The following is a 108434-nucleotide window of genomic DNA, read 5'->3' on the forward strand; positions in this document are numbered from 1 at the left end:
ACATCGTCGCGAAGAAGGCCGGACTCTCGTCGGCCGCCGACCTGACGAAGCTCCTCAAGGGACTTCCGAAGGGCGACAAGACCAACCCGGCGCCGATCGATCCGACCCTGAAGAAGGCTGCTGACTTCGTCAACACGGGCTACGACATCACGGCGTACCCGACCGACAAGGACCTCGTGGTCTCCTCCGGCGCGTTCTACGTGTCCGGCTGGACCCCCGGTCAGTCGATCACGATGTCGAAGAACAAGTACTACGCCGGCGGAATGAAGCCGAACGTGGACAAGATCGTCTTCCGCATCATCCCGGACGCCAACGCCCAGGTCACCGCTCTCCAGAACGGTGAGGTCGACATCATCAACCCGCAGGCGTCCGCCGACACGCTGACCGCCCTCAAGGCGACCAGCGCCAAGGTGCTCACCGGCGACCAGGTGTCGTACGACCACCTCGACCTGAACTTCGGCTCCAAGGTGTTCGCCGACGCGAAGGTCCGTGAGGCGTTCCTCAAGACGATCCCGCGTCAGCAGATCCTCGACTCGATCGTCACCCCGGTGAACCCGAAGGCCGAGATCCTGAACTCGCAGATCTGGCTCCCCAGCCAGAGCGACTACAAGGCGTCGGTCGAGCAGAACGGCTCCGACAAGTACAGCAAGGTCGACATCGAAGGTGCGAAGGCCCTCCTGGCCGGTGCCACCCCGACGATCCGCATCCTGTACAACACGAACAACCCCAACCGCGTCGACGAGTTCGGGGCCATCCAGGCCTCGGCTGCGAAGGCCGGCTTCAAGATCGTGGACGCCGGATCGCCCGACTGGAGCACCCTGCTCCCCGGTGGCAACTACGACGCGTCGCTCTTCGGCTGGATCAGCCCGGGCGCCGGCACGTCGCAGATCCCGCAGCTGTTCACCACGGGTGGTGGCGGTAACTACAACCGCTACAACGCGAAGAACGATGTCGCTGTCCAGACGCAGACCACCATCGACAAGGGCGAGCTCGTGAAGCTCGAGCAGCAGATCGACAAGGCCACGTTCTCGGACGGCTACGGCCTGCCGCTGTTCCAGCTGCCCGGCGTCTTCGGCGTCAACGCTCGCGTCGACGGCGCGAAGTACATGGGCAACCAGACCGGACCCTTCTGGAACTTCTGGGAGTGGTCGGTCAAGTCCAGCAAGAAGTAACAACACCACAGCGATGGGTGCCCGGGCGAACCCCGGGCACCCGTTCTGCGGGCGGGGCGCCGGCCAGGCCGGCGCCCCGTATCATGTAACGGTGGACGAGACCCGTCCACCCATCCCGAAACGCGCCCCGGCGAGCACCGCTCGGCCGACCCCCAGACCGGGCGCGTTGTGTCAGTGAGGTTTTCAACCTATGGCGAGTTTCATCCTGAGACGCCTTCTGGTCTCGGTGCTCATCATCATCGCCGCATCGTTCCTGATGTACATGCTGGTCGCGTACAGCGTGGACCCGCTCAAGGACTTGCGCGACAGTAGCTCTCCCAACAAAGCGAATCTGATCAACGCCCGCGTGGAGTTGCTCCAGCTCGACGTTCCACCGCCGCTCCGCTGGCTGTTCTGGCTGGGCGGTGCGGCCAAGTGCCTCATCCCGTTCGCCAACGCGTGCGACCTCGGCTCGACCATCTCGCGCGCACAGGTGGTCGACATCCTGCCGCTCGCGCTCGGCTCGACCGTTCAGCTCGTCACACTCGCGCTGGTCCTCGCGATCCTGCTCGGTGTGACCATCGGTATCGTCACCGCCCTTCGCCAGTACAGCGGACTCGACAACGTCGTCACGTTCCTCAGCTTCTTCCTGTACTCGCTCCCCGCGTTCCTCGTCGCCGTCCTCCTCAAGGAGTTCGTCGCGATCGACTTCAACGACTTCCTGGTCAATCCGGTGATCCAATGGTGGGTCGCCGCATTGATAGGCCTGGTCGCGGGCCTGATCTGGCAGTCCTTGATAGGCGGTGACATGCGGCGGAGGCTCACCACCTTCCTGGTCTCCGGCATCGCCACAGCCGGCGTGCTCATGCTGATGTCGGCGACCGACTGGTTCCTGCACCCCGGTCTGGGTCCGGTGGTCATGATCATCCTGGTCGCCGCCGTCGTGGTCGCGACGACCGCGCTGATCTCGGGACTGCAGAATCGCAAGGCTCTCATCGCCGCCGGCATCAACGGTGCGATCGCCATCGTCTGCTACTTCGCGCTGCAGCCGCTGTTCGACGTCTCATCGGTGGCGACCATCGTCATCCTGGCGATCGTCGCGATCGCGGTGAGCGTCGCCGTCGGCTACTTCGTCGGCGGCTACGATCGCGGTCAGAACATCCGGATCTCCGTCATCGTCACCATCGTGTCGGGCTTCCTGATCCTGGTCGACCGCTTCATGCAGGCCTGGCCGACCTACTTCGACGACACCAACGGACGCCCGATCGCGACCGTCGGTTCGTCGACACCGGGTCTCGAGGGCGACATCTGGGTGACGGGTCTCGACACGTTCACCCACCTGATGCTGCCGACCATCGCGCTGCTCCTCATCTCGTTCGCGTCGTACACGCGGTACTCGCGGGCCGGGATGCTCGAAGTGCTCAACCAGGACTTCATCCGCACCGCGCGCGCCAAGGGGCTCCCTGAGCGCACCGTGGTCGTGCGCCACGCCTTCCGCAACATGCTGATCCCGATCACCACCCTCGTCGCCTTCGATGTGGGCGCGCTGCTCGGTGGTGCGATCATCACCGAGCAGGTGTTCGCGATCCCCGGGATGGGCGCACTGTTCAACGCGGGCCTGGCCCGCGGCGACCTGAACCCGGTCATGGCGTACTTCGTCGTGATCGCGGCGATGGCCATCCTCTTCAACTTCCTCGCGGACCTCGCATACGCCGCACTCGACCCGAGAGTGAGGGTTCGATAATGTCCAGCACAGAACCGATGATCGCCGATGAGCTGCAGGCGCCCTCCGTGCCGCCGGTCAGCCAGGGCAGGCTCATCTGGAAGCGCTTCCTCTCGAACAAGCTCGCCGTCGGCAGCGCCATCCTGTTCATCCTGATCCTGCTGTTCTCGATCAGCGCGATCGGCATCGGGCCGATCCACGGCTGGTGGAAGTACAACTACACAGAGCTGAACGACCAGGTCAAGCAGGGATCGCCCACCTGGGAGCACCCGTTCGGTCAGGACCGCATCGGCAAGGACTACTTCGCCCTCACGATGCGCGGAATTCAGAACTCCGTGCTCGTCATGGTGATCATCGGTGTCATCGCCAGTGTCGTCGGCGTCGTCGTCGGTGCGATCGCGGGATACTTCCGCGGCGTCACCGACGCCTTCCTGATGCGCATCACCGACGTCTTCATCGTGATCCCCGCCCTCGTGATCGGCTCGGTGGTCGGTCACTTCTCCGGCGGCCTCGGCGCCCCGTTCCTGGCGATCATGCTCGGATTCTTCTCGTGGATGGGCATCGCCCGTCTGGTGCGAGGCGAGTTCCTGTCGCTCCGCGAACGCGAGTTCGTGGAGGCCGCCCGTGTGGCCGGCGCCTCCGACATGCGCATCATCTTCAAGCACATCCTGCCGAACGCCATCGGCGTGGTGATCGTGGCCTCGACGCTGATCATGGCCTCGGCCATCCTGCTCGAGACGGCGCTCTCCTTCCTCGGCTACGGCATCCGGCCGCCCGACGTCTCGCTCGGCCTGCTCATCAGCTCCAACCAGTCGGCGTTCCAGACCCGCCCGTGGCTGTTCTGGTGGCCCGGTTCGTTCATCGTCACGCTGGCCCTCCTCGTCAACTTCGTCGGCGACGGGCTGCGCGACGCGTTCGACCCGCGTCACCGCCGGTTCAACCTCCGCAAGATGCGCGAAGAGGAGCCGGAGCCCGGCGAGGACGACACCAGAGGTCCGAAGACCGGAGCCGCCCTCGCGGAGGACGTGCTGTGACGTCGGACGCCCGCGACCTGCTGCTCGCCTCAGGCGAGCAGCAGGGCCGCGACCGTTCCCGCCGCCAGCACGACGAGGCCGGCCAGCGCCGCCCAGTTCCAGTGCACCGCGACCGGAGCCTGGTCGGCGATGCCGACCTCCAGCGCGCCGGTGTCGCGGAGATGCGCCCAGCGGCGGCGGACGACTTCGGCCGCCTGGCCCGATTCGGTGGAGAGCAGATCGCCCGGACGGCGGACGCTGTCCTCGACCGACGGCTTTCCGGCACGGCCCTTCGTCTCGTTCCGGGTGGCGCGCAGCGTGCTGGCCGTCCCGGGCGCCGGGGCGGACCAGACGGCGTAGCGGTGTCCGGGCGTGTAGAGCGTCAGGGCGTACTTCGTGTCGACGTGGATGAGCGCGGTCCACGGGATCTCGATGGTCCGCGTGACATTGTGCACCGTGACGCCCTCCGGGGCGACGACGAGGCGGGGCTGCCAGAGGGCGACCCACGCCACCAGAGCGAAGAACGCGCACGGCACCAGGTAGAGCAGGCGCAGATCGTGCACGCTCACGACGAGAGCGACCGCGATCGCGGCGGCTCCCGCCCAGATCAGAATGGCAACGACCCGGTTGAACCGGGAGACGAACACCTCGCGTTCGTCGGTGGAGGTGTACGGCATGGATCCATGCTCTCATCTCCCGCCACACCGAAACGCGACCGGAGCCGCCGGGCGATCCCCGGCGCTCGCGAAAGGAACAACTCATGACCGACACCATCCCCGGTCAGGCCGGCGTCGTGCTCGACGCCCCGGTCCTCGAAGTCACCGACCTCTCGGTGGACTTCGGCGTCGACGGCGTCTGGATTCCGGCGGCCAAGAAGCTCAACTACTCGATCAAGGCCGGTGAGGTGCTGGCGATCGTCGGCGAGTCCGGCTCCGGCAAGAGCGCGAGCTCGATGGCGATCCTCGACCTCCTGCCGCAGAACTCCCGCACCCGGGGCAGCATCAAGCTGGAGGGCCGCGAGCTCACCGGGCTGACCCAGCCGCAGATGCGCCGTGTGCGCGGGCGTCAGGTCGCCGTGATCTTCCAGGAGCCCATGACGGCGCTCAACCCCGTCTACACCGTGGGCTTCCAGATCATCGAGACCCTGCGCATCCACTTCGGGATGTCGCCGCACCAGGCCAAGGAGCGCGCCCTCGAGCTGCTCGACATGGTGGAGCTGCCCGACCCCGTCAAGGCGTTCAACTCGTACCCGCACCAGCTCTCCGGCGGTCAGCGTCAACGCGCCATGATCGCGCAGTCGATCTCGTGCGACCCCAAACTGCTCATCGCCGACGAGCCCACGACGGCCCTCGACGTCACGGTGCAGGCCGAGATCCTGGAGCTGCTGCGCAGTCTCCGCGACCGGCTGGACAGCGCCATCCTGCTCATCACCCACGACATGGGCGTCGTCGCCGACCTCGCGGACAACATCGTCGTCATGCGCAAGGGCGACATCGTCGAAGGCGGCACGGTCAAAGAGGTCTTCGAGAACCCGAAGCACCCGTACACGATCTCCCTGCTGAACGCCGTGCCGCACCTCGGTCAGCGCGGCGACGAGGAGATCGACACCACCGCCGCGCTGGCGGCCGGCGCCGAGAGCACCGACCCCGAGTTCACCGAGCGCATCGCCGTCAACGAGCGCATCGCCCGCGCAGCGCACGAGGAGGCGATCGCCGATCCGCGCAAGGTGGTCGTGGACTTCCAGGATGTGGCGATCGAGTACCCCAAGCACGGCCGCGTCCCTGCCTTCCGCGCCGCGAGCAACATCGACCTGCAGATCCACGAGGGAGAGGTCGTCGGCCTGGTCGGCGAGTCCGGCTCGGGCAAGACCACCCTCGGCCGCGCCGCGATCGGTCTGCTTCCGATCCACTCCGGCAAGCTGGTCGTCGCCGGTCAGGACATCAGCAACGCCTCGCGCGACGAGATCCGCAAGCTGCACCGCAACGTCGGCATCGTCTTCCAGGACCCGTCGTCGTCGCTGAACCCGCGCCTCCAGATCTCCGACAGCATCGGCGAGCCGCTCCTGCTGGCCAAGGGCCTCAAAGGCGCCGGCCTCGCCAAGGAGGTCGACCGCCTGCTCGACAGCGTCGAACTGCCGCGGGCCTACCGCAGCCGGTTCCCGCACGAGCTCTCCGGAGGCCAGAAGCAGCGCGTCGGCATCGCCCGCGCGCTGTCCCTGGAGCCGCAGGTGCTGATCGCCGACGAGCCCACGAGCGCCCTCGACGTCTCCGTCCAGGCCCGCGTGCTGGAGCTGATGCAGCAGCTGCAGAAGGAGATGAACTTCGCCTGCCTGTTCATCACCCACGACCTCGCCGTCATCGACGTGCTGGCCGACCGCATCGCCGTCATGCACCACGGCAACCTGGTCGAGGTCGGTTCCCGCAACGAGATCCTCCGCTACCCGAAGGAGGCGTACACGCAGCGCCTCCTCGCGGCCGTCCCGCTGCCCGACCCCGACCAGCAGCGCGCCCGCCGGGCCCTGCGACTCGAGCTCCTGGCCGCTGGCTCCGACGAGGCCGAGGCGGTGCCGCAGGTCGACCTGGCGCACGAGCCGGAGCCGCCGGTCGCCCAGGGGCTGTGAGTCTCCGGGAGCACTGACCCCCTGCAGTCAGTTCGAGGGCCTCGACGCGGTGTGCGTCGGGGCACTCTCTGCAGTTGCGTGTGGCGCGCGACGTGGGGCGCAACCTTCCTCCACAGATGGCTCCTCGACAGGGAGCCGAGGTCGAAGTTATCCACAGGGAAAAGCCTGATGAGAGTGCATTTATGCTCTTCACAATGTCAGTGGCTCATGATGAACTGGATCCATGACCAGCACACCGGCCGCGGCACTCGGGGAGGCACTCGCCGCCCTCACCGTGCCCGCGTCGCTGACGCGAGACGATCTCCTCCGGGCGCTCACCACGTTGGGCGATGTCCAGGCCGTGCTGGATGCCGTGAAGGTGGGAGTCGTCGGCGAGTTCGTCTCGCGGCCAGTCGTCGCCGGGCCCGGCAATCCAGTGACCGCGGCCGGTCAGACCAGTCCGGCGGCGCTGGTCGGCGAGCGGTGGCGCGTTCCACTTCGAGCGGCCCGGCAGTTCTGCGAGGTCGGAGAAGCCACAGCCGAACGCACGAGTCTCGTCGGTGAGATCCTGCCGCCGCGCTTCCCGCTGCTCGCCCGCGCGATCGGCGCGTCGCTTCGAGAGTCGCAGCTGTCGCTGAGCATCGATCACGCCGGTGTGATCGTGCGGGAGCTGCAGAAGGCCGCCTGCGCCTGCAGTCCGGGCGACCTCGAGCAGGGTGAGAGGCTCCTCGTCGAGCACGCGCCGAATCTGTCCGTGGCCGAACTTCGTGCCGTCGCCGTGCAGGTGCGCGACCGCCTCGACGACGACGGGGTCCTGCCCCGAGAGCACCGGCAGCGACGCCGGCGATCCCTCGCCATCAGCACCACCCACGACGGCATGACGCACGTCGACTGGTACCTCGACCCGGAGTCCGCGGGTTTCGTCGTGTCCGCGATCGACGCGATGGTCGGTCACGAGCTGCGACGCGTGCGCTTCAGAGACCCCGGTGGCTTCGAACAGCGCGCTCCTGGGTTGAACGAGTCCGGGGCGAACGCGTCCGACCCTGCGTCGAGCGAGTCGGACCCCGCGGCGAGCGAGTCCGACCCCGCGGCACGCGAACTGGAGGGGGCAGAGGAGCTTCCTGAAACCCGCACACAGGCGCGGCTGTGCTCGGATGCGGCGACCGACGGTTCCGGCATCTCGCGGCATGCGCGGATCCTGGCGCGAACGGCAAGCCCCCGGTGACCGTCGTGGTGCGGATCGACTGGGAGGCACTGCGGTCCGGTCGCGGCACGGGGGAGATCGACGGAGTGCGCTCGCCCGTGAGTGCGGGGACGGTGCGCCGGATGGCCGCCGACGCCTCGATGATCCCCGTCGTCCTCGGCGGTGGGTCGGAAGTCCTCGACCTCGGGCGGGCGCGACGATTGTTCAGCCGGGCGCAGCGCATCGCCCTCGCCGAACGCGACGGAGGCTGCGCGTGGCCCGGATGCCCGCATCCGCCCTCGTACACCGAAGCCCACCACATCCGCTGGTGGGACGCCCACACCGGCCCCACCGACCTCACCAACGGCGTCCTTCTGTGCGGTGCACACCACCATCGCATCCACGATGACGGCTGGGAGATCCGAATGGTCGACGGCCTGCCCGCCTTCATTCCGCCTGCCCATGTCGACCCCCACCGCAGACCGCGCATCGGCGTCCGGCTGCGATTGAGGCTGCGGCTGCGCCCGGCGGCCTGAGCGATGCGCCGCTCCGAGCGGGACCGAGACCGAAGCGGTCGCAACGGCGTTTTTGCCCATCCCGCCGCGCATCCCGCCGCGCATCCGTCCGCGCATCCGTCTGCGCATCCGTCTGGGCACCCGTCTGAGCCCCCACCGAATCCTTGATAGAATCGAATGTTTCCCACCACACTTCTGACCGAGAGTCGAGTCTTCACGCATGTCCGAGAACGCCGTCGCCCACCGCGATGATCTGCGCAACGTCGCAATCGTCGCCCACGTCGACCACGGCAAGACCACGCTGGTCGACGCCATGCTCCGGCAGACAAACTCCTTCACCGCGCATGAGCACGTCGAGGAGCGCGCGATGGACTCGAACGAGCTCGAGCGTGAGAAGGGCATCACGATCCTCGCCAAGAACACGGCGATCTCGTACAACGGCAAGCACGCCGACAAAGGCCCCATCACGATCAACGTGATCGACACCCCCGGCCACGCCGACTTCGGCGGCGAGGTCGAGCGCGGCCTGTCCATGGTCGACGGCGTCGTGCTCCTCGTCGACGCGAGCGAGGGCCCGCTGCCGCAGACGCGCTTCGTGCTGCGCAAGGCGCTCGAGGCGAACCTCCCCGTCATCCTGGCCGTGAACAAGACCGACCGCCCGGATGCCCGCATCCAGGAGGTCGTGAGCGAGAGCCAGGACCTGCTCCTCGGGCTGGCCAGCGACCTGGCCGACGACGTGCCCGACCTCGACCTCGACGCGATCCTCGACGTTCCGGTCGTCTACGCGTCCGGCCGCAACGGTGCTGCGAGCCGCAACCAGCCCGCCAACGGCGAGCTGCCCGACAACGACGACCTCGAGCCGTTGTTCGAGGCGATCCTCGAGCACATCCCCGCTCCGTCCTACGACCCGGATGCTCCGCTGCAGGCGCACGTCACGAACCTCGACGCGTCGCCGTTCCTCGGCCGCCTCGCCCTGCTCCGCATCTTCAACGGCACGCTCAAGAAGGGCCAGACGGTCGCGTGGGTCCGCCACGACGGCGACGTGCACAACGTCCGCGTCACCGAGCTCATGATCACCAAAGCCCTCGACCGCTACCCGGCCGAGAGCGCCGGTCCGGGCGACATCGTCGCGGTCGCCGGTTTCGCCGACATCATGATCGGCGACACGCTGGCCGACCCCGAAGACATCCGTGCGCTGCCGGCGATCCACGTCGACGAGCCCGCGATCTCGATGACGATCGGCACCAACACCTCGCCGCTGGTCGGCAAGGTGAAGGGCCACAAGCTCACGGCGCGCATGGTCAAGGACCGCCTCGACCGCGAGCTCGTCGGCAACGTCTCGCTCCGTGTGCTCGACATCGGCCGCCCCGACGCGTGGGAGGTTCAAGGCCGCGGGGAGCTCGCGCTCGCAATCCTGGTCGAGCAGATGCGTCGCGAAGGCTACGAGCTCACGGTCGGCAAGCCGCAGGTGGTCACGAAGCGCGTCGACGGCAAACTGCAGGAGCCGTTCGAGCACCTCACGATCGACGCGCCCGAGGAGTACCTGGGCGCGATCACGCAGCTCCTCGCCAGCCGCAAGGGCCGCATGGAGAACATGGCGAACCACGGCACCGGCTGGGTGCGCATGGAGTTCATCGTCCCGTCGCGCGGACTCATCGGCTTCCGCACGGAGTTCCTCACGACGACGCGAGGCACCGGCATCGCCAACGCGATCTCGCACGGCTACGACGACTGGGCCGGCCAGATCGTCACCCGCAGCAACGGCTCGATCGTGGCCGACCGCTCCGGTGTGGTCACCCCGTTCGCCATCATCGCTCTCCAGGAGCGCATGACCTTCTTCGTGAACCCGACCGAAGAGGTCTACGAGGGCATGGTCATCGGCGAGAACTCGCGCGCCGACGACATGGACGTGAACATCACCAAGGAGAAGAAGCTGACCAACATGCGTCAGTCGACAGCCGACAACTTCGAGTCGATGACTCCGTCGCGCCAGCTGACGCTCGAGGAGAGCCTCGAGTTCGCCCGCGAAGACGAGTGCGTCGAGGTGACTCCGGAGGTCGTCCGCATCCGCAAGGTCGAGCTCGACGCGAACGCCCGTGCCCGGGCAACGTCGCGTCTCAAGAAGCAGGACCAGAACGCCTGATCCCACGTACGCTTGATCTCGGCAGGATGCTCACGGCATCCTGCCGAGCATCCGGGCCGTGCGATGGAGAGGTAGGGCGATGAACAGGACACGCGCGTTCGTCGGCGTTCCACTGGCGATCATCCTCGCCCTCGGAGTCGCGCCGGCGCTGACCGGTTGCGGCGTCGAAGGAATCGTCAAAGACGTGACCGGCGGAAACGTCGACATCGGCGGCAAGAAGGTCCCCGCGGACTTCCCGTCGGCCGTACCGCTCTACCAGGGCGAGATCGTGCTGGGCGCCTCGGTGGGCTCCGGCGACAAGAAGGTCTGGAACGTCACCGTCAAGGTGCCGGGCGGTTCGGCCTACAAGGACATCTCCACGCAGCTCACCGACGCCGGCTTCACCGGCGGATTCCGCAGCACGACAGCCGACGGAGGGACCGGCACGTTCACCGACGGCCGATACGGCGTGCTCGTCGTGGTGACCGGTGCGGGCGACAACGGCTGGGTGGCGAACTACTCCGTCTCCCCGAGCGACTCCGGGTCGCCGTCGCCGTCGCCCTCGCCGGCTCCGTCGAGCTAGGCGAAGAGCCCGGAACCCACGTACGACCCTTCGCGCGCGCCCGGCGGCACGGCGAAGATCGCCGACCCGACGTGCTTGAGATACTCGTTCATCGCGTCGCTGCGCGCCAGCTGCTGCTGGATCGGGATGAACTGCTTTCGGGGATCGCTCTGGAACGCGATGAAGAACAGCCCGGCGTTGAGACGGCCGAGCTCGTCGTTCCCATCGACGAAGTTGTAGCCGCGACGCAGCAGCTGGGCGCCGCTGTTGGTGCTCGGATGCGCGAGCCGGACGTGCGAGTCCGGGTCGATCTTGGTTCCACCGCTCGACGACACCGCGAGGAAGTTCGGCTCCGTGAACTCGGTGCCGCCCGACAGGGGAGCGCCCTCGCCCTTGTCGCGCCCGATGATGCGCTCCTGCTCTCCGAGCTGCTGGCGGTCCCAGGTCTCGATGACCATCCGGATCTTGCGGGCCACGAGATAGGACCCTCCGCCCATCCAGGCGGCTCCGTCCGATCGGGACGCCCAGACCTGGTCGGCGACGACCGCGGTGTCCTCGGCTTTGATGTTGGCCGTGCCGTCTTTGAAGCCGAAGAGGTTGCGCGGCGTCGTCTGGCCCCTGGTCGTGGAGGAGGTGCGTCCGAAACCGAGCTGCGACCAGCGGATCGACGCGCGGCCGAATGCGATGCGCGACAGGTTGCGGATCGCGTGCACGGCCACCTGAGGGTCGTCGCTGCAGGCCTGCACGCAGAGATCGCCCCCGACGTAGGCGTCGAGCAGAGCATCCCCGGGGAAGTGGGGCAGGTCGACGAGGGCCGCGGGTCGGCGTGACGCGATGCCGAAGCGATCGCGCCCGTCTGCCGCGGTGAAGAGCGTCGGCCCGAAGCCGAAGGTCAGCGTGAGGCCGCCCGGCGGGAGGTCGAGCGCCTCGCCGGTGTCATCCGGGGGAGCGTCGAGGGGGCCGCTGGCCGGTCCGTACTTTCCGGCGGGCTTGCCCTGAGTCATCCGCGCGGCCGCCACGGTCCAGTCCCGGAGCAGCTCGACGAGTCCGGCGCGGTCGAGGTCGGACGCGACATCGAAGGCCGCGAAGTGCAGCCGGTCCTGAGCCGAGGTCGTGATGCCCGACTGGTGCTCGCCGTAGAACGGGTACGTGTCTGCCGGCTGGGTCGTCGCCCCGAGGATGGTCCGGTCGATCGCGATTCCGGCGCCGACTCCCACGATCCCGGCCCCGACGGTGGCGCCCGCGAGCCCGAGCAGTCCTCGACGGGACAGCCCGGGCTCGGCGGGTGCGGGTTGTACGGGTTGTTCAGCGCTCACTCGGAGACCCTATTTGACGATGATGGAGGTGAGCTGGCTGAGCGGCTCGCTGAGGGCGTTGACCTCGTCGGAGAGCTCCTTGACCTGGCTCGTGCTCAGCTCGGTGTAGCTGACGAACCCGTCGCCCTTCTTGTACTGGGCGAGCAGCTTCTGGATCGCGGCGAACTCGGTGTCGAGCTTCGACACGATCTGCTTGCCGTTCTGGCCTTTGCTGTCGGCGATCCCGCGGACGATGCCGTAGGCGACATTTGCCCCTTCGACGTTGGCCTGGAAGTCCCACAGGTCGGTGTGCGAGAACGTCTCCTCCTCGCCGGTGATCTTGCTGCGGGAGACCTCCTCCATCAGGCCGATCGCTCCGTTGGAGATCTGGTCGATGGTAAGGGTGAAGTCCTTGGCCGTGACCAGATCCGACAGCTTCCGGGTGTCGGCGACGAGCTGCGTGCCGAGCTGCTCACGTGTGGCGGCATCCGAAGGCGTGAACCCGGCCGGCGCCCAGAGGTCCTTCTCGATGCGGTGCCAGCCGGTCCAGGCCTGGCCGCTCTCGACGTCGGCCTCGCGCAGGTCGAGCGCCGGATCGATGTCGCCGAACTGCTCGGCGGTGGGCTCGATGCGCTCGTAGAACGCGCGCGCCGAGGCGTACTGCGAACGGGCGGCCGCGTCGTCGCCGGCCTCGTAGGCGGTGGCGAAGGAGCCGGTGGCGGTGACCAGCTGAGCGGTCTGCTCCTTCACGTAGGCGATGTAGTTGGTGACGGCCTGGTCGACCTGCTTGGACTGGTCGGCGGTCGACGTCTTGCCCGTCCCTTTGGTGACGGTGAAGGCGGCGAGGTGCGCGGGGGAGCCGGTCATGCCCTTGCGGCAGGCGGTGAAGTAGGCGCCCTCGGGGAGCTGCACGACATAGTTGACGGTTGTGCCCGGGCCGATGTTCTCCTTCTCGCCCGCGATGCGCAGCTTGTCGCTCGCCAGGATCTCGAACTCGTTCACGTCGGTGCCCGTGTTGGTGACCTGGAACGTGATCGCACCGCTCGGAGCGGAGTTCTGCGACACGGTGCATTTCGTGTCGGTCAGGGCGACCGCGAGCGCCTCTGCGTCGGCGGACGCGCGGTTCGGAACGCAGCCGCTGAGGGCGAGCGCGATCGTCGCGGCGCCGGCCAGGGTGCCGGTGAGTGCGGCGATGGAACGTCTTCTGGGCATGGTGATGGTTTCTTCCTCGGTGATTCGGGTGCTCGGGATGCTCGGCCGAGCGGTCAGGAGGCGACGGTCTGGGCCGCGGACTCGGCGACGGGCGTGTCCGCGGGCGCTGACGCGGGGGCCCGGACGGGCCGCGGCGAGCCGGCGATGTGCTGCCGCACGTAGAAGCAGGTGACCACGGCGATGTACGCGACCCATCCGCCCATCTGGAGCCAGGTGGGGGACGGATTGAAGTTGACGATGCCCTGCAGAACGGTGCCGTACCAGCTGGAGGCCGGGATCATCCCGCTGATGTCGTAGGCGTGGATGCCCGCTCCCGGCAGGAGGCCCGCCTCCTGCAGGTCGCCGATGCCGTAGGCGAAGACGCCGCCTGCGACCAGGATCAGGAACCCTCCGGTCCAGGTGAAGAAGGTGCCGAGGTTGATCTTCACGAACCCGCGGTAGAGCAGGTAGCCGAGGACGACGGCGGTGAGGATGCCCAGCAGGGCGCCGACGGCCGGCTCCCAGCTGCCGCCGACCGAGGCGACCGTGGCCCAGACGAACAGCGCGGTCTCGATCCCCTCGCGGCCGACGCTCAGCATGGCGACGATCACGACTCCCCAGCCGGCTCCGAGCAGCGCGGCGTCGAGCCGATTGTGAAGGGTGCTCTTCATCGAGCGGGCGGTCCGGCCCATCCAGAAGATCATCCAGGTGACGAAGCCGACCGCGACGATCGAGAGGCCGCCGCCGACAAGTTCCTGTGCTTCGAAGCTCAGGCCGTACGGTCCCCAGGTGAGCAGGGCGCCGAGACCGAGGGGCACGACCACGGCCACGCCGATGCCGAACCAGAGTTTTCGCAGAACGTCCTGACGCTTCACTTTGACGATGTAGGCGACGAGGATGCCGACCACGAGGGCCGCTTCGAGGCCTTCGCGGAGGCCGATGAGGTAGTTCGCGAGCACAGTGGACTTTCGGAATGGAGTGTCGGGGGGATGTTGGTAAGGCTAACCTTACCCAATCGACTCTAAACAACTCATCCCCGATCTGTCTAGGTAGGATTCGAGAATGCTCAGCCGGATCGTCACCTACGTGCTGCTCTTCCTCGCGGGCGCGGTGATCGGCGGCGTCGGCACGATCGCGCACCAGTCGACGGTGCACGCGGGAATCGACTGGCCCTGGGCCCTCGTCGCCTCGCTCACGGCGTTCGCCTCGCTGCTGACGGGGCTCCGGCTGCTCGCGAGCAGCCGCATCCCGGCGCTGATCGCGGCGCTCGGGACGATCGCCGTGGTGCTGCTCTTCACGCAGAAGAGCGCGGGGGGCTCCGTGCTCATCCCGGACAACGTGCTCGGCCAGCTCTGGCTGGCCGGTCCCATCGTGATCGCGGCGATCGTGCTCGCCTGGCCCGACCTGGGAGCTCGCCGGCGCCGCGCTCCTCGCACCGAAACGGCCTAAGCTGGACGAGTAACTCTCGCGAAGGGAAACCCTGCACTGTGACCTACGTCATCGCCCTCCCCTGCGTCGACGTGAAAGACCGGGCCTGTATCGACGAATGCCCGGTCGATTGCATCTACGAGGGCGAACGGTCGCTCTACATCCACCCCGATGAGTGCGTCGACTGCGGTGCGTGCGAGCCGGTGTGCCCGGTCGAGGCGATCTACTACGAAGACGACCTCCCCGAGCAGTGGGCCGACTACTACAAGGCCAATGTGGAGTTCTTCGACGACATCGGTTCGCCCGGCGGCGCCGCCAAGGTGGGCGTGATCGCCAAGGACCACCCGCTCATCGCCGCCCTCCCGCCCCAGGCGCACTAGCCCCGTGGCGCTGGGAGAGCTCCCCGACTACCCCTGGGACCAGCTGGCGCCGTTCGCCGCCCGGGCCAGGGAGCACGTAGACGGTCTCGTCGACCTGTCGATCGGTTCGCCGGTCGACCCGACGCCCGACCTCATCCGGAACGCCCTGGCCGCGGCGACGGACGCCCACGCCTACCCGCAGACGGTCGGCACCCCGGCGCTACGCGAGGCCGTCGTCGAGTGGTTCGAGCGCCGTCGCGGCGTCACCGGGCTCACCGTCGACCACGTGCTGCCCACCATCGGCTCCAAAGAGCTGGTGGCCTTCCTGCCGTTCATGCTCGGGCTCGGCGAGGGGGATGCCGTTGTGCATCCGCGAGCCGCCTACCCGACCTACGCGATCGGCGCCGCGATGGCAGGCGCGCAGGCGATCGCGAGCGACGATCCCGCCGAGTGGCCCGCGAACACGCGGCTCGTCTGGCTGAACAGCCCGGGCAATCCGGATGGCCGGGTGCTGTCGGTCGATGAGCTGCGGGCTGCCGTCACCCGCGCCCGGGAGCTCGGGGCGATCGTCGCCAGCGACGAGTGCTACGCCGAGCTGGGCTGGGATGCTCCGTGGGACGCCGAGCGCATTCCGAGCGTGCTCGATCCGCGGGTGATCGGAGACGACCGCCACGACGTCATCGCCGTCTACTCGCTCAGCAAGCAGTCGAATCTCGCCGGGTACCGGGCCGCCTTCGTCGCCGGCTGCCGCACCGTGCTCGGCCGGCTGCTCACCGTGCGCAAGCACGCCGGCCTCATGCTCCCGGCGCCGCTGCAGGCCGCGATGGTCGTCGCGCTCGGCGACGACGGCCACGTGCAGCTGCAGCGCGAGCGGTACCGCGCCCGTCGTGCCGTTCTCAAGCCGGCCCTCGAATCCGCGGCATTCCGGATCGACCGCAGTGAGGCCGGACTCTACCTCTGGGCGACCGAGGGGCGTGACGCGTGGGAGAGCATCGGTCGGCTCGCCGACCTCGGCATCCTCGCCGGACCGGGTGTCTTCTACGGCGACTTCCACCCCCGGCACGTGCGCCTCTCGCTCACCGCGACCGACGAGCGCATCGCCGCCGCGGCGACCCGGCTGCGGGCCGTTGGAGACTCCCTCTAACGGCGATCGGCGCCATTTGCACGATGCGACAGTTGCCCGGGTCGGCCGTTAGGCTGTATCCGCACGACTTTTGCAGCGCTGCCACGAACGGCGCGAACCATCCCACTACCCAGGAGGCGTTGTGAGCGGACTCGGCACCGAGAAGGCATCGACCGAGCAGGCGCGGACTCAGCCCGACCAGACCATGGCCGCGCCGAGCGAAGCGGCCCAGGCTCAGCCGGCGCCGGGCGCCGAGCCGAAGGCCACGCTCACCTTCCCCGGTGGTTCCGCCGAGTTCCCGATCCTGTCGAGCACCAGCGGCGCCTCCAGCATCGACTTCTCGAGCCTCACCCGCCAGACCGGGCTCACCAGCCTCGACCACGGTTTCGTGAACACGGCCGCCACGAAGTCGGCGATCACCTACATCGACGGCGATGCGGGCATCCTGCGCTACCGCGGTTACCCGATCGAGCAGGTCGCCGAGAACTCCACGTTCCTCGAGGTGGCCTGGCTTCTCATCTACGGCGAGCTGCCGACCCCGTCGGAGCTCGCCGCGTTCGACGAGCGGATCCGCCGCCACACCCTGCTGCACGAAGACCTGCGCCGTTTCTTCGGCGCCCTCCCGCACGACGCCCACCCGATGTCGGTGCTCTCGAGTGCGGTGTCCGCGCTGTCCACGTTCTACCAGGACTCGCTGAGCGTGCACGACCCGGAGCAGATCGAGCTCTCCACCGTCCGCCTCCTGGCCAAGCTGCCCGTGATCGCGGCCTACGCCCACAAGAAGAGCGTCGGTCAGGCGTTCCTCTACCCCGACAACTCGCTGAGCTTCGTCGACAACTTCCTGCGCCTCAACTTCGGCACCATGGCCGAGCCGTACGAGGTCGACCCGGTGCTCTCGAAGGCGCTGGAGCGGCTCCTCATCCTCCACGAGGACCACGAGCAGAACGCGTCCACCTCGACCGTGCGGCTGGTCGGCTCCACCCAGGCCAACCTCTTCGCCTCGGTCTCGGCCGGCATCAACGCCCTCTACGGCCCGCTGCACGGCGGCGCCAACGAGGCCGTCCTCGACATGCTGGCGGGCATCCGCGACTCGGGTGAGAGCGTGCAGAAGTTCGTCGAGCGGGTGAAGAACAAAGAAGAGGGTGTCAAGCTCATGGGCTTCGGACACCGCGTCTACAAGAATTTCGACCCGCGCGCCCGGCTCGTCAAGCAGAGCGCCGACGAGGTCCTCGCGGCGCTCGGCGTGCACGACCCGATGCTCGACATCGCCAAGGAGCTCGAGGAGGTCGCGCTCGCCGACTCCTACTTCATCGACCGCAAGCTCTACCCGAACGTCGACTTCTACACGGGCGTCATCTACAAAGCGATGGGCTTCCCCACGCGAATGTTCACGGTGCTGTTCGCGATCGGCCGGCTTCCCGGCTGGATCGCCCACTGGCGCGAGATGAACACCGACACCGCCACGAAGATCGGGCGCCCCCAGCAGCTCTACGTCGGCAGCGACGAGCGCTCCTGGCCGGGCACCCGCTGATCGGCGACACCATGACCGACGATTCCGGCGATGAGCCAGACGGCGTGAGCATCGAGTTGTCGCACGACGAGGCGCTGGTGCTCTTCGAGTGGCTGGCGCACCGGGATGAGGCGGGCGACCTCCCGCTCGAAGACCAGGCGGAGCAGCGCGTGCTGTGGGACATCCACGCGGGGCTCGAGAGCACCCTCGAGGAGCCGTTCCGGCCCGACTACGCCAAGCTCCTGGCAGCCGCACGCAACCGCGTCCGCGACGCCACCGAGTAGCAGCGTGCCGGCCGCCGGCCAGCAGCCGGCCCGCAATCCGCGATCCGCAGGTCAGCCGGTCGGTCGCAGCGTGAGCGTCTGATCCACCGCGCCCTTCACTGCTTTCGGGCTGAACGGCCACGGCCGGGTCTTGTTGTGCTGCCACAACGGCGTCTGGTCCGCGTAGTTCGCGTTGAAGGCGTGCCCGGATGCTCCGGTGAGGTTGACCCAGGTGCTCTTGTCGAAGTCCGAGAGGTCGATGACCTGCCGCATCGAGGGCAGCCAGTCGACCCCGTAGCCGACGGACGCGTCCCACCCCACGGCGTCGACCACGCTGGAGCCGCCGCCGACGGGATACGGGCCGCGGTTGAAGAGCCATTCGATCGGTGCGATGCCGGAAGTTCCGAAGCTGGCATTGGTCAGTTCGAGGGTGTGGATGCGGTCCCACCGCCACGATGCCGCGTCGCCGCCCAGGAGGCGGTTGGCCTCGGACCACGCCTGGTCGGCAGCGTGGGCGAACATCTCGTCCCGGTCGGCGACGCCGAGCTTCTTGTCCGTCCACCAGGGGGAGTCCGGCTGCGCGGCGAGGCTCTGCACGACGGCGAACCAGCGGTCTCCGCCGACGGGCGGCGCCGCAGCGGGGAGCTTGCGACCGAAGGCGTCGACGAGGAGGTTGCGCCAGAAGATGTTGAAATAGGCCGCCGCGGCGCTGTCGGCGTCGTCGTGGTAGTTCCAGCCGGCCAGCAGCCGCGCTCCCTGGTAGGCGCCCGACGACGGATCGGCGGCTGTGCCGATCGCGCGCAGGATCGGCACGAGAGCGGCCGCGTTCGCGTCGTATTTGTCGGACTGGATGGCCGCGAAATCGGCCGCGGTGACCTTCTTCCCCGACGCGAGAAGGGCGTGCAGCCGCAGCTGGATCTCGTTGGCGCGGTACCCGTAGTCCCAATCGCGGGTGATCAGCTCCGGGTACTCCGGTCCGACCGCCGCGTTGTTGGCGGTGACGATGTACCCGCTCGGCGGGTTGCGCACCGACGGCAGGTCGGCATATGGGATGTAGCCCGTCCAGCCGTACGCGCTCGTCCAGCCGGGGACCGGCATGGTCCCGTCTCCGGATGCTCGGACCGGGATGAGTCCGGGCGCCTGGTAGCCGATGTTCCCGTCGACATCGGCGTAGACGAGGTTCTGCGACGGCACCTGGAACTTCGCGGCGGCTGCGCGGAAGCTCGACCAGTCGGTCGCGGTGTCGAAGGCGAAGACCGCACTGGCGGTCGGGCCGGGCGTGAGGGCGGTCCACTGCAGCGAGAGCTGGAACTTCTCGGCCGGGACCTTGAGCCGGCCGGCCTGGTCTTTGGCGATGGCGGCGAAGCCGTCGCTGAGGTCCGTGACGATCGGGCCGTGCCGCGTCGAGCGCACGGTGAGATGCACCGGCTCGCCTCCGGCGACTTCGATGGTCTCCCTGCGGATCGTCAGCGGAACCTGCTTGCCGTCGTACTCGTAGGTGTTCCCGGTGACCTTCTCCTCGTAGAGGTCGGCGACGTCCGGCCCCAGGTTGGTGAAGCCCCACGCGATGCGGTCGTTGTGACCGATGATCACGCCCGGGAGTCCGGAGAAGCTGTACCCGGCGACGTCGAACGGGCAGTCGGCGGAGACGGTCCGGCAGTGCAGACCGACCTGGTACCAGACCGAGGGCATCGCCGCGCCGAGGTGCGGATCGTTGGCCAGCAGAGGCTTGCCGCTGGCCGTGTGCGCGCCGGAGACGACCCACGAGTTCGAGCCGATGTCGCTGCCCGCCGGGCCCATCAGCGTGGGCAGGGCGTCGAGCGAAGAGGCCAGCTCGGTGAGTGCGGCGCCGTACTGCGGTGGCGTCTGCGTCTGCTGCGAGGTCGTCTGCTGCGCGGTCGTCTGCTGCGCGGGCGCCGAAGGCGCCGCCCCGGACGCCGCCGCCGTGCCGCTCGGCTTCGCGTCGGGAGTCGTCGCAGCCGGGTCGCCTGCGCCTTCGGCGGTCACCGTCGGATGCTGCCCGAACGCGTACTCCGGATGCAGCTGCGCGATCTGGGTGGGAGAGAGCTTGGCCGACAGCAGCGCCCTGTCGATCTCGTCCTCGAGGTTGGAGCGGAGGTCCCACGCCATCGCCTTCAGCCACGAGACGGAGTCGGCCGGCGTCCACGGCTCGGGGGAGTATCCGGGGTTCTGGAGGCCCAGCACGACGTACTCCAGCGACAGCTCAGGGCCCCTGTGGGTCGCGAGATAGGCGTTCACTCCGTCGGCGTAGTCCTGGTAGTAGCGCAGCGATGTCTTGTCGAGGAGCTTCACCTCCTTCTCGGCGACGGAGCGCCAGCCGAGCGTGCGGATGAAGGTGTCGGTCGGCACCTGGCTCGGGCCGAACATCTCGGAGAGCCGCCCGGCCGTGACGTGCCGGCGGAAGTCCATCTCCCAGAACCGGTCCTGCGCGTGCACGAAGCCCTGCGCGCGGAACAGGTCGTCGGCCGTCGAAGCCTCGATCTGCGGGATGCCCGCATCGTCGCGGTACACGGTGACGGCCTTCTCGAACCCGGGGACGTCGATCGTCCCGGAGGTCTGCGGGAACGATCGCACCACGGTCCAGAAGCCGAGACCGCCGGCGATCACCACGACCACGAGGAGCACCGCGACCACGATGCCGATGAACCTCAGAACCCGGTGGTGCCGCCTGAGGCGAGGCGAATCGTCCCCCACAGCACTCCTTCGCTCGTGGTTGCGCTAGCTGTCCTGCGACTGTAACGCATGAGGGTGACGCCGGTCAGTGCGCGTTCAGGCCGGCCCAGGCCATCCGCTCGAGCACGGGTCGCGCCGCGCCGGCGTCGATGCTCGTCCCCGCCGCCCGGACGCTGTGCGGGGTGGAGTTGATGAGTCCGAAGGTGGCCTGGACGCGCATCCGGAGCTCGCCGGCCGGCACGGAGGGGTGCAGTGCTGCGAGGACTTCCATCCAGAGTTCGATGTAGCGCCGCTGCAGCCGCCTCACGGCCCGCCGCTCGGACTCGGGGAGGGCGTCGAGGTCACGGTCCTGCACGCGGATGGTGTCGGGCTCGGTGAGCGCGAAGTCCACGTGGAAGGCGATGAGAGTGCGAAGCGCCGTGGCGGGGTCGGACGCGGCGGTGGCGACTTCGGTGCCTCCGCCGAGCAGGTGCTCGCTCACTCCGACCAGCAGTGCGCCGAGCACGGCCTGCTTGCTGGCGAAGTGCCGGTAGACGGCCGGGCCGCTGACGCCGGCGGCCGAGCCGAGGTCTTCGATCGAGACCCCGTTGAAACCGCGCTCCGCGAACAAGGTGGCCGCGGCTTCGAGGAGGGCGGCGCGGCGGTCGGCCTTGGCCTGGCTGCGCTGCGTCGGGCGCGCCTCGGTCGAGGTGCTCTCTGCGACTTCGGTCATGTTCGGCTCCACCTGCTGGACTTTTCGGTTAATGAACACTAACCTAAAACCGAGTTAGCAGCTACTAACTGAATGTCGATGGAGATCATGCGATGCCAACGCTGACCAGCGCCACGAGCGCGACGGATGCCCGGTACGAGCAGAACGAGGCGGCTCAACGCGCCCTCGTGGCCGACCTGCGCAGCCGCCTCGCCACTGCGGCGGCCGGAGGACCCGAGCGCTCCCGCGAACGTCATGTGGCCCGTGGCAAACTCCTGCCGCGCGAGCGCATCGACGTGCTGCTCGACGAGGGCAGTCCCTTCCTCGAGATCGCGCCGCTCGCGGCCAACGGGATGTACGACGACGAGAGCCCCGCAGCGGGAGTCATCGCCGGCATCGGCCTGGTGAACGGCCGGCACGTGCTGGTGATCTCGAACGACGCCACGGTCAAGGGCGGCACCTACTACCCGATGACGGTGAAGAAGCACCTGCGCGCACAGGAGATCGCATTCGAGAACCGCCTGCCGTGCATCTACCTGGTCGACTCCGGGGGCGCCTACCTGCCGATGCAGGACGAGGTCTTCCCCGACCGCGACCACTTCGGCCGGATCTTCTACAACCAGGCCCGCCTGTCGGCCGCGAAGATCCCGCAGCTCGCCGCCGTGCTCGGCTCGTGCACCGCCGGCGGCGCCTATGTGCCGGCGATGAGCGACGAGACCGTGATCGTCCGCAATCAGGGCACCATTTTCCTCGGCGGACCACCGCTCGTGAAGGCGGCGATCGGCGAAGTCGTCACCGCTGAGGAGCTCGGAGGCGGCGACCTCCACGCCCGCACCTCCGGCGTGGTCGATCACCTGGCCGAGAACGACCGGCACGCCCTGCAGATCGTCCGCGACATCGTGGCGACGCTGCCCGAGCCCGACGCCCCGGCCTGGGAGGTGCTCCCCACGCGCGAGCCCGTCGCCGACCCGGAGGAGCTCTACGGCGTCGTGCCGACCGATGTCCAGGCGCCGTACGACGTGCACGAGGTCATCGCCCGGCTGGTCGACGCGAGCGAGTTCCACGAGTTCAAGCCCGAATACGGCACGACGCTCGTCACGGGGTTCGCCCGCATCCACGGGCATCCGGTGGGCATAGTCGCCAACAACGGCGTCCTGTTCAGCGAGTCGGCGCTCAAAGGCGCCCACTTCATCGAGCTCTGCGACCAGCGCGGTGTTCCGCTCGTGTTCCTCCAGAACATCTCGGGCTTCATGGTCGGCCGCGACTACGAGGCGGGCGGCATCGCCAAGAACGGCGCCAAGATGGTCACCGCGGTCGCGAGCACCCGGGTACCGAAGCTCACGGTCGTGATCGGCGGATCGTTCGGCGCCGGCAACTACTCGATGTGCGGCCGGGCGTACTCGCCGCGCTTCCTCTGGATGTGGCCGGCCAGCCGCATCTCGGTGATGGGCGGTCCGCAGGCCTCGTCCGTGCTCGCCACGGTCAAACGCGAACAGCTCGAAGGCCGCGGCGAAGAGTGGTCCGCCGAGGCGGAGGCGGAGTTCAAAGCGCCGATCGCCGCCCAGTACGAGACCCAGGGGAGCCCGTACTACTCGACGGCCCGGCTCTGGGACGACGGCGTCATCGATCCCGCCGACACGCGCACCGTGCTCGGACTCGCCCTCGACGTGTGCTCGCGCACACCGTTGCCCGACACGGCCTTCGGCCTGTTCCGGATGTGACCCCCATGACATCGATGACTCCCGACACCACCCCGTTCGACACGGTGCTCGTCGCCAACCGCGGTGAGATCGCGTGTCGCGTGATCCGCACGCTGCGCCGCCTCGGCATCCGGTCGGTCGCCGTCTACAGCGACGCCGACCGGGATGCTCCGCACGTGACGCTCGCCGATGTCGCCGTGCGTATCGGCCCGGCGTCCGCCAAGCAGAGCTACCTGAGCATCGAGGCGATCCTCGCCGCCGCCCGCGCGACGGGTGCGACGGCCGTTCATCCGGGCTACGGCTTCCTCTCCGAGAACGCCGCGTTCGCCGCCGCCTGCGAGGAGGCAGGGATCGTGTTCGTCGGACCCGGAGTGCACGCGCTCGACGTGATGGGCGACAAGATCGCTGCCAAACGCGAGGTCGAAGCGCACGGCGTCCCGACCATTCCGGGCATCGCCGAGCCCGGCCTGAGCGACGAGCGGCTGATCGAGGCCGCGTACAGGATCGGCTTCCCGGTGCTGGTCAAGCCGTCGGCGGGCGGCGGCGGCAAGGGCATGCAGGCCGTGCGGGATGCGGCCGACCTCCCCGAGGCTCTCCGTGCGGCCCGCCGCGTGGCCGCGTCCGCGTTCGGAGACGACACCCTCTTCCTGGAGCGGCTCGTCGACACGCCCCGGCACATCGAGGTGCAGGTCCTCGCCGACCGGCACGGCGCGATCGTGCATCTGGGGGAGCGCGAGTGCTCGCTGCAGCGGCGCCATCAGAAGGTCATCGAGGAGGCGCCGTCTCCTCTGCTCGACGCCGAGACGCGTGACCGCATCGGCCGGGCGGCCTGCGCGGTCGCCGCGAGCGTGGACTACGTCGGCGCAGGAACGGTCGAGTTCCTCGTCTCGGACGCAGCGCCCGGCGAGTTCTTCTTCATGGAGATGAACACCCGACTGCAGGTCGAGCATCCGGTCACCGAGCTGGTCACCGGTCTCGACCTGGTGGAGTGGCAGCTGCGCATCGCGGCGGGCGAGCCGCTGGGCTTCGCGCAGGACGAGGTGCGCCTCACCGGTCACGCGATCGAGGCGCGCGTCTACGCCGAGAACCCGGAGCGGGGCTTCCTGCCGGGCGACGGGCAGGTCCTCGCCCTGCACGAACCGCACGGGGCCGGCGTGCGCGTCGACAGCGGACTGGCCGCCGGCAATCCGATCGTCACCGAATACGACCCGATGCTCTCGAAGGTGATCGCCTGGGGCGAGGATCGCGCAACCGCGCTCGCCCGGCTGGATGCGGCGCTCGCCGACACGAGCATCCTCGGAGCCGTCACCAACGTCCGCTGGCTGCGCGACCTGCTCGCCGATCCGGACGTGCGTGCAGGCCGCCTCGACACGACCCTCATCGACCGGCGCTTCTCCGAGCTGGCGCCGAGCGCGCCAGCGACCGACGAGCTCGTCGCGGCGGCGCTGGTCGCGCACCGGGACCGCTGGGCGGAGCATCCGGTCGCCGCTGGTGCGCTCTGGGCGGCCCCGACCGGGTGGCGGATCGGCGACGATCGTCCTGTCGCGTACGACTTCGGAACGGCGATCGTGCGGGTCGAGGGCCACGAGGATGCGCTCGCCGCGTCGAGCGCCACGGTCACCGTCGACGACGGTCCCGTGCACACCGCCGGCCTGCGTGTCCTGCCTCCGGCGAGCGCGGGCGAGCCCGCGACCGCCGTCCTGACGGTCGACGGGGTCACGCGCGCATTAAAGCTCGCCCGCGACGGCGCCTCCATCTGGATCGGCGACGGCGGGAACGCGCGCGAACTGCGCATCCTGGACCGCGCGACACGGCTCGCCCGCGACCTCGCGACGCTCACTCGCGTCGCCGGTGCCGCCGACCCCGAGCTGCGCTCTCCGATGCCGGGCACGGTGGTCACGGTCGCTGCCCAGACCGGCGACGAGGTCGCGGCCGGCGACACCGTGCTCACGGTCGAGGCCATGAAGATGGAGCACCGTCTGGTCGCACCGCTCTCCGGACGCGTGCACGTGCACGTCGCGCCGGGCGACCTCGTGAAGCTCGACCAGCTCGTCGCGATCGTCGAGCCCCAGAACGTAACGCCCACCACCGCGGAACGCACAGCAGCCGAGCCGACACGATCGGCCGCAGCACAGAGAGAAGGAACCCCATGACCATGCAGATGACGCGCACCGGCTCCAACAAACCCACCGGCGCCAACGCCACCGGCGCCAACGCCACCGGCACCAAGGCCACCGGCACCGTCGCCACCGACACCGACGTCGCCGGCTTCGAGCTCACCGACGAGCACCGCCGCCTCCGCGACGAGGTGCGCGACTTCGCCGACCGCGTCGTCGCCCCCGCGGCCTACGACTACGACACGCGTCGCAGCCTGCCGTACGACATCATCGCCGAGATGGGCCGGATGGGCCTGTTCGGTCTCCCGGTGCCCGTCGAGTACGGCGGGCAGGGCAAGGACTACCTGTCGCTCTGCCTCGCCGTCGAGCAGCTCGGCCGCGTCGACCAGAGCATCGGGGTCACCCTCGAAGCCGGCGTCGGCCTCGGAATGATGCCGGTGTTCCGCCACGGCACCGAGGAGCAGAAGCAGGAGTGGCTGCCGATGCTGGCGCGCGGCGAAGCACTCGCCGGGTTCGGCCTCACCGAGGCGGATGCGGGATCGGACGCCGCCGGCACCAAGACCACCGCGGTCCTCCGCGACGGCGACTGGGTCATCAACGGCACCAAGCAGTTCATCACCAACTCCGGCAGCGAGATCACGAAGCTCGTCACCATCACCGCCGTCACCGGCGAGGAGCGCCGGGCGGACGGCTCCATCAAGAAGGAGCTCTCGGCGATCCTGGTGCCGGTGCCCACGCCGGGCTTCGTGCAGGAGGCGTCGTACGACAAGGTCGGCTGGCACACCTCCGACACGCACCCGCTGACCCTCACCGACGTGCGCGTCCCCCAGGCGAACCTCCTCGGAGAGCGCGGACGCGGCTACGCGAACTTCGTCCAGACCCTCGACGAGGGCCGCGTCGCCTTCGCCGCGCTCTGCACCGGCGCCGCTCAGGGCTGCCTCGACGAGGCGATCCGCTACGCCAAGAGCCGCAACGTGTTCGGGCGCTCGATCGGCTCCAACCAGTACATCGCGTTCAAGATCGCCCGGATGCAGGCCCGCGTGCACACCGCACGCCTGGCCTACTACGACGCGTGCTTCAAGCTGATGGCGGGGGTACCGTTCAAGATGGAGGCGTCGATCGCCAAGATGGTCGGCAGCGAGGCCGCGATGGACAACGCCAGGGACGCCACCCAGATCTTCGGCGGCTACGGCTTCATGAACGAGAATCCGGTGGCCCGCCACTATCGTGACTCGAAGATCCTCGAGATCGGCGAAGGCACCACCGAGGTGCAGCTGATGGTGATCTCGCGCGCACTGGGCTTCACCGCGTGAGCTGACCCGTCGAACCCGGAAGGAGATCCACGATGATCGACAAAGTGGTCGCGAGCGCGGGGGAGGCGGTCGCCGACATCCCCGACGGCGCCTCGCTCGCCGTGGGCGGCTTCGGGCTGTGCGGCATCCCGAGCGTGCTCATCCAGGCGCTGCACGAGAAGGGCACCGACCGGCTCGAAGTGGTGAGCAACAACTGCGGTGTGGACGACTGGGGTCTGGGCATCCTGCTCGCGGACCGGCGCATCCGCAAGATGATCAGCTCGTACGTGGGCGAGAACAAGGAGTTCGCGCGGCAGTTCCTGTCGGGCGAGCTCGAGGTCGAGCTCACGCCGCAGGGCACGCTCGCCGAGAAGCTGCGCGCGGGCGGCGCCGGGATCCCGGCGTTCTACACGCCGGCGGGCGTCGGCACGCAGATCGCCGAGGGCGGTCTGCCGCGGCTGTACGCCGCCGACGGATCGGTCGCCGTGGCCTCCGAGCCGAAGGAGGTCCGCACCTTCGACGGCGCCGACTACGTGCTCGAACGGTCCGTCACCCCGGACTTCGCCCTGGTGCACGCGGCGAAGGGCGACCGCTACGGCAACCTGGTCTTCCACGCGGCGGCGATGAACTTCAACCCGCTCGCCGCGATGGCCGGACGGGTGACGATCGCCGAGATCGAAGAGCTGGTGGAGCCGGGCGACCTGGACCCGGCCGAGGTGCACACCCCCGGCATCTTCGTGCAGCGCGTCGTGCTCGCTCCGGATGTCGAGAAGCGGATCGAGCGGCGCACGGTGCGCCTCGCAGACGGGAGCGCACGATGAGCCTCACCCGCAACGAACTCGCCGCCCGCGTGGCCCTCGAGCTCGAGAACGGTCAGTACGTGAACCTGGGAATCGGGATGCCGACTCTCATCCCCAATTTCATCCCCGACGAGATCGAGGTCGTCCTGCACTCCGAGAACGGCGTGCTCGGAGTCGGACCGTATCCGGAGGACGACGCGGTCGACCCCGACCTGATCAACGCCGGCAAAGAGACCGTCACCGTCAAGCGCGGGGCGGCGTTCTTCGACTCGTCGCTGTCGTTCGGGATGGTGCGCGGCGGACACGTCGACGTCGCCGTGCTCGGCGCCATGGAGGTGTCCGAACGCGGCGACCTCGCCAACTGGATGATCCCCGGCAAGATGGTCAAAGGCATGGGAGGCGCGATGGACCTGGTCTTCGGCGCCAAGCGCCTCATCGTGATGATGGAGCACGTCGACCGCGATGGCCGTCCCAAGATCGTGCGCGAATGCTCGCTCCCGCTCACGGGCACCGGATGCGTCGACCGCATCATCACGGACCTCGCCGTCATCGACGTGGTCCAGAACGACACGGGGGCCGCATCGCTCGTCCTGCGCGAGCTGGCGCCGGGCGTCACCGTCGACGAGGTGGTCGCCGCGACCGGCGCACCGCTCACGATCGACCTGGCCGGGAGGGCGGCATGAAGGAGATCGAGCAGCGCGGGCTCTACTACGAGGAGTTCGAGCTGGAGACGCGGTACCTCCACCGTCCCGGGCGCACGGTCACCGAGGCGGACAACGTGTTCTTCACGACTCTCACGATGAACACCCAGGCGCTGCACCTCGACGCGGCGTGGTCGGCGCGGCAGCCGTTCGGGGAGCGTCTGGTGAACTCGATGTTCACCCTGGCGACGATCGTGGGTGCATCCGTCGCCCAGCTCACCCAGAGCACGATCGTGGCGAACCTGGGCTTCACCGACGTCACGTTCCCGCACCCGCTGCACCACGGCGACACGCTGTACTCGGAGACGGTCGTCACGGGCAAGCGGCTGTCGGCCTCGCGGCCGGGCCAGGGGATCGTCACGCTGGAGCACACCGGTCGCAACCAGGACGGCGTGGTGGTCGCGACGGCCACCCGCCAGGTCATGGTGTGGTGCCGGGACGCGTACGTGCAGGCGGTCGATGCATGACGGCGTTCCCGTGGGGGCCGGCCCTGCTGTTCTGTCCCGCCGACCGGCCCGAGCGCTACGCCAAGGCGCTCGAACGGGCGGATGCGGTCATCCTCGACCTCGAGGACGCCGTCGATCCTGAGCGCCGGATGCCCGCGCGCGAGGCTCTCGTCGCCGCCGCCGCGGACGAACGGCTCGACCCGTCCCGCGTCATCGTGCGGGTCAACCCGGCGGGCACGGACGACCACGCCGCCGACCTGGCGGCGCTCGCCGTGACGCCGTACCGTTCGGTGATGCTCCCGAAGGCGGAGGGGGTCGCCGAGCTCCGCGAACTCGCCGGACTCGACGTGGTCGCGCTGTGCGAGACGGCGGCGGGGGTGCAGGCCGCCCCGCAGCTCGCCGCGTCGCCCGGGGTGATCGCCCTGATGTGGGGTGCGGAAGACTTGATCGCCTCCTTGGGCGGCACGTCGAGCCGGCATCCGGATGGAACGTACCGGGATGTCGCGAGGCATGCGCGGTCGGCGGTGCTGCTCGCTGCCGGCGCGGCGGGCGTCGCGGCGATCGACACCGTGCACCTGGACATCGCCGACGTCGCCGGGCTCGCGGACGAGGCGGCGGATGCGGCGGCCGTCGGATTCGCCGCGACCGCGTGCATCCACCCGTCTCAAGTGGAGACGATCCGGGTCGCCTACCGGCCGTCGGAGGACGAGGTCGCGCACGCGCGGGCCCTTCTCGCGGCGGCCGGGACCGCCCGGGGAGTCTTCGCTTTCGAGGGCCGGATGGTCGACGGGCCGGTGATCGCGCACGCCCGATCGGTGCTCCGGAAAACCGGGCTGCACGGCTGAATTCTTGCGACTGCGCAACGTGATGAAACTGTGACCTAGCATTCTGTAACAGTTCACCCGGATCGCCACGGGCACGTCGGAGGTATGCCGTACGCTGCAAGTATGTAGCGAGAGACCGGGGCTCTCGAATCGATTCGAGTCGTGCAGGAGTAGGGGGAGGGGCATATGCCACAACTGCTACCTCTCCGGCTGCGTGACGCGGCCGCGAGACGAGCGGCGGCCGGCGCACAGTCCGCCGGCGAACAGTCCACTGGCGCACAGCCTGCCGACGTAACGGGTGTCGGCGAACAAGCCACTCCCGACGAGATCCTCGCCGCGTCGATCGGCGTCGAGACCGCGGCTCTGCCTCAGCTCGACCCGGCGCTCGAGCGCACCGGCCCGCTGTCGATCATCGCGCCCCGCCGCATCGGCGAGAGCGAGCTGGCGGTCTACCCGCTGTCGCTCGGTGCGAGCGTCTTCGGCTGGACGGCCGACGGCGACACCTCGCTCCGCATCCTCGACCGTTTCGCCTCGCTCGGCGGCAACTTCATCGACACCGCCGACAGCTACGTCGGCGGTCGCAGCGAAGTGCTCATCGGCAAGTGGATGCGCGAGCGCGGCAACCGCGAGCACGTCGTCCTGGCCACCAAGGTCGGCCGTCACCACGAGAACCCGGGCCTCGGCTCGGTCAGCATCGTGCGGGCGGTCGAAGCCTCCCTCGAGCGTCTACAGACCGATCACATCGACCTGCTCTACTTCCACGACGACGACCCCGACGTGCCGCTCGAAGACAGCCTCGCCACGGCGGAGTGGCTCATCGAGAGCGGCAAGGTGCGCTACCTGGCCGCATCCAACTTCAGCGCCGATCGCCTGATCGAGGCGCGCATCCTGTCGGCGACCGGCCTGCCCAAGTTCATCGCGGTCCAGACCCAGTACAACCTGATGCACCGCACGGAGTTCGAGAGCGCGCTGCGCATCGTCGCGTCGGCTCAGGGCCTCGCCGTGATGCCGTACTACGCGCTGGCCAACGGCTTCCTCACGGGCAAGTACCGCAGCAAAGACGACCTGAACGCCGACGCCCGCAGCATCCGCGCGGCCGCCTACGTCAACCGCCGCGGGCAGCGCGTGCTCGCCGCCCTCGACCGCGTCGCGGCCGAACACGAGTCGACGCCGGCCAGCGTGGCCATCGCCTGGCTGCTCGCCAAGCGCAATGTCGTCGCGCCGGTCGCCAGCGCGAGCCGCCCGGAACAGGTCGATGCCCTCATGGTCGCCGCCGGCATCCGCCTCACGCGCGCCCAGATGCTCGAGCTCGACCGCGTCTCGGAGTAGCCGCGGCTGCTGCTGTGGCTGCGTAGGTGCTGCTGACGCGTGCTGCGGCAGGTGCTGGTCGCTGCTGCGAGCGCTTCCGGCTGCTGCAGGTGTTTCCGGCAGCGCAGGTGCTTCCGGCTGGGATTCCCTGCGCGCGCCCGCCCGCCGGACCCATCTGGTGCGCACAACTCCGGAACATCCGCCCCCACGAGCCGAAATCCCACCGATTACGGGGCCATCCAACGGTGTGTCGACCGAATTCTCCGGAGTTGCCAGCATCCTGAATTCAGGACGGGCACAGCGCAGCGGCTACGCGTCGCGGAGGATGCGCTCCAGCGAGCGGTGCAGCGCGGCGCCCGCCGCGACCGGGTCGCCGACGTAGCCGCCGGCGAGGGCGCCGTCGCGGGCCAGGATGAGGTCGTCCGCGGCGTCGCCCGGGTGCGGGTGGCCGATCTCGCGGAACAGGGCCTCGATCCGGTGCGCGTACCAGTCCCGGTGCCGCGTCACGGCGACGCGGACCGGATGGTTCTCGTCGGCGAACTGGGCGGCCGCGTTGATGAACGGGTCGCCGCGGAACCCGGGCCGGATCGCCTCGACGTTGATCTCGTCGACGAGCGCCCTCGCGATCGCTCGCGGGTCGCCCAGCGTGCGCTCCTGCTCCTCGAACCAGTCGCGGATCTGCTTGTCGCGTCCTTCGACGTAGGCGATGATCAGCAGATCCTTCGACCGGTAGTGCTTGTAGAAGGTGGCTTTCGTCACGCGAGCGCCCGCGATGATGCGGTCGACGCCGACGGTGTGGATGCCCTCTTGGTAGAAGAGTTCGTCCGCTGTCGCGAGGATCTTGAGCTTCGACGGGGCGGGCGGCCGGATGGTCGCCCGGGCACTAACGACCATCCGGCACATCTCCAATTCTGGGGAGACGGTCGGGCCCGTCTCCTCGCGGTCGGGCATCCGGCGTTATGGGGGACCGTCGGATGCGTCTCGTTTAGACAGTATATAGGTAGACAGACCAGTCTGTTTGTCCCCATTTCCCTCTCAGGGATTCCATAGCTGCTGGCGTAGGGTGGAGGCGATGAACAGCGCAGTCGACCTTCCCCTTGGCCTGGCCGACCTTTCTTTCGCGGCGTCCGGCGAGGCGCTCGTCCGACGCACCGTACTCCCGAGCGGGGTCCGCATCCTGAGCGAACAGGTGCCTGGCGCGCGCAGCGCGACCCTCGGCTACTGGGTCGCGGTCGGTTCCCGTGACGAGACGGATGCGGTGCCCGCCACGAGCACGCGGCCCGCGATTCCGGCCAGTTTCGGCTCGACGCACTTCCTCGAGCACCTTCTCTTCAAGGGCACGCCGACGCGCACCGCCCTCGACATCGCGATCTCGTTCGACTCGGTCGGCGGCGAGCACAATGCGATGACGGCCAAGGAGTACACCTGCTACTACGCCAAGGTGCAGGATCGCGACCTCCCGATGGCGGTCGAGGTCATCTCCGACATGCTCACCTCCTCGCTGCTCGACCCCACCGAGTTCGAGAACGAGCGGGGCGTCATCCTCGAAGAGCTCTCGATGGCCGAAGACGACCCCGCCGACGTCGCGAACGAGCGGTTCTTCTCCGCCGTACTGGGGGCCCACCCGCTCGGCCGTCCCATCGGGGGCAGCCCGCAGACCATCCGCGACGCCACACGCGAGGCGGTGTGGGAGCACTACCGTGCCAACTACCGCCCCCAGGATCTCGTCATCACAGCGGCCGGAGCCGTCGACCACGAACTGCTCGTCAACGGCGTCGTCCGGGCCCTCGAGGCGGCCGGCTGGGACCTCTCACACGAGGCCGCACCGGTCGAGCGCCGCAGCACGACGCCCGCCGCGATCGCCCGAGCGTCGCAGGTGGTCGCCGTCCAGCGCCCGATCGAGCAGGTGAACCTGCTGATCGGCGTTCCCGGAATCGTCGCCACCGACGAACGCCGCACCGCGATGAGCGTCCTCAACTCGGTGCTCGGCGGCGGGATGTCCAGCCGTCTCTTCCAGGAAGTCCGCGAGAAGCGCGGACTCGCCTACGCCGTCTACTCCTTCTCCGGGGCATACTCCGACGCCGGGGTGTTCGGCCTCTACGCCGGATGCGCTCCCGCCAAGGCCACCCAGGTCGGCGAGCTGATGCTCGGCGAACTCCACCGCCTCGCCGAAGGCGGTGTGACGCCCGACGAACTCCGCCGCGCGGTCGGACAGCTCTCCGGCGGCGCCGCCCTGGCGCTCGAAGACTCCGACACCAGGATGTCCAGGCTCGGTCGGGCCGAGATCAGTCTGGGCGAGTTCTCCGACCTCGATGAAAGCCTCCGCCGTCTGCACCTCGTCACCGCCGACGACGTGCGCGAACTGGCCGCCGACCTGGCCGGGCGCCAGGTCTCCATCTCCGCGGTCGGGAGCGTGACCGACGACATGTTCGCCGGCCTCGTCTCCTGACCTCCTCCTGTTCAACGAACCATCCGAAAGGCCAAAACCGGTGCCCCACTACCTCTACCTCGTTCGCCACGGCGAGCAGCAGGATGCCGAGCACGGACTCCCCGACGGACCCCTCTCTCCGCGCGGCAAGCGGCAAGCGCAGCTGATCGCCGAACGTCTGGGCGGCATCCCGTTCACCGGCATGTACCACTCGCCGCTGAACCGCGCAGCGGAGACCGCCGCGATCATGGCCGAACGGATGCCCGCGCTCACGCCCGAGCCGTCGAGCCTGCTCTTCGACTGCATCCCGTCGGGCCCCACCCCCGACATGCCCCGCGCATTCGAGTCGTTCTTCGGAGCGGTGACCGCGGCCGAGATCGAGGCCGGCCGGGCGCAGATGGAGGACGCGGTGAGCGAGTTCCTTACCCCGGCGCGCGGCGACAGGCACGACCTGCTCATCACGCACAACTTCGTGATCGGCTGGTTCGTGCGACACGTCTTCGACGCTCCCGAGTGGCGCTGGCTGGGACTGAACCAGGCGAATTGCGGTCTCACGATCATCCGTGTGCGCTCGGCGAAGCCGCCGGTCCTCGTCGTGCACAACGACCTCGGCCATCTGCCCGTCGAACTGCGCACCGGCCTGCCGGAGCTGCAGCCCGTCTGACCCGCCGCCGACCCGCCGCCTGCCAACGCTCGCCACACCCGACTTGTTGGCTCGAAAGCGCCGGTTTCGAGCCAACAAGTCCGGACTCGATCGCGACGCCCCGCCGCAGCCGTCAGACGAGCTGCTTGCGGAACCAATCGGTCGCGTTGGGATTGTCGTTGTACGGCTGGATGTCCTCGTAGCCGTGGCTCCGATACAGTCCGCCGGCCGCCTCGAGGCTCGCGTTCGTGTCGAGCACGACCTCGGTGGCGCCGAAGCCCCGGGCACGGTGCTCCAGCTCGCTCAGGATGCCGCGCCCGAATCCGCGCCCACGGTGCGACGGCGTCACCCACAAGTGCTTGATCTCGTACCGCACCACCGGTATCTCCGGGTCGGCGTCCGCGAGCGGCACCCGAAGCTCCCGGATGCCCCCGCAGCCGGCCTCGAGACCGTCTTCGTCGTACGCCAGCAGGAACACCCCGGCCGGTGGTGCGAACTGCGCCGGGTCGGGCAACGTCGTGCGATAGGCGCCCTGCGTGGCGGGGAAGCTCGCGGCGCGTTCGGCGAAGTACTGGGAGAGCATCCGGTGGGCTGTCGCGTCTGTGACCGCGACATCGGCAAATGACACCATCTGCCCAGCGTAGTTCCGCCCGGCGACCGCCGGAGTGCCGCACCGTTCGCGCCGGGTAGATTGGTCGGGTGACTATTCGCGTTGCCGTCGCTGGTGCGACCGGAAAGCTGGGCTCCGTCGCGGTTCGGCTGATCGAGCAGGCCGACGATCTCGAGCTCGTGGCCCGGCTGGACTCCCGCTCATCCCTGAACGAGATGCTGGACGCCGAGGTGCTCGTCGATATGACCCTCCCGGCTGTGAGCCCCGACATCGTCGCCTTCGCGGTCGATCACGGGCTGAAGGTGCTGATCGGCACGTCGGGCTGGTCGGCCGACCGCATCCTCGACCTCGAGCGCCGTGTCGCAGCGAACGCGCGCTCCGGCGCCGTCGTCATCCCCAATTTCTCTCTCGGCTCCGCCCTCGGCACGGCGTTCGCCACCGTCGCGGCTCGGTTCTTCGACTCCATCGAGATCATCGAGGCGCACGGCGAGGGCAAGGTCGACTCGCCGTCGGGCACCGCCGTCCGCACCGCCGAGCTGATCGGCGCCGCGCGCGCCGAACGGGGGCCCGTGGATGCTCCGCACACCGATCAGCGCGCCCGCGGCCAGCAGGTGGCCAGCGTCCCGATCCACAGTCTCCGGATGCGCGGCGTCGCCGCCCAGCAGCAGGTGATCTTCGGCGGTGCGGGTGAGACCCTCACGATCCGCCACGACACGATCGGCTCGGAGTCGTACGAAGCGGGGATCCTGCTCGCCCTGCGTGCCGCGGCGACGGCCACGACCGTCACCGTCGGGCTCGACAGGCTGGTCGATCTCGGCATCGCGGAGCCGAACGGCGAACCGCCTCGTCCCACCGTGCGCGAGACCGCGTGAGAAACCGCATCGCCGCCATCATCATGGCGGTCATCCTGGCCCTCTACCTGGTGCTGGTGTTCCAGCGGGCCATCATGCTGATGGCCACCGGGGAGGGCATCGCCATCGCGATGGGCGTCGCTCTGCTCGTGCTGCCGTTCATCGCCGCCTGGGCCATCGGCCGGGAGCTGCTGTTCGGTGCGCGCACCGAGAAGCTGGTGAAGCTGCTCGACGCCGAGGGCGGCCTGCCGGTCGAAGAGCTGCCGCACCGGGCGAGCGGGCGTCCGCTCCGGGACGCCGCCGACGCCGAGTTCCCGCGGTACAAGGCGGAGGTGGAGCAGGCTCCCGAGAGCTGGCGGGCCTGGTTCCGCCTCGGGCTCGCCTACGACGCGTCGGGCGATCGGCGGCGGGCGCGGGCCGCGCTGCGCGAGTCGATCCGTCTCTACCGCGCGGAGGCGCGCGCGAAGGCCTGACAGCAGGCGCGGCATCGGACCGCGAGAACGGACCCTAGCGCTCCGCGACCAGCCGGTTCATCGCATCCTGGACGGTGCGGTCGCGGAACTCGAACCCGTCGGCCAGCAGTTTCTCGGGGATCACCTTCAGGCTGGACAGCAGCAGCTCCCGCCCCGCGTCCTGCAGCGCGAGCGTGACGACCTTCTCCGGCAGCGGAAGCCCGTACGGACGGTGAACCGCCGACGCGAGCGCCCGGAGCACCGCATCCGCCGTGGCCGGTTTCGGTCCGACGACGTTCACCGGGCCTTCGAGGCTCGACGAGAGCAGGTGCACGATGGCCGCCGCTTCGTCGTGCAGGCTCACCCACGGCCAGTGCTGACCGCCGGTGCCGATCGGGCCGGCGAGCCCGAGCTTCGCCATCGGCAGCAGCGGCGTCATCGCACCGCCGTGCCCGACCACTACGCCGGTGCGCACGGTGACCACGCGGGTCTTCTCCGGTGCCAGGTGCGCGGCCGACTCCCAGGCCTCGACGACGTCGGTGAGGAAGCCCGTTCCGCGGATCGACGTCTCCGTGAGCTTCTGGCCCGGCCGGTCGCCGTAGAAGCCGACCGCCGAGCCGCTCACGAACACGCCTGGCGCGTGCGCTGCCATGCGCATCGCATCCGTGAGCGTGTGCGTCGCCTCGAGGCGCGACGCGAGGATCTCGCGCTTATACCCGGAGGTCCACGGCAGTCGGCTGAGCGAGGCGCCCGACAGGTTGACCACGGCGTCGGCGCGCTCCATCAGCGTGAAGTCGAGCATGCGAGCGGTCGGCGCCCAGTTGAACTCGTCGTCGGAGCGCGGAGCGCGCCGCACCAGGCGCCAGACCTCGTGACCGGCCTCCTCCAGCTGCCGCGTGAGCTCCGTGCCGATCATGCCGGAGGCGCCCGCGATGAGCACCCGCACGGTGCTATGCCAGGCGGGCTTCGATGGTGATCGGGATGCCCACCAGTGCGCGCGACACGGGGCATGTGGACTTGGCCTCATCCGCCAGTCGCTGGAAGTCCTCGTCGCTGATGCCGGGGACCGACGCGGTGACGACCAGGTGGCTGCCGGTGACGCCCTGGGCGGGGTCGAACCCGACGGCGGCGGAGACCCGGATGCTCTCAGCAGTCGTGCCGAAGCCGGCGAGGATGTTCGAGAACGCCATCGAGAAGCAGGCCGAGTGCGCGGCGCCGAGGAGCTCCTCCGGCGTGGTGGTGTCGTTGCTGCCCTTCGAGCGCGCGGCCCAGGTCACCGGGAGCCGAGCGGCGCCCGACGAGTCGAGCGTCACGGTTCCGGAGCCCGATTTGAGGTCGCCGTTCCAGACGGTGGTCGACGTGCTCGTGACGGCCGTAGTTGACTCGCTGGTGACTGACATTGAGACCTCCCGTGTAGATGCCGAGCGGCACCTCGCCGACGGCTTGTCAAGCCTACTGGCGGCCCCCGACGCCGATTCAGGGTGCACGGGGGATTCCCGGGAAGCGATCAGGCGGTGGCCGCACTGCGGCGGCGGATGACTCCGGCCCGCACCAGGAGGAGGTAGATCTGGCAGCCGAGGCAGTAGCCGAACACCGCATTGAGGAAGGCCACGACGAACGCGAGAGCCGCGGCGATGGGGAGGACGTACGGCACTCCGAGCAGGTGCAGCAGCAGACCGAGGCCGGTGACGACCAGACCGACGCCCTGTGCGAACGTCGGCGGGGCCGGGTCCTCGCGCTCCGTCGGCGGGGCGAGCCGCGGCCGGATCAGGGTCCGGAACAGCAGCCCGTAGGGATGCCTGCGGATGCCCGCGAAGGCGCCCCACGCGAACAGCAGCGCGATCGCGAGCAGAAGCACGAAAGCCGCGGTGGTCGCGCCGACGAGACCCAGGAACAGGTCGACGAGGAGCAGCACGGCGGTGATGCCGGCGCCGAAGCGGGGCGAGCGCGGGTCGATGCCCGCGGTCTCAGGCTGAGCGGACATGGTTTCTCCCGAGGAGGTCGTCGAGCATGGATCGCACGTCGCCGGCGCGGGCGGCGCCTCCGATGCGTGCGCGGACCGTTCCGGACCCGTCGAGCACGAGGGTCGTGGGGGTCTGCAGGATGCCGAAGCGCTGTGCGAGGTCCGGCCGGTCGGTGAGGTCCACCTCGAGGTGGTCGACCCCCTCGAGGTCCGAGCCGATCTCGCCGAGGACCCGTGCCGTGGCGCGGCAGGGGGCGCAGTACTCGGTGGAGAACTGGAGGAGGGTGGCCCGCTCGCCGAGCGACGGAGCGCCCACGTCGGCGGCGGCGATGCGCTCGCCGCCCCGGGTGGGGCGCACGCGGCCCGTGGTGGCGCGCCAGAGCAGGCCGGCCGCCGTGGCGACGACGACCAGGCCGAGCAGCACAGCGCCCGCCGTGAACCCATCCATGATCGGCGACACTACGCGGGCGGAGGCGGCCGCGGCGGAGTGTGACAGCAGATTACGCGCCGGCCGATTCGCTCGAACCGCTAGCCTTGAGACATGTCGTCCTCCACGAACCCGTTCGGCCAGGTACTCGTCGCACTGGTCACCCCGTTCACCGCCGATGGCGAAGTCGACTGGGCCGGCGTGGAGAAGCACATCGACGACGTCATCTCCGCGGGGGCCGACGGCATCGTCGTGACCGGCACCACGGGGGAGACCTCGACCCTCACCGACCAGGAGAAGCTGCGCCTGGTCGAAGTGGGCAAAGACGTGGCGGCCGGCCGCGCGAAGATCATCACCGGCGGAGGCTCGAACGAGACGGCGCACGCCATCCAGCTCTACCAGCAGAGCGAGAGGGCGGGCGCCGACGGCGTGATGATCGTCACTCCGTATTACAACAAGCCCACTCAGGCGGGCATCCTGACCCACTTCCGGATGATCGCCGACTCCACCGACCTGCCGGTGATCCTCTACGACATCCCGGGCCGCACCGGAGTGCCGATCAAGTACGAGACCATCCTGCGCATCGCCAAGCACCCCAACGTGCTCGCCATCAAAGATGCGAAGGGCGACTTCAGCGAAGTCAGCCGGGTCCTCAACCAGACCGACCTGCTCTACTTCTCGGGCGACGACGCCAATGTGCTCCCGCACCTGGCGATCGGGGCGACAGGGCTGATCGGTGTCACGGCGAACATCGCCGCCCGGCCCTATCGCCAGATCGTGGATGCGGTCAACGCGGGCGACCTGAAGACCGCAACCATCGCGCACCAGCAGCTCGAACCGCTCGTGCGCGCCGTGATGACCCATGTCCCGGGAACGGTCGCTGCCAAGTACATCCTGCACGGCCTCGGCCGCATCTCCAGCCCGCGGGTGCGCCTTCCGCTCGTCGGTCCCGAGGAGTGGGAGGCCGCGCAGATCGAAGACGAGCTCGACCTGGTCAAGAACATCCCGGGCGTCGACTTCTCCAATTTCCGGCCCGACCGCAACGCCGCCGCCGGTGGCGCGCTGCCGAAGATCGCCGGAACCACACGCTAGGGGCCGTGCCACTGCACGGCTCGCACCACCAGAGGCGCTGAAGCGCCCGCAATACGTATAGGAGGGCACATGCCCAACCTCGTCTCCGATCCTCCCGCGCTCGCGCCGGGCACGCTCAGGATCATCCCCACCGGCGGTCTCGGCGAGATCGGCCGCAACATGACCGTCTTCGAATTCGAGGGCAAGATCCTCATCGTCGACTGCGGCGTGCTCTTCCCCGAGGAGAACCAGCCGGGCGTCGACCTGATCCTGCCCGACTTCGCGCCGGTCCGTGACCGCCTCGACGACATCGTCGGCGTCGTGCTCACCCACGGTCACGAAGACCACATCGGCGCGGTGCCGTATCTGCTGCGCCTGCGCGCGGACATCCCCCTGATCGGCTCGGGACTCACCCTGGCGTTCGTGGAGGCCAAGCTCAAGGAGCACCGCATCCAGCCCTACACCCTCACGGTCAAGGAGGGGCAGCACGAGCAGCTCGGCCCGTTCTCGCTCGAGTTCGTCGCCGTGAACCACTCGATCCCGGATGCTCTCGCTGTCGCCATCACCACGCCGGCCGGCGTCGTGCTGCACACCGGCGACTTCAAGATGGACCAGCTCCCGCTCGACGACCGGATCACCGACCTGCGCGCCTTCGCCCGCCTCGGCGAGAAGGGCGTCGACCTGTTCATGACCGACTCCACGAACGCCGACGTGCCCGGGTTCACCCCGCTGGAGCGCTCGATCGGACCGGTGCTCGACAACGTCATCGCCCGGGCCCCCCGCCGCGTGATCGTGGCCAGCTTCTCGAGCCACGTCCACCGTGTGCAGCAGGTGCTCGACGCCGCGGCCGACAACGGCCGCCGCGTCGCCCTCCTCGGGCGCTCGATGGTGCGCAACATGGGCATCGCGGCCGATCTCGGCTACTTGAAGGTCCCGGAGGGCGTGCTCATCGACTACAAGAAGGCCGCCGACCTCCCCGACGACGAGATCGTCTACATGTCGACCGGCTCGCAGGGCGAGCCGATGGCGGTCCTCGCCCGCATGGCGAACCTCGACCACCAGATCGAGGTCGGCGAGGGAGACACGGTCATCCTGGCCTCCAGCCTCATCCCCGGCAACGAGAACGCGGTGTACCGCGTGATCGACGGTCTCACCAAGCTCGGGGCGACCGTGGTGCACAAGGGAAACGCGAAGGTGCACGTCTCCGGCCACGCGGCCGCCGGCGAGCTGCTCTACTGCTACAACATCGTGAAGCCCAAGAACGTGATGCCCGTGCACGGCGAATGGCGTCACCTCGTGGCGAACGCGCGCCTCGCGATGGACACGGGTGTGCCGCACGAGAACACGATCCTCGCGGAGGACGGGACCGTCATCGATCTGCGGGACGGCGTCGCGCGCATCGTCGGCCAGCTCGACCTCGGCTTCGTCTACGTCGACGGCTCGAGCGTCGGCGAGATCACGGATGCCGACCTCAAGGACCGCCGGATCCTCGGTGAGGAGGGCTTCATCTCGATCATCGTCGTCGTGGAGGCCACCACCGGGCGCATCGTCACCGGCCCGGAGATCCACGCCCGCGGATTCGCCGAGGACGACGCGGTCTTCGACACGGTCAAGCCGAAGATCGCCGCCGCGCTCGCCGAGGCCGCCCACAACGGCGTGCGCGACCCGCACGCGATGTCGCAGGTCGTCCGCCGAACGGTCGGACGCTGGGTGAACACGAGCTATCGGCGCCGCCCGATGATCGTGCCGCTCGTGATCGAGGCGTAGCGACACCGGGGCCGGCATCCGTAACCCGCCCGAAACCTGAGCGCGAGTAACGTTCGTCTATGACGTCGTTCCAGATCAGGCCTGCGACGAGCGAGGATGCGCGGTTCCTCGCCGACATGCTCGTCGAGGCCGCCAACTGGAGCCACCTGCACACCCGGTCACGGGTGGCCGTGCTCGAAGACCCGCACATCTCGCACTACATCGCGGGCTGGAAGCGGCCGGGCGACTTCGGCTCGGTCGCCGTGGACGCGCACGGGATCGCCATCGGCGGCTGCTGGGGCAGGCTCTTCCCGGCGAACGCGCCCGGTCACGGTTTCGTGGCGGTCGGAGTCCCCGAGCTCACGCTCGGCGTCAACACCCAGTGGCGGGCGTTGGGCGTCGGCCGGGCCCTGCTTCAGGCGGTCGGACAGCAGGCGAAGGCGGCCGGCCACTCGCGGCTGAGCCTCAGCGTCGAGCGCGCCAACTTCGCCCAGCGGCTGTACGTGAGCGAGGGCTTCATCACCGTGGAGTCCGGCACCGGGTCCGACACGATGGTCCGCGCCGTCCGCTGAGCGGTGCCTGCACACCGAGTCCGGGGCATCCGGGCTCGGCACGCGGTCGGCGGCGATTTCGCACAACTCAGCGCGGTAACCACGGGATGACGGGGGCGCGAAGTACCGTGGAGCCTATGGCTACGAGCACCAAGTCGACATCGCGCGCCCGGAACTCCTCCGGCCGCGGCGGTTCGGCCGCGCGCAAGCCGGCGGCGAAGACGGCGGCCCAGAAGACGGTCGCCTACCCGACGGCCGACGCGAGGGCCAATCCGTTCGCCCGCGCCTGGCTGGGACTGGCGCACCTCACGGGCGCCGCCTTCCGCGCACTCGGACCCGAGAAGCTGGCCAAGGACGAGCGCCGCGACGGCTTCCCCTTCTTCCTCGTGCTGCTCGCGGTCGCCGGAGCCGTCGTCGAATGGTTCCTCATCGACAACGACATCGCCCGGATGCTCGACGCCTGGACCTTCGGCGGACTGTTCGGCCGCGTCGCCTTCGCCCTCCCGGTGATCATGGTGCTCTTCGCGGCCTGGCTGTTCCGCCATCCCAGCTCCGTGCACGACAACACGCGTATCGGGATCGGGCTCGGCATCCTGCTGCTCACCATCTCGGGACTCTGCCACCTCTTCAGCTCGCACCCGTCACCGAGCGGCGGCATGGGCAAGCTCGCGGAGGCCGGCGGCGTGCTCGGCTGGCTACTCGCCGCGCCCCTGTCGACCGTCATCACGCCGTACGGCGCGGGCGCCGTGATCATCGTGCTGCTCATCCTGAGCCTGTTCATCATCACGAAGACCCCGCCGAACAAGGTCGGCGGGCGTGTCCGCGAGCTCTACGCCTACCTCTTCGGCGCGCAGCTGCCGACCGAGGAGGAGCGCCAGGCGGTCAAGGACGCCAAGACCCAGCAGGTCGAGCTCGACGGCATCGACGAGCCCGAGGGCGAGGGGAACCTCCCGTGGTGGCGGCGCAACAAGTCGCAGCGTGAAGAGGACCCGGCGTACGACAGTCCGGTGATCGGCGACAGCGTCACCGAGATCTTCGGCGCGCAGGCCGCGGGCAAGGGCGAGTTCACCACGGCGCTCCAGCCCGATCCCGCCAGCGACCATTACAACACCGAGGTGCTCAGCGAGCTCGCTCTCGCCGAGGAGGCCGTCAAGCGGTTCACGGGCGAGGTCGCCCTCGGGGGAGCGCACCCCACCGGGCTCCAGGCCGACGGCCCCGTGCCGACCGCTCCCGGAGTGCTTCCCGGCTTCTCCGCCGGCGTCGACGACTTCGACGAGGCCCAGGTCGCACCGGCCGCACCCGAAGAGCCGACCGCGCCGTACCGCCTGCCCTCCGCGGCGATGCTCTCGGCCGGCACGCCGCCGAAGGCCCGCTCGAGCGCCAACGAGGAGATCGTCACGTCGATCACCGAGGTGCTCGATCAGTTCGGCGTCGACGCGAAGGTCACCGGCTATTCGCGCGGCCCGACCGTGACCCAGTACGAGATCGAACTGGGCCCGGGCGTGAAGGTCGAGCGGGTGACGGCGCTCAGCAAGAACCTGTCGTACGCGGTGGCGAGCAACGAGGTGCGCATCCTCTCGCCGATCCCCGGCAAGAGCGCGATCGGCATCGAGATCCCCAACTCCGATCGCGAGATCGTCTCCCTGGGCGACGTGCTCCGGTCGGGCGCGTCCGCCAAGAGCACGCATCCCATGACGATCGGCGTCGGCAAAGACGTGGGCGGCGGCTACGTCGTCGCCAACCTCGCCAAGATGCCGCACCTCCTGGTGGCCGGCTCCACCGGGTCGGGCAAGTCGAGCTTCGTCAACTCGATGATCACCAGCCTGCTGATGCGCGCCAAGCCGGCCGATGTCCGCATGGTGCTCATCGACCCGAAGCGCGTGGAGCTCACGATCTACGCCGGGGTGCCGCACCTGATCACGCCCATCATCACGAACCCCAAGAAGGCGGCCGAAGCGCTGCAGTGGGTCGTGAAAGAGATGGACATGCGCTACGACGACCTGGCGAGCTTCGGCTTCCGTCACATCGACGACTTCAACAAGGCCGTCGTGAACAACGAGATCGTGCTCCCGGCCGGCAGCGAGCGCAAGCTCAAGCCGTACCCCTACCTGCTCGTCGTGGTCGACGAGCTCGCCGACCTGATGATGGTCGCCCCGCGCGACGTCGAGGACTCCATCGTGCGGATCACGCAGCTGGCGCGAGCATCCGGAATCCACCTGGTCCTCGCGACGCAGCGGCCCTCCGTCGACGTGGTGACCGGACTCATCAAGGCCAACGTCCCGTCGCGGCTGGCGTTCGCCGTCACCAGCGTCACCGACTCCCGCGTCATCCTCGACCAGCCGGGCGCCGACAAGCTGATCGGCCAGGGCGACGCGCTGTTCCTGCCGATGGGCGCCTCCAAGGCGATCCGGGTGCAGGGCGCGTGGGTCAACGAGGCGGAGATCCAGAAGGTCGTCGACCATGTCACGCGCCAAGCGCGCCCGGAGTACCGGCAGGACGTCGCGGCGCAGGCGGAGAAGAAGCAGATCGACTCCGACATCGGCGACGACATCGAGCTGCTGCTCGCGGCGGCCGAGCTGGTCGTGTCGACGCAGTTCGGGTCCACCTCGATGCTGCAGCGCAAGCTGCGGGTCGGCTTCGCCAAAGCGGGACGCCTGATGGACCTGCTCGAGTCGCGGGAGATCGTCGGGCCGTCCGAGGGCTCCAAAGCCCGCGATGTCCTCGTCACGGCGGAGCAGCTGCCTGCCGTCCTCGCCACGTTGCGCGGCGAGGAGCCGCCGGGCGGCGCTGCCGCCGCCGGAGGTTCGCCGGCGGCGTCGGGATCGGCCTCGACGACAGTGCAGCAAAGCGCCGCGCACGACACCTACGACCAGTACGCAGGTGACCCCGTCGCGCGGATGACCGAGGGCTATCCTGAGGTGGAAGGCACCTCGGACGAGGACGCCTGGCAGCTGACCGACAGGGAGTAGACCGCGATGTCGGTGCCCGACACGCCTCCGCCGGCGACGACGGGAGGCGGCTTGCCGCGTGCGGCGAGCAACTGGAACGTGCCCAACGTGATCACGGTGGTGCGCATCCTGCTCGCGCCGCTGTTCGTGTGGATGCTGCTCGCCGACGACGGCAAAGACGGCTGGCTCCGCTGGGCGGCCGCCGTGCTGTTCGTGCTCGCCATCGCCACTGACGGCGTCGACGGCGCGATCGCCCGGCGCAACAACCTCGTGACCGAGCTCGGCAAGCTCCTTGACCCGATCGCCGACAAAGTGCTCACCGGGGGAGCGCTCATCGCGCTGTCGATCCTCGGCGAGCTCCCGTGGTGGGTGACCATCGTCATCCTGGTGCGCGAGGTCGGGATCACGGTCTACCGTTTCGTCGTCATCCGCCAAGGAGTGATCGCCGCGTCGCGTGGTGGCAAGATCAAGACGATCGTCCAGTCGGTGGCGATCTCGCTCGCCCTGTTCCCGCTCTGGAACGTCTTCGGGGAGTGGGTGTACTGGGTCAATGGGATCGTCATGACCGCCGCGGTGATCCTCACGGTCGTGACGGGCGTCGACTACCTCTGGCAGGCCTGGAAGGGCCGGAGAGCCAAGCGTGCCGCCGTCTGACCTCACCGTGCGCGTCATCGGCCGGCTCGCCGAACGCGGGCTCACCGTCGCCGCCGCGGAATCGCTGACGGGCGGAGAGCTCACCGCCGAACTCACGAGCGTGCCGGGCGCCTCGGCGGTCGTGCTCGGCGGCGCCGTCGTCTACGCGACCGAGCTCAAGCACTCGCTGCTCGGGGTGGACGCCGCGCTGCTCGAGGCGGAGGGGCCCGTGCATCCGGAGGTCGCCCGCCAGCTCGCGGAAGGCGTGCGCGAACGCCTCGCCGTCGCAGGGCGCGCCGCCGACGTCGGTCTCTCGACGACGGGGGTCGCCGGGCCCGACCCGCAGGGTGGCAAGGCGGTGGGCACGGTGTACGTCGCTCTGGCCACCTCTTCGTCGACGCGCGTGATCGAGCTCTCGCTCGCCGGATCCCGTGCCGAGATCCGTCGGCAGGTCGTCGAACGGGTGATCCGGGAGCTCGCCGAGGAGGTCGATGCCGGCCCGGTGTGAACCCCGGGAATACAGCCTGTTTCGGCTCTGTTACAGATCATGCATTCACAAGAAAAGCCCAGTCGTCGTCGATATCGTATGAATCACGGATGCGCTAGTGTTGGCATCCCCGATCGAACGTCCGATCCACCGGCAGGGTTGAAGAAGGAGGCTCCAATGATTCTTGTACGTCAGGAAATCGGCGACGTGCTCAGGGACTTCCGCCTGCAGAAAGGCCGTACGCTCAGGCAGGTCGCGAGCAAGGCGAGCGTCGCCCTCGGCTACCTGAGCGAAGTCGAACGCGGCCAGAAGGAAGCGTCGTCCGAGATTCTCGCCTCGGTCGCAGATGCGCTCGACACTCCCATCTCCGTCATCATGCGCGAGGTCGGCGATCGGCTCGCGGTGCTCGAGGGCATCGAACCGATCATCCCCGACACCATCCCCGACGAGTTCGTCGCCGCGATGGACGCGGATCTCGTCACGCGCTGATCCACACGTTGTCAGAGGACGCCCCGGGAGACCGGGGCGTCCTTCGTTTCTCCCGTTGTCGGTATCGAGACCTAGGGTGGTCCCATGAAGTTGAGTGAGTTCCAGCGCGCCATCGTCGACGAGTTCGGCTCGCAGTACGGCCGGGCACTCACGTCCGATCTCGTCCTCGGCGAGGTGGGAGGTCGCACTGCGCAGCAGGCGCTCGATGCCGGCGTGCCGCCCCGCGAGGTCTGGCTCGCGCTCTGCCGGGAGACCGGGGTTCCGCAATCGCACTGGTACGGCGCGGGCAAGCCGGCACCCAAGCACTGACCGCTCGCGAGTCGGGTCGAGAGGTGCGACACGCCGCATCCATGCACTCGAAGATATGTTCGGATGTTGCTAGGCTCCTCCACAAAGGCAATCGAAAACGGGTTGTCCACAATTCGTCCGCTGGCCGAGCTGAGTGTCGGACGTTCCTCATACAGTCGAACTCGTTAGCGAAGCCGAAGAAGGAGAACCGCAATGCCATCACCCGCAGACCGTGAGAAGGCGCTCGAGACAGCCCTCGCGCAGATCGACCGCCAGTTCGGCAAAGGCTCGGTCATGCGACTGGGCAGCGACGAGCGGGCACCCGTCGAGGTCGTCCCCACCGGGTCGATCGCGCTGGATGTCGCGCTCGGTATCGGCGGACTCCCGCGCGGCCGCATCGTCGAGATCTACGGACCGGAGTCGTCCGGTAAGACCACGCTGACCCTGCACGCGATCGCGAACGCGCAGCGCGCCGGCGGCATCGCGGCCTTCATCGACGCCGAGCACGCGCTCGACCCGGAGTACGCCCGCAAGCTCGGCGTCGACATCGACGCCCTTCTCGTCTCGCAGCCCGACACGGGTGAGCAGGCGCTCGAGATCGCCGACATGCTGGTGCGAAGCGGCTCGATCGACCTCATCGTCATCGACTCGGTGGCGGCTCTCGTCCCCCGCGCCGAGATCGAAGGCGAGATGGGCGACTCCCACGTCGGCCTCCAGGCCCGCCTCATGTCGCAGGCCCTCCGCAAGCTCACCGGTGGCCTCAGCCAGACCAACACCACGATGATCTTCATCAACCAGCTGCGCGAGAAGATCGGTGTCTTCTTCGGCAGCCCCGAGACCACCGCCGGCGGTAAGGCACTCAAGTTCTACGCGTCCGTGCGACTCGACATCCGTCGTATCGAGACGCTGAAAGACGGCGCCGAAGCGGTGGGCAACCGCACGCGTGTGAAGGTCGTCAAGAACAAGATGGCTCCGCCGTTCAAGCAGGCGGAGTTCGACATCCTCTACGGTGTCGGCATCTCCCGTGAGGGCAGCCTGATCGACTTCGGTGTGGAGCACGCGATCGTCAAGAAGTCGGGCGCCTGGTACACCTACGGGGGCGACCAGCTCGGCCAGGGCAAGGAGAACTCGCGCAACTTCCTCATCTCCAACCCCGACATCGCTCAGGAGATCGAAGACAAGATCAAGATCAAGCTCGGCATCATGGTCGACCCGAATGCGCCGGCCGTTCCTGTCGAAACGGCTGACAATGTCGGCTCGATCGAAGAGAAGATCCAGGCCCGCAAGGGCGCCTAGCGGCGCTTCACCGAGCTCATGCCGAACCCCAGGAGAGTCTCGTGGTGAGTTTTCCGCCGGAAGATGCCGGCAGTGAACGTGAAGTGAACGAGCACCTCGCTCCCGTGACATACCTGCGCGACGCTCGTCGCGCCGGTACGTCGACGGAAGGCGACGTGCGACGCGATGGGCTGCGCGAGCACCCCTCCGCGCGGCGTACCTCGAGTCCGCCTGTCGAGCAAGCGGTGGGCGCCACCGCCCGGGGTGACGACGGCGACGATGCCCGATCCGACGAGCGCACGGGCAAGAGGGCGTCGAACGTGTCGATGCATCAGCTGGCCAGGCGAGGGATGTCCCGGTGGGAGCTGGAGCAGGTTCTCGCCAAGCGCGAGATCGACCCGGCCATCGCGGAGGCGGAGCTCGACCGGTTGGAGAGCGTGGGACTCCTCGACGACGCCGCACTCGCCGTGACACTGGTCTACACGCAGCACACCCGCAAAGGGCTGGGGCGCACGGCCATCGCGCAGGAGCTGAAGCGCCGGCACATCGACCCCGACATCATCGAAGACGCGCTGGCCGAGATCGCCGACGACGACGAGCTGGAGCGGGCCACCGAATTGGCGGTCAAGCGCATCGGTCAGATGTCGTCGTACGACGACGACACGGTGAAGCGCCGGCTGAACGGTTTCCTCGCGCGCAAGGGCTACAGCTCGGGTGTCGTGCGCCAGGCGATGGACGCGGCCTTCGCGAGCCGGGGCAAACGGGGCGTGCGGTTCCAGTAGAACCGCGGTTCGAAGCATCCGCCGGCCGAACGTAAACTAGTCGCACTATGAGCATCACCGAAGAGCGCAGGGTCATCCTGCCGTCGACCGCGGCGGTCGACGCCGACGGCCGGGCGCGCACGTACGAGGTCCGCACCTACGGGTGCCAGATGAACGTGCACGACTCGGAGCGTCTGAGCGGATCGCTGGAAGCCGCCGGCTACGTCCCCGCGAACGGCGAAGAAGCCGACATCGTCGTCATCAACACCTGCGCGGTGCGCGAGAACGCCGACAACAAGCTTTACGGCAACCTGGGACACCTCGCGTCCGTCAAGAAGCGACACGACGGCATGCAGATCGCGGTCGGCGGCTGCCTCGCCCAGAAAGACAAGAACGTCATCCTCGAGAAGGCTCCCTGGGTCGACGTGGTCTTCGGTACCCACAACATGGGATCGCTTCCGAGTCTGCTCGAGCGAGCACGGCACAACGACGCGGCCGAGATCGAGATCCTCGAGGCCCTCGAGACCTTCCCCTCGACGCTCCCCACCAAACGGGACTCCAGCTACAGCGGGTGGGTGTCCATTTCCGTGGGCTGCAACAACACCTGCACCTTCTGCATCGTGCCCGCGCTGCGCGGCAAGGAGAAGGACCGCCGGCCGGGGGAGATCCTCGCCGAGATCCAGGCGCTCGTCGACGACGGGGCCATCGAGGTCACCCTGCTCGGCCAGAACGTCAACTCCTACGGTGTCGAGTTCGGCGACCGTCAGGCCTTCGGCAAGCTGCTGCGCGCGGCCGGCGAGATCGACGGACTGGAGCGCATCCGGTTCACCAGCCCCCACCCGGCGGCCTTCACCGACGACGTGATCGACGCCATGGCCGAGACGACCGCGGTGATGCCGCAGCTGCACATGCCGCTGCAGTCCGGATCCGACCGCATCCTCAAAGCGATGCGCCGCTCCTACCGTTCGGAGAAGTTCCTCGGGATCCTCGACCGGGTGCGGGCCAAGATGCCGGACGCCGCCATCAGCACCGACATCATCGTCGGCTTCCCCGGCGAGACCGAAGAGGACTTTCAGGAGACCCTCCGAGTGGTCGAGGCGGCACGGTTCGCGACGGCCTTCACCTTCCAGTACTCGATCCGGCCCGGAACCCCGGCGGCGACCATGGCCGACCAGGTTCCCAAAGCCGTGGTCCAAGACCGTTACGAGCGCCTCATCGCACTGCAGGAGCGCATCTCCCTCGAAGAGAACGAGAAGGTCGTCGGCCGGCAGGTCGAGCTCCTCGTCGCCAACGGCGAAGGCCGCAAAGACGCCGACACGCACCGCCTGAGCGGACGCGCGCACGACAGCCGGCTCGTGCACTTCGAGGTGCCCGCCGGCTCCGAGCTGCCCCGGCCCGGCGACGTCGTCACGGTGACCGTCACGCATGCCGCTCCCTTCCACCTCATCGCCGACTCGGTCGACGGCACCCCACTGCGGATCCGCCGCACGCGCGCCGGCGACGCCTGGGACCGCGCCGAGGCGGCCTCGTGCGCGGTGCCGTCGCCGTCCGGCGAAGCGGCGGCACCCGGCCGCGTGTCCCTGGGACTCCCGACCCTGCGTGTCGGCGAGCCGCTCACGACGCCCGGCGTCGGCACGATGCCCATCTACGACCCGACGGACGGCCTTCGCTGACCGCACACGCGCCCGGCGGGCAGGCTCCCGCCGCCGAGATCGTCGCCATCGTCGGGCCGACCGGCACCGGCAAGACCGACCTCTCACTCGACCTCGCCGAACGACTCGCCGACTCGGGCCGCCGTGCGGAGGTGGTCAACGCCGACGCGATGCAGTTCTACCGCGGTATGGACATCGGCACCGCCAAGCTGCCCCGCGAACAGTGGCGCGGCATTCCGCACCACCTGTTCGACGTGCTCGCCGTGACCGAAGAGGCCACGGTGGCCCGGTACCAGCCGGAAGCCCGCGCGGCCATCGACGGCATCCTGGAACGCGGCGCGGTGCCGATCCTGGTCGGCGGCTCCGGACTCTACGTCTCCAGCGTGATCTACGACTTCCGGTTCCCCGGCACCGACCCGCAGCTGCGCGAACAACTCGAAGCCGAGCTCACGGCGCACGGTCCGGGCATCCTGTACCGCCGGCTCCACGAGGTGGATCCGGTCGCGGCAGCCAACATCGGCGCGAGCAACGGCCGCCGGCTCGTGCGGGCGCTCGAAGTCGTCGCACTCACCGGCGAACCGGTGAGCGGATCGCTCCCGGACGAACCCGTGCCGTGGCGCACCGCCGCCGTGCTCGGCCTCGCGGCTCCGCGCGAGCAGCTGACGGCACGGCTCGACGCCCGGGTCGACCGGATGTGGGCGGACGGTCTGCTCGACGAAGTGGCCGCGCTCATCCCGCTCGGGCTCGAACGCGGAGTCACGGCCAGCCGCGCCATCGGCTACGCCCAGGCCCTCGCCGAACTGCGCGGAGAGCTCAGCCGCGACGAGGCCGTCGCGCAGACCCAGCAGCTCACCCGACGGTACGCGCGACGACAGGTCAGCTGGTTCAAGCGCTACCCGGGCATCCGGTGGCTCGAGCACGACCGCCCCGACCTCGTCGACGCTGCTCTGCACGCTGCCGCCCTCGATAGGCTGTGAGCATGGCAACGCTCCACTTCACCAAGGGTCACGGCACCGGAAACGACTTCGTGCTGTTCTCCGACCCCGATGGGCTCACCGAGCTGAGCGCGAGCCAGATCGCCGACATCTGCGACCGTCACTTCGGTGTCGGCGCCGACGGCGTAATCCGCGCGGTGCGCTCCAAGCACCTGCCGGAAGGCGTCGAGTCCCTCGCCGAAGACGACTCGGCCGAATGGTTCATGGACTACTACAACGCCGACGGCTCCAAAGCGGAGATGTGCGGCAACGGCATCCGGGTCTACGTGCGCTACCTGATCGAGTCCGGCCTGGCCGAGCTCGCCGACGGCGACACGCTGTCCATCGGCACGCGCAGCGGCGTGCGCGACGTCCAACGCAACCTCACCGGGTTCCAGGTCGACCTCGGCCGCTGGTCGCTCGACGGCGGCGAGCCGCTGGTGCGTGCGAAGGAGCTACCGGTCGCCCGGCCCGGTCTCGGCATCGACGTCGGCAACCCGCACGTCGTGGTCGCCGTCGCCGACGACTCCGAACTCGACGCCGCCGACCTCACGTACATCCCGCACATCGAACCGGCGCCGGAAGACGGCGCCAACGTGGAGTTCGTGGTGCCGCATGAGCCGCTCGTCAAAGACGGTGTCGGGCGCATCCGGATGCGCGTGCACGAGCGCGGCAGCGGAGAGACGCTCTCCTGCGGCACCGGAGCGGCAGCAGCCGCGCTGGCGGTGCGCTACTGGGCCGGAGCCGGTGCGCCGAACCAGTGGCGCGTCGACGTCCCCGGCGGAACGGTGGGGGTCCGGATGTTCGCGACAGAGGACGGCGAGCACGTCGCGCTCTCCGGTCCGGCCGAACTGGTCTACACCGGGACTCTCGACCTGGCCTGAGCCTAGGCTTCCGGCGCTTCCGGCGCTTCGGGTGACTGCTGCAGCTCCGGCGACTCCGCCGCCTCGGCCGGCGCCGCCCCGGCCGAGCGTCGCGCCCGGAGGACCCGATACCCCTTCGACGTCGCGGCCCGCGTCGTGGTCAGCTGCGGGAACGTGCCCTGCATCCAGCGGTGCAGGGAATCGGAGCCGAGGTTGCGCTGCACGACGAGCCAGGCGTCCGAACCCGGCTCCAGCCGCGGCATCCACTTCTCCAGCAGATTGTGGAGTTCGTTCTTGCCCACCCGGATCGGTGGATTGGACCAGATCGTGGTGAACATCACGTCAGCGGGAACATCGTCGGGCAGCGATGCGTTAACATTTGTGAGACCGAGCTTCTGCGCATTCCTGCGCACCAGATCCAGTGCCCGGTTATTGACGTCGACCGCCCAGACGGTCGCGTGAGGGGATTCGAGAGCAAGTGTGAGAGCCAACGGCCCCCAGCCGCAACCGAGGTCGAGAAGCTGACCTCCGGGCGGCGCGGAGGGGACATGGTCGAGGAGCACTCGCGTACCGGTGTCGACGCGCTCGGGGCTGAAAATGCCGTTCGCCGTCGTCAATTCGTACGTCTGTCCAGCGAGGCGGACGGTGAACGGCCGGAGCTTGAGTTCGCTCTCGGGCGCTGACGAAAAGTAGTGATCTCCGCTGGCCATAAGAGGACCGTACAGGACACGAACAAACTAGGGTTAACCCGGATGCAGGACATACAGATGAACGAACGTTCAAGCGAACAGAACACACAAGTCGCCGACACCGATGTCGTGGCACGGGTGCTCGCGAACGCTGACACCCATGCGGGTGTCGCACTCTTCGGAAGCGGCGCGCAGGCGCTGCAGACGACGGCTCTCGACGACACCGGACACGACGGAGAGCAGTTCGACCGCGAGGAGCGCGCCGCGCTGCGCCGCGTCGCCGGACTGTCCACCGAGCTCGAAGACGTCACCGAGGTCGAGTACCGGCAGCTCCGCCTCGAGAACGTCGTGCTCATCGGCGTCTACTCGCAGGGAGCGCAGCACGACGCCGAGAATTCGTTGCGCGAGCTCGCCGCTCTCGCCGAGACCGCGGGCGCCGTGGTGCTCGACGGGCTGCTCCAGCGGCGGCCGCACCCCGACCCCAGCACCTACCTGGGCAAGGGCAAGGCGCAGGAGCTGGCGGGGATCGTCGCGGCGCTCGGCGCCGACACCGTGATCGCCGACACCGAACTGGCGCCCAGCCAGCGGCGCGCCCTCGAAGATGTCGTGCGCGTCAAGGTCATCGACCGCACGGCCGTCATCCTCGACATCTTCAGCCAGCACGCCAAGAGCCGCGAAGGCAAGGCGCAGGTGGAGCTCGCGCAGCTCGAGTACCTGCTCCCGCGTCTGCGCGGGTGGGGTGAGTCGATGTCCCGCCAGGCCGGTGGCCAGGTGGGCGGCGCAGGAGCCGGCATGGGCTCGCGTGGACCCGGTGAGACGAAGATCGAGCTCGATCGCCGCCGCATCCACACGCGCATGGCCAAGCTGCGCAAGCAGATCGTCGGCTTCAAGCCGGCCCGTGAGGCGAAGCGGGCCAACCGCAACCGCAACTCGGTGCCGTCGGTCGCCATCGCCGGCTACACCAACGCCGGCAAGTCGAGTCTGCTCAATCGCGTCACCAAGGCGGGCGTGCTCGTCGAGAACGCGCTGTTCGCGACCCTCGACGCCACCGTCCGCAAGTCGGTGACCGCCGACGGCCGCCTCTACACGCTCGCGGACACCGTCGGCTTCGTGCGCAACCTTCCCCACCAGCTGGTCGAAGCGTTCCGCTCGACGCTGGAAGAGGTCGCGGACTCCGACGTGATCGTGCACGTGGTCGACGGATCGCATCCCGACCCCGCGAGCCAGCTCGCGACGGTCCGCGACGTGATCGGCGAGGTGGGCGCGCGCGAGCTCCCCGAGATCGTCGTGTTCAACAAGGCGGATCTGATCGGGCCGGATGACCGGCTGGTCCTTCGCGGCCTGGAGCCGGGCGCGATCTTCGCGTCCGCCCGCACCGGCGAAGGCATCGACGAGGTGCTCGCAGCGATCTCGCGACTGCTGCCGGACACCTCGATCGAGGTCGAGCTCGTGGTGCCGTACGACCGGGGCGACCTGATCTCGGCTCTCCACGAGCGCGGTCGCGTGCTCTCCACGGAGTACGTGGAGGACGGGACGCGGGTCACCGCCCGCATCCAGCCCGAGTTCGAGTCGGTGTTCGAGGCCTTCGCCGTGACGCCGGCCGGCTAGCAGCGCCCTGTGCACGTCACGCCTGCGTCGGTTCCTCCGGCGCAGGCGTGACGTCGTTAGGGGCTGCCGACGCCGCCTTCTCCGCGACGAGCAGATCGTGGATCTGGTGCGTGAGCAAGTGGATCGTGCGGGTGAGGTCGGTGTTCTCGACGAGCAGGCGCTCCTGGGCCGTGTAGTCGTGATCGGCCTTCGCCTGCTGGAAAGCGGCCTGCCGGTTCTGACCGATCATCACGAAGGTGGAGAGGAAGATCGCCTCGAGCGAGACGATGAGTGTCAGGGTCGGCCACGGGCTCTTCTCGAACACGATCATCCACACCGCGAACAGCACGATGTGCAGGTAGACGAAGTTCATCGAGCCCGCGAAGGCCGTGATCGCGTCGGCGATTCGCAGCTGCACGCTCGACGCGCGATGCTCGGCCTCGGCGAGTACCGTCGGGTGCAGTTTCTCCCGTTGTCCGCTCGCCAGGAGGCGCGACGGCCGGAGGATGGGGCGCGCATGGGACGCCACGGTGGCGGGGGATGCCGGCTGGGATTCTTTCTGCGGTGACATCGGATGGTCCTTCGTTCGCGGCGGGCGGACCCCGCCTTCGACTGCGAGCGTACGTCACAGAGCGACCCCGGCCGTCACACGGTGACACAGAGGTTCCGTCCGGCCCCGGACGTTGCTAGATTGCCATTCAACCGAAGCGGGCGACCCGCTCGGTGGTGCGACAGCCGAGCCCGGCACCCGCCCGCGAATCACCCCGTGAGAACGGGGTCCTGCCCCTGACCGGGACGGGCGCGGCCAGAGGGCAGCGACCGTCGACACCACCCACCGAGGACGCCATGAGCTGTACCACCGCGCGGTTCTCCTTCGAGCTGTATCCGCCCCGCTCCGCCGCAGCCGCTGCGGCGCTGCCGGCGACGATCGACCGGCTCGCGGCCGCGCATCCCGACTTCATCTCCGTCACCTACGGCGCCAACGGCTCCTCCCGCACGTCCTCGCTCGAGGTGCTGCGCTACATCCTCGACCGCACCGACGTGAGCCCGATGGCGCACCTGACCTGCGTCGGCTCGTCGCACGCCGAGGCCAACGTGCTCATCCGCGAGTTCCTGGATGCGGGCATCCGGCGCTTTCTCGCCGTTCGCGGCGACCCGCCCGCGGACCTCCCCGAGGGGGAGACCGGTCTCGGCGACCTGCACAGCTCTGCGGAACTCGTCCAGCTCATCCACCGGGTCCAGGCCGAGCGCGTGCCGTACGGCGAGCTGGCGGTGCCGGGCCTCGATGCTCGCACCGTCCTGTCCAGCCGCGAGCACGTTCAGATCGCCGTGGCCGCGTTCCCGAACGGGCATCCCACCTCGCATTCGGTGAGCCAGGACATCGACACGCTGCTCGCCAAACAGGCCGCCGGCGCCAACCTCGGGATCACCCAGCTGTTCTTCCATCCCGAGGACTACCTGAGCTTCGCCCAGAAGGCCAGGGACGCGGGCGTGCAGTTCCCGATCCTGCCCGGGATCATGCCGGTGACCAGTCCCGCACGACTGCGCCGGATGCTCGAGCTGAGCGGCGACGACCTGCCGAGCGACCTCGCCATCCAGCTCGAGATCGAGCCGACCGAGGAGGGGCAGCGCGAGATCGGAATCGCCTGGGCGACCGACTTCTCGCGTCGCCTGCTCGACGGTGGCGCTCCGGGCATCCACCTGTACACCTTCAACCAGCACGAAGCGGTGCTCGCCGTGCTCGAGCGCACCGGACTCCTGCCGGCCAGCACCACCGGCAGCACCACCCACTGAAAAGGAACCACGCAATGACCGACACCACTCCGCGCCCCGCCTTCCCGACGGGGACGATCATCGGCTACCCGCGCATCGGGCGGCGACGCGAACTCAAGAAGGCCGTCGAGAGCTTCTGGGCGGGCGCGACCACGGCCGACGAGCTGGAGGCGACCGCCGCGTCGCTGCGGGCGGAGACGCGCGAGCGTCTGGCATCGCTCGGCCTGGGGCGCACCGACGCGTCGATCCCGGAGAGCTTCAGCTACTACGACCAGGTGCTCGACGCCGCGGTCACCGTCGGCGCGATCCCGTCGCGTTTCGCCTCGCTGGCGGATGCGTCGGGCGCCGTCGATCTCGCCGGCTACTTCACCATCGCCCGCGGCGAGGGGGAGAACGCACCGCTGGAGATGACCAAGTGGTTCGACTCGAACTACCACTACCTGGTGCCGGAGATCGGCCCCGAGACCGACTTCCGGCTGGCGTCCGACCGCATCGTGGGCCAGTTCGAGGAGGCCGCGGCGGCCGGTTTCGTCACGCGGCCCGTGATCGTCGGACCGGTCACCTTCCTGCTGCTGAGCAAGGCGAGCGACGAGGCGCCCGAGGGGTTCCGCCCCCTGTCGCGACTCGCCGACCTGCTGCCGGTCTACCGGGAACTGCTCGGCCGTCTGGCCGCCGCGGGCGCCCCGTGGGTGCAGCTCGACGAGCCCGCGCTGGTCAGCGAGAGCATCGAGGACGACCGGGATGCGGTGCTCGCCGCTCTGGCTGCTGCGTACGACGCGCTCGGCTCGGTCGACGGCCGGCCGGGGCTGTTCGTGGCGGCGCCGTACGGCAGCCTGGACGACGCACTGCCGGTGCTCGCCGCGTCGCCGGTGGAGGCGCTGTCGCTCGACCTGGTGCGCGGAAGCGTGCCGAGCGGTCTCGACGCGGCCACCGCATCCGGTCTCGCCGCCAAGACCCTGGTCGGCGGAGTCGTCGACGGCCACAACATCTGGCGCGGCGACCTGGAGGCGGCGTTCGGCACCCTCACGGAACTGCTGGCGCTCAGCCCCGAGGTGGCGGTCTCGACCTCGACGTCGCTGCTGCACGTCCCGCACGATGTGGACGACGAGCCTGCGCTCTCCGGCGAGTTGAAGAGCTGGCTGGCGTTCGCCGACCAGAAGGTGGCGCAGGTCGCGACGCTCGCGGTCGGGCTCGTCGACGGGCACGAGGCGATCCAGGACGAGCTGAGCGCCGCCTCCGCCGCGCTGGCCGACCGGGCGTCCGCCCCCGGGGTGCGTGACGCGGCGGTGCGATCGCGCACGGCGGCCCTGACCGACGCCGACTTCTCGCGCGGAGACTACGCCGACCGCCTTGTGGCCCAGGATGCCGCGCTCGGCCTGCCGTTCCTCCCCACCACCACGATCGGCTCGTTCCCGCAGACCGGAGACATCCGGCGCGCCCGCGCCCAGCTGGCGAAGGGACTGATCAGCGAGGCGGAGTACCTCGGGCAGATGAAGGCCGAGATCAAGCGCGTCGTCGACCTGCAGGAGGAGATCGGCATCGACGTCGTGGTGCACGGCGAGCCCGAGCGCAACGACATGGTGCAGTACTTCGCGGAGAACCTTGACGGCTTCGCCGTGACCCAGAACGGCTGGGTGCAGTCGTACGGCAGCCGGTGCACGCGACCGTCGATCCTGTGGGGCGACGTGTCGCGGCCGAAACCGATCACGGTCGACTGGTCGACGTACACGCAGAGCCTCACCTCCAAGCCGGTCAAGGGGATGCTCACCGGACCGGTCACGATCCTCGCCTGGTCGTTCGTGCGCGACGACCAGCCCCTGGGTGACACCGCACGTCAGGTGGCGCTGGCCCTGCGCGACGAGATCGCCGACCTGGAGGAGGCGGGCATCCGGATCGTCCAGGTCGACGAGCCGGCGCTGCGGGAGCTCCTGCCGCTGAAGCGCGCCGCCCACGCGGCGTACCTGGACTGGTCGGTGGGCTCGTTCCGCCTGGCGACGGCCGGGGTGCGCGACGAGACGCAGATCCACACGCACCTCTGCTACTCGGAGTTCGGTGTGGTGATCGACGCGATCCGCAACCTGGACGCGGACGTGACCAGCATCGAGGCGGCGCGGTCGCGGATGGAGGTCGTGCATGACATCCAGACGTCCGGCTTCGAGCACGGGATCGGCCCGGGGGTGTACGACATCCACTCCCCGCGGGTGCCTAGCGTCGCCGAGGTGACGGAACTGCTGGAGACCGCGCTCAGCGCCATCCCGGGCCGTCAACTCTGGGTGAACCCGGACTGCGGCCTCAAGACGCGCGGCTACGACGAGACGGTGGCGTCGCTGAAGAACATCCTCGCGGCGACGCGTGCGGTGCGCGAGAAGGCAGGCGTGCCGGCGTAGCCGCTGCCGGCTGGTTCTGTCGGCGGCGCAGGTGCTGCCGGGCGTTCGCAACTCCGGAGTCCTCGGCCCGATCCGGGCACGGACTCCGGAGTTGCTGTCTTTCCAGCGGTGCGCGGTGCGGACTTTCCGGAGTTGCGCGCGAGGCCAAGGAAGTCCTGAATTCAGGATGCCCGGAGCAGAGCCGGGCCGGGGCCGAGCCGAGTCGAGCGGAACCGCGCCGAGCCGGGCCGAGCACTGCAGCGTGAAGCCGCCGGCGGCGAGGATGATAAGACCATGGTCGAGATCTCGGACACGGACTTCGAAGCGATGGTCGGCGACGTGTTCGACGCACTTCCCGACGACATGGTCGGCCCTCTCGAGAACGTCGCCATCCTGATCGAGGATCAGCCGGCCGGAGCGCGACCGCGACTGTACGGGCTCTACAGCGGACATCCGCTCACGCGCCGTGGCGTGTACGGGTTCGGCGAACTGCCCGACCGCATCACGCTCTACAAGAACAACCTGGCCGCGAGCAGCCGCAGCCTCCCGGAGTTGAAGGCACGCGTGCGCGTGACCCTCGTCCACGAGATCGGCCACTATTTCGGCCTCGACGACGACCGTCTGCGCGAGCTCGGCTGGGCTTGACGCCCGGATGCACGCCGCGAAAGGCTGCCGTCCGCGTCCGGCCTAGACGGCGCGCAGGACCGCGACGACCTTGCCGAGGACTTCGGCGAAGTCGCCGAGGATAGGCTCGAAGTTGGAGTTGCGGGGGAGCAGCCAGGTGTGGCCGTCGCGCTGGCGGAACACCTTGACCGTGGCCTCCTCGTCGAGCATGGCCGCGACGATGTCGCCGTTCTCCGCCGTCTTCTGGGTGCGGATGACCACCCAGTCCCCGTCGCAGATCGCGGCGTCGATCATCGAGTCGCCGACGACCTTCAGCATGAACAGCTCGCCGTTGCCGACCAGCTGGCGCGGAAGGGGGAAGACCTCTTCGACCTGCTGCTCGGCCGTGATGGGCACACCGGCGGCGATGCGTCCGACCAGCGGCACCATGGCGGCGTCGCCGACCGGCGTCTGGTTCTCGAAGTCGAGGCTCTCGGACGGGGAGGGGAGGTCGATGAGGATCTCGAGGGCGCGCGGCCGGTTGGGGTCGCGGCGCAGGTAACCGCTCAGCTCGAGCTGGTTGAGCTGGTGGGTGACGCTGGAGAGGGAGGAGAGCCCGACGGCGTCACCGATCTCGCGCATGCTCGGCGGATAGCCGCGCTGGCTGACGGAGCGCCCGATGACGTCGAGGATGGCGAGCTGTTTCTCGCTCAGGTTCTTGCGACGACGGGTGCCCCCGCGCTCGCGTCCCGCCTGGTTGTCGTTCGACACAGTCGTCCCTTCATGACCCGCCATCGCATCCGGCCCGCCCGAATGTCGGTGGTGCCTGGTTGAGTGAACTCCAGACAATCGAAACTGTATCCACGATGCAGCGGCAAAACAAACATGTGTTCGAGTGTGTCTCGATATTCGTGTAAATATCTGCCGTGAAGACGCGCTTGAGGTTTCGAACATTCGAAGATATATTCGGAACACAGCTTCGCATCCGGCCTGCCGGCCAAGCACCGGGTGCGGAATCTTAGGAGGTCACGACAATGAGCACAGCAGCGATCACGATGTCGTCGTCGAAGTTCGACATGCCAGCAGGCGTCCACACGCGCCTGCGTCTCACCCGTCGGGGGCGCGTCGTCCTCACCTCGCTCGCCTCCGTCCCGATCGTGGTGGGCGCCCTGGTCTTCGCGCTCAACGGCGGCGGCGCGGCCGCGAGCGGAGATCACGCCGCGGTGCACTTCCAGCACGTCACGGTCCAGTCGGGCCAGTCGCTCTGGAGCATCGCCGAGAAGGTCGCGCCCAGCGCGGACCCGCGTGATGTGATCGCCGACATCGTCTCGCTCAACCAGCTCGACTCGGCCGTGGTGTCTCCCGGGCAGCGCATCGCCATCCCGTCGCAGTACGCCCACTGAGCCGAATCCTATGCGGGCGACCCGCCCTGATGCTCATCGACCGGATGTTCGGCCACCGGATGCTCGGCGACCGCATGTTCGGCCATCGGATGCTCGCCGCAAGCTGAGTACGACGACGTAATACGCCCAGAGCAGGCAACTAGCATTGAACGGTGACTTCCCTTTCCGATCTCCCGATTCGCGATGACCTGCGGGGCAAGAGCCCCTACGGCGCACCACAGAAAGTCGTTCCTGTGGCGCTCAACGTGAACGAGAACACGCATCCGATCCCGGATGACGTTGCGGAAGACATCGTCGTGCGGGTCGCGAAAGCCATCGGCGGCGTCAACCGGTACCCCGACCGAGAGTTCACCGAACTGCGTGAGAGCCTCGCGGGCTACCTGGGGCACGGGCTCACCGCCGAGAACATCTGGGCCGCGAACGGATCCAACGAGGTCATCCAGCAGATCCTGCAGGCCTTCGGCGGGCCGGGCCGCAGCCTTCTCGGCTTCGCGCCCACCTACTCCATGTACCCGCTGCTCGCCTCCGGCACCGGCACCGCCTGGCTGGCCGGCGTCCGCGACGACGATTTCGAGCTGTCACCGGAGACCGCGGGCGCGGAGATCCGCCGGCTCGACCCCGACATCGTGATCCTCTGCGCGCCGAACAACCCGACGGGAACTCCGCTGTCGCTCGAGACGATCGAGGCGGCCTACGACGCTGCCCGTGGCATCGTCGTCGTCGACGAGGCGTACGCGGAATTCATGCCGGACGACCAGCCGTCCGCTCTGGCGCTGCTCCCGGGCCGGCCGCGGCTATTGGTCTCGCGCACGATGAGCAAGGCGTTCGCGTTCGCCGGCGCGCGCGTCGGCTACCTCGCGGCCGACCCTGCCGTGACCGATGCCCTTCGCCTCGTCCGTTTGCCGTACCACCTCTCCGCCCTCACCCAGGCGGCGGCCGTCGCGGCGCTCGCGCACTCCGACGAGATGCTCGCGATGGTCGGCGAGATCCGCGTGCAGCGCGACCGCCTGGTGACCGAACTGGCCGCCCTCGGCTACCGGCCGCACCGCAGCGGCAGCAACTTCGTGCTCTTCGGTGGCGTCGGCGACCCGAACGCAACATTCGAGGGGCTGCTCGAGCAGGGCGTGCTGATCCGCGACGTCGGCATCCCGGGACACCTGCGGGTGACCGCCGGAACGGAGGCGGAGACGACCGCGTTCCTCACGGCGCTCCGCTCGCTCGGCCGCCCCGACGGGGCCGAGACGGAATCGGCTGCCCCGGTAAGCTCGCAGTCATGACCAATCGCACGGCCACACTGCAGCGGGAGACCAGCGAGTCGAGCATCGAGCTGAGTCTCGACCTCGACGGCAGCGGGCAGACCGACATCGAGACCTCGGTGCCGTTCTTCGATCACCTGCTGACGGCGTTCGCCAAGCACTCGCTCACCGATCTGCGGGTTCGCGCATCCGGAGACACCGAGATCGACGTGCACCACACGGTCGAAGACGTCGGAATCGTGCTCGGCCAGGCGATCAAGCAGGCACTCGGCGACAAGCGCGGCATCTCACGGTACGGAGACGCCCTCGTGCCGCTCGACGAAGCGCTCGTGCAGGCGGTCGTCGACATCTCCGGGCGACCGTACCTCGTGCACACCGGCGAGCCGGCCGGGTTCGAGTTCCACCTGATCGGCGGGCACTTCACCGGATCGATGCTGCGCCACGTGTTCGAGGCGATCTCGTTCAACGCCGCCATCACGACGCACATCACCGTGGTCGCAGGACGCGATCCGCACCACATCGCCGAGGCCGAGTTCAAGGCGTTCGCGCGAGCGTTCCGGCAGGCGAAGGCCCTCGACCCGCTGATCACCGGCATCCCGTCGACCAAGGGCGCCCTGTGAGCAGGCCCGACGTCGTGGTGTTCGACTACGGATCGGGGAACGTGCACTCGGCCGCCAAGGCGCTCGAAGCCGCCGGAGCCGATGTCGAGCTCACCGGCGACCGTGCTCGCGCCCGAGAAGCCGACGGTCTCGTCGTGCCGGGGGTGGGGGCGTTCCGGGCCGTGATCGACGCGCTCCGGGCATCCCGAGGCGACGAAGTCATCGACCGCCGGCTCGCCGGCGGACGCCCGGTGCTCGGAATCTGCGTCGGGATGCAGGTGCTGTTCGACCGCGGGCTCGAACGCGGAACCGACACCGAAGGACTCGGCGAATGGCCGGGTGCGATCGACCGGCTCGACGCCGAGGTGCTCCCGCACATGGGCTGGAACACGGTCGAGGCTCCCGACGGGTCGGTACTGTTCGACGGCATCCGCGACGAGCGCTTCTACTTCGTGCACTCGTACGGAGCACAGGAGTGGACGCTGGATGTGGTGCCGCCGTTCCCGAAGCCGCACGTGACGTGGGCGCAGCACGGCTCGCGCTTCATCGCCGCCGTCGAGAACGGACCGCTCAGCGCCACCCAGTTCCACCCCGAGAAGTCGGGGCAGGCGGGCATCCAGCTGCTCCGCAACTGGATCGGTACGCTCTGATCGCGAGCCGCCGCCACGACTCCCCGTTCGCGCCCCCGACGACGCGCGAACCGTTACCCAAGGAAGAACATGAGTGAATTCACCCAGACCCCGCGGCTCGTGCTGCTGCCGGCTGTGGACGTGGCCGACGGAAAAGCCGTTCGCCTGACCCAGGGCGAGGCGGGCTCGGAGACGAGCTACGGCGACCCGATCGATGCGGCGGCCGACTGGGCCGACCAGGGCGCCGAGTGGATCCACCTCGTCGACCTCGACGCCGCCTTCGGTCGCGGCAACAACCACGCCCTGCTCAAGAAGGTCATCAAGCAGGTGCGCGGGGTGAACGTCGAGCTCTCCGGCGGCATCCGCGACGACGCGTCGCTCGAATCCGCCCTCGAGATCGGCGCCAAACGCATCAACCTCGGCACCGCGGCGCTCGAGAACCCCGAATGGGCGGCGAACGTCATCGGGCAGTACGGCGAAGCCATCGCCGTCGGCCTCGATGTGCGCGGCACCACGCTGGCTGCACGCGGCTGGACCCAGGAAGGCGGCGATCTCTGGCAGGTGCTCGACCGACTCGAAGAGGCCGGATGCGCGCGCTACGTGGTCACGGACGTCACGAAAGACGGCACCCTCCGCGGGCCCAACCTCGACCTGCTGCGTGAGGTCATGGACCGCACCAGGCGACCCGTGGTCGCGTCGGGCGGGATCTCCAGCCTCGACGACCTCGTCGCATTGCGCGAACTCGTTCCGCTGGGCCTCGAAGGGGCGATCGTGGGCAAGGCGCTGTACGCGGGTGCGTTCACGCTTCCCGAGGCGCTGGATGTCGCCGGAGACTGACGCTACGGACGAGAACGGGCGCGACGCCGAGCACGAGCGCGACGCCGAGCAGGAGCGCGACGCCGAGCACGAGCGCGACGCCGAGCAGGCGCGCGACGCCGGGCGCAGGCGCGCCGCACCGACGCCGAGCGCCGAGGGCGCGGCGCGGCTGAGCGGCTTCGCCGCCGAGCTCGCCGCGGCCGCGAACGCCGCTGCCGCCGGCCCCGCGGCCGGCAACACAGCCGACTCCGCCGGTCACCCGTGGGCCGGGCGCGCGTTCGACGACAACACGTTCGGCGACGACGACGGCAGCGCGCCGCCCGAACTGCTGGGGGCGCTCGCTGCGTTCCGGGCCGGCGAGGTCGGTCCGGAGGCCGTCGTGGACGAGGTTCGCACGTCGCGGCTCCTGATCCCGCTCGTGGCCCAGCTCGGCGACAGCGGCACGAATGATCACGGGCACCTGGTGGACAAGACCCAGGAGCTGGCGATCGTGACGGTCGCCGGACCCGACGGCCGCACGGTGCTGCCGGTCTTCTCGTCGGTCACGGCGATGCAGACGTGGAACCCGCTCGCCCGGCCGGTCCCGGCGGACGGAGTGCGGGTCGCGCTGGCCGCCGCGAGTGAGGAGACCGAGCTGGTCGTGCTGGACCCGACCTCGGAGACCGAGTTCGTCATCCGGCGCCCCGCCCTGTGGGCGATCGCCCAAGGGCGGCCGTGGCTGCCGAGCTACCGCGACCCCGACGTGTTCACGGCGTTCGTGGCCTCGATCGGTTCGGAGCTCGGCGTGCTCGACGTCTCGTTGCTGCCTGGGGATCCGGGTGCGCGACTCCGCGGCGAGGAGCTCGTGGTGCGGCTGGAGCTGGGGTCGGGTCTCACCCAGGAGGAGCTCGACGCCGTGCTGAGGCGGCTGGCGCAGCGGTGGGCGTCCGACGACGTCATCGCGGTGCGCGTCGACTCGTTGCGGGTGCAGCTGGTCGCCGCCGACTGACCGGCCGGCGACTCGGGAACGCGCGTCGTCGACCGGGCGAGCGGCGACTCAGGAACGAGCGGTGTCGACGCGGCCGGCGGGGGCGGTGCGGCCGAGCATCCGGAGCCCGGCCAGCAGGCTGAGCACGCCCACCACGATCACGAAGACGACCAGCACGGGAACCAGCGGCCACACGATCAGCGCCAGGCCGACGAGCAGCACCGGCACGGCCAGACCGATGTAGGCCACGAGGAAGATCGCCGCCAGCACCTCTCCGCGGCGACCGGGAGCGGCCAGCGAGGCGGCGACGCCGATGGACGAGCGGAACAGGAGCCCGACGCCTGCTCCCGCGAGGATCCCGCTGATGACGAACACCCAGAGAAGGGCCGCCACGACGCCGACCGCGAGGCCGCCGAGGCCGGCGACGACGAGCACGAGCGCCAGCACGAGCTGCGCGCGGGCCGACACCCGGGCGAACACGATCTGGGAGACAGCCGAGGCGGCGAACACCGAGAAGGGGACGACGCCGGCCATCAGACGGGACGTCTCGTGCAGCGTTCCGGCCAGCACACTCGGCGCGAGGGATGTGAACAGCCCGAACACTGCGAAGCCGGCGAACGCGGCGATCGCGGCAGCCGAGAACGTGCTGCGCGCCTCCGCCGGGAGCGAGATGCGCTGCGGGCGATACGCCGGCCGCTCCTCGGCCCGTTCGACGGTCTCGGGCACGAGCGCGACGGCCACGGCCGCCACGGCCAGGACGACCAGGAAGACGACGTATGGCAGCAGAAGCGGCTGGGGCAGGAACTGCGCGAGGGCGCCGGCGATCAACGGGCCGAGGGCGAGCCCGCCGCTGTTGACGACGGTCGAGACGGTGCCGGCGAGGCGGGGTCCCTCCTGCGGCCGGGCGACCGCGCGGAGCTCGCTGAGGTGGGCTGTCGCGCTCGCCGTGAGCGCTCCGACGCCGACACCGGAGATCACGCGGGCGACGAGCAGTCCGCTCACGTCGTTCCAGAACAGGAAGATCACGGCGGCGACCAGCTCGAGCGCGATCGCGACGAGCACCATGCGGCGTCGTCCCGCCCAGTCGCTGACGTGGCCGATGAGGAAGAGGCTCGCGATGACCCCGACCGCATACGCGGCGAAGATGACGGTGATCACCCAGGTCGGGAAGCCGTCGCGCTGCTGGTACAGCGCGTACAAGGGGGTCGGCAACGTGGAGAACGCCATCACGGCGAGGAACGCGCCGGCGATGACCCAGAAGCCGGCGCCGTGACGCAGGCGCCAGCCGCCTCGGGTTTCTGCGGATCGGGTGTCGGACATCGTGCTGCTCATGCTCACTATGGTGCGCTCCGACAGTCATCGAGTCCAACGGATATCAGCGATGACAGTGATCGAGGATTACGATTGTCATGTGGAGACCCGTCAGCTCGAATATCTCGTGGCCGTCGCCGACGAACGGAACTTCACCCGGGCCGCCGCCCGGGTGTTCGCGGCGCAGTCGACCGTCTCGGCGGGCATCCGGTCGTTGGAACGCGAACTCGGGGGCGCGCTGTTCGAGCGCGACCCGCACCGGGTGCGTCTCACGCCGCTCGGCGAGCAGGTGATCGAGACGGCGAGGGACACGCTGAGGGCGGTCGAGCGGATGCGCGAACTGGCCGATCCGCGCGGAGGGCTGCGCGGGCAGGTGCGGGTGGGCATCTTCACGAACCTGCAGACGATCGACCTTCCCGGGATCATGGGGGAGTTCCACGCGCGCCACCCGCTGGTCGATCTGCGGCTCGGCCCGTCCCCGAGCGGGTCGACGGGCCTGGCGGACGACGTGCGGCACGGCCGGGTCGACGTGGCCTTCATGGGACTGCCCGGCCGGGTCCCCGGGCTCCTGTATCAGCAGCTCACGGTGTCGCCGTTCGTCGCCGTGCTGCCGGAGGACCACCCGCTCGCCGCAGAACCGGAGGTGGCGCTGGCCGCGCTGATGGGCGAGGCGTTCGTGGATGCCCGCGAAGGGTTCGGCAACCGGGTGACCCTCGACCGCGTGCTCGACGAGCGCGGGCTGAGCCGCCGGGTGTCCACCGAGGTCTCGGACCTGGGCGAGATTCCTCGGTTCGTGGCGGCGCGGCTGGGGGTTGCCGTGATGCCCGAGCTCACGGTGATCCCGGCAGGCGGCGCGGTGGTCCGACCGCTCGCCGAGCGGATCGACTGGGCGCTCAGCGCCGTCAGCCGCCCTCGCCCGGGCGCAGCGGCGTCCGCCCTGCTCGGTCTGCTCGCCGAGCGGTTCGGCCAGGCGGACGGGAGCCCTCGACGAATGCCCGGCGGCCTCTCGTAGGCTGGTGGGACCATGACCGTCTTCGCCGCCATCGTCCTGTTCCTCAACGCCGTGTTCAACGTCTTCGCGTGGCCGCGGTTCTACGCGCGGGTGTCCACGGATGCCCGGGCGCGCGACGCCGGCGGCAAGGCCACGCCCTTCCTGATCGTGCACGGAGTGCTGCTCTCTGTCGCCCTGCTGCTCGCGCTGGTGTCCCTCGTGGCGGGCATCCTGTTGCTCGTGGTGTGACCCCGGTGGCAGCATGAACCCATGGCTCTGAACATCACCGGCGATCCCGAAGCGGACGCTGTGCTCGACCAGTCCCCGTTCGCGCTGCTCGTCGGGATGCTCCTCGACCAGCAGATCCCGATGGAGACGGCGTTCTCCGGCCCCGCCAAGCTGCGCGACCGCCTCGGGTCGCTCGACGCCGCGACCGTCGCGTCGTACGATCCGGATGCCCTGATCGCCGTGATGAAGCAGCCGCCGTCGGTCCACCGGTTCCCGGGCTCGATGGGCGGACGGGTGCAGGCGCTGGCCGCCGCCATCGTCTCGGACTGGGGCGGGGACACGGCTGCGATCTGGACGCAGGGCGATCCGGATGGCTCGGAGATCCTGTCGCGTCTCCGAGCGCTGCCCGGGTTCGGCGAGCAGAAGGCCAAGATCTTCCTCGCGCTGCTGGGCAAGCAGCGCGGACTCGACGCCGCCGGGTGGCGCGAGGCCGCCGGCGACTACGGTGTGGAGGGGTCGTACCGGTCGGTGGCCGACATCGTCGACGCCGAGTCGCTGGCGAAGGTGCGGGAGACCAAGCGGGCGATCAAGGCGGCCGCGAAAGGCTGACAGCCCCGCCGTCAGCCGCGGGGATTCGGCAGGTCGAGGTTCCAGTGCCGGGAGACCATCAGCAGCCATTCGCTGTCGGCGCCGTCGGCTGCGTCGCTCTCGGCGCCGCCGCCTGCGTCGCCGGTGCGGCCGGCGGGACCTCGGGTGATGAAGAAGCGTGAGACCACGCGCTGCGAGCCCTCGGCGTCGCCGTAGAGCACATCCACCGCGAATCCCGCGCCGCGGGCGCCTTCGACGGCGCGCTGGAAGTCGGTCGACTCGGGGTCTCGGATGGCCACCTGGCAGAAGCCCGCGTCGTTGGTGGGCACGTAGATGTCGCGCGTGAGGCGATGGAACTCGTCGGTCGAGGCGAGCTGTGCCTGGGGGTTCTCGGGAAGGTGCCAACCGTGCAGGACGGCGACGCCCGCGCCGGAGTTGCGCACGGACAAGACCAGATAGACGGCCTCGTCGGCGATCTCGAGTGCGGCACGGCCGCCGTGCACGATCAGCCACTTCCCTTCCATGAAACGCACCTTCTGGGTCGCGTCCGACCAGTTGGAGGGCAGCAGGATGGGGCGCATACCCTCCAGCAAGGCGCGTTCGGCGAGCCGAGCCGAGCGGTTGGCGGAGCGGGTGGAGGCGAAGGTCGCGATGGCGAGCACGGTGGTTCCGAGAGCGGTGCCGAGGTCGGCGAGGAGGACCCAATCGATCATGGGGGACATTCAACGCCATCGGGGGCCGGGCGCGGTAGGGGCGACGGATCGCAAGACGCTGGCGGCGAGGGTGCGAGGCGACCAGACTGGGACCATGAGCGATGAGACCCACGGCGATCTCCCGCGCGCGGTCGCCGACGCGATCGACGCGGCCAACGCCCACGACACCGAGCGCTTCCTCGACGCCTTCGCGCCGGACGGCTCGGTCGACGACTGGGGGCGCGTGTTCACCGGCCGCGAGGCCGTGCGCGGCTGGAGCGACAGCGAGTTCATCGGCGTCGACGTCAGCCTCAGCGATCTCCGGGTGACGGCGGCCGACGGGGGAGCGGCCGTGACGGCGCTCGTCGGCGGCCGGGGCTTCAACGGCCCGTCGACGTTCACCTTCGCGGTCGGCGACGCGGGCGTGGAGCGGATGACGATCACGGGCTGACCGTCACCCGGCGCTGTCACCCGCTCCCGATACGCTCGACGCAGAGCCGCTACGAGGCGGCACACGGCAGACAGCGGCGAGGAGCCGGCGGAAGGACGCGAATGTTCCTGCTCGACGGGGTCGTCGTCACGAGCGCGAGCGACCTGACCTCCGCCTCGAAGTGCGAGTTCGCCTTCCTCCGCACCATCGACGTGAAGCTCGGCCGCATCGAGGCCGCCGAGGAGGTCGAGGACCCGATGTACGTGCGCACGTCGCGTCTCGGCGACGAGCACGAACGGCGCATCCTGGAGGGCTATCGCCGACGGTTCGGTTCGGGTGTGGCCGAGATCGAGCGGCCCGAGCGGCTCGACGCCGACGGTCTCGCGGCCGCAGTCGACCAGACGCGGCAGGCGTTCGCGTCCGGGGCCGCGATGGTGTTCCAGGCCACGTTCTTCGACGGCGCGTTCGTCGGTTTCGCCGACTTCATCGTGCGGATGCCCGACGGGCGCTACCGCGTGCAGGATTCGAAGCTCGCCCGCAGCGCCCGGGTGACCGCGCTGCTGCAGCTCGCCGCGTACGCCGAGCAGCTCGAGCGTCTGGGGGTGCCGACCGACGACGTCGTGGAGCTCCTCCTCGGCGACGGCTCGGTGAGCGAGCATCGCCTGCGTGACATCGCGCCGGTCTACCGCAAGCGACGGGCCCGCCTGCTGTCGATCGTCGAGCAGCATCTGGCCGATCCCGGTCCGGTGCGGTGGGGGGATCCGCGGTTCACGGTCTGCGGGCACTGCGACGCGTGCGAGGCCGAGATCCAGGAGTCGCGCGACGTGCTGCTGGTGGCCGGGATGCGCGTGACGCAACGGGCGCATCTGATCGAGGCGGGCATCCGCACCATCGAGGCGCTGGCCGAATCGACCGGACCGGTGGAGGGTGTCGCCGAGAGCACCCTGGCAGGTCTCCGCCAGCAGGCCCGTCTGCAACTGGACGCCGTGGCCGGCTCGCCGCCGCCGGTCACGCTCTACAACGCACCCGCCCTCGCCGTCCTCCCCGAGCCCGACGACGGCGACATCTTCTTCGACTTCGAGGGCGACCCGCTCTACACCGAAGGAGGGGGAACGCGCTGGGGGCTCGACTACCTGTTCGGCCTGGTCGACACGGATGCCCGGTTCACCGCATTCTGGGGGCACGACTTCGCCGCCGAGAGGGTGGCGCTCGAAGAGTTCCTCGCGTTCGTGCGGGAACGCCGCCGCGAGCATCCGGCGCTGCACATCTACCACTACGCGGCCTACGAGCGCACCCACCTGCTGGCGCTGGCCGCCCGGCACGGCGTCGGCGAAGACGACGTCGACCAGCTGCTGCGCGACAACGTGCTGGTCGACCTCTACCCGCTGGTGCGCAAGGCCCTGCGGGTGGGGTCGCGGTCGTACTCGATCAAGAAGCTCGAGCCGCTCTACATGGGCGACGAACTGCGGGAGAGCGACGTGACGAACGCGGCCGACTCGATCACCGAGTACGCCAACGCACGCGACCTCCTGCAGCTCGGCCGGCTCGACGAGGCGCAGCGGATGCTCGACGCGATCGGCGACTACAACCGATACGACTGCGTCTCCACGCTGCGACTGCGCGACTGGCTGCTCGCGCGCGCGGCCGAGAGCGGCATCCGCATCGGGGAGTCGGCGCCGGAGAACACCGCCGTCGAGCTCGAGCCGTCGACCCTGCGCGACGACCTGCTGGCCCTCGCCGGTGACCCGCTCGACCCGGAGCGCACGGCGGATCAGACCGCCGCCGCCTTCGCCGCGGCCGCGATCGACTACCACCGGCGGGAGCAGAAGAGCTTCTGGCAGGGCCACTTCAGCCGGCTCGTGCAGCCGATCGAGGAGTGGGAGGAGACGCGGGATGTGCTCGTCGTCGAAAGCGCGCGCATCGTCCAGGACTGGTACCGCGAGCCGCAGCAGCGGTCGGATCGCCGCCTCCTGCTGCTGCACGGTCGGCTCGCCCCCGGCAGCTCGATCCGCCCGGGCGACCAGGCGGGGCCGTTCCTGCTCTACGAGTATCCGGGCCCGTTCGCGTCGAGCTCCGCCGAACCCGGCGCCCGTTCGGCTCGACCGGTGCGCGTGCTCGAGGTGCTGGACGACGGAGGGATCCTCGTCGAAGAGACCCTGTTCGCCGAGGCCGCGCACTACGGCGTGCTGCCGAGCGCTCTGGCTCCTCCGAAGCCGCTTCCCGTCGGCCGGCAGAAGGCGGCCATCGACTCGTGGGCAGAGGAGCTTCTCGCCGCCCAGCCCGGCTGGCCGGCCGAGCCGATGACCGATGTGCTGCGCCGGGTGCCGCCGCGCACACGCTCCGGGCGGCTGGCGCCCGACGGCGGCGACCCGATCCCGGCGGTCGTGGCGAGCCTGCTCGACCTCGACGGATCGTACCTCGCCGTGCAGGGTCCGCCCGGTACCGGCAAGACCTACCTGGGCGCCCGGGTGATCGCCGCGCTGGTGCGCGACCACGGCTGGAAGATCGGAGTCGTCGCGCAGTCGCACTCCGTCGTCGAGCACCTGCTCGACGCCGTGGTCGGCGCCGGGCTCGACGCCGGCCTGGTCGGGAAGGTTCCCAAGGCCGGGGGAGACGACGGCGGTCATCGGTTCACCGAGCTCGAGAAGAACGGGCAGCTGCTCTTCGCGCTGGATCGCGCCGGCTCGGGGTACGTGGTGGGCGGGACCGCGTGGGACTTCTCCAACTCGGCCCGGATCCCGCGGCGCAGCCTCGACCTGCTCGTGATCGACGAGGCGGGCCAGTTCTCCCTCGCCGCGACCATCGCGGCGGGCGTTGCCGCCCGCAATCTCCTGCTGCTCGGCGACCCGCAGCAGCTTCCGCAGGTGAGCCAGGGCACGCATCCGGAGCCGATCGACGGATCCGCCCTCGGCTGGGTGAGCGAAGGGCACGACGTGCTGCCCCCCGAGCTCGGCTACTTCCTCGCAGAGAGCAGGCGGATGCACCCTGCGCTGGCCGAGCCCGTGTCGCAGTTGTCGTACGAGGGCAAGCTGCATGCGCATCCGGAAGCGTCGCTGCGGCGCCTGGCGGGGATCGAGCCGGGACTGCATCCGGTGCCGGTCGAGCACACCGGCAACGCGACCGAGTCGCCGGAGGAGGCCGCGGTCGTGGTGGCCCTGGTGCGGGACGCGCTCGGGACCCGCTGGACCGACCCCGGGGCGGGCCGGTTCGACCAGCCGCTGACCGAAGCGGACCTGATCGTGGTGACGCCGTACAACGCGCAGCTCGCGCTCGTGCGCGCGGCGCTCGACGAGGCGGGGCTGCCGGGCGTTCGCGTGGGGACGGTCGACAAGTTCCAGGGCCAGGAGGCGGCGATCGCGATCGTGAGCCTCTCGGCGTCGTCAGCGGCCGACGTGCCACGGGGGATGTCCTTCCTCATCATGAAGAACCGGCTCAACGTCGCGATCTCCCGCGCCAAGTGGGCCGCGTTCCTCGTCCACTCGCCCGAACTCACCGAATACCTCCCCGTCAGGCCGGAGGGTGTGGCCGAGCTGAGCGCCTTCATCCGGTTGATCGACGGCGAATGACGGCTCTCGCGACGCGCCGGGAGCCGGTGTTACGCTCGATGCGTGTCACCGGAAGAACTCGCGACGCTCGCCCGGTTGCGGCGTGCGCGCGACCTGATCGATCGGGACTACGCGAGACCGCTCGACGTGCCGACGATCGCCCAGCACGCCCTCATGTCGCCCGCGCATTTCTCCCGCCAGTTCCGGGCCGCCTACGGCGAGACGCCCTACAGCTACCTGATGACGAGACGCGTCGAACGCGCCATGGCGCTGCTGCGGACCGGGATGAGCGTGACCGACGCCTGCATGGCCGTCGGCTGTACCTCGCTCGGGTCGTTCAGCTCGCGGTTCACGGAGCTCACCGGGGAGACGCCGAGCGCCTACCGTGCGCGGGAGCACGAAGCCGTGATCGCCATGCCGTCGTGCGAGGCCAAGCAGCAGACCCGGCCGCGGAAGCAGAAGAAGACCGCTCCGGAGGAATCGAGCAGTTTCGAAGAAGCGACCGCCGGCGTCCCTTCCTAAAGTGAAGTCATGTCCATTTCACTTCAGTACTACCAGGTCACCGTCAACGACCCCGAAGAGTCGCTCGCCTTCTACCGCGACGCGCTCGGCCTCGATGTCCTCAACGATGTCTCCTCCGGCGGTCACCGCTGGGTGACGCTCGGCTCGGCCGATCAGCCGGGCACCCAGATCGTCCTCTCCGACCCGCACGCCGGCCGCTCCCAGGCCGACGGCGACACCATGCAGGAACTGCTCGTCAAGGGCGTCCTTCCGATCGTCGTCTTCAACACCGACGACCTCGACGGCACCTTCGAGCAGGTGCGCGCCTCCGGTGCGGAGGTGCTCCAGGAGCCGATCGACCAGCCGTGGGGTCCCCGCGACGCCGCGTTCCGCGACCCCTCCGGGAACATGGTGCGCTTCCTCCAGTCGCAGCCGCAGAGCCAGGACGCCTGACGCGGGCGAGCTCATTCCTCGTCGCCGGTCGGCGCTCACCCGGCGCCGGGCCGGCGACGGTCGTGTTCTCGGTGCCGCGCTAGTGCTCTGGCTGGAGGTCGGGTCGGGGCGGTGACGGCTTCTGAACGGGCAGTCCGATCGTGAACGCCCGCTCGACGAGCTGATGGACCCGATCCGAAAGCGAATCGCCCGGATAGAAGGCCTCGAAAATCGCCTCTGCCTCTTCGACCGATCGAACGTCATTCAGCCTCAGAAGCTGAAGGATGTCGTCTGTGTCACGACCAGGCCGACCAGCTGCGGCCAAGAGCTTCATCGCTAGGAGGGCATCCACTGGCGCTACCTGGACGGTGACCGACGCATCAGCGAACAGGGTCACCCATTCGATCGAACGACCCCAGGCTGGAACGAATTGCGCAGCGTTGTGGTTGAGCCAGCCTGACGACCAACCACGCTCGGAAGCGAGCACATCGGCGATCGACTCGATCTCGTCGGCTGGGACGATTCTGGCATCGACGTCGACAGTCGCGGAGCGCTCGAAGTGAATAAGACGGAGTGCGGCCCCGCCGACGATCTGAATAGTCGCGCCGCGCAGCTCGGTGTGCTGGATCCGCGCGATCACCGTGCGCAGGCCATCGACGAGGTCGTCGTAGGTGAACTCATCCATTGCTACACACTCGCCAGCACCCCGCGCTCGATGAGTACATTTCGGCTCGCGAATTCCGTGGGGACGGAATCAATGCGCGGGTCGAGATCGTATTCCGACAGGTGGGGCGTTTGCGGGGACGGTGCCCTGGTGCTTTCGATACTCACCCATTCCGGATGCGGAAGTCCCACCTCGTTCAGACGCAACTCGACGAGTCCGGCGAGCGCTGCATCCCACCCGAGCGAACCGGTCTTCAGTGGCGCCGCAATCGTCAACGCGATTCGCACGTTCCCGGGTTCACGGGCTAGACCGTCGGCAAAGTCCAGAAACCCGCGTAGGGCACCATCGCGGTCGCCGGTCTTCACGTGTCGACGAATGCGATCTGACACATCGATCGTGCTCGGGCTCGTCGACGGCAAGGAGATGAGCTTGTGCCCTGTGGAGGCGAGGAGCCGCTCGAGAGTGTCGACGCGAGGGATCCGCCTGCCACGCTCGATCGACGAAATATCGGACTGATGATCGCCCGCCCGCGACGACAGAGCTGTCTGATCGAGACGGGCAGCGTTGCGCGAGCCGCGCAGAAGCGTCGATGCGGGCATGATGCACTCCTCTCGTCAGATACAACTATAGCGTAATCGCTATATTTTGGATCCCCGAGCGGCGAGATGAACTGCGTGTGAAATACGTGGCGACACGGATGCACGCGGGACGACGCGGGGGCACACTGGGAGCACCGACAGACAGCCGGCACAGGCACACGTCAGGAGGTGCGTCATGGTCACCGTCGCAACCTGGAACGTCGAGAACTTCTTCGCCCCGGGCACGCAGTTCGGCCCGGACACCGAGGCCGTCTTCGAGCGCAAGGTCGCTCTGCTCGCCTCGACCGTCACGACCGCGGGCGTCGACGTCCTCGCGCTGCAGGAGGTCGGCGACCTGGAGGCGTTCGACGCCCTCCTGACCGCGCTCGGCCCCGGCTGGAGCGGTCAGCTCTCGACCCACTTCGAACCGTCGCACGCCATCCGGGTCGGGTTCGCTGCGCGCGTCCCCGTCACGTCGGTGAGCGAATTCGTCGCCATCCCCGACCAGCTGCAGGGCGTTCCGACGAACGACACGGCCGCACCGCTCACGGAGATGGGGCGCGGAGCTCTGCGCATCCGGATCTCGACGGGAGCCGGCGACGTCGACCTGGTGAGTGTGCACCTCAAGTCGAAGCTGCTCAGTTTTCCGGGTGGACGGTTCCAGCCGCACGACGAGGCCGAGCGCGCACGGTACGCGGCGTACGCCCTACTGCGGCGCGCAGCCGAGGCGGCGGCGGTGCGTTACTTCGCCAACGACCTCCTCGACGGCGCCGCGGCACGCGCAAGCTGCTCGTGATGGGCGACTTCAACGACGGCGTCGAGGCGGCCACCACCCAGATCATCGACGGCCCTCCCGGCAGCGAGATCGGCAGCGGAGGCGAGAATCAGCCTGACGCGGGCGACGGCTGGCGGCTGCTCAACCTGGCCCCGCTCATCCCGCCGGACAAGCGGTTCAGCCGCATCTACCGGGGCACCCGTGAGCTGATCGACCACATCTTCGTGTCGCGGGCGGTCCGCGCGAGCATCCGGAGTGCGACCACGGTGCCGGGAGCCGAGACGCTGCCCTCGATCGACGATCGTGTCGCCGCGCGGAAGGATGCACCGGTGTCCGACCACGCGATGGTGGTGGCCCAGCTCGACCTGTGAGGATCTGGGTGGCGCACGTCACGCGAGCGAGCGAAGCTCGAACTCCCGCACGCGCTGCAGAACCGTCGCCGCGCAGGTGCTGAGCAGCGGGTCCGAGAGGCGCTCGCCCACCTCGACGACCACGCGCTCGCCGTCATGGTCGAGCTCGACCGTCCAGCCGTGCGGATGCGCGTGCTCGGACACCACGCGATAGGCGTCGATCCGGTCGTCGCCGGACTGCTCGCGGGCGAACTCCTCGGCCGCCTGGGCGACAGGGCTGAGCGAGGTCCGTCCGCGCAGGTAGCGCCGCTCGACGAGGCCGTCTGAATAGCGCTGGACGACGGCGCCGGCCTCGGCGGCGGGCACCCGCCCGTAGAGCAGCCCGTGCGGGAACAGGATCATGGTGGCGGCGAACCGGTCGCCGCCGAGATGCGAGCACTCCCAGGTCTGCTCCGGATGGCTGCGGGCGAGCGCCTCGACCACCGGGCGGCCGCGCACCGCGCAGCATTGGTCGTGCCGCGCATGGGTGCACACCGCGAACACCGGGTCGTCACTCGGCTCCCCGGCCGACCCGTCGAGGGGGACGCCGAGGAGATCGTCGACCCGGTCGACGCGGCCCCAGCGGATCGAGGCGCTCTGCGGCCCGCAGTCGACGAGCGCCCAGCGCCACGAGGTCTGTGAACGGCGCTCCTCGGCCCGCAGTCGCGTCCGGCGGATCGCCAGGGGCCGGATGCCGGCGGACTCTGCACGTGCGACGAGTGGCCGGGCGATCCGGGCATCCAGTGCCGACGAGAAGAAGGCGTGGGCACCCCAGGCGCTCTCGATCTCGACGAGCAGCCAGCGCTCGCCGAGACCGGCGGTGCCGGGCAGCGGGTCGTCGCGCTCCAGCGAGCGATCGCTGCAGGGGGCCCAGCCCGGCTCAGGCATCACCGTGGGCGATCACCAGCACGCCCTCGCGCAGGAGGCGCCTGGCGACGACGACCGCGGAGCCGACGTCGAGGTCGGGGAGGTCGGAGACGGTCACCGGTTCGCCGGTCGCGATGCGCTCGATCGCGGCACGGGCTGCGATCGGCAGGGACACGGACTTGTCGGCGAGCCGGACGGTCACGGAGCTGTCGTCAGCGGTGATGCGAGGCCGCAGCCCCGCACGCAGTGCGACGCGGACTCCGGATGCGCCCTCCGGGTCGAGTGCATCGGCGGCGTCGACGGTGGCCAGCGGGCGCACAGGCTCGGGCGGGGTGTCTGCGCGGCGGCGGGCCTCCAGCCGGTGCGCGACGGCGGCGGTCGTGTCCTGCTCCTGGCCGCCGAGCACGGCGAGGAGGTCGGCGATGGTCGCTTCGACGATCGGCCGCAACGCCTCGGTGTCCGCCGGGTCGAAGCCGAGCGGCAGGGATGCGCGCAGTGAGGCGGCGTCGGCGGCGCGGGCGACGGCCTCCTGCACGATGTCGTGCCGGGTGTAGGCGGCGACGCCGATCGTGAGGTGGATCGAGATGCCGCCGAGCGCGGTCGCCGAGTGGATCCACCCGCGCGGGAGGTAGAGCGCATCGCCGGGCCCGAAGGTGGCGTCGATGGCGGGCGTCCCGGCGGCCCGTTCGGCGACGGCCGCGCGATGATCGCTCCACGGCTGGTCGCGCAGCGGGTCCGGATGCACGGGCTCGTGGATCGTCCAGTGCTTCTCACCGTGCACCTGGAGCACGAAGACGTCATGCACGTCGTAGTGGGGGTCGAAGCCGCGCGACGATGCGGGGGTGATGTAGGCGTTGACCTGGCACGGATGTCCGAGCTCGGCTGCCAGACGCCGCGTGAACTCCGCGATCGGCGGCCACGTGCGGTGCAGGCCCTGCAGCACGAGCGTGGCGCCGTCGGCGAACTCGGCGAGCACCTTCTCCGAGCTCACCTGATCGCCCACCTCGGCCCCGAAGCCACCCGGCGCGGTGAAACGCGACGGCGGGAGGACGGCGCCCTCTTCGGCCATCCGCACGAACGGCGTGCGCAGTGCTCGGGCGGAGACCAGTTCGTCGACATCGTCCCGGCTGAACAGGTCGGAGAAGTCCTGCCCGAGCTCGGCGGCCGGGGTCAGCAGCGGGCGGGTAGCCCAGTATTCCGACGCGAACGACGCGGTGTCGATCGCGACGCAACGAGAAAGCGCGGACCGGTCACCCGGCCCGCGCCCCCGGGCGCTCATCAAGCGGATCCGTCTGCGCCGCCGTCGTGGGCTCCGGTGCCGGCTCCGCCGTCGGCCGGTCCTTCTCCTCCGGCCGAGCCGTCTGCGCCGCCGTCGTGGGCTCCGGTGCCGGCTCCGCCGTCGGCCGGTCCTTCAGAACCTGCCGAGCCGTCCGCCCCGCCGTCGCGGCCACCCGCGTCCGCCCCGCCGTCGGCCGGGCCCTCGCCGGCGTCCGCCGGGTTCGTCGTGATGTCGTCGTCGTTGATCGAGCTCATTCCAGCCTCCACTTCACGCGCTTCGGCGGCGGTCGCCGTCTGGGTTCAGACTACGCGCGGAGAGGTCGGAATCAATGGCCGGATCCGGACGCTCGAGAGAGCCGCCTGGCGCGCCGGCTCAGCGCGGACCGACCGCGAGAGCGCGCTCTACGAGCATCCTGAGCAGTCCGGCGTAGTCGAGGCCGTCGGCCGCGCAGAGGCGGGGGAAGTGCGAGCCGGCGGTGAGTCCGGGCATGGTGTTGATCTCATTCAGCAGCACCTCGCCGCGGGCGGTGACGAAGAAGTCGACCCGTGCGAGACCCTCGGCCCCGATCGCGTCGAACGCGACGAGGGCGAGCTCCCGCAACCGATCCAGGATGCCCCCCTCCACCGGTCCCGGAATCTCGATCGTCGTCTCGCCGCCGCCGTACTTGCCGTCGAAGTCGAAGAAGGCGCTGCCGCCGGCCAGCCGTACGAGCGACGGCCCGGTGGCCATGGCCCGGCCGCCGGGCAGCCGGTAGACGCCGATGCTCACTTCGTCGCCGCGCACAGCCGGCTGGACGAGTGCCGTCGAGTCGTGGGCGAGGGCCACACGAACCGCGGGCGCCAGTGCCCCGAGGTCGTCGACCAGCCCTGCTCCGACACTCGAGCCGGCCCGGTTCGGTTTGACGAACAGGGGAAGCGGCATCCCGCGGACGGCCTCCGGGAGCCCGCGGAGGTCGCTGACAGCCCGGGTGTCCACCATCGGCACCCCTGCAGCCGTCGCAACCCGCCAGGTCATCCGCTTGTCCATCGCCAGCGCGCTCGCGAGCACCCCGGAGCCGACATAGGGGAGTCCGGCCAGTTCCACTGCGCCCTGCACCGTGCCGTCCTCCCCGTAGCGCCCATGCAGCAGCGGGAACACGACATCGACGCCGCGCCACAGTTCCGGGCGGGGGCCGCGGAGCCGATGTGTCGCTGCATTCGCGCCGGACACGCCCGCGAGGGTCGGGAGGGCGTCGACCTCGGTCGCGTGCCATATCCCGTCGCGGTCGATCCCGACCGGGCGCACGACGAAACCCTGGCCGCGGAGCGTGTCCACCGCATCCCGGGCCGACCGCACCGACACGTCGTGCTCGGAGTTCGCGCCGCCGAACAGCACGGCGACGGTCGGGTGGTGGCTAGGCAACGCGGGCCGCCCCGAGGTGACGGCGCTGAACGCGCGGCCCGAACCCGGTCATGATCTCCTGCGGGATCGTCTCCGCCCACTGCGCCCATTCGCCGAGACCCGGCTCGCCTGCGGCCGGATCGCCCACGAGCACTACCTCGTCCCCTTCGCGCACGGTGCCGACCGTGCCGACGTCGACGATCAGCTGGTCCATCGAGATGCGCCCGACCACCCGGCATCGCCGACCGCCGACCACGACCTCCGCACGGCCGCCGGCGATTCTCGGTATGCCGTCGGCGTAGCCGATCGGCACCAGAGCGAGCGTCGTGTGCGACGCGGTGCGATAGGTTCCGCCGTAGGAGACCGGGGTCTCCGGGGGCACCCTCCGCAACTGCACGATCCGGGAGGTGAGGCGCACCACCGGCCGCAGGTCGAAGCGCTCGCCGTCCACCGGCTGGATACCGAACAGGCCCTGCCCGCAGCGCACCAGCGAGAACCGGGTGGCCGGATGCGCCAGAGCGGCGCCGGAGCTCGCCAGGTGGAGCAGGTCGGGCGTCAGGCTTGCATCCGCCGCCGTCACGGCCGCCTCGGTGAGGGCGTCGACCGCGCTCGCCGTGGCAGACGGGTGCGCTTCGTTGGCGCGCGCGAGATGCGACCAGACACCGACCACGCGCACCGCGCCGAACCGTTCGTGCTCGGCCGCGGCCCTGCACAGCCGCTCCCACTCCGCCGGGTGGGCGCCGCTGCGTGAGAGGCCGGTGCCGACCTCGAGGTGCAGGCGTGCGGTGATGCCGAGCGCACCGGCCTGGGCCGCTATCGCCTCGAGCAGCGTCACGGTCGAGCATCCGAGTTCGACGCCCAACCGGATGGCGGTGGCCAGGTCGCTCAGCGGATCGGCCAGCCAGGCGAGCACGCGCGCCACGATGCCCGCCGACCGCAACGCCAGTGCTTCGTCGACGGTCGCGACGCCGAGGGCGGAGGCTCCGGCGAGCAGGGCGGTGCGGGCGACCTGCGGCATACCGAGACCGAAGCCGTCGGCTTTCACCACGGCGAGCACCGGGACTCCGGCGACGTCGCGGAGCACCCCGACGTTGTGGGCGATAGCGCGGTGATCGACGGTCAGGACGGCCAGGGGGCGCGCGGCGTCGGTGCCGCACGACGAAGGAGCGGAGGAGGTCAGCGTCATGGTTCGACGCTACGAAGGCGGCGAGGTGTGCCGCGTCATCCGCGAGCCGTCCGAGTATCCGCCGAGGGATGTATCTCCGTGCGGGCCGCCGTGCAGCCGCGTCACATTTCGGAACACGTTTTGGGGAGCGGTGCGCGATCCGGGAGGCTCGAAGGGCCGCCAACCGTCCGCCGGCATCCCACCCCTTCACGAGAGAGGCACAGCCATGTCCGACGCCACGCCCCCCATCCCTTCCCTTCCGGAGAAGCCGAAATCCAAGACCGGCCTGATCGTCGGCATCGGCATCGCCGTCGTCGCGGTCATCGTCGCCGCGGTGCTCGTGGTGGTGAACCTCGCCTCGCCCGGCTCGTCGCAGGCCGCCAAGACGACCACCGTCAAGATCGGCACGACGGAGCAGGCCGCCCCGTACTGGGCCGTGCTCAAGAAGGCGGCGGCGAAAGACGGCATCGACATCCAGGTGGTGGGCTTCAGCGACTACACGCAGGCGAACCCCGCGCTCAAAGACGGGCAGATCGACCTGAATCTGTTCCAGCACCTGCAGTTCCTGGCGCAGTACGACGTGGCCGACAACGCGACCCTCGTCCCGATCGCGTCGACCCTGGTCGTGCCGCTCCCGCTGTACTCCGACAAGTACAAGGCAGTCTCCGACATCCCGAAGGGCGCCAAGATCGCGATCCCCAACGACCCGACCAACCAGGCCCGTGCCCTGCTGGTGCTGCAGGAGGCCAAGCTCATCACGCTGAAGGACGGCGGCAGCACCCTCGCCACCCCGGCCGACATCGACGCGTCCGCCTCGAAGGTCTCGGTCATCCCGGTCGACGCAGCGCAGACCGCCCCGGCACTCGCCTCGGCTGCGGGAGCGATCATCAACAACAACTTCGCGCTCACCGCCGGCATCGACCCCACCTCGGCCCTCTTCCAGGACGACCCGAAGAGCGCGGCCGCCGAGCCGTACATCAACGCGTTCGTCGCCCGCGACGCCGACAAGGACAACAAGACCTACCTCAAGGTCGCCGAGCTGTACCACACCAAGGCGGTGCAGGATGCGGTGCTGGCCGAGTCGAAGAACACAGCGGTGCTCGTCGAGCGTCCGCAGGCCGACCTGGAGAAGATCCTCGACGGCCTCAAGAAGACGGTGAAGGCGGCGAACTAGCACCGATGGGGTCCATTATCGAGTTCCGGGACGTCACGAAGACCTTCCGATCCGCCGACCGGACCGTCACAGCGGTCGACGGCATCAGCCTCGCGATCGAGCGCGGCGAGATCTTCGGGATCATCGGATACTCGGGTGCCGGCAAGAGCACGCTCGTGCGGCTGATCAACGCGCTCGAGCACGCGACCGCCGGCGCCATCCTGATCGACGGAACCGACATCACGCAGCTCCCCGAGTCGAAGCTGCGTGCTGTCCGGGCCGGGATCGGGATGATCTTCCAGCAGTTCAACCTGTTCCGGTCGCGCACGGTGTTCGGCAACGTCGCGTATCCGCTCAAGGTGGCGGGCTGGCCGAAGGACGCACGCAAGCAGCGCGTGGCCGAGCTGCTCGCGTTCGTCGGGCTCACCGAGAAGGCGTGGTCGTATCCCGACCAGCTCTCGGGCGGTCAGAAGCAGCGCGTCGGGATCGCGCGGGCCCTCGCCACCAACCCGGCCATCCTGCTCGCCGACGAGTCGACCAGCTCGCTCGACCCGGAGACCACCGCCGACGTGCTGCGGTTGCTCAAGCGCGTGAACCAGGAGCTCGGCGTGACGATCGTCGTCATCACCCACGAGATGGAGGTCGTGCGCTCGATCGCGGACCGCGTGGCGGTGCTCGACTCCGGCCGGGTCATCGAGTCGGGAAGCGTGTTCGACGTCTTCTCCGACCCGCAGTCGACCACCGCGCAGCGCTTCGTCGGGACGGTGCTCAGAAACCACCCGGACGCCGACGACGTCGAGCGCCTCCGCGGCAAGCACGCGGGCCGCATCGTCTCGGCGCGCATCCACGACGACGGCCGCCTCGGTGCTGTGCTGTCGGATGCCGTCGGCCGTCACAACGTCCGGTTCGAGATCGTCTACGGCGGCATCAGCGCCCTGCAGGGCCGCTCGTTCGGCAGCCTGACGCTGGAATTGATCGGCGACGACGCCGGGGTGGATGCTCTGATCGCCGACCTCCGCGCGGTTACCGAGGTCGAAGAGGTGGCGGCGTGAACGACTGGTCGACGCTCTGGCCCGTGTACGTGCAGTCGATCGGCGAGACGCTGTGGATGGTCGTCGCGACCCTGGTGCTGGGCGGCATCCTCGGCCTCGCACTCGGCGTGCTGCTCTACACGACCCGCCGTGGCGGCATCCTGGAGAACCGCGCGGTCTCGACGGTGCTCAACGTGCTCGTCAACTTCATCCGGCCGATCCCGTTCATCATCTTCATGACGGCGGTCGCCCCGCTCACCCAGTTCGTGCTCGGCACGTTCCTCGGTACGGGCGCGGCGATCTTCCCGATGACCATCGCGGCGACGTTCGGCATCTCGCGCATCGTCGAGCAGAACCTGGTGACCATCGACCCCGGTGTCATCGAGGCGGCGCGGGCGATGGGCGCGAGCCCCTGGCGGATCATCACGACGCTCCTCGTGCCGGAGGCGCTCGGGCCGCTGATCCTGGGCTACACCTTCATCTTCGTCGCGATCGTGGACCTGTCGGCTGTGGCGGGCAGCATCGGCGGCGGTGGTCTCGGAAACTTCTCGATCGCCTACGGCTACCAGCGCTACAACTGGGTCGTCACGTGGGTCGCCGTGATCACCATCGTGGTGCTGGTGCAGGCGGCGCAGTTCCTCGGCAACTGGCTGGCGCGCAAGGCGCTGCGGCGCTGACCGGGCGACGCCGCCTCAGCTGCGCTGGAAGGCCTCCTGGCGCATCAGGTCGAGCACGCGCGGCTGCTGTTCGACGGTGCCGACAGCCATCGTGCGCCGGCTCCACCCGCCGTCGACCGCCGCGCGCAGCAACGCGTCGGCGAGGTCGGCCCGGGAGGTGAACCGCTGGGCGAGGAAACCCTCGGCCGTCACGTAGGCGGTGACCCCGTCGGTCTCGAACAGCCCGGAGGGCCGCGCGATCGTCCAGTCGAGGTCGCTCGCGCGCACGAGTTCCTCCATCCGCTGCATGTCGGCGTAGGTCTCCCGGCCGATCGTCTTCGTGATGATCGGCTTCAGCACCTTCTCGAAGAAGAATCCGCCGCCGGTGTCGTGGTAGCGCGTCGCCGGGTCGGTGGCGCTCGAGCTCACGCAGATCAGGCGCCGGATGCCCTCCTGCTGCATCGCGGCGACGATGTTCCCGGTTCCCTGCGTGTAGATGCTGATGGGTTTGCGGCTGTACGGCACGCCGAGGGTGGAGACCACCGCATCCGCTCCCGCCACCGCTCGCCGGACATCCGCGAGCTCGTAGACGTCGCCGGCCAGCACCCGGATGTCGCCGGCCGCCGCGGGGAACGTCTCGGGGTGCCGCGTCACGGCCGTGACGGCGTGTCCCTGTCCGGCGGCTTCGCGCGCGAGCAGCCTGCCGGTGCCGCCGTTCGCTCCGAATAGCACTATGTTCATCGGTGACTCCTTCACTCGATCGCGTACAATACGGAAAAGGTATCATATGGATTTCGTATTAAGTCAAGAACCGGACGCGCAACGCCGTCGACGGCGGACCGGCGCCGACATCAAGCGCGCCCTGCGCGAGCTCAACAACCAGGTGGCGCTGCTCAACCACCAGGTGGGCTCCCGGGTGGACCTGCGCCCGGTCGACCTCGACTGCCTCGACGTCATCACCCTGCACGGCCCGCTGAGCCCGAGTGAGCTCGCCCGCCGCGCCGGGCTGCACCCCGCAACGATGACGGGCATCCTGGACCGCCTGGAGAAGAACCGCTGGGTGGTTCGCGAGCGCGACGACGGCGACCGCCGCGCCGTGCGGGTGCGGACGCTTCCCGACCGGGCGCGCGAGCTGTTCGTGCTCTACGGCGGCATGAACGAATCGATGGACGACATCTTCGAGGACTACACCGAGGAGCAGCTGGCGACTCTCGCCGACTTCCTGCAGCGTGCATCCACCGCCGGCTTCGACGCGACCACGGCGCTCGCCGAGCTCTAATCGCCGCGCCGCCGTCGCAGCCCCGCTATCGAGCCTTGTGTTCCGGGGTCTAATTCGGGCTATACGACCCTGTAACTCAGGACTCGGCGATGGGGTGTCAGCCGACGAAGCGGCCGACGGGACGCAGGCGCAGCGGCTGCTGCCGGTACTCGTCGAGCGCGTGCACGATCCAGCCGACCGTGCGGGCCGTGGCGAAGACGACCTCGCCGGCGTCATCCGGCATCCCGGAGGCGAGAGCGAGCGCCGCCAGCGCCAGGTCCACATTCGGCCGGGCGCCGGTGCGCGACCGGATGAGCCCGGCGACCCGGTCCACCGCCTCCACGACCCCGGCCGCCCCGGGGTCGTCGCGCAGCATCCCGAGCAAGAGGCGGGCTCGCGGGTCCACACCCCGGTAGAGCACCTGGCCGAATCCGGGGACCGGGCCGCCGGCGCTCACCATGGTGTCGGCGATGACCCGCTCCGGATGCTCTCCCGCGGTCACTCGCGCGAGCATCCGGTGGGCCGCCCGGCTGGCGTTGCCGTGGAGGGGGGAGTCGAGGGCGCCCAGCCCGGCGGTCACGACCGCGTAGGCGTTGGCGCGGGCGGACGCCGCCGCCCGCGCGGCGAGGGTCGAGATCGCGATGTCGTGGTCGATGAGCAGCACGAGGGCGGCGTTCAGTGCGTGCAGCCCGGCCGGCGTCGCTGGCCGGGTCGTCAGCCGGCTCCACAGGCGCTCGGCGATCGGTCGGCTGGTGTCGTCGCCGGTTGCGGCGTCCACGCGCAGTTCGGGCAATACGTCCACCATCCCCGCCACCAGCGCTTCGGCGGCGGTCACCACCGTGTCGGGGTCGAGCGCGTAGCGCAGCGGGTCGGCGGCCGCGAGGGCGGTGACGGCCACCTGCTGCCGGTCGCGGTTCGTCGCCGCGGAGGGAAGCGCGTCCGCGACCGTGCGCGCCTGCGCGACGGCCGCGGCATCGGCGGCGAACTCCGCGGTCTCGCCCCACCGCCCGGTCAGAGACCAGTGCGCGACCGCCTCGAACCGCGTCGTCGCGGCGAGCTCGGCGGCATCGCGGCCGCGGTAGAAGAGCTCGCCGTCCTCGATGTGGGCGAAACGCGTCTCGATGACCATGAGGGGCCGGCCGTCCGAGTGTCCGCGGTCCGGGGCCGGGGCTGCTGCCGAGCGCTGGCGGCGGGTCGCGGCGAACCGCTCGACCTCCAGCGGGTCGAACGACGAGCCGCCCGGCGTGCGCGTGCGCTCCAGCCGGCCGCGCGCCACGTAGGCGTACAGCGTCTCGAGCTTGACCCCGAGTCGTTCCGCGGTCTGCTCGGCGGTGAGCCGCGGCAGATCGCTCGAGGCGCTTTCGTCGGCCATGTCACTCCAGGTTGATCGAATCAACGTTGACGCACGGTTGATGCATGCTCACACTAGTCCCATGCGAACAGACCGGATGGACGACACCCTCATCGACGTGCCCCGCGGACTCACCAACGTCGTCGCCGCCGAGACGGCCCTCGGCGACGTGCGCGGCCACGAGGGCTTCTACCACTACCGCCAGTACTCGGCGGTCGACCTGGCGAGCAGCCGCAGCTTCGAGGAGGCCTGGCACCTGCTCCTCGTCGGGGAGCTCCCCACGGCGGTCGAGCTCGAGGACTTCCGGCGGCGCATCGCCCGCGCACGCCGCATCCCCGAGGAGGTGACGACTCTGCTCCCGGCGATCGCACGGCTCACCCACGGGGCGGATGCGCTGGCCGGGTTGCGCATGGCGCTCACCGCGCTGGCGGCGCATGACCGCATCCGGCCGCTCTACGACGAGTCCGTGGACGAGCGCGTCGCGGACGCGATCCGGGTCAGCGCGGTCACACCCGTGCTGCTGGCCTCGCTGCACGCCCTCGCGGACGGCCGCGAGCCGGCGGCGTCCCGCGATGACCTCGGGCACGTCGCCAACTACCTGTACCTGGTGACGGGCACGGTTCCGGATGCTCAGCACGAGTACGCCCTCAGCGCCTACATGACGGCTGCGCTCGACCACGGGTTCAACGCGTCGACCTTCGCGGCACGCGTCATCGCATCGACCGGTGCGGATCTCTCCGCGGCCGTCGGAGGCGCCCTCGGCGCCCTCTCCGGCCCGCTTCACGGCGGCGCCCCGAGCCGGGCCCTCGACACGCTCGACGCGATCGCGACGCCGGACCGCATCGGCGGCTGGGTCACCGACACCGTCCGGTCGGGAGGCCGCATCATGGGCTTCGGCCACGCGGTGTACCGCACAGAGGACCCACGGTCCCGGATGCTCCGCGGAATCGCGCAGAGCATCGGCGGCGGCCGGGTGGACTTCGCCGTCGCCGTGGAGCAGCGCGTGCAGGAGCTCCTCGCGGAGCTGAAGCCCGGGCGGGAGCTCCACACCAACGTCGAGTTCTACGCCGCCGTGGTGATGGAGCTGTGCGGTATCCCGCGCGAGATGTTCACGCCGACGTTCGCCGCCGCGCGCGTGGTCGGGTGGACGGCGCACATCCTGGAGCAGGCGGCCGAGGGGAAGATCGTGCGCCCGTCGTCGCGCTACGTCGGGCCGCCCGCCCCCGTGCCGCTGCCGGTCGCTGTGCCGGCCTAGCGATCGGTGCCTGCTGAGCGGTCGACGCGGGCGAGGTCTGCCAGGGGTGGAGCGTACCCTGCAGAGGGACGGCAATCCGAGACCTGGAGGACCAGCGTGACCGCATCGACCGATCTGCTCATCGACGCCTTCGACCGCATCGCCCAGACCGTGAGGCGCACGGTCGACGGGCTCGGATCCGATGAGCTCGGCGCGCGGGTGGACCCCGGCGCGAACTCGATCGCCTGGCTCGTGTGGCATCTCACGCGCATCCAGGACGACCACGTCTCCGATGTCGCCGGCCAGACGCAGGCCTGGATCGACAACGGGTGGGCCGCGCGTTTCGGCCTGCCCTTCGACCGGTACGACACCGGGTACGGCCACACCGCCGACGAGGTTGCCGCTGTCGCCGTCGTGAGCGCCGACGACCTGCTCGGCTACCACGACGACGTCCACCATCGCACGGTGGCGTTCCTGCGGACGGTGACCGATGCCGATCTCCCGCGGGTGGTCGACGAGGCCTGGGATCCGCCGGTCACGCTCGGCGTCCGGCTGGTGAGCGTCATCTCCGACGACCTGCAGCACGCCGGACAGGCGGCCTATGTGCGCGGGGTTCTGGAAAGGGTGTGAGCGGGATGCGCGGTGCAGTGAGGCATGTCGAGTGGGTGGGCGACGACGACCCGGAGCGGCTCGAGGCGGCGACGGTCACGCTGGCCGCGGACCGACTGGACGCTTTGGGCACGTCGCGAACGACGGACTACGTGACGCAGTGGTCGCTCGAGACGGGGCCGGGGTGGGTGACGACACGCCTCGACATCGGGGTGTCCGGCCGGGGCTGGTCGAGGCGTCTGGCGCTGACCCGGGATGCGCATGGGCGCTGGTCGAGCGAGTCCCACTACTCCGGGCATCCGGTGTACGAGGGGGCGCTGATGGCTGCTCCGGGCATCCGGGATCCGGCGTCGCTCGACGGCGCCCTCGACTGCGACCTCGCTCTCTGCCCGGTGACGAACTCGATGCCGATGCTGCGGCTCGGCGTGCTGGACGCCGCCACCCCGGAGACGCGCTTCGTGATGGCCTGGGTCGCGCTTCCGTCGCTCGAGGTCGTGCGCAGCGACCAGGTGTACAGCTCCATGGCGGCGCTCGATCCCGCCGCCGGCCACGGAGTGGTGCAGTACCAGAGCGCGAGCCGCGACTTCACCGCCGACCTCACCGTCGATCCGGACGGCATCGTGATCGACTATCCGCGACTCGCCAAGCGCATCCGCACCCGGCCCTGAGGATGCACGGCCGGCGTGTTACGGCGTCGGCGCGAGCGCGTCGTAGCGCCGGAACGAGCCCTGCACGCGCACGATCGTCGCGACCGCGACGACGATCACGAGACCGCCGAGCAGCGGAGGGAACCAGAGCGCGGCCCAGAGTGTGAGCAGTCCGACGTAGAGGTCGCCGAGGCGTGGGCCGCCGGTGACGACGACGGTGAAGATGCCCTGGAGGCGGCCGCGCATCGCATCCGGAGCCGACGCCTGGAGGATGGTCATGCGGAAGATCGAGCTGATGTTGTCGGCCGCGCCGGAGCCGGCCAGCAGCACGGCGGCGGCGATCAGCGCCGGAAGGTTGGCGTCCGCGACGTTCTGGCCGGTTCCGGCGACACCGCCGAGTGCCACGACGGCCAGCACGATGCCGAAGCCCAGGATGCACGCTCCGTAGACCATGATCGACCGTGCGACGGCGCGACCCTGCCAGCGCACGTGACCGAGGCGGCCGGAGAAGACGCTGGAGAGCAGGGTGCCGACCGCGCCGGCCGCGGTGAGGATGCCGACCGTCACCGGGCCTCCGCCGATGAGCAGCGCGCCGACCGCAGGGAAGAGCGCCCGCGGCTGCCCGAATGTCATGGCGATGAGATCGAGCACGAAGGTCATCCGCAGGTTCGGCGCCGTCTTCAGGAATCGCAGGCCGAACAGCACCGACTCGAGGCCCGGTCGCTGGCGCTCGCCCTCCGGGACGATGCGCGGCAGCGTGAAGATGCCGAGGAATGCCGCGGAGAACAGGACGACGTCGATCGTGTAGGTCCAGCTGATGCCGACGGTGGCCACCAGCAGACCGGCCAGCGCCGGTCCGACCGTGACCATCACGCCCATGCCGATGCCGCCGAGCGCGCTCGCCGCCGGCAGCAGGCGGTCGGGCAGCAGGCGGGGCGTGATCGCCTGACGTGTGCCTCCGATGACCACGCTCGCCACGGCGTTGATGGTCGTGAGCACGTAGAGCGGCCAGACCACCTGCACGTCGAGCCAGGCGAAGACCGCGATCCCCGCGGTGGAGGTCCACGCGACGATCGCGGTGACCAGGGCGACCAGCCGCCGGTCGAACGCGTCGGCCAGCACGCCCCCGTAGAGCCCGAAGACGATCATCGGGAGCAGGGCGAACAGGGCGACGAACGAGACCGCCAGCGTCGAGCCGGTCAGATCGTAGATGTGCAGGCCGACGGCCACGATGGTCATCTGGCCGCCGATGCCGGAGATCGCGCCTCCGAGCCAGAGACGTGCGAAGGCCGGACTCTCCCTCAGCGGCGAGAGGTCGACGAAGTGGCGCCGGCGCGCCAGGGTCGTATCGTCGGGCTCCTTCGTGCCCGGCGTGGCCGTGTCGCGGGTCAGAAGCGGGGCTTCTTGCTCAGCTCGACGGCGGCGAGGGAGTAGACGGCACCGGCCATCATGATGGTCACGGTGAGCGCCTGGAGGACCACCTGCCAGAACGGCAGGAACGGAGTGACCGAGACCCAGAGCCAGAGGACGGCGCCGATCAGCGTGATCACGTAGCTGAAGGTCTTGCGGGCGTAGAGCGCGTTGAGCGAGACCACGGTGGCGGCGACCGACACCTGGAACAGGGGCAGGAAGTCATCGGCGTTGCCGGTCCACGTCGTGACCAGGCTGATGACCCCGAGCACGAGGAACACGAGCACGATGATGGTCGCGATGATCGAGCCGAGCGGACCGGGGAGCGTCGCGCTCAGACTGCGCACGAGGGCTCCGTGCTCGTCGTCGATCTCCGTAGCCGGGCGGTGTGCGTTGTCAGTTGTGGTCACGAGGAAATCCTAGCGCCGAGCGTCCCCGAGCGCCGAAAACGTGGCTGAGTATGGTGGGGGAGTGTCCTCCTCCCGTGGTCAGCGTCCGAGCGGAAACCGCCACCCGCGTCGCCTGCGCATCGACCTGCCCCATCGGATCAAGCGCACGGACGAGCGCGTCGCCCGGCGGATCAACGCGCGCAGGACCGGACCGTGGTCCGACACCTTCTGGCGGAGCCTTTCCACGGCGGCCGACCACGGAATGCTCTGGTTCGCGGCCGTGGGAGTGCTCGTCGCCCTCGGCAGGCCGCGAGCGGCGGTCCGCGGACTCGCCTCGCTGGGGCTCGCGAGCGCGCTCGCCAACCTCGTCGGAAAGCAGTTGGTCGGCGGCGATCGCCCGGCGCTGACCTCCATCCCGATCAGCAGGCGCCTCGACCGCTCGCCGACCTCGCCGTCGTTCCCGTCCGGCCACACCGCGAGCGCCGCCGCCTTCGCGACCGGGGTCGCCCTCGAGTCGCCGCCGGCGGGAGCCGCGATCGCCCCGCTCGCCGCCGCCGTCGGGTACTCCCGGCTGCACACCGGCGCGCACTGGACCTCCGATGTCGTCGGCGGGGCGCTCATCGGTGTGGGGGCCGCTGTGCTGGTCAAAGGGCTCGCCCCGTCCACGGTCGCGCCGCTCCTGCTGCGGGGGGCCCGACCGCCGCCACCATCGAGCTTCCCGCCCTTCCGGACGGCGACGGCGCGTTCATCCTGGTCAATCCGCTCGCCGGCCGGAGCGCGCATCGGCCGAGCCCGCTGCCGCGACTGCGCGAACGCCTGCCCCGGGCGGTCGTGCACGAGCTCGCCGAAGGCGACGACGTCAGCGCGCTCGTGGATGCCGCCCTCGCCTCGTCCACGCCGCCGCGCGTCCTCGGCATCTACGGCGGGGACGGCTCGGTCGGCACGCTCGCCCACGTCGCGCGCCGCGTCGGCCTCCCGCTGCTCGTCTTCCCGGGCGGAACCTTCAACCACTTCGCGAAGGCGGCCGACATTACCTCTCTCGACATAGCCATCGATGCGCTCGTCGCGGGAACGGGCCGTGCCGTCGACGTCGGCGAGCTGACCTTCACGACAGGGGAGCCGATCACCCTGCTGAACACCGCGTCCATCGGCATCTACCCGGCCTTCGTGGCCGAACGCGAGAAGCACGAGAAGCGTCTGGGCAAGGGACTGGCGGCAGTGGTCGCCGCGGTCCGCATCGTGCGCCGGTCCGACCCGATCGAGATCGAGATCGACGGCCGCACCGCACGCGTGTGGTCGATCTTCATCGGGATCGGCCGCTACTACCCGGTGACGGTCGCCCCGATCGAGCGGCGCCGGCTCGACGACGGCCTGCTCGACGTGCGCATCCTGTACGCGAACGGCCAGCCGCGCACCCGCGGCGCCGTGGCCCTGGCGCTCGGCGGCAAGGCGGACGCGTTCGCCGCGCGCCTGCCGTTCCTCCAGGGTCCGCCGGCGGTGGAGGCGTTCACGGCCGGCGACCTGCGCGTCGCGTCATCGGATGCGGGCGGCCGCGACCCCGGCTACGCCCACGACGGCGAGGCCTCGCTCCGCACCCCCGGAGACCAGCACGACGACGGGCGCCGGCTGAGCATCCGGATCATCCGCGCGGGCCTGCAGGTGTACTCCCCGGCGGACCGTCCTCGGGGTTGATGTCGGCAACGGTCTTGTCGGGGCGGAGCCCGCGCCAGCTCGGCTGACGCAGACGATTCGTGGGCGTCCACTCGGCGAACTCCACCTCGGCGACCAGCTCGGGCCGCACCCAGTGCGCGTCCCGGGCATCGAGGGTCGGCACGTCGGTCAGCGGGCTCGTCGTGCGGGGATGCGCGGCGAGCCTCTTCGCGAGATCGGTGAGCATCGCATCCGTGAACCCGGTGCCGACGCGCCCGACGTAGCGCAGACCGCCGCCGTCGGGGATGCCGAGCAGCAGGGAGCCGATCGCGTTCGCGCGGCGCCCGTTGCCGGGTCGCCAGCCGCCGATGACGACCTCCTGCATGTGATGATGCTTGATCTTGATCCAGCTGCGGGAGCGGCGCCCGGGCGAGTAGGTCCCGTCGCGCCGTTTGGCCATCACACCTTCGAGGTTCAGTTCACGGCTGCTCTCGATCGCGTGCTGCAGGTCGCCGCCGAACGCCGGGGGCACCTGCACAGCGTGGTTCCGCGGCGGCCGCAGCACGTCCTCGAGTGCGGCACGGCGCTCGTCGTACGTCTTCGCGACCAGCGACTCGCCGTCGAGCTCCAGCAGGTCGAACACCATGTAGTGCGCCGGAGCGCGTTCGGCGGCGGCCTCCACCTCGCGGGCCCTGGTCAACCCCATCCGGGTCTGCAGGAGTCCGAAATCGGGCCGCCCGGTCGCGTCCAGCGTGACGACCTCCCCGTCGAGGACCAGATCGTGGTCGCCCGCCAGTTCGACGAGCCCGGCGAGGTCGGGGTAGGTGGCGGTGACGTCGTTGCCGTTGCGGGTGCTGAGCCGAAGCGCGCCTGCCCGCACCTCGGCGAGGGCCCGGATGCCGTCCCACTTCATCTCGAAGGCCCAGTCCTCCTCGTCGAGGATGTCCGTGGCGGAGCCGAGTGTGGCGAGCATCGGCGAGATCGGCGTGCCGGTGACGGGCTCCGGATGCGCGGGATGGGTCGACTGCTTGGCGGAGCTCGCCGAAGTCTTCGCGGCTGCGGGCCGCTTCGCGGCTGCGGACTGCTTCGCGCCCGCGGACTGCTTCGCGCCGCCGGCATCCGGTTTCATCAGGTGTATCAGCCAGTTCTGGTCGGCTTTGCCCTCGCCCCCGGTGTGGATGAGTGCGAATCTGCGATCGCCGCCGAGGCCGCCTCCCGGAGTCCCGTGCAGGGTGACGATGACCTCCTTGCCGTCACGCCACTTCTCGACGTCGTAGTCGCCGGCGTCCCAGATCGTCACGTGCCCGGCGCCGTATTCCCCGTGCGGAATATCGCCCTCGAACGCGCCGTACTCGAGGGGATGGTCTTCGACGTGGACCGCGAGGTGGTTCTGCCCGGGGTCGGTCGGCGGGCCCTTCGGAAGCGCCCAGCTCACCAGCACCCCGTCGTGCTCCAGCCGGAAGTCCCAGTGCAGCCGGCGCGCGTGGTGCTCCTGGATGACGAAGGTTCGGCCTGTCGTCGAGTGCGGCGTCTCGTCGGGGACGGGCTCCGGCGTCTTCTTCGCGTCCCGCTTGGAGCGGTAGGTGGTCAGGCGGTCCTCCGCGGCGCCGTGCACCTCCTCGTCGAGATGGCCGGCCGACAGCTCGGCCAGCGGGTCGCCGCGCCGCTTCACCCGCGCGATCACCTCCGGGTACTCGAGTTGCGCGAGCGTCTTCGAGTCCAGCTCGCGCCAGGTGCGCGGAGCCGCGACCGTCGGGGCGAGCCGTCCCCGCAGCGAATAGGGGGCGACCGTCGTCTTGGCCGCGTTGTTCTGGCTCCAGTCCACGAACACCTTGCCCGCGCGGATCGCCCGCTTCATGTCGCTCACCACGAGATCGGGATGGTCGGCTTCGAGCGCGCGGGCGAGCTCGTGCGCCACCGCCGAGACCTGGTCGCTCGTCTGCGACCCGTCGAGGGCGGCGTAGAGGTGGATGCCTTTCGACCCGCTGGTCACCGGCATCGGGTCGAGCCCCATGTCGGTCAGGATGCGGCGCGCGAAGCGGGCGACCTCGGCGCAGTCGGCGAGTGTGACGCCCTCGCCGGGGTCGAGGTCGAGCACCAGCCGGTCGGGGTTCTTGGGCGTGCCGTTGCGCGAGGCCCGCCACTGCGGAACGTGGATCTCGAGGGAGGCGATCTGGGCGAGCCAGATGAGCGTCGCCGTGTCGTTGACCAGCGGGTAGTCGTTGGTGTGGCTCTTGTGCTTCACCGTGCGGCGCTTCACCCAGCTCGGGGTCGAGCCGTCGAGGTTCTTCTGGAAGAACACCTCACCCGGATGCTCGGCTGTGCCCACTCCGTGCACCCAGCGTTTCCGCGTGGCCGGCCGGTCGCGCACGTGCGGGATCATCACCTCGGCGATGGCGTTGTAGTAGCCGATCACGTCGGCCTTCGTCGTCCCGGACTCGGGGTAGAGGACCTTGTCGAGGTTGGTCAGCTTCAGACGGTGACCATCGATCTCGACGACCTCGCTGTCGGATGTCGGCATGACAGAACGCTACGCCTGGGCACCCGAAGTTCAATCACTGGTTGAAAAAGAGCCGATCAACGGTGACGATGGTCGCATGAGGGCCATTTGGACGGGTGCGATCACTTTCGGGTTGGTCAACGTGCCGGTGAAGGTGTACAGCGCCACCGAAGACCACGACGTCGCGCTGCATCAGGTGCACGACGCCGACGGCGGTCGCATCCGGTATCAGCGTCGCTGCGAGATCGACGGGAAGATCATCCCGTACGAGCACATCAGCAAGGCGTACGACGACGGCGAGCGGACCGTGGTGCTCACACCCGAGGACCTCGCGTCGCTGCCGGCCGAGCGCAGCCGCGAGATCGACGTGGTCGAGTTCGTGCCCAACGACCAGTTGGATCCGATCATGTTCGACCGCAGCTACTATCTGGAGCCCGACTCGAAGTCCCTCAAGGCCTATGCCCTCCTCCGTAAGACTCTCGAGGACTCCGAGCGCACGGCCATCGTGAACTTCGCGCTGCGTCAGAAGACCCGTCTCGGCGCACTGCGGGTGCGCGGCGACGTGCTCATGCTGCAGACCCTGCTGTGGAACGACGAGGTGCGCGAGGCGAGCTTCCCCGCCCTCGACGAGGCGCCGCGGATCACGCAACGCGAACTCGACCTGTCGAGCGCGCTGATGGAGAGCTTCGCCGGCGATTTCGAGCCGGAGAAGTTCAGCGACGAGTACCAGGACGAGCTGCGCAAGCTGATCGAGGCGAAACTGGAGCAGGGAGACGCGATCGACACCGCCGAGACGTTCGGCGAGGAGGAGGAGAAGCGCTCCGGCGGCGGTGAGGTGATCGACCTCATGGAGGCGCTGCAGCGCAGCGTCGAGCGCAGCCGCTCCGGTTCGTCGACATCGAAGGCGTCCGCCAAGAAGTCGGGCGGCGCGAAGTCGGACGGCGCCGCGAAGTCGTCCGCCTCGAAGCCGGCGGCGAAGAAGGCGAGCGCGTCGTCTGCGGCGAAGCCGGCCGAGAAGAAGACGGCCGCGAAGAAGAAGCCTGCGTGACGCGTCTGCGGCGCAGCGACCCGTCGGGTCCCGGCTACCGCCGTGTCACCTCGAAGAAGGGCGTCTCGTATGAAGACGAGGCCGGCAATCCGATCGTCGACGAGCGTGAGCTGGAGCGCATCCGGTCTCTGGTGATCCCGCCGGGGTGGCTCGATGTGTGGATCACCCCGGATGCCCGCGGGCACATCCAGGCGGTGGGCACCGATCAGGCGGGCCGCCGCCAGTACCTGTACCACGAGTCGTGGCGTGTGCGTCAGGACCGGCTCAAGTTCGACCGCGCCCTGCAGCTCGCCGAGACGCTGCCCGCTGCCCGGCGCCGGGTCACCCTCGATCTGCGGGAGCCCGGCTTCGGGCGCGACCGCATCCTGGCCGCCGCTCTGCGCATCATCGACCTGGGGTCTCTGCGGATCGGGAGCGAGGAGTACCTGCACGCCAACGGCAGCCGCGGGCTCACCACGCTGCTCTGCCGGCACGTGGCGATCGACGGGGACGAGGTCACGCTGACGTTCCCGGCGAAGAGCGCCCAGAAGTGGACGAGCACGATCTCCGACGAGGATGTGGCGCGGCTGCTCGGCGAGGTCGTCGACACCCGCGGTCCGCGCTCCCGGCTGCTGTCGTGGAAGGACGGCACCTGGCACACGATCCAGCCGGCGTCGCTCAATGAGTACATCCGGCGGCAGACGCGGGGCGAGTTCACCGCCAAGGATTTCCGCACGCTGCAGGGCACCATCACGGCGGCCTCCGCGCTCGCCCATCTGGGCGCCGGCGGCTCGGACCGGGAGCGGGCGAAGCGGATGTCCGCAGCGGTGAACGAGGCCGCCGACGCTCTCGGCAACACCCCGGCGATCGCCAGGAACAGCTACATCGACCCCCGCATCTTCGACCGCTTCCGCTCGGGGGAGGTCATCGACCTGTCGAACGGCCGCGCCCCGGAGCCGGCCCTGCTGGAACTGCTGAGCTGAGCGCACTCCCGCTGGGGTGCGCTACGCCCCTCGCCAGCTCCGCTCAGGAGCCGCTGTCCGTGTCCGTCGAGAGCGGGGCGGCGATCTGCTCCAGCGACTTGCCCTCGGCATCCACCCCCAGGAACAGCTCGACCAGTCCCGCCGCGATCATCAGCCCGGCCCCGATGTAGTACCCCACCGCCACCGCCTGGATGCCCGAGCCGATGAGCTGACCGAACAGGATCGGCCCCGTGATTCCGCCGATCGCGGTGCCGATCGCGTAGAAGAACGCGATCGCCATCGCCCGGGTCTCCATCGGGAAGATCTCGCTGACCGTGAGGTAGGCGCTGCTGGCTCCGGCCGAGGCGAAGAAGAAGACGATCATCCAGCAGACGGTGAGCCAGAACGCGTCGAGCAGTTCCGCACTGAACAGCATCGCGGTCCCCACCAGCAGCACGCCGCTGCCGATGTACGACAGGGTGATCATGAATCGGCGCCCGACGGAGTCGAACAGGTGACCGAGCACCAGCGGGCCGAGGAAGTTGCCGATCGCGATCGGGACGAGGGCCCACGGAGCCAGATCGTCCGGCACGCCGAGCAGCTTGGTCAGCACCAGCGAGTATGTGAAGAACACCGCGTTGTAGAGGAAGGCCTGGCCGATGAAGAGCGACAGGCCGAGGATGGTCCGCTTGGGGTAGGTCGAGACCGCGACCCGCGCGATCTCGCCGAAGCCCGTCGAGCGGCGCTGGCGGATCCGGATGGCCTGGTCCGCCGGCACCGTGTCGAGCGCGGAGCCGGTCTCCTTCTCGATGTCCTGCTCGATCCCGCCGACCAGCTTCTCGGCCTCCTCGTCGCGGCCGTGGATGAACATCCAGCGCGGCGACTCCGGCACGTTGCGTCGCACGAGCAGGATGACGAGCCCCAGTACAGCGCCGAGCCCGAAGGCGATGCGCCAGCCGATGTCGGCGGGGAAGTTGTTCGTGTCGAGCAGGAACACCGTCAGCACCGCGCCGAACGCCGTTCCGAGCCAGTACGACCCGTTGATCGCGAGGTCGACCACGCCCCGCCGCCGGGCCGGGATCAGCTCGTCGATGGCCGAGTTGATCGCCGCATACTCGCCGCCGATGCCGGCTCCGGTGAGGAAGCGGAACACGAAGAACATCACGGGCGTGACCGAGAAGGCCGTGAGCACCGTGGCCACGAGGTAGAGGCCGAGAGTGATGATGAACAGCTTCTTGCGCCCGAACCGGTCCGTCAGATAGCCGAACACCAGGGCGCCCGTACAGGCGCCCGCGACGTAGATGGCGGCAGCGAGTCCGACCTGGCCGACGGTGAGCCCGAGTCCGCTGTCCGGCTCGGTCAGCCGGCTGCCGATCGCACCGACGATGGTCACTTCGAGGCCGTCGAGGATCCACACCGTGCCGAGTCCGACGACCACCAGCCAGTGGAAGCGGGACCAGGGGAGGCGATCCAGCCGGGCCGGGATCTTCGTCTCGATCGACTTCAACGTCGTTGTCTGGGAATCCGATGAATGCGTGCTCACGGACGGGATGCTACGAGCAACCCCTCGATGCCAGCAGGGGCTTGACAGAACCGGATGCGGGCGTATGCGCCCCGACACGCCTAGCGAATGCCCTCCACGGTGTCAACCCCTTGTTGGGGGTCATGGCCGGATGTTTACCCTAGCTAGGGACTTCCGCTCCGGCGGAGGCGCCCGACGCACCAGAAGCAAGCACAACGAATACGAGCCGATGGGATGGACACAATGACTGTGCTCGAAGTGACGAACGATCCGGTGCGCGACTACCTCAACTCGATCGGCCGCACGCGGCTGCTGACGGCGGAAGAAGAGGTGGACCTCGCGAAGAGGATCGAGGTCGGCGTACTGGCGGGGGAGCGGCTCGCCAAGCGATCGGGCCTCACGCCCGTCGAGCGCCGCGAACTGCAGTGGCTCGCCGACGACGGCAAGCGCGCGTTCGAACGGTTCATCGAAGCGAACCTGCGCCTCGTGGTGAGCATCGCGAAGCGATACGCCGGCCGTGGTCTTCCCGTGATGGACCTCATCCAGGAGGGGAACCTCGGACTGGTCCGCGCCGTCGAGAAGTTCGACTACCGCACAGGGAACAAGTTCTCGACGTACGCCACCTGGTGGATCCGTCAGTCGATCCTCCGCGGAATCGCGGACACGGCCCGGCTGATCCGCATCCCCGTGCACACGGTCGAGAAGATCGACAAGCTCGACCGCATCCGTCGTGACCTGGGCGGCGAGCTCGGCCGCACGCCGACGCTCGAAGAGATGTCGGAGGCGTCGAACCTCGACCCCGCCGAGGTCCGCAAGCTGCAGATGAGCGACTCGGAGACCGTTTCGCTCGCCGTGCCGGTGGGCGAGAACGAGGGGGCCGAGCTCGGCGACCTCATCGAAGACGACGACTTCCCGACTCCGGCGGAGGCGGTGGAGGTCGGGTTCCGTCATCGCGATCTCGAGGACCGCCTGCGTGAGCTCCCGCCTCGCGACGCCAAAGTGGTGCGGATGCGCTTCGGACTCGACGGTCAGAAGCCGATGACGCTCGACGAAGTGGGCGAGATCTACGGCATCACCCGCGAGCGGGTGCGTCAACTGGAGACGCGCAGCCTCAAACGACTCCGCTGCCCCGAACTGCTGGAGTACCTGCGGTAGCGGACCGCGAAAGGGATCGGGACCCCGCGCTCACTCGAGCGCGGGGTTCTCGTGTTCTGCGGCGGCCTGTTCGAACGGGATGTCTCCCGGGCGCTCGCCCGCGTCGGCGGTCGCGTCGGACTCGGATGCAGCTGCGGCGCCGCCTGCCTGCTCGCCGGCCGTCTGCTCGTCGGCCCCCGGCTGCGTCGTGCCCTGCTGGGCGGCGTCGGTCGTCGTGCCGTCTGACTCTGCCATCTCTGTCATGGCGTCCCTCGCTTCCTGCCATGAGGTCCGCTTGCCAACCTAGGCGTGAGCGCGACGACTGGCAAGGCCCCCCGGCGTCAGCGCCCGGGAGGGGTGTCCGCGTTCACCTCGTCGGCGCCGAGTGCGCCGATCTCCTCGGTGAGCTGGAGCCCTTGCGCACTGTTGGACGACAGGGTGAGCGCCTCGAGCCAGGTCTTGTTGATCTTCGGCTGGCGACCCCCGCTGTAGCGGAACAGGAGCGGGATGGACGGGTCGATCCAGACGGCGCTCCGTCCGTCGCCGACGCTCTGCTCGTCGCGCCAGGAGAAGAAGAACCCTTCCTTGCGGCGCAGCTTCAGGCCGACCACGATCTGCAGGTGCGCGAGAACGCGATCTTCGAAACCGATCTCAGTCGTTCCGGCGTAAATGAGCTTGCCCATGGCTTGAACCGTACAGGACGATCCGGCGTTTGGAAGCGCGCCGTGGCCAGGCAGGAACCGATCGTGTTGTCAATCCCTGGTACGGGTGTCAATGCCTAATTATCCTGAGGTACGGAACGACAGGAGCACCCCATGGAACGCGGAGAAGCGTGGATCGTGAGCCACGGCGGGCGGGAGTACGTGACGTCCGACGAGATGGCCAGGATCTTCCTGTCTCAGGCGGAGCGGGCACTGCGCACCGGCGAGCCGACCCTCGTCGTGCTTCGCCACACCAAGGGCGTCGAACTGGTCCTCGTCACCGACGAGGCCTCGTTCACCATCACTCGTCGCCAGCTCGCGCATCACTGAGAGTCGTGCTCGAGGCGGAGGTGGAGGCCGAGTGCAGCATCGGCACAGCAGGCCCGGAAACGAGCTAGTCGTCAGTCGTCGCCGACCGGCGCGGCGATGCTCTCGCTGAGTTCGGTCAGAAACCGGATGACCACGTCGCGTTCTGCGGGCTTCAGCCGCTTCGCGACCTCGTAGCGCCGCGCGTGCTGCACACCCATCGTGCGGCGCACGTCGCGGTGGGTCTCCTCGGTGATGGAGACGGTCACGGCCCGGCGGTCGGTCGGGTGCGGGTGGCGCTCGATGTGCCCGCCCCGCTCGAGCCGGTCGAGCAGTTTCGTGGTCGACGCCGTCGAGATGTGCAGGTGTTCGGAGAGTGCTCCGGCGGTGACGGCGACATCGGCGTTCATCGAGGCGATGATGTACCGCAGTGCCTTCATGTCGGTGTCGTTGAGCTTCAGGTGGCTGCGGGACTCGAAGCTCAGCTTCTGCTCGGCTTCGCGCCAGTCGCGGATGGCGGTGAGGACGTGCACGACCTGGAGCAGTTCCTCTTCGCTGAGGTCGTCGTGCCGCACGAGTTCCTGACGCGGATCGATGACACGCGGATCGAGCAATGATCCCGAAATGCGCCGCGCCTCGTCTTTGTCGGAAGTCATGCGATCATCCTATTCCCAGGGGCAAGAAGCGTGCTAAGTTATTTACTTACTTGGCTAGGCAAAGGAGCTCCGGATGACGTCCATCCACCTCGGAGAGCGCCACCTCGGCCTGTCGGTCGAGATCGACGCCCGACTCGATGCGTTCTTCGCGGAACGCCTCACCCTCGCGGCCCGTTACGGCAGCGAATACCAGCGCCTGTGGGCAGAGGCGCGAGCGGCCAGCGAAGGCGGGAAGCGCATCCGGCCCCGTTTCGTGCTGAGCGCATTCGAGGGGCTCGGAGGAATCGACCGCGCGGCCGCCGTCGACACGGCCGTCGCGTTCGAGCTGCTGCATACGGCGTTCCTGCTCCACGACGACGTCATCGACCGCGACACCGTGCGACGCGGCCGGCTGAACCTGTCCGGGGCGTTCGCGGCGGACGCGCTGGCCAGGGGAGTGGGGGTGCAGCGGGCCGGGCTCTGGGGTCAGGCGGCCGGCATCCTCGCCGGCGATCTGCTGATCCACGCCTCGCAGTCGCTCGTCGCCCGCGTGGACGCGCCGTCCGGCACCCGCGACACCCTCCTCGACCTGCTCGATCACAGCGTCTTCGTCACCGCCGCCGGCGAGCTTGCCGATGTCTCGTTCAGCGTGCGGCTCGGTGAGGCCCGGCTTCCCGATGTGCTGGCCATGACCGAGCGCAAGACCGCGACCTACTCGTTCGCCGGCCCCCTGACGGCCGGTGCCATCCTCGCGGGGGCCGGAGGAGACATCCTCGAAGCGCTCGCCGAGTACGGCCGCCTTCTCGGCGTCGCCTTCCAGCTCGGCGACGACCTTCTCGGTGTGTTCGGCGACCAGGACGTGACGGGCAAGAGCGTGGTCAGCGACCTGCGCGAGGGCAAAGAGACCTCGCTCATCGCGTACGCGCGGGCCACCACCGCCTGGGAGCGGGTCGAACCGCTCTTCGGCCGGCACGACCTGAGTGCCGCCGAGGGCCGGATGCTCGCCCGGTTCCTCGACGAGTGCGGCGCTCGCGCTTTCGTCGAGAACCTGATCGACGAGCACGTGGCACGCGCGGCGGCGGTGATCGACGCCTCCGATCTTCCCCCCGTGCTCGCGGACGAGCTGCGGTCCGTCGCGCGGTCGTGCATCGGGAGGATCGTATGACGCGCGAAGCGCAGGCCGGAGTGCCGGCCGGGGTCGAGCATCCCACCGATCTCGCCCTGTACACGCGAGCAGCTCACACCAGCTCGGCCACGATCATCCACGAGTACTCGACCTCCTTCGGAATGGCGACACGCCTGCTCGCTCCCGCCGTCAGACCGCGCGTCGAAGACGTCTATGCCCTGGTGCGCGTCGCTGACGAGATCGTCGACGGCGCTGCTCACGAAGCCGGCCTCAGCGTGAGCGACCAGCGCGAGCTGCTCGACGCGCTCGAGGCCGACACGGAACGCGCGATGCGCGCCGGGTACAGCGCCAACGTCGTCGTGCACGCCTTCGCGACGACGGCACGCTCGGTGGGCATCGGTCCTGAGCTGACGGCACCGTTCTTCGCCTCGATGCGCCGCGACCTGAGTCCGGTCGACTTCTCCGCCGACGAACTCGGCGCCTACATCTACGGCTCGGCCGAGGTGGTCGGGCTGATGTGCCTCCGAGTGTTCCTTTCGAACGAACACGTCGGCGCCGACCGGCAGCGGCGGCTCGAGAGCGGGGCCCGCCGGCTCGGGGCCGCGTTCCAGAAGATCAACTTCCTCCGCGACCTCGCGGAGGACTGGTCGGAGCTCGGCCGCAACTACTTTCCGGGCATCGAACCCTCCCGGCTCACCGAACGGCAGAAGCTCGAACTGGTGGTCGACATCGAGCGCGACCTCGAGGCTGCGGCCGATGCCATCCCCGAGCTGCCGGACAACTGCCGGCGTGCCGTCCTCGCCGCGCACGGGCTTTTCACCGAACTCTGCGACCGCCTGCGCTCGACACCGGCGCGGCAGCTCCTGACCACCCGAATGAGCGTTCCGACCCGCATCAAGCTGGCGATCCTGCTGCGCGCGACCGCTACGGCCGGCCGGGGCGCGGGGGTCGCACGGTGAGGGCGCCGGCCGGGTCTGTCGTCGTCATCGGCGGCGGCATCGCCGGCCTCGCGACCGCGGCGCTGCTGGCCAGGGACGGACTCAGCGTCACGGTGCTGGAGCAGCACGCGAGCGTCGGCGGTCGTGCCGGATCGTGGGAGTCCGAGGGCTTCCGGTTCGACACCGGCCCATCCTGGTACCTCATGCCGGAGGTTTTCGACCACTTCTTCCGGCTGCTCGGCACGAGCACCGCCGAGCAGCTGCAGCTCGTCACCCTCGATCCTGGCTACCGGGTCTTCTTCGAAGGCCGGACGCAGACCCTCGACATCGTTGCGGACCCGATGGCCAACCGCGAACTCTTCGAGCGCGTCGAACCCGGCGCCGGCTTCGCGCTCGATCGGTATCTGGCGAGCGCGGCCGAGACGTACCGGATGGCCGTCGACCACTTCCTGTACAGCACCTTCGCCTCGTTCCGGCCGTTCGCGACCCGCAACCTCCTCCGCCGACTGGGCCGCCTCGGCCGGTTGCTCCTGCAGCCCCTGGACCGCTTCGCCGCCGGCTACGTGCGCGACGACCGGCTGCGCCAGATTCTCGGCTACCCGGCGGTGTTCCTGGGCACCTCGCCCTCGCAGGCGCCGAGCATGTACCACCTGATGAGCCACCTCGACCTCGATGACAGCGTGCGCTACCCGCTCGGCGGCTTCTCCACGCTGATCGACCGGATCGCCGGGCTCGCGACGCGCGAGGGCGTCGTGGTGGAGACCGGCGCGCGGGTCACTGCCATCCGCACCGGGCCGGGCGACCGGATGCCGCGCGTCAGCGGCGTCGACTACGTGGATGCCGCCGGCATCGCCCGGCGACTCGACGCTGGGCTGGTCGTGTCGGCCGCCGATCTGCATCACACCGAAGTCGACCTGCTGCCGGAGCGGTTTCGCACGTACCCGCAGAGCTGGTGGGAGCGCCGCGAGCCGGGGCCGGGGGCCGTTCTGGTCTACCTCGGCATCAGCGGGCGGCTGCCACAGCTCGCCCACCACAGCCTGTTCTTCACCGCCAACTGGGCGGACGGCTTCGAGCGCATCTACGGCGAGCATCCGTCGATCCCCGATCCCGCGTCGATCTACGTGTGCCGTCCGAGCGCCACGGACCCGGGGGTCGCCCCCGCCGGTAGCGAGAACCTGTTCGTGCTCATCCCCGTGCCGGCCGACGAGTCGATCGGCGCCGGGGGAGTCGGAGGGACCGGGGATGCCCGCGTCGAGCGCGCTGCGGACGCAGCCATCGCTCAGATCGCCGGGTGGGCACGCATCCCCGACCTGGCCGATCGCATCGTGGTGCGCCGCACCGTCGGCCCGGCGGATTTCGCGGCCGACCTCAATGCGTGGCGCGGCGGTGCGCTCGGTCCGGCACACACACTGCGACAGAGCGCGTTCTTCCGCGGCAGGAACGCCTCCGCGAAAGTCGACGGCCTGCTCTACGCCGGCGGCTCGACGATTCCCGGTATCGGCCTGCCGATGTGCCTGATCAGCGCGGAGCTGGTGGTCAAACGTCTGCGCGGCGACACTTCCACGGGGCCGCTGCCGGAACCGCTGGGAGTGACGCTCCAGGAGGAGCGGCCGGCGTGAGCATCCTGTATCTGCTGTTCCTACTGCTCGCGCTCGGCTGCATGGTGCTGCTCGATCGGCGGTTCACGCTGTTCTTCTGGCGGGATGCCCGGCGGGCAGCCCTCGTTCTCGGGATCGGCGTCGCGTTCTTCCTGGCCTGGGATCTGCTCGGCATCGGCCTCCACGTCTTCGCCCGTGGTACGAGCCCTTTCCTGACTGGCATCATGCTCGCACCGGAGCTCCCGCTCGAAGAGGTCTTCTTCCTGGCCTTCCTCGGCTATCTGACCATGGTCCTCCTCTCCGGGGCGGGCCGGATGATCGATCGCGGTCGCGAGCGCGCATGACCTACCTCCTGCTCAGCCTGGCCTTCCTCATCGTTGCCGCCGTCGTGCTGTTCTTCGCCCTCGCCACCGCACCCGACCGGAGGCGGATCGCCCGCCGCTGGTGGCTGCCCGTCCTGATCGCAGCGGTGATCTCGCTGGTCCTGACCGCCGTTTTCGACAACCTGATGATCCGCTCCGGCCTCATGACCTACGAAGCGGGCCGGATCGCCGGAGCGCACCTCGGCCTGGTCCCGCTCGAGGACTTCGCCTATCCGGTCGTGGCACTGCTGCTGCTTCCGGCGCTCTGGATGCTGTTCCGGAGGCGGGCACGATGACGATCACCGCGCCGTCTCCGCTGCTCCAGCTGCTCCTCGCCTCGCGCCCTCTCAGCTGGATCAACACCGCCTTCCCATTCGCGGCGGCGTATCTGCTGACCACGCGCGAGCTCGATCCGGCCCTCGTGGTGGGCACGCTCTACTTCCTGGTCCCGTACAACCTGGCGATGTACGGAGTCAACGACGTTTTCGACTACGAGTCCGACCTGCGCAATCCGCGCAAGGGCGGCGCGGAAGGGGCGGTGCTCGGTCGTACGATGCACCGGCGCACTCTGATCGCCGCTGCCGTGACGAACGTCCCGTTCCTTCTCGCTCTGATCGTCTTCGGCTCGCCGCTGTCGTGGCTGGTGCTGGCCGTCAGCGTTTTCGCAGTGCTGGCGTACTCGGTGCCGGGGCTCCGCTTCAAGGAGGTCCCCTTCCTCGACTCGGTCACGTCGAGCACCCATTTCGTCAGCCCGGCCCTCTACGGCCTGGTGCTGGCCGGCGCGGTGTTCACGCCTGCGCTCTGGATGACGCTGCTCGCGTTCTTCCTCTGGGGGATCGGCAGCCACGCGTTCGGCGCAGTGCAGGATGTGGTCCCCGACCGCGAGGGCGGGATCTCGTCGATCGCCACGGTGCTGGGCGCGCGGTGGACCACGCGGATCGCGATCGTCTCCTGGGTATCGGCGGGGCTCGGGATGCTCGCGACCGCGTGGCCCGGGCCGCTCGCCTCGGTGCTCGCCGTGCCCTACATCCTGGTCGCAGCGCCGTTCTGGTCGGTGCCCGATGCGGAGTCCGCGCGCGCCAATCGGGGCTGGCGGCGCTTTCTCGGGATCAACTACGCCTGCGGCTTCGTCGTCACGCTGCTGCTGATCTGGTTCGCGTGGCTCACGCGCTGACGAAGGCGGCGATCTCGGGACCGACGGCCTTCTCCGACACCTGGTGCGTCTGGCCGTCGAGCACACCGAAGCGCGCGCCCGGAACCGCAGCCGCCACCGCTTCCTGGGCGGTCCTCATCGCATCCGCCGCCTTGCCTCCCACCAGCACGAGGGTCGGCGCCGCGATGCGCGCGAGGCGGTCGGCGGGGACACGGAAGCCGTGCATCATCCGGATGTCGTTGGGCAGCGAAGGTGCGGTGGCCTGCAACTGCCTCCAGACCTTCGGCATCATCCGCATCATCACGGGCACGAAAGCCGGCACGCCGACCATCTTCACGAGGAAGTAGCTGACGGCGGAGCCCCGCTTGCCCTGGGCGAGCAGCGACTCGACCGCGGTGAGGTGGTCGACGTCGCCGTTCTTCCAGCCGGCCGCGACATAGGGAGCCTCGTAGGTGACGAGTCGGCGGATCGGTGCACCGGCCGCCGCGGCCTCGAGCGCGATGGCCGCTCCCGACGAGCTGCCGTAGACCGCGACCTCGTCTGCGCCGCTGTGCGCACCCGCCTGGTCGATCACAGCGCGGAGGTCCTCCAGCTCGCGCTCGGGAGCGGACGGCGGAGTGTCCCCGCTGTCGCCGCGACCGCGCCGGTCGTAGCTGAAGACGGTGAACCGGTCGGCCAATTCGGCTGCCAGCGGGCGAGCCGGACCGAAGCCGCGCGTGCAGAGCGCACCGTCCACCAGCACGAGGGCGGGGCCGCTTCCGACTCTCTCGTAGACGATCCTGGTGCCGTCGGCCGAAATGACCGTGCCCGTGGTCGCCGGTGCGGTGATGATCTTCTCGGCCACGACAGCCTTCCTCTCTTCTGCGGCCTGCGCGGCCGGAGTCTCGCTAGGCCGACAGTTGCCGGTCGAGCTTTTCGAACGATTCGAGCCAGCCCGATTCGGTGGCGTGCCGGCGGTCGGGCGTGAACGGGCCCTGGTGGAGGGTGATGCGGGTCCTGTCACCGTGGTCGTGGAACTGGATGCGCAGCATCAGCTCGTTGATCGGGATGCGGCCGGTCTCGGCATCGAGGCGCATCACGAGGAGCTCCGGCTCGACCAGCTCGACGATGGTGCCGCGCATCGGGAAGCCTTCGCCCGTGACGTCGTCGACCATCAGCAGCTCCCAGCGGCCTCCCACGCGCGGGTCGATCGAGATCGTCTCCGCCGGAGTGGAGAAGCCGGCCGGAGCGAACCAGCGGGCGAGGTGCTCCGGCTGCAGGAAGAACCGCCACACGAGCGGCCGGGGAGCGTCGAACGCCCGCGTGATGTAGACGTCGGTGTCGGCGACCTCGCCCGGTCGGGTCTCGCTCATCGCGATTCCTCTTTTCCCTGATAGGCGGCCAAGGCCGCATCGAGCTTGTCGAAACTGCTCGACCAGAAGTGCTTGTAGCGTTCCATCCACATCGTCGCCTCCCGCAGCGGCTCGGCCTCGAGGTGGCTCAGCCGGCTGGTCGCGACACGGGAGCGCGACACGAGCCCGGCCGTCTCGAGCACTTTGAGGTGCTTGGAGATGGCCGGCTGGCTCACGGTGAACGGCTCGGCGAGCTGTGAGACATTCGCGTCGCCCTGCATCAGGCGCAGCAGGATCTCACGCCGGGTGGGGTCCGCGAGCGCCGAGAACACCGCGCTCAGTCGATCGTCCGCCATATCCATAACCAATCGGTTCCATAACTGATACGGCAAATATAGTGGATGCGCGGCGCCTGTCAAGGGGCGTCGCGCATCCGGTCGTTCGCGGTCAGGCCGTCAGTCGCGGGGTACGAGCTCCTGCAAGGTCCAGCCGTTGCCGTCGGGGTCGCGGAAGGTGACGAACCGGCCCCACGGCTGCTCGTCGACCGGTGTCGCCTCGACGCCGTTCTCACGGAGGTGTGCGTAGGCTTCGTCGGCGTTCGGGATGACCACCTGGATGCCCTGCTGCACTCCGGGCTCCATGTCGGTCAGGCCCTTGCCGAACGCGATCGAGCACGCGGATCCGGGAGGGGTGAGCTGCACGAAGCGCAGCTCCTCCGTGACCACTTGGTCGAAGTCGGCCGCGAAGCCGATCTGGTCGACGTAGAACGCTTTGGCGCGGTCGACATCCGTGACGGGGATGAAGATGAGTTCGATTCTCCAGTCGGTGATCGCCATGATCGGTTCCTTTCTGTCGGTGTACCTCCACGCTAGGCGCCATTGCGGTCAGTTACTGGCCGCAATCCGAATCGGCGGAAAACATCTCGCTCACGGCAAGTGGGGAGCAACCTCCCAGCCGACCGACGGTATCGTCAAAGAGGCGGTTCCTGACGGACCCCGCAGCCAGACCCAGAGAGACGACAGACGCCGATGAGCGACAGCCCCCTTTCGCCCAGCCCGTACGAGGTGCTCGGCGTCAGAGCATCCGTGTCGCACGAGGAGCTGCGGCGCGCGTATCGGCGGCTGCTACGGGAGACCCACCCCGACACCGGCGGAACGGCCGCCCGGTTCCTGGAGGTGCAGCGCGCCTGGGAGCTCGTCGGCGACCCGGAGGACCGCGCCCGGTACGACCGGGGCGAAGACGGCTTCGGCGCCGGGGTGACCGACGGCGGCAGCGGTTCCACCGGCTTCAGCGCGACCGTCCACCCCACGCGGTCCCAGTCGCGCGGCACCACCGTGCGGGCGCGCAGCTACGGGCATCCGGGTGGCCAGGCGCGTGAGCGCTACCTATCGCTGATGCGCGAATGGGTGGGACGCGGCACCGAGCTCGACGACCCGTACGAGCCGTCGCTCGTGCGGTCGGCTCCGCGTGAGATCCGGCACCTGCTCGCGGTCGCGCTCGCCGAAGAGGCGACAGCGCGCGCGGTC

The 108434-nt window shown here is 69.5% G+C and carries 112 protein-coding genes and 2 pseudogenes (2 of these 114 only partly in view); 77 read left to right on the forward strand and 37 right to left on the reverse strand.

All coding sequences use genetic code 11. The features are described 5' to 3' along the window. The 3 genes from ACFVV5_RS12680 to ACFVV5_RS12690 all read left to right on the forward strand — a co-directional run. Window positions 1-1172, forward strand: partial view of an ABC transporter family substrate-binding protein gene (locus tag ACFVV5_RS12680; protein WP_387244307.1) — the 3' portion only. It extends 619 nt beyond the left edge of the window; the window shows 1172 of its 1791 coding nt (coding positions 620-1791); its start codon lies beyond the left edge, outside the window; the stop codon is at window positions 1170-1172. A 190-nt stretch (window positions 1173-1362) separates the two neighbouring features. Further along, on the forward strand, window positions 1363-2895 hold the full coding sequence (locus tag ACFVV5_RS12685; RefSeq protein WP_387244310.1) for an ABC transporter permease: 1533 nt from the start codon (window positions 1363-1365) through the stop codon (window positions 2893-2895). Beyond that, window positions 2895-3908, forward strand: coding sequence for an ABC transporter permease (locus ACFVV5_RS12690; protein WP_387244313.1), 1014 nt, complete (start codon window positions 2895-2897; stop codon window positions 3906-3908). The genes ACFVV5_RS12685 and ACFVV5_RS12690 overlap by 1 nt, the downstream gene beginning before the upstream one ends. Before the next feature lie 29 nt (window positions 3909-3937). Here the strand turns inward: ACFVV5_RS12690 and ACFVV5_RS12695 are convergent, their stop codons facing one another. Continuing rightward, window positions 3938-4564, reverse strand: coding sequence for a PH domain-containing protein (locus tag ACFVV5_RS12695; RefSeq protein ID WP_387244316.1), 627 nt, complete (start codon window positions 4562-4564; stop codon window positions 3938-3940). An 83-nt stretch (window positions 4565-4647) separates the two neighbouring features. Here ACFVV5_RS12695 and ACFVV5_RS12700 point away from each other — a divergent pair, with 83 nt between their 5' ends. From ACFVV5_RS12700 to ACFVV5_RS12720, 5 genes are all read left to right on the forward strand, one after another. Then, window positions 4648-6507 (forward strand): dipeptide ABC transporter ATP-binding protein, encoded by a 1860-nt coding sequence (locus ACFVV5_RS12700; RefSeq protein ID WP_387244319.1) that lies wholly within the window; start codon window positions 4648-4650, stop codon window positions 6505-6507. A 223-nt stretch (window positions 6508-6730) separates the two neighbouring features. Beyond that, window positions 6731-7711, forward strand: a complete 981-nt coding sequence (locus tag ACFVV5_RS12705) for a DUF222 domain-containing protein (protein WP_387244322.1) — start codon at window positions 6731-6733, stop codon at window positions 7709-7711. After that, window positions 7708-8205 (forward strand): DUF222 domain-containing protein, encoded by a 498-nt coding sequence (locus ACFVV5_RS12710; protein ID WP_387244325.1) that lies wholly within the window; start codon window positions 7708-7710, stop codon window positions 8203-8205. The genes ACFVV5_RS12705 and ACFVV5_RS12710 overlap by 4 nt, the downstream gene beginning before the upstream one ends. 199 nt (window positions 8206-8404) lie before the next feature. Further along, window positions 8405-10327, forward strand: coding sequence for a translational GTPase TypA (gene typA / locus ACFVV5_RS12715; protein WP_387244328.1), 1923 nt, complete (start codon window positions 8405-8407; stop codon window positions 10325-10327). 79 nt (window positions 10328-10406) lie between these two features. Further along, window positions 10407-10889, forward strand: a complete 483-nt coding sequence (locus ACFVV5_RS12720) for a hypothetical protein (RefSeq protein WP_387244331.1) — start codon at window positions 10407-10409, stop codon at window positions 10887-10889. On the opposite strand, the gene efeB is transcribed toward ACFVV5_RS12720, so the two are convergent. The 3 genes from efeB to efeU are packed head-to-tail and all read right to left on the reverse strand — an operon-like array spanning window position 10886 to window position 14313. Next, a complete protein-coding gene (gene efeB / locus ACFVV5_RS12725) occupies window positions 10886-12184 on the reverse strand; it encodes an iron uptake transporter deferrochelatase/peroxidase subunit (protein WP_387244334.1) in 1299 nt (432 codons plus the stop codon). The genes ACFVV5_RS12720 and efeB overlap by 4 nt on opposite strands. Window positions 12185-12193: 9 nt before the next feature. Next, complete coding sequence (gene efeO, locus ACFVV5_RS12730) at window positions 12194-13375, reverse strand: iron uptake system protein EfeO (RefSeq protein ID WP_387244337.1); 1182 nt, start codon at window positions 13373-13375, stop codon at window positions 12194-12196. A gap of 53 nt (window positions 13376-13428) precedes the next feature. Further along, window positions 13429-14313: an iron uptake transporter permease EfeU gene (gene efeU, locus ACFVV5_RS12735; protein ID WP_387244340.1), complete on the reverse strand. Its 885-nt coding sequence runs from the start codon at window positions 14311-14313 to the stop codon at window positions 13429-13431. A 103-nt stretch (window positions 14314-14416) separates the two neighbouring features. On the opposite strand from efeU, the gene ACFVV5_RS12740 reads away from it, so the two are divergent. From ACFVV5_RS12740 to ACFVV5_RS12760, 5 genes are all read left to right on the forward strand, one after another. Further along, window positions 14417-14803 (forward strand): hypothetical protein, encoded by a 387-nt coding sequence (locus ACFVV5_RS12740; protein ID WP_387244343.1) that lies wholly within the window; start codon window positions 14417-14419, stop codon window positions 14801-14803. Between the two features lie 38 nt (window positions 14804-14841). Further along, complete coding sequence (fdxA, locus tag ACFVV5_RS12745; RefSeq protein ID WP_387244346.1) at window positions 14842-15162, forward strand: ferredoxin; 321 nt, start codon at window positions 14842-14844, stop codon at window positions 15160-15162. A gap of 4 nt (window positions 15163-15166) precedes the next feature. Next, window positions 15167-16285 (forward strand): succinyldiaminopimelate transaminase, encoded by a 1119-nt coding sequence (gene dapC / locus ACFVV5_RS12750; protein ID WP_387244349.1) that lies wholly within the window; start codon window positions 15167-15169, stop codon window positions 16283-16285. Between the two features lie 184 nt (window positions 16286-16469). After that, complete coding sequence (locus ACFVV5_RS12755; RefSeq protein WP_387244960.1) at window positions 16470-17795, forward strand: citrate synthase; 1326 nt, start codon at window positions 16470-16472, stop codon at window positions 17793-17795. A gap of 11 nt (window positions 17796-17806) precedes the next feature. Further along, window positions 17807-18058, forward strand: coding sequence for a hypothetical protein (locus tag ACFVV5_RS12760; RefSeq protein ID WP_387244352.1), 252 nt, complete (start codon window positions 17807-17809; stop codon window positions 18056-18058). A gap of 51 nt (window positions 18059-18109) precedes the next feature. Here the strand turns inward: ACFVV5_RS12760 and ACFVV5_RS12765 are convergent, their stop codons facing one another. Both ACFVV5_RS12765 and ACFVV5_RS12770 read right to left on the reverse strand, forming a co-directional pair. Continuing rightward, a complete protein-coding gene (locus ACFVV5_RS12765) occupies window positions 18110-20752 on the reverse strand; it encodes a penicillin acylase family protein (RefSeq protein WP_387244355.1) in 2643 nt (880 codons plus the stop codon). Window positions 20753-20816: 64 nt separating this feature from the next. Then, the gene (locus tag ACFVV5_RS12770; protein WP_387244357.1) at window positions 20817-21443 is read right to left on the reverse strand and encodes a TetR/AcrR family transcriptional regulator; all 627 of its coding nucleotides are present in this window, start codon (window positions 21441-21443) and stop codon (window positions 20817-20819) included. A gap of 92 nt (window positions 21444-21535) precedes the next feature. Here ACFVV5_RS12770 and ACFVV5_RS12775 point away from each other — a divergent pair, with 92 nt between their 5' ends. The 8 genes from ACFVV5_RS12775 to ACFVV5_RS12810 all read left to right on the forward strand — a co-directional run bounded on the left by ACFVV5_RS12775 (window position 21536) and on the right by ACFVV5_RS12810 (window position 30631). Then, window positions 21536-23143 (forward strand): carboxyl transferase domain-containing protein, encoded by a 1608-nt coding sequence (locus ACFVV5_RS12775; RefSeq protein ID WP_387244360.1) that lies wholly within the window; start codon window positions 21536-21538, stop codon window positions 23141-23143. A 5-nt stretch (window positions 23144-23148) separates the two neighbouring features. Then, window positions 23149-25275 (forward strand): biotin carboxylase N-terminal domain-containing protein, encoded by a 2127-nt coding sequence (locus ACFVV5_RS12780; RefSeq protein ID WP_387244363.1) that lies wholly within the window; start codon window positions 23149-23151, stop codon window positions 25273-25275. After that, window positions 25272-26552: an acyl-CoA dehydrogenase family protein gene (locus tag ACFVV5_RS12785; protein ID WP_387244366.1), complete on the forward strand. Its 1281-nt coding sequence runs from the start codon at window positions 25272-25274 to the stop codon at window positions 26550-26552. The genes ACFVV5_RS12780 and ACFVV5_RS12785 overlap by 4 nt, the downstream gene beginning before the upstream one ends. Before the next feature lie 32 nt (window positions 26553-26584). After that, window positions 26585-27352 carry a CoA transferase subunit A gene (locus ACFVV5_RS12790; RefSeq protein ID WP_387244369.1) on the forward strand — a complete coding sequence of 256 codons (768 nt, stop codon included), beginning with the start codon at window positions 26585-26587 and terminating at the stop codon, window positions 27350-27352. Further along, window positions 27349-28014 (forward strand): 3-oxoacid CoA-transferase subunit B, encoded by a 666-nt coding sequence (locus tag ACFVV5_RS12795; protein ID WP_387244372.1) that lies wholly within the window; start codon window positions 27349-27351, stop codon window positions 28012-28014. The genes ACFVV5_RS12790 and ACFVV5_RS12795 overlap by 4 nt, the downstream gene beginning before the upstream one ends. Beyond that, window positions 28011-28499: a MaoC family dehydratase gene (locus ACFVV5_RS12800; protein WP_387244375.1), complete on the forward strand. Its 489-nt coding sequence runs from the start codon at window positions 28011-28013 to the stop codon at window positions 28497-28499. The genes ACFVV5_RS12795 and ACFVV5_RS12800 overlap by 4 nt, the downstream gene beginning before the upstream one ends. Beyond that, entirely contained in the window at window positions 28496-29323 is an 828-nt protein-coding gene (locus ACFVV5_RS12805; RefSeq protein WP_387244378.1) for an HpcH/HpaI aldolase/citrate lyase family protein, read from the forward strand. Before ACFVV5_RS12800 ends, ACFVV5_RS12805 begins: the two co-directional genes overlap by 4 nt. A gap of 165 nt (window positions 29324-29488) precedes the next feature. Next, window positions 29489-30631 (forward strand): aldo/keto reductase, encoded by a 1143-nt coding sequence (locus tag ACFVV5_RS12810; protein ID WP_387244381.1) that lies wholly within the window; start codon window positions 29489-29491, stop codon window positions 30629-30631. Window positions 30632-30919: 288 nt separating this feature from the next. Here the strand turns inward: ACFVV5_RS12810 and ACFVV5_RS12815 are convergent, their stop codons facing one another. Next, window positions 30920-31504 carry a TetR/AcrR family transcriptional regulator gene (locus ACFVV5_RS12815; protein WP_387244384.1) on the reverse strand — a complete coding sequence of 195 codons (585 nt, stop codon included), beginning with the start codon at window positions 31502-31504 and terminating at the stop codon, window positions 30920-30922. A gap of 178 nt (window positions 31505-31682) precedes the next feature. Between ACFVV5_RS12815 and ACFVV5_RS12820 the strand changes: the two genes are divergently transcribed. Together ACFVV5_RS12820 and ACFVV5_RS12825 are read left to right on the forward strand one after the other, a co-directional pair. Further along, entirely contained in the window at window positions 31683-33059 is a 1377-nt protein-coding gene (locus tag ACFVV5_RS12820) for a M16 family metallopeptidase (protein WP_387244387.1), read from the forward strand. 40 nt (window positions 33060-33099) lie between these two features. Continuing rightward, the gene (locus ACFVV5_RS12825) at window positions 33100-33702 is read left to right on the forward strand and encodes a histidine phosphatase family protein (RefSeq protein ID WP_387244390.1); all 603 of its coding nucleotides are present in this window, start codon (window positions 33100-33102) and stop codon (window positions 33700-33702) included. A 112-nt stretch (window positions 33703-33814) separates the two neighbouring features. Here ACFVV5_RS12825 and ACFVV5_RS12830 read toward each other — a convergent pair whose 3' ends face one another. Next, complete coding sequence (locus tag ACFVV5_RS12830; RefSeq protein WP_387244393.1) at window positions 33815-34312, reverse strand: GNAT family N-acetyltransferase; 498 nt, start codon at window positions 34310-34312, stop codon at window positions 33815-33817. A 68-nt stretch (window positions 34313-34380) separates the two neighbouring features. On the opposite strand from ACFVV5_RS12830, the gene dapB reads away from it, so the two are divergent. Both dapB and ACFVV5_RS12840 read left to right on the forward strand, forming a co-directional pair. Beyond that, on the forward strand, window positions 34381-35163 hold the full coding sequence (dapB, locus tag ACFVV5_RS12835) for a 4-hydroxy-tetrahydrodipicolinate reductase (RefSeq protein ID WP_387244396.1): 783 nt from the start codon (window positions 34381-34383) through the stop codon (window positions 35161-35163). Window positions 35164-35186: 23 nt separating this feature from the next. Continuing rightward, window positions 35187-35615, forward strand: a complete 429-nt coding sequence (locus ACFVV5_RS12840; protein WP_387244964.1) for a hypothetical protein — start codon at window positions 35187-35189, stop codon at window positions 35613-35615. Window positions 35616-35649: 34 nt separating this feature from the next. Here the strand turns inward: ACFVV5_RS12840 and ACFVV5_RS12845 are convergent, their stop codons facing one another. The 4 genes from ACFVV5_RS12845 to ACFVV5_RS12860 form a co-directional block, all read right to left on the reverse strand. Beyond that, window positions 35650-36540 (reverse strand): TIGR01777 family oxidoreductase, encoded by an 891-nt coding sequence (locus tag ACFVV5_RS12845; protein ID WP_387244399.1) that lies wholly within the window; start codon window positions 36538-36540, stop codon window positions 35650-35652. Between the two features lie 4 nt (window positions 36541-36544). Continuing rightward, entirely contained in the window at window positions 36545-36994 is a 450-nt protein-coding gene (locus ACFVV5_RS12850) for an OsmC family peroxiredoxin (protein ID WP_387244402.1), read from the reverse strand. 107 nt (window positions 36995-37101) lie between these two features. Next, window positions 37102-37578 carry a DUF4395 domain-containing protein gene (locus tag ACFVV5_RS12855; protein WP_387244405.1) on the reverse strand — a complete coding sequence of 159 codons (477 nt, stop codon included), beginning with the start codon at window positions 37576-37578 and terminating at the stop codon, window positions 37102-37104. Continuing rightward, window positions 37562-38005, reverse strand: a complete 444-nt coding sequence (locus ACFVV5_RS12860) for a TlpA family protein disulfide reductase (protein ID WP_387244408.1) — start codon at window positions 38003-38005, stop codon at window positions 37562-37564. Before ACFVV5_RS12860 ends, ACFVV5_RS12855 begins: the two co-directional genes overlap by 17 nt. Window positions 38006-38098: 93 nt before the next feature. Here ACFVV5_RS12860 and dapA point away from each other — a divergent pair, with 93 nt between their 5' ends. From dapA to dapF, 13 genes are all read left to right on the forward strand, one after another. Then, the gene (dapA, locus tag ACFVV5_RS12865) at window positions 38099-39076 is read left to right on the forward strand and encodes a 4-hydroxy-tetrahydrodipicolinate synthase (protein WP_387244411.1); all 978 of its coding nucleotides are present in this window, start codon (window positions 38099-38101) and stop codon (window positions 39074-39076) included. 69 nt (window positions 39077-39145) lie between these two features. Beyond that, window positions 39146-40822 (forward strand): ribonuclease J, encoded by a 1677-nt coding sequence (locus ACFVV5_RS12870; protein WP_387244414.1) that lies wholly within the window; start codon window positions 39146-39148, stop codon window positions 40820-40822. Window positions 40823-40881: 59 nt separating this feature from the next. Next, the gene (locus ACFVV5_RS12875) at window positions 40882-41373 is read left to right on the forward strand and encodes a GNAT family N-acetyltransferase (RefSeq protein ID WP_387244417.1); all 492 of its coding nucleotides are present in this window, start codon (window positions 40882-40884) and stop codon (window positions 41371-41373) included. Window positions 41374-41489: 116 nt separating this feature from the next. Then, window positions 41490-44321 carry a DNA translocase FtsK 4TM domain-containing protein gene (locus tag ACFVV5_RS12880; protein WP_387244420.1) on the forward strand — a complete coding sequence of 944 codons (2832 nt, stop codon included), beginning with the start codon at window positions 41490-41492 and terminating at the stop codon, window positions 44319-44321. A gap of 6 nt (window positions 44322-44327) precedes the next feature. Next, the gene (pgsA, locus tag ACFVV5_RS12885) at window positions 44328-44954 is read left to right on the forward strand and encodes a CDP-diacylglycerol--glycerol-3-phosphate 3-phosphatidyltransferase (RefSeq protein WP_387244423.1); all 627 of its coding nucleotides are present in this window, start codon (window positions 44328-44330) and stop codon (window positions 44952-44954) included. Continuing rightward, the gene (locus ACFVV5_RS12890) at window positions 44941-45441 is read left to right on the forward strand and encodes a CinA family protein (protein WP_387244426.1); all 501 of its coding nucleotides are present in this window, start codon (window positions 44941-44943) and stop codon (window positions 45439-45441) included. Before pgsA ends, ACFVV5_RS12890 begins: the two co-directional genes overlap by 14 nt. A gap of 156 nt (window positions 45442-45597) precedes the next feature. Then, a complete protein-coding gene (locus ACFVV5_RS12895; RefSeq protein ID WP_163290993.1) occupies window positions 45598-45909 on the forward strand; it encodes a helix-turn-helix domain-containing protein in 312 nt (103 codons plus the stop codon). 84 nt (window positions 45910-45993) lie between these two features. Next, entirely contained in the window at window positions 45994-46218 is a 225-nt protein-coding gene (locus ACFVV5_RS12900) for a DUF3046 domain-containing protein (protein ID WP_387244430.1), read from the forward strand. A gap of 192 nt (window positions 46219-46410) precedes the next feature. Then, window positions 46411-47493 (forward strand): recombinase RecA, encoded by a 1083-nt coding sequence (recA, locus tag ACFVV5_RS12905; RefSeq protein ID WP_387244432.1) that lies wholly within the window; start codon window positions 46411-46413, stop codon window positions 47491-47493. 83 nt (window positions 47494-47576) lie between these two features. Then, window positions 47577-48254 carry a regulatory protein RecX gene (locus ACFVV5_RS12910; protein ID WP_387244435.1) on the forward strand — a complete coding sequence of 226 codons (678 nt, stop codon included), beginning with the start codon at window positions 47577-47579 and terminating at the stop codon, window positions 48252-48254. Window positions 48255-48301: 47 nt separating this feature from the next. Then, entirely contained in the window at window positions 48302-49906 is a 1605-nt protein-coding gene (gene miaB / locus ACFVV5_RS12915; protein WP_387244438.1) for a tRNA (N6-isopentenyl adenosine(37)-C2)-methylthiotransferase MiaB, read from the forward strand. Then, entirely contained in the window at window positions 49903-50862 is a 960-nt protein-coding gene (miaA, locus tag ACFVV5_RS12920) for a tRNA (adenosine(37)-N6)-dimethylallyltransferase MiaA (protein ID WP_387244967.1), read from the forward strand. The genes miaB and miaA overlap by 4 nt, the downstream gene beginning before the upstream one ends. 2 nt (window positions 50863-50864) lie before the next feature. Next, entirely contained in the window at window positions 50865-51743 is an 879-nt protein-coding gene (gene dapF, locus ACFVV5_RS12925) for a diaminopimelate epimerase (protein WP_387244441.1), read from the forward strand. 2 nt (window positions 51744-51745) lie between these two features. Here the strand turns inward: dapF and ACFVV5_RS12930 are convergent, their stop codons facing one another. Next, complete coding sequence (locus ACFVV5_RS12930; protein ID WP_387244444.1) at window positions 51746-52432, reverse strand: class I SAM-dependent methyltransferase; 687 nt, start codon at window positions 52430-52432, stop codon at window positions 51746-51748. 57 nt (window positions 52433-52489) lie between these two features. On the opposite strand from ACFVV5_RS12930, the gene hflX reads away from it, so the two are divergent. Continuing rightward, complete coding sequence (hflX, locus tag ACFVV5_RS12935) at window positions 52490-54019, forward strand: GTPase HflX (RefSeq protein ID WP_387244447.1); 1530 nt, start codon at window positions 52490-52492, stop codon at window positions 54017-54019. A 16-nt stretch (window positions 54020-54035) separates the two neighbouring features. Here hflX and ACFVV5_RS12940 read toward each other — a convergent pair whose 3' ends face one another. Beyond that, window positions 54036-54569, reverse strand: coding sequence for a DUF1003 domain-containing protein (locus ACFVV5_RS12940; protein WP_387244450.1), 534 nt, complete (start codon window positions 54567-54569; stop codon window positions 54036-54038). A gap of 275 nt (window positions 54570-54844) precedes the next feature. Here ACFVV5_RS12940 and ACFVV5_RS12945 point away from each other — a divergent pair, with 275 nt between their 5' ends. The 3 genes from ACFVV5_RS12945 to ACFVV5_RS12955 all read left to right on the forward strand — a co-directional run bounded on the left by ACFVV5_RS12945 (window position 54845) and on the right by ACFVV5_RS12955 (window position 58782). After that, entirely contained in the window at window positions 54845-55792 is a 948-nt protein-coding gene (locus ACFVV5_RS12945; RefSeq protein WP_387244452.1) for a methylenetetrahydrofolate reductase, read from the forward strand. 14 nt (window positions 55793-55806) lie between these two features. Continuing rightward, entirely contained in the window at window positions 55807-58158 is a 2352-nt protein-coding gene (gene metE, locus ACFVV5_RS12950) for a 5-methyltetrahydropteroyltriglutamate--homocysteine S-methyltransferase (protein WP_387244455.1), read from the forward strand. Between the two features lie 273 nt (window positions 58159-58431). Next, window positions 58432-58782: a metallopeptidase family protein gene (locus ACFVV5_RS12955; RefSeq protein ID WP_387244458.1), complete on the forward strand. Its 351-nt coding sequence runs from the start codon at window positions 58432-58434 to the stop codon at window positions 58780-58782. 42 nt (window positions 58783-58824) lie between these two features. Here the strand turns inward: ACFVV5_RS12955 and lexA are convergent, their stop codons facing one another. After that, a complete protein-coding gene (gene lexA, locus ACFVV5_RS12960; RefSeq protein WP_387244461.1) occupies window positions 58825-59535 on the reverse strand; it encodes a transcriptional repressor LexA in 711 nt (236 codons plus the stop codon). 239 nt (window positions 59536-59774) lie between these two features. Here lexA and ACFVV5_RS12965 point away from each other — a divergent pair, with 239 nt between their 5' ends. From ACFVV5_RS12965 to ACFVV5_RS12990, 6 genes are all read left to right on the forward strand, one after another. Continuing rightward, complete coding sequence (locus tag ACFVV5_RS12965) at window positions 59775-60143, forward strand: LysM peptidoglycan-binding domain-containing protein (protein WP_387244463.1); 369 nt, start codon at window positions 59775-59777, stop codon at window positions 60141-60143. A gap of 152 nt (window positions 60144-60295) precedes the next feature. Further along, window positions 60296-61420 carry a histidinol-phosphate transaminase gene (locus ACFVV5_RS12970; protein ID WP_387244466.1) on the forward strand — a complete coding sequence of 375 codons (1125 nt, stop codon included), beginning with the start codon at window positions 60296-60298 and terminating at the stop codon, window positions 61418-61420. Then, window positions 61417-62019 carry an imidazoleglycerol-phosphate dehydratase HisB gene (hisB, locus tag ACFVV5_RS12975; RefSeq protein ID WP_387244469.1) on the forward strand — a complete coding sequence of 201 codons (603 nt, stop codon included), beginning with the start codon at window positions 61417-61419 and terminating at the stop codon, window positions 62017-62019. Before ACFVV5_RS12970 ends, hisB begins: the two co-directional genes overlap by 4 nt. Then, a complete protein-coding gene (hisH, locus tag ACFVV5_RS12980) occupies window positions 62016-62648 on the forward strand; it encodes an imidazole glycerol phosphate synthase subunit HisH (RefSeq protein WP_387244472.1) in 633 nt (210 codons plus the stop codon). The genes hisB and hisH overlap by 4 nt, the downstream gene beginning before the upstream one ends. Window positions 62649-62717: 69 nt before the next feature. Next, window positions 62718-63464 (forward strand): bifunctional 1-(5-phosphoribosyl)-5-((5-phosphoribosylamino)methylideneamino)imidazole-4-carboxamide isomerase/phosphoribosylanthranilate isomerase PriA, encoded by a 747-nt coding sequence (priA, locus tag ACFVV5_RS12985; protein WP_387244475.1) that lies wholly within the window; start codon window positions 62718-62720, stop codon window positions 63462-63464. After that, window positions 63448-64431 carry an SseB family protein gene (locus tag ACFVV5_RS12990; RefSeq protein ID WP_387244478.1) on the forward strand — a complete coding sequence of 328 codons (984 nt, stop codon included), beginning with the start codon at window positions 63448-63450 and terminating at the stop codon, window positions 64429-64431. The genes priA and ACFVV5_RS12990 overlap by 17 nt, the downstream gene beginning before the upstream one ends. A 48-nt stretch (window positions 64432-64479) precedes the next feature. Here the strand turns inward: ACFVV5_RS12990 and ACFVV5_RS12995 are convergent, their stop codons facing one another. Continuing rightward, complete coding sequence (locus ACFVV5_RS12995) at window positions 64480-65742, reverse strand: MFS transporter (RefSeq protein WP_387244481.1); 1263 nt, start codon at window positions 65740-65742, stop codon at window positions 64480-64482. A 79-nt stretch (window positions 65743-65821) separates the two neighbouring features. Between ACFVV5_RS12995 and ACFVV5_RS13000 the strand changes: the two genes are divergently transcribed. The 3 genes from ACFVV5_RS13000 to ACFVV5_RS13010 are packed head-to-tail and all read left to right on the forward strand — an operon-like array spanning window position 65822 to window position 67549. Further along, the gene (locus ACFVV5_RS13000) at window positions 65822-66733 is read left to right on the forward strand and encodes a LysR family transcriptional regulator (protein WP_387244484.1); all 912 of its coding nucleotides are present in this window, start codon (window positions 65822-65824) and stop codon (window positions 66731-66733) included. A gap of 12 nt (window positions 66734-66745) precedes the next feature. Further along, a complete protein-coding gene (locus ACFVV5_RS13005; protein WP_387244488.1) occupies window positions 66746-66961 on the forward strand; it encodes an SCO4848 family membrane protein in 216 nt (71 codons plus the stop codon). Between the two features lie 21 nt (window positions 66962-66982). Then, a complete protein-coding gene (locus ACFVV5_RS13010) occupies window positions 66983-67549 on the forward strand; it encodes an HhH-GPD-type base excision DNA repair protein (RefSeq protein WP_387244491.1) in 567 nt (188 codons plus the stop codon). Window positions 67550-67560: 11 nt separating this feature from the next. On the opposite strand, the gene ACFVV5_RS13015 is transcribed toward ACFVV5_RS13010, so the two are convergent. Continuing rightward, a complete protein-coding gene (locus ACFVV5_RS13015; RefSeq protein WP_387244494.1) occupies window positions 67561-68241 on the reverse strand; it encodes a hypothetical protein in 681 nt (226 codons plus the stop codon). Window positions 68242-68335: 94 nt separating this feature from the next. On the opposite strand from ACFVV5_RS13015, the gene ACFVV5_RS13020 reads away from it, so the two are divergent. From ACFVV5_RS13020 to ACFVV5_RS13035, 4 genes are all read left to right on the forward strand, one after another. After that, a complete protein-coding gene (locus tag ACFVV5_RS13020; RefSeq protein ID WP_387244496.1) occupies window positions 68336-68671 on the forward strand; it encodes a nuclear transport factor 2 family protein in 336 nt (111 codons plus the stop codon). A 101-nt stretch (window positions 68672-68772) separates the two neighbouring features. After that, complete coding sequence (locus tag ACFVV5_RS13025) at window positions 68773-72216, forward strand: TM0106 family RecB-like putative nuclease (protein WP_387244499.1); 3444 nt, start codon at window positions 68773-68775, stop codon at window positions 72214-72216. A gap of 42 nt (window positions 72217-72258) precedes the next feature. After that, window positions 72259-72717, forward strand: coding sequence for a helix-turn-helix transcriptional regulator (locus tag ACFVV5_RS13030; RefSeq protein WP_387244502.1), 459 nt, complete (start codon window positions 72259-72261; stop codon window positions 72715-72717). A 9-nt stretch (window positions 72718-72726) separates the two neighbouring features. Continuing rightward, window positions 72727-73149, forward strand: a complete 423-nt coding sequence (locus tag ACFVV5_RS13035; RefSeq protein ID WP_387244505.1) for a VOC family protein — start codon at window positions 72727-72729, stop codon at window positions 73147-73149. A 79-nt stretch (window positions 73150-73228) separates the two neighbouring features. Here ACFVV5_RS13035 and ACFVV5_RS13040 read toward each other — a convergent pair whose 3' ends face one another. Next, on the reverse strand, window positions 73229-73813 hold the full coding sequence (locus ACFVV5_RS13040) for a hypothetical protein (protein ID WP_387244508.1): 585 nt from the start codon (window positions 73811-73813) through the stop codon (window positions 73229-73231). A gap of 2 nt (window positions 73814-73815) precedes the next feature. Beyond that, window positions 73816-74391, reverse strand: coding sequence for a multiprotein-bridging factor 1 family protein (locus tag ACFVV5_RS13045; protein ID WP_387244511.1), 576 nt, complete (start codon window positions 74389-74391; stop codon window positions 73816-73818). Between the two features lie 175 nt (window positions 74392-74566). Between ACFVV5_RS13045 and ACFVV5_RS13050 the strand changes: the two genes are divergently transcribed. Beyond that, window positions 74567-75166 (forward strand): endonuclease/exonuclease/phosphatase family protein, encoded by a 600-nt coding sequence (locus tag ACFVV5_RS13050; protein ID WP_387244514.1) that lies wholly within the window; start codon window positions 74567-74569, stop codon window positions 75164-75166. Next, window positions 75079-75516, forward strand: a pseudogene (locus ACFVV5_RS13055) (endonuclease/exonuclease/phosphatase family protein); the annotation flags it as partial. The gene ACFVV5_RS13050 and the pseudogene ACFVV5_RS13055, both read left to right, overlap by 88 nt. A gap of 18 nt (window positions 75517-75534) precedes the next feature. Here ACFVV5_RS13055 and ACFVV5_RS13060 read toward each other — a convergent pair. The 5 genes from ACFVV5_RS13060 to alr form a co-directional block, all read right to left on the reverse strand. Further along, window positions 75535-76422 (reverse strand): sucrase ferredoxin, encoded by an 888-nt coding sequence (locus tag ACFVV5_RS13060; RefSeq protein ID WP_387244517.1) that lies wholly within the window; start codon window positions 76420-76422, stop codon window positions 75535-75537. Beyond that, window positions 76415-77680, reverse strand: a complete 1266-nt coding sequence (locus ACFVV5_RS13065; RefSeq protein WP_387244520.1) for a cupin domain-containing protein — start codon at window positions 77678-77680, stop codon at window positions 76415-76417. The genes ACFVV5_RS13060 and ACFVV5_RS13065 overlap by 8 nt, the downstream gene beginning before the upstream one ends. Continuing rightward, window positions 77680-77934, reverse strand: a complete 255-nt coding sequence (locus ACFVV5_RS13070) for a BatC protein (RefSeq protein WP_387244523.1) — start codon at window positions 77932-77934, stop codon at window positions 77680-77682. Before ACFVV5_RS13070 ends, ACFVV5_RS13065 begins: the two co-directional genes overlap by 1 nt. A gap of 118 nt (window positions 77935-78052) precedes the next feature. Then, a complete protein-coding gene (locus ACFVV5_RS13075; RefSeq protein ID WP_387244525.1) occupies window positions 78053-79081 on the reverse strand; it encodes a D-alanine--D-alanine ligase family protein in 1029 nt (342 codons plus the stop codon). Beyond that, a complete protein-coding gene (gene alr, locus ACFVV5_RS13080) occupies window positions 79074-80246 on the reverse strand; it encodes an alanine racemase (protein WP_387244528.1) in 1173 nt (390 codons plus the stop codon). Before alr ends, ACFVV5_RS13075 begins: the two co-directional genes overlap by 8 nt. A gap of 205 nt (window positions 80247-80451) precedes the next feature. On the opposite strand from alr, the gene ACFVV5_RS13085 reads away from it, so the two are divergent. The 3 genes from ACFVV5_RS13085 to ACFVV5_RS13095 are packed head-to-tail and all read left to right on the forward strand — an operon-like array spanning window position 80452 to window position 83086. Continuing rightward, window positions 80452-81399, forward strand: coding sequence for a MetQ/NlpA family ABC transporter substrate-binding protein (locus ACFVV5_RS13085; RefSeq protein WP_387244531.1), 948 nt, complete (start codon window positions 80452-80454; stop codon window positions 81397-81399). Between the two features lie 5 nt (window positions 81400-81404). Continuing rightward, the gene (locus ACFVV5_RS13090; RefSeq protein ID WP_387244534.1) at window positions 81405-82430 is read left to right on the forward strand and encodes a methionine ABC transporter ATP-binding protein; all 1026 of its coding nucleotides are present in this window, start codon (window positions 81405-81407) and stop codon (window positions 82428-82430) included. Beyond that, the gene (locus ACFVV5_RS13095; RefSeq protein WP_387244537.1) at window positions 82427-83086 is read left to right on the forward strand and encodes a methionine ABC transporter permease; all 660 of its coding nucleotides are present in this window, start codon (window positions 82427-82429) and stop codon (window positions 83084-83086) included. The genes ACFVV5_RS13090 and ACFVV5_RS13095 overlap by 4 nt, the downstream gene beginning before the upstream one ends. A gap of 15 nt (window positions 83087-83101) precedes the next feature. Here ACFVV5_RS13095 and ACFVV5_RS13100 read toward each other — a convergent pair whose 3' ends face one another. After that, window positions 83102-83806 carry an NAD(P)-dependent oxidoreductase gene (locus ACFVV5_RS13100; protein WP_387244540.1) on the reverse strand — a complete coding sequence of 235 codons (705 nt, stop codon included), beginning with the start codon at window positions 83804-83806 and terminating at the stop codon, window positions 83102-83104. 46 nt (window positions 83807-83852) lie between these two features. On the opposite strand from ACFVV5_RS13100, the gene ACFVV5_RS13105 reads away from it, so the two are divergent. Beyond that, entirely contained in the window at window positions 83853-84344 is a 492-nt protein-coding gene (locus tag ACFVV5_RS13105; RefSeq protein WP_387244543.1) for a MarR family winged helix-turn-helix transcriptional regulator, read from the forward strand. A 97-nt stretch (window positions 84345-84441) separates the two neighbouring features. Here the strand turns inward: ACFVV5_RS13105 and ACFVV5_RS13110 are convergent, their stop codons facing one another. Further along, complete coding sequence (locus tag ACFVV5_RS13110; protein ID WP_387244546.1) at window positions 84442-85695, reverse strand: citrate synthase; 1254 nt, start codon at window positions 85693-85695, stop codon at window positions 84442-84444. 61 nt (window positions 85696-85756) lie between these two features. Between ACFVV5_RS13110 and ACFVV5_RS13115 the strand changes: the two genes are divergently transcribed. The 3 genes from ACFVV5_RS13115 (at window position 85757) to ACFVV5_RS13125 (ending at window position 88185) form a co-directional block, all read left to right on the forward strand. Next, window positions 85757-86929 carry a citrate synthase gene (locus ACFVV5_RS13115; protein WP_387244549.1) on the forward strand — a complete coding sequence of 391 codons (1173 nt, stop codon included), beginning with the start codon at window positions 85757-85759 and terminating at the stop codon, window positions 86927-86929. Between the two features lie 96 nt (window positions 86930-87025). Next, window positions 87026-87538, forward strand: a complete 513-nt coding sequence (locus tag ACFVV5_RS13120; RefSeq protein WP_387244552.1) for a DUF664 domain-containing protein — start codon at window positions 87026-87028, stop codon at window positions 87536-87538. A gap of 5 nt (window positions 87539-87543) precedes the next feature. After that, the gene (locus ACFVV5_RS13125) at window positions 87544-88185 is read left to right on the forward strand and encodes a putative glycolipid-binding domain-containing protein (RefSeq protein ID WP_387244555.1); all 642 of its coding nucleotides are present in this window, start codon (window positions 87544-87546) and stop codon (window positions 88183-88185) included. 18 nt (window positions 88186-88203) lie between these two features. Here ACFVV5_RS13125 and ACFVV5_RS13130 read toward each other — a convergent pair whose 3' ends face one another. Both ACFVV5_RS13130 and ACFVV5_RS13135 read right to left on the reverse strand, forming a co-directional pair. After that, a complete protein-coding gene (locus tag ACFVV5_RS13130) occupies window positions 88204-89505 on the reverse strand; it encodes an MFS transporter (protein ID WP_387244970.1) in 1302 nt (433 codons plus the stop codon). Between the two features lie 47 nt (window positions 89506-89552). Further along, a complete protein-coding gene (locus ACFVV5_RS13135; RefSeq protein WP_387244558.1) occupies window positions 89553-89984 on the reverse strand; it encodes a hypothetical protein in 432 nt (143 codons plus the stop codon). A 241-nt stretch (window positions 89985-90225) separates the two neighbouring features. Here ACFVV5_RS13135 and ACFVV5_RS13140 point away from each other — a divergent pair. After that, window positions 90226-90549, forward strand: a pseudogene (locus ACFVV5_RS13140) (phosphatase PAP2 family protein); the annotation flags it as partial. Between the two features lie 209 nt (window positions 90550-90758). Next, on the forward strand, window positions 90759-91655 hold the full coding sequence (locus ACFVV5_RS13145) for a diacylglycerol/lipid kinase family protein (RefSeq protein ID WP_387244973.1): 897 nt from the start codon (window positions 90759-90761) through the stop codon (window positions 91653-91655). On the opposite strand, the gene ACFVV5_RS13150 is transcribed toward ACFVV5_RS13145, so the two are convergent. After that, a complete protein-coding gene (locus ACFVV5_RS13150; protein WP_387244561.1) occupies window positions 91603-94134 on the reverse strand; it encodes an ATP-dependent DNA ligase in 2532 nt (843 codons plus the stop codon). The genes ACFVV5_RS13145 and ACFVV5_RS13150 overlap by 53 nt on opposite strands. Window positions 94135-94210: 76 nt before the next feature. On the opposite strand from ACFVV5_RS13150, the gene ACFVV5_RS13155 reads away from it, so the two are divergent. Together ACFVV5_RS13155 and ACFVV5_RS13160 are read left to right on the forward strand one after the other, a co-directional pair. Continuing rightward, entirely contained in the window at window positions 94211-95161 is a 951-nt protein-coding gene (locus tag ACFVV5_RS13155) for a Ku protein (RefSeq protein ID WP_387244564.1), read from the forward strand. Beyond that, window positions 95158-96123: a DNA topoisomerase IB gene (locus ACFVV5_RS13160; RefSeq protein WP_387244567.1), complete on the forward strand. Its 966-nt coding sequence runs from the start codon at window positions 95158-95160 to the stop codon at window positions 96121-96123. Before ACFVV5_RS13155 ends, ACFVV5_RS13160 begins: the two co-directional genes overlap by 4 nt. A 43-nt stretch (window positions 96124-96166) precedes the next feature. Here the strand turns inward: ACFVV5_RS13160 and ACFVV5_RS13165 are convergent, their stop codons facing one another. After that, window positions 96167-97576, reverse strand: a complete 1410-nt coding sequence (locus ACFVV5_RS13165; RefSeq protein WP_387244977.1) for an MFS transporter — start codon at window positions 97574-97576, stop codon at window positions 96167-96169. Between the two features lie 282 nt (window positions 97577-97858). Between ACFVV5_RS13165 and ACFVV5_RS13170 the strand changes: the two genes are divergently transcribed. Continuing rightward, window positions 97859-98779: a sigma-70 family RNA polymerase sigma factor gene (locus ACFVV5_RS13170; protein ID WP_387244570.1), complete on the forward strand. Its 921-nt coding sequence runs from the start codon at window positions 97859-97861 to the stop codon at window positions 98777-98779. 30 nt (window positions 98780-98809) lie between these two features. On the opposite strand, the gene ACFVV5_RS13175 is transcribed toward ACFVV5_RS13170, so the two are convergent. Both ACFVV5_RS13175 and ACFVV5_RS13180 read right to left on the reverse strand, forming a co-directional pair. After that, entirely contained in the window at window positions 98810-99022 is a 213-nt protein-coding gene (locus ACFVV5_RS13175) for a hypothetical protein (RefSeq protein WP_387244573.1), read from the reverse strand. Window positions 99023-99099: 77 nt separating this feature from the next. After that, window positions 99100-99441, reverse strand: a complete 342-nt coding sequence (locus tag ACFVV5_RS13180) for an ATP-dependent DNA ligase (protein WP_387244576.1) — start codon at window positions 99439-99441, stop codon at window positions 99100-99102. Between the two features lie 132 nt (window positions 99442-99573). Between ACFVV5_RS13180 and ACFVV5_RS13185 the strand changes: the two genes are divergently transcribed. Continuing rightward, window positions 99574-99789: a hypothetical protein gene (locus ACFVV5_RS13185; protein WP_387244579.1), complete on the forward strand. Its 216-nt coding sequence runs from the start codon at window positions 99574-99576 to the stop codon at window positions 99787-99789. Window positions 99790-99860: 71 nt separating this feature from the next. Here ACFVV5_RS13185 and ACFVV5_RS13190 read toward each other — a convergent pair whose 3' ends face one another. Further along, on the reverse strand, window positions 99861-100421 hold the full coding sequence (locus ACFVV5_RS13190; protein WP_387244582.1) for a MarR family winged helix-turn-helix transcriptional regulator: 561 nt from the start codon (window positions 100419-100421) through the stop codon (window positions 99861-99863). Window positions 100422-100494: 73 nt separating this feature from the next. Here ACFVV5_RS13190 and ACFVV5_RS13195 point away from each other — a divergent pair, with 73 nt between their 5' ends. Genes ACFVV5_RS13195 through ACFVV5_RS13220 form a run of 6 tightly spaced genes read left to right on the forward strand, consistent with a single transcriptional unit; the run spans window position 100495 to window position 105598 of the window. After that, entirely contained in the window at window positions 100495-101565 is a 1071-nt protein-coding gene (locus ACFVV5_RS13195; protein WP_387244585.1) for a polyprenyl synthetase family protein, read from the forward strand. Continuing rightward, window positions 101562-102485 carry a phytoene/squalene synthase family protein gene (locus ACFVV5_RS13200; RefSeq protein ID WP_387244589.1) on the forward strand — a complete coding sequence of 308 codons (924 nt, stop codon included), beginning with the start codon at window positions 101562-101564 and terminating at the stop codon, window positions 102483-102485. The genes ACFVV5_RS13195 and ACFVV5_RS13200 overlap by 4 nt, the downstream gene beginning before the upstream one ends. Continuing rightward, window positions 102482-104083, forward strand: a complete 1602-nt coding sequence (gene crtI, locus ACFVV5_RS13205) for a phytoene desaturase family protein (RefSeq protein ID WP_387244592.1) — start codon at window positions 102482-102484, stop codon at window positions 104081-104083. The genes ACFVV5_RS13200 and crtI overlap by 4 nt, the downstream gene beginning before the upstream one ends. Beyond that, entirely contained in the window at window positions 104080-104406 is a 327-nt protein-coding gene (locus ACFVV5_RS13210; RefSeq protein WP_387244596.1) for a lycopene cyclase domain-containing protein, read from the forward strand. Before crtI ends, ACFVV5_RS13210 begins: the two co-directional genes overlap by 4 nt. Then, window positions 104403-104720 (forward strand): lycopene cyclase domain-containing protein, encoded by a 318-nt coding sequence (locus ACFVV5_RS13215; RefSeq protein WP_387244599.1) that lies wholly within the window; start codon window positions 104403-104405, stop codon window positions 104718-104720. The genes ACFVV5_RS13210 and ACFVV5_RS13215 overlap by 4 nt, the downstream gene beginning before the upstream one ends. Beyond that, entirely contained in the window at window positions 104717-105598 is an 882-nt protein-coding gene (locus ACFVV5_RS13220; RefSeq protein ID WP_387244601.1) for a prenyltransferase, read from the forward strand. Before ACFVV5_RS13215 ends, ACFVV5_RS13220 begins: the two co-directional genes overlap by 4 nt. Here ACFVV5_RS13220 and ACFVV5_RS13225 read toward each other — a convergent pair. From ACFVV5_RS13225 to ACFVV5_RS13240, 4 genes are all read right to left on the reverse strand, one after another. Beyond that, window positions 105588-106421, reverse strand: a complete 834-nt coding sequence (locus tag ACFVV5_RS13225) for an alpha/beta fold hydrolase (protein WP_387244603.1) — start codon at window positions 106419-106421, stop codon at window positions 105588-105590. The two genes, ACFVV5_RS13220 and ACFVV5_RS13225, sit on opposite strands and share 11 nt — an antisense overlap. Window positions 106422-106464: 43 nt before the next feature. Beyond that, window positions 106465-106929 carry an SRPBCC domain-containing protein gene (locus ACFVV5_RS13230; RefSeq protein WP_387244606.1) on the reverse strand — a complete coding sequence of 155 codons (465 nt, stop codon included), beginning with the start codon at window positions 106927-106929 and terminating at the stop codon, window positions 106465-106467. After that, window positions 106926-107264 carry an ArsR/SmtB family transcription factor gene (locus ACFVV5_RS13235; RefSeq protein WP_387244609.1) on the reverse strand — a complete coding sequence of 113 codons (339 nt, stop codon included), beginning with the start codon at window positions 107262-107264 and terminating at the stop codon, window positions 106926-106928. The genes ACFVV5_RS13230 and ACFVV5_RS13235 overlap by 4 nt, the downstream gene beginning before the upstream one ends. A 99-nt stretch (window positions 107265-107363) precedes the next feature. Next, entirely contained in the window at window positions 107364-107744 is a 381-nt protein-coding gene (locus ACFVV5_RS13240; protein ID WP_387244612.1) for a VOC family protein, read from the reverse strand. A gap of 192 nt (window positions 107745-107936) precedes the next feature. On the opposite strand from ACFVV5_RS13240, the gene ACFVV5_RS13245 reads away from it, so the two are divergent. Then, on the forward strand, window positions 107937-108434 hold the 5' portion of the coding sequence (locus tag ACFVV5_RS13245) for a J domain-containing protein (protein WP_387244615.1). Its footprint extends 453 nt past the window's final position; the window shows 498 of its 951 coding nt (coding positions 1-498); it begins with the start codon at window positions 107937-107939; its stop codon lies off the right edge, out of view.

The organism is Leifsonia sp. NPDC058248, from assembly GCF_042881905.1.
GTDB lineage: Bacteria > Actinomycetota > Actinomycetes > Actinomycetales > Microbacteriaceae > Leifsonia.

Bases quoted from the DNA above. Each gene is read 5' to 3' on its own strand.
- ACFVV5_RS12685 (WP_387244310.1), top strand. From the start codon at position 1,363: ATGGCGAGTTTCATCCTGAGACGCCTTCTGGTCTCGGTGCTCATCATC.
- ACFVV5_RS12690 (WP_387244313.1), top strand. From the start codon at position 2,895: ATGTCCAGCACAGAACCGATGATCGCCGATGAGCTGCAGGCGCCCTCC.
- ACFVV5_RS12695 (WP_387244316.1), bottom strand. From the start codon at position 4,564: ATGCCGTACACCTCCACCGACGAACGCGAGGTGTTCGTCTCCCGGTTC.
- ACFVV5_RS12700 (WP_387244319.1), top strand. From the start codon at position 4,648: ATGACCGACACCATCCCCGGTCAGGCCGGCGTCGTGCTCGACGCCCCG.
- ACFVV5_RS12705 (WP_387244322.1), top strand. From the start codon at position 6,731: ATGACCAGCACACCGGCCGCGGCACTCGGGGAGGCACTCGCCGCCCTC.
- typA (WP_387244328.1), top strand. From the start codon at position 8,405: ATGTCCGAGAACGCCGTCGCCCACCGCGATGATCTGCGCAACGTCGCA.
- ACFVV5_RS12720 (WP_387244331.1), top strand. From the start codon at position 10,407: ATGAACAGGACACGCGCGTTCGTCGGCGTTCCACTGGCGATCATCCTC.
- efeO (WP_387244337.1), bottom strand. From the start codon at position 13,375: ATGCCCAGAAGACGTTCCATCGCCGCACTCACCGGCACCCTGGCCGGC.
- ACFVV5_RS12740 (WP_387244343.1), top strand. From the start codon at position 14,417: ATGCTCAGCCGGATCGTCACCTACGTGCTGCTCTTCCTCGCGGGCGCG.
- ACFVV5_RS12755 (WP_387244960.1), top strand. From the start codon at position 16,470: ATGGCCGCGCCGAGCGAAGCGGCCCAGGCTCAGCCGGCGCCGGGCGCC.
- ACFVV5_RS12760 (WP_387244352.1), top strand. From the start codon at position 17,807: ATGACCGACGATTCCGGCGATGAGCCAGACGGCGTGAGCATCGAGTTG.
- ACFVV5_RS12770 (WP_387244357.1), bottom strand. From the start codon at position 21,443: ATGACCGAAGTCGCAGAGAGCACCTCGACCGAGGCGCGCCCGACGCAG.
- ACFVV5_RS12775 (WP_387244360.1), top strand. From the start codon at position 21,536: ATGCCAACGCTGACCAGCGCCACGAGCGCGACGGATGCCCGGTACGAG.
- ACFVV5_RS12780 (WP_387244363.1), top strand. From the start codon at position 23,149: ATGACATCGATGACTCCCGACACCACCCCGTTCGACACGGTGCTCGTC.
- ACFVV5_RS12785 (WP_387244366.1), top strand. From the start codon at position 25,272: ATGACCATGCAGATGACGCGCACCGGCTCCAACAAACCCACCGGCGCC.
- ACFVV5_RS12790 (WP_387244369.1), top strand. From the start codon at position 26,585: ATGATCGACAAAGTGGTCGCGAGCGCGGGGGAGGCGGTCGCCGACATC.
- ACFVV5_RS12795 (WP_387244372.1), top strand. From the start codon at position 27,349: ATGAGCCTCACCCGCAACGAACTCGCCGCCCGCGTGGCCCTCGAGCTC.
- ACFVV5_RS12800 (WP_387244375.1), top strand. From the start codon at position 28,011: ATGAAGGAGATCGAGCAGCGCGGGCTCTACTACGAGGAGTTCGAGCTG.
- ACFVV5_RS12805 (WP_387244378.1), top strand. From the start codon at position 28,496: ATGACGGCGTTCCCGTGGGGGCCGGCCCTGCTGTTCTGTCCCGCCGAC.
- ACFVV5_RS12810 (WP_387244381.1), top strand. From the start codon at position 29,489: ATGCCACAACTGCTACCTCTCCGGCTGCGTGACGCGGCCGCGAGACGA.
- ACFVV5_RS12815 (WP_387244384.1), bottom strand. From the start codon at position 31,504: ATGGTCGTTAGTGCCCGGGCGACCATCCGGCCGCCCGCCCCGTCGAAG.
- ACFVV5_RS12820 (WP_387244387.1), top strand. From the start codon at position 31,683: ATGAACAGCGCAGTCGACCTTCCCCTTGGCCTGGCCGACCTTTCTTTC.
- ACFVV5_RS12830 (WP_387244393.1), bottom strand. From the start codon at position 34,312: ATGGTGTCATTTGCCGATGTCGCGGTCACAGACGCGACAGCCCACCGG.
- ACFVV5_RS12840 (WP_387244964.1), top strand. From the start codon at position 35,187: ATGGCGGTCATCCTGGCCCTCTACCTGGTGCTGGTGTTCCAGCGGGCC.
- ACFVV5_RS12850 (WP_387244402.1), bottom strand. From the start codon at position 36,994: ATGTCAGTCACCAGCGAGTCAACTACGGCCGTCACGAGCACGTCGACC.
- ACFVV5_RS12855 (WP_387244405.1), bottom strand. From the start codon at position 37,578: ATGTCCGCTCAGCCTGAGACCGCGGGCATCGACCCGCGCTCGCCCCGC.
- ACFVV5_RS12860 (WP_387244408.1), bottom strand. From the start codon at position 38,005: ATGGATGGGTTCACGGCGGGCGCTGTGCTGCTCGGCCTGGTCGTCGTC.
- dapA (WP_387244411.1), top strand. From the start codon at position 38,099: ATGTCGTCCTCCACGAACCCGTTCGGCCAGGTACTCGTCGCACTGGTC.
- ACFVV5_RS12870 (WP_387244414.1), top strand. From the start codon at position 39,146: ATGCCCAACCTCGTCTCCGATCCTCCCGCGCTCGCGCCGGGCACGCTC.
- ACFVV5_RS12875 (WP_387244417.1), top strand. From the start codon at position 40,882: ATGACGTCGTTCCAGATCAGGCCTGCGACGAGCGAGGATGCGCGGTTC.
- ACFVV5_RS12880 (WP_387244420.1), top strand. From the start codon at position 41,490: ATGGCTACGAGCACCAAGTCGACATCGCGCGCCCGGAACTCCTCCGGC.
- pgsA (WP_387244423.1), top strand. From the start codon at position 44,328: ATGTCGGTGCCCGACACGCCTCCGCCGGCGACGACGGGAGGCGGCTTG.
- ACFVV5_RS12895 (WP_163290993.1), top strand. From the start codon at position 45,598: ATGATTCTTGTACGTCAGGAAATCGGCGACGTGCTCAGGGACTTCCGC.
- ACFVV5_RS12900 (WP_387244430.1), top strand. From the start codon at position 45,994: ATGAAGTTGAGTGAGTTCCAGCGCGCCATCGTCGACGAGTTCGGCTCG.
- recA (WP_387244432.1), top strand. From the start codon at position 46,411: ATGCCATCACCCGCAGACCGTGAGAAGGCGCTCGAGACAGCCCTCGCG.
- miaB (WP_387244438.1), top strand. From the start codon at position 48,302: ATGAGCATCACCGAAGAGCGCAGGGTCATCCTGCCGTCGACCGCGGCG.
- dapF (WP_387244441.1), top strand. From the start codon at position 50,865: ATGGCAACGCTCCACTTCACCAAGGGTCACGGCACCGGAAACGACTTC.
- ACFVV5_RS12930 (WP_387244444.1), bottom strand. From the start codon at position 52,432: ATGGCCAGCGGAGATCACTACTTTTCGTCAGCGCCCGAGAGCGAACTC.
- hflX (WP_387244447.1), top strand. From the start codon at position 52,490: ATGAACGAACGTTCAAGCGAACAGAACACACAAGTCGCCGACACCGAT.
- ACFVV5_RS12940 (WP_387244450.1), bottom strand. From the start codon at position 54,569: ATGTCACCGCAGAAAGAATCCCAGCCGGCATCCCCCGCCACCGTGGCG.
- ACFVV5_RS12945 (WP_387244452.1), top strand. From the start codon at position 54,845: ATGAGCTGTACCACCGCGCGGTTCTCCTTCGAGCTGTATCCGCCCCGC.
- metE (WP_387244455.1), top strand. From the start codon at position 55,807: ATGACCGACACCACTCCGCGCCCCGCCTTCCCGACGGGGACGATCATC.
- ACFVV5_RS12955 (WP_387244458.1), top strand. From the start codon at position 58,432: ATGGTCGAGATCTCGGACACGGACTTCGAAGCGATGGTCGGCGACGTG.
- lexA (WP_387244461.1), bottom strand. From the start codon at position 59,535: ATGGCGGGTCATGAAGGGACGACTGTGTCGAACGACAACCAGGCGGGA.
- ACFVV5_RS12965 (WP_387244463.1), top strand. From the start codon at position 59,775: ATGAGCACAGCAGCGATCACGATGTCGTCGTCGAAGTTCGACATGCCA.
- hisB (WP_387244469.1), top strand. From the start codon at position 61,417: ATGACCAATCGCACGGCCACACTGCAGCGGGAGACCAGCGAGTCGAGC.
- priA (WP_387244475.1), top strand. From the start codon at position 62,718: ATGAGTGAATTCACCCAGACCCCGCGGCTCGTGCTGCTGCCGGCTGTG.
- ACFVV5_RS12990 (WP_387244478.1), top strand. From the start codon at position 63,448: ATGTCGCCGGAGACTGACGCTACGGACGAGAACGGGCGCGACGCCGAG.
- ACFVV5_RS12995 (WP_387244481.1), bottom strand. From the start codon at position 65,742: ATGAGCAGCACGATGTCCGACACCCGATCCGCAGAAACCCGAGGCGGC.
- ACFVV5_RS13005 (WP_387244488.1), top strand. From the start codon at position 66,746: ATGACCGTCTTCGCCGCCATCGTCCTGTTCCTCAACGCCGTGTTCAAC.
- ACFVV5_RS13010 (WP_387244491.1), top strand. From the start codon at position 66,983: ATGGCTCTGAACATCACCGGCGATCCCGAAGCGGACGCTGTGCTCGAC.
- ACFVV5_RS13015 (WP_387244494.1), bottom strand. From the start codon at position 68,241: ATGATCGATTGGGTCCTCCTCGCCGACCTCGGCACCGCTCTCGGAACC.
- ACFVV5_RS13020 (WP_387244496.1), top strand. From the start codon at position 68,336: ATGAGCGATGAGACCCACGGCGATCTCCCGCGCGCGGTCGCCGACGCG.
- ACFVV5_RS13025 (WP_387244499.1), top strand. From the start codon at position 68,773: ATGTTCCTGCTCGACGGGGTCGTCGTCACGAGCGCGAGCGACCTGACC.
- ACFVV5_RS13035 (WP_387244505.1), top strand. From the start codon at position 72,727: ATGTCCATTTCACTTCAGTACTACCAGGTCACCGTCAACGACCCCGAA.
- ACFVV5_RS13040 (WP_387244508.1), bottom strand. From the start codon at position 73,813: ATGGATGAGTTCACCTACGACGACCTCGTCGATGGCCTGCGCACGGTG.
- ACFVV5_RS13045 (WP_387244511.1), bottom strand. From the start codon at position 74,391: ATGCCCGCATCGACGCTTCTGCGCGGCTCGCGCAACGCTGCCCGTCTC.
- ACFVV5_RS13050 (WP_387244514.1), top strand. From the start codon at position 74,567: ATGGTCACCGTCGCAACCTGGAACGTCGAGAACTTCTTCGCCCCGGGC.
- ACFVV5_RS13060 (WP_387244517.1), bottom strand. From the start codon at position 76,422: ATGCCTGAGCCGGGCTGGGCCCCCTGCAGCGATCGCTCGCTGGAGCGC.
- ACFVV5_RS13065 (WP_387244520.1), bottom strand. From the start codon at position 77,680: ATGAGCGCCCGGGGGCGCGGGCCGGGTGACCGGTCCGCGCTTTCTCGT.
- ACFVV5_RS13070 (WP_387244523.1), bottom strand. From the start codon at position 77,934: ATGAGCTCGATCAACGACGACGACATCACGACGAACCCGGCGGACGCC.
- alr (WP_387244528.1), bottom strand. From the start codon at position 80,246: ATGACGCTGACCTCCTCCGCTCCTTCGTCGTGCGGCACCGACGCCGCG.
- ACFVV5_RS13085 (WP_387244531.1), top strand. From the start codon at position 80,452: ATGTCCGACGCCACGCCCCCCATCCCTTCCCTTCCGGAGAAGCCGAAA.
- ACFVV5_RS13090 (WP_387244534.1), top strand. From the start codon at position 81,405: ATGGGGTCCATTATCGAGTTCCGGGACGTCACGAAGACCTTCCGATCC.
- ACFVV5_RS13100 (WP_387244540.1), bottom strand. From the start codon at position 83,806: ATGAACATAGTGCTATTCGGAGCGAACGGCGGCACCGGCAGGCTGCTC.
- ACFVV5_RS13105 (WP_387244543.1), top strand. From the start codon at position 83,853: ATGGATTTCGTATTAAGTCAAGAACCGGACGCGCAACGCCGTCGACGG.
- ACFVV5_RS13110 (WP_387244546.1), bottom strand. From the start codon at position 85,695: ATGGCCGACGAAAGCGCCTCGAGCGATCTGCCGCGGCTCACCGCCGAG.
- ACFVV5_RS13115 (WP_387244549.1), top strand. From the start codon at position 85,757: ATGCGAACAGACCGGATGGACGACACCCTCATCGACGTGCCCCGCGGA.
- ACFVV5_RS13125 (WP_387244555.1), top strand. From the start codon at position 87,544: ATGCGCGGTGCAGTGAGGCATGTCGAGTGGGTGGGCGACGACGACCCG.
- ACFVV5_RS13150 (WP_387244561.1), bottom strand. From the start codon at position 94,134: ATGCCGACATCCGACAGCGAGGTCGTCGAGATCGATGGTCACCGTCTG.
- ACFVV5_RS13155 (WP_387244564.1), top strand. From the start codon at position 94,211: ATGAGGGCCATTTGGACGGGTGCGATCACTTTCGGGTTGGTCAACGTG.
- ACFVV5_RS13170 (WP_387244570.1), top strand. From the start codon at position 97,859: ATGGACACAATGACTGTGCTCGAAGTGACGAACGATCCGGTGCGCGAC.
- ACFVV5_RS13175 (WP_387244573.1), bottom strand. From the start codon at position 99,022: ATGACAGAGATGGCAGAGTCAGACGGCACGACGACCGACGCCGCCCAG.
- ACFVV5_RS13180 (WP_387244576.1), bottom strand. From the start codon at position 99,441: ATGGGCAAGCTCATTTACGCCGGAACGACTGAGATCGGTTTCGAAGAT.
- ACFVV5_RS13185 (WP_387244579.1), top strand. From the start codon at position 99,574: ATGGAACGCGGAGAAGCGTGGATCGTGAGCCACGGCGGGCGGGAGTAC.
- ACFVV5_RS13190 (WP_387244582.1), bottom strand. From the start codon at position 100,421: ATGACTTCCGACAAAGACGAGGCGCGGCGCATTTCGGGATCATTGCTC.
- ACFVV5_RS13195 (WP_387244585.1), top strand. From the start codon at position 100,495: ATGACGTCCATCCACCTCGGAGAGCGCCACCTCGGCCTGTCGGTCGAG.
- ACFVV5_RS13200 (WP_387244589.1), top strand. From the start codon at position 101,562: ATGACGCGCGAAGCGCAGGCCGGAGTGCCGGCCGGGGTCGAGCATCCC.
- ACFVV5_RS13215 (WP_387244599.1), top strand. From the start codon at position 104,403: ATGACCTACCTCCTGCTCAGCCTGGCCTTCCTCATCGTTGCCGCCGTC.
- ACFVV5_RS13220 (WP_387244601.1), top strand. From the start codon at position 104,717: ATGACGATCACCGCGCCGTCTCCGCTGCTCCAGCTGCTCCTCGCCTCG.
- ACFVV5_RS13230 (WP_387244606.1), bottom strand. From the start codon at position 106,929: ATGAGCGAGACCCGACCGGGCGAGGTCGCCGACACCGACGTCTACATC.
- ACFVV5_RS13235 (WP_387244609.1), bottom strand. From the start codon at position 107,264: ATGGCGGACGATCGACTGAGCGCGGTGTTCTCGGCGCTCGCGGACCCC.
- ACFVV5_RS13240 (WP_387244612.1), bottom strand. From the start codon at position 107,744: ATGGCGATCACCGACTGGAGAATCGAACTCATCTTCATCCCCGTCACG.